This window comes from Caproicibacter sp., assembly GCF_046707225.1.
Taxonomy (GTDB): Bacteria; Bacillota; Clostridia; order Oscillospirales; family Acutalibacteraceae; genus Caproicibacter.
In genome coordinates, this window is sequence record NZ_JBJKOP010000034.1 from 1 (window position 1) to 112,713 (window position 112,713).

At 51.9% G+C, this 112,713-nt stretch carries 120 protein-coding genes, 1 tRNA gene, 5 pseudogenes, 1 CRISPR repeat array and 1 riboswitch (1 of these 128 only partly in view); of the genes and pseudogenes, 50 read left to right on the forward strand and 76 right to left on the reverse strand.

Annotated elements, in window-relative coordinates; all coding sequences use genetic code 11:
- Positions 1-46: 46 nt before the first annotated feature.
- Genes ACLQ3M_RS07475 through ACLQ3M_RS07495 form a run of 5 tightly spaced genes read right to left on the reverse strand, consistent with a single transcriptional unit; the run spans position 47 to position 4,268 of the window.
- Positions 47-568, reverse strand: coding sequence for a hypothetical protein (locus ACLQ3M_RS07475; protein ID WP_411677075.1), 522 nt, complete (start codon positions 566-568; stop codon positions 47-49).
- Positions 561-830 carry a hypothetical protein gene (locus tag ACLQ3M_RS07480; protein ID WP_411677076.1) on the reverse strand — a complete coding sequence of 90 codons (270 nt, stop codon included), beginning with the start codon at positions 828-830 and terminating at the stop codon, positions 561-563. The genes ACLQ3M_RS07475 and ACLQ3M_RS07480 overlap by 8 nt, the downstream gene beginning before the upstream one ends.
- On the reverse strand, positions 806-2,806 hold the full coding sequence (locus ACLQ3M_RS07485) for a DNA cytosine methyltransferase (protein WP_411677077.1): 2,001 nt from the start codon (positions 2,804-2,806) through the stop codon (positions 806-808). The genes ACLQ3M_RS07480 and ACLQ3M_RS07485 overlap by 25 nt, the downstream gene beginning before the upstream one ends.
- Complete coding sequence (locus tag ACLQ3M_RS07490) at positions 2,803-3,369, reverse strand: hypothetical protein (protein ID WP_411677078.1); 567 nt, start codon at positions 3,367-3,369, stop codon at positions 2,803-2,805. The genes ACLQ3M_RS07485 and ACLQ3M_RS07490 overlap by 4 nt, the downstream gene beginning before the upstream one ends.
- A complete protein-coding gene (locus tag ACLQ3M_RS07495; RefSeq protein WP_411677079.1) occupies positions 3,366-4,268 on the reverse strand; it encodes a conjugal transfer protein TrbL family protein in 903 nt (300 codons plus the stop codon). The genes ACLQ3M_RS07490 and ACLQ3M_RS07495 overlap by 4 nt, the downstream gene beginning before the upstream one ends.
- A gap of 177 nt (positions 4,269-4,445) precedes the next feature.
- Here ACLQ3M_RS07495 and ACLQ3M_RS07500 point away from each other — a divergent pair, with 177 nt between their 5' ends.
- The 6 genes from ACLQ3M_RS07500 (at position 4,446) to ACLQ3M_RS07525 (ending at position 8,804) form a co-directional block, all read left to right on the forward strand.
- Complete coding sequence (locus tag ACLQ3M_RS07500) at positions 4,446-5,021, forward strand: TetR/AcrR family transcriptional regulator (protein ID WP_411677080.1); 576 nt, start codon at positions 4,446-4,448, stop codon at positions 5,019-5,021.
- Position 5,022: 1 nt separating this feature from the next.
- A complete protein-coding gene (locus tag ACLQ3M_RS07505; RefSeq protein WP_411677081.1) occupies positions 5,023-5,796 on the forward strand; it encodes a sulfite exporter TauE/SafE family protein in 774 nt (257 codons plus the stop codon).
- A gap of 116 nt (positions 5,797-5,912) precedes the next feature.
- A complete protein-coding gene (locus tag ACLQ3M_RS07510; RefSeq protein WP_411677082.1) occupies positions 5,913-6,428 on the forward strand; it encodes an AAA family ATPase in 516 nt (171 codons plus the stop codon).
- Positions 6,429-6,430: 2 nt separating this feature from the next.
- Complete coding sequence (locus ACLQ3M_RS07515; RefSeq protein ID WP_411677083.1) at positions 6,431-7,126, forward strand: alpha/beta hydrolase; 696 nt, start codon at positions 6,431-6,433, stop codon at positions 7,124-7,126.
- Positions 7,123-7,533, forward strand: coding sequence for a peptide deformylase (locus tag ACLQ3M_RS07520; RefSeq protein ID WP_411677084.1), 411 nt, complete (start codon positions 7,123-7,125; stop codon positions 7,531-7,533). Before ACLQ3M_RS07515 ends, ACLQ3M_RS07520 begins: the two co-directional genes overlap by 4 nt.
- A gap of 188 nt (positions 7,534-7,721) precedes the next feature.
- A complete protein-coding gene (locus ACLQ3M_RS07525; protein ID WP_411677085.1) occupies positions 7,722-8,804 on the forward strand; it encodes a helix-turn-helix domain-containing protein in 1,083 nt (360 codons plus the stop codon).
- 57 nt (positions 8,805-8,861) lie between these two features.
- On the opposite strand, the gene ACLQ3M_RS07530 is transcribed toward ACLQ3M_RS07525, so the two are convergent.
- The 26 genes from ACLQ3M_RS07530 to ACLQ3M_RS07655 form a co-directional block, all read right to left on the reverse strand.
- Positions 8,862-9,200 carry a DUF3852 domain-containing protein gene (locus tag ACLQ3M_RS07530; RefSeq protein WP_411677086.1) on the reverse strand — a complete coding sequence of 113 codons (339 nt, stop codon included), beginning with the start codon at positions 9,198-9,200 and terminating at the stop codon, positions 8,862-8,864.
- 86 nt (positions 9,201-9,286) lie between these two features.
- Positions 9,287-10,978, reverse strand: a complete 1,692-nt coding sequence (locus ACLQ3M_RS07535) for a hypothetical protein (protein ID WP_411677087.1) — start codon at positions 10,976-10,978, stop codon at positions 9,287-9,289.
- 66 nt (positions 10,979-11,044) lie between these two features.
- Positions 11,045-11,608, reverse strand: a complete 564-nt coding sequence (locus tag ACLQ3M_RS07540) for a DUF6550 family protein (protein ID WP_411677088.1) — start codon at positions 11,606-11,608, stop codon at positions 11,045-11,047.
- Positions 11,609-11,710: 102 nt separating this feature from the next.
- Positions 11,711-12,262 carry a hypothetical protein gene (locus ACLQ3M_RS07545; RefSeq protein ID WP_411677089.1) on the reverse strand — a complete coding sequence of 184 codons (552 nt, stop codon included), beginning with the start codon at positions 12,260-12,262 and terminating at the stop codon, positions 11,711-11,713.
- Entirely contained in the window at positions 12,259-12,654 is a 396-nt protein-coding gene (locus ACLQ3M_RS07550) for a DUF4320 family protein (protein ID WP_411677090.1), read from the reverse strand. Before ACLQ3M_RS07550 ends, ACLQ3M_RS07545 begins: the two co-directional genes overlap by 4 nt.
- On the reverse strand, positions 12,648-13,310 hold the full coding sequence (locus ACLQ3M_RS07555) for a hypothetical protein (protein ID WP_411677091.1): 663 nt from the start codon (positions 13,308-13,310) through the stop codon (positions 12,648-12,650). Before ACLQ3M_RS07555 ends, ACLQ3M_RS07550 begins: the two co-directional genes overlap by 7 nt.
- Positions 13,311-13,326: 16 nt before the next feature.
- Complete coding sequence (locus tag ACLQ3M_RS07560; RefSeq protein WP_411677197.1) at positions 13,327-14,196, reverse strand: secretion protein F; 870 nt, start codon at positions 14,194-14,196, stop codon at positions 13,327-13,329.
- Between the two features lie 8 nt (positions 14,197-14,204).
- Positions 14,205-15,134: a type II secretion system F family protein gene (locus ACLQ3M_RS07565; protein ID WP_411677092.1), complete on the reverse strand. Its 930-nt coding sequence runs from the start codon at positions 15,132-15,134 to the stop codon at positions 14,205-14,207.
- Positions 15,131-16,522 (reverse strand): ATPase, T2SS/T4P/T4SS family, encoded by a 1,392-nt coding sequence (locus tag ACLQ3M_RS07570; RefSeq protein ID WP_411677093.1) that lies wholly within the window; start codon positions 16,520-16,522, stop codon positions 15,131-15,133. Before ACLQ3M_RS07570 ends, ACLQ3M_RS07565 begins: the two co-directional genes overlap by 4 nt.
- A complete protein-coding gene (locus ACLQ3M_RS07575) occupies positions 16,519-17,331 on the reverse strand; it encodes an AAA family ATPase (RefSeq protein WP_411677094.1) in 813 nt (270 codons plus the stop codon). The genes ACLQ3M_RS07570 and ACLQ3M_RS07575 overlap by 4 nt, the downstream gene beginning before the upstream one ends.
- Positions 17,332-18,183 (reverse strand): Flp pilus assembly protein CpaB, encoded by an 852-nt coding sequence (gene cpaB, locus ACLQ3M_RS07580; protein ID WP_411677095.1) that lies wholly within the window; start codon positions 18,181-18,183, stop codon positions 17,332-17,334.
- 15 nt (positions 18,184-18,198) lie between these two features.
- Entirely contained in the window at positions 18,199-18,627 is a 429-nt protein-coding gene (locus tag ACLQ3M_RS07585) for a prepilin peptidase (protein ID WP_411677096.1), read from the reverse strand.
- The gene (locus tag ACLQ3M_RS07590) at positions 18,617-18,838 is read right to left on the reverse strand and encodes a DUF6133 family protein (RefSeq protein WP_411677198.1); all 222 of its coding nucleotides are present in this window, start codon (positions 18,836-18,838) and stop codon (positions 18,617-18,619) included. The genes ACLQ3M_RS07585 and ACLQ3M_RS07590 overlap by 11 nt, the downstream gene beginning before the upstream one ends.
- Before the next feature lie 119 nt (positions 18,839-18,957).
- On the reverse strand, positions 18,958-19,377 hold the full coding sequence (locus tag ACLQ3M_RS07595) for a septation protein SpoVG family protein (protein WP_411677097.1): 420 nt from the start codon (positions 19,375-19,377) through the stop codon (positions 18,958-18,960).
- 121 nt (positions 19,378-19,498) lie between these two features.
- On the reverse strand, positions 19,499-19,867 hold the full coding sequence (locus ACLQ3M_RS07600; protein ID WP_411677098.1) for a DUF3849 domain-containing protein: 369 nt from the start codon (positions 19,865-19,867) through the stop codon (positions 19,499-19,501).
- Between the two features lie 46 nt (positions 19,868-19,913).
- Entirely contained in the window at positions 19,914-20,477 is a 564-nt protein-coding gene (locus ACLQ3M_RS07605) for a YodL domain-containing protein (protein ID WP_411677099.1), read from the reverse strand.
- A gap of 39 nt (positions 20,478-20,516) precedes the next feature.
- The gene (locus ACLQ3M_RS07610) at positions 20,517-21,092 is read right to left on the reverse strand and encodes a hypothetical protein (protein WP_411677100.1); all 576 of its coding nucleotides are present in this window, start codon (positions 21,090-21,092) and stop codon (positions 20,517-20,519) included.
- Complete coding sequence (locus ACLQ3M_RS07615) at positions 21,082-21,378, reverse strand: AbrB family transcriptional regulator (protein ID WP_411677101.1); 297 nt, start codon at positions 21,376-21,378, stop codon at positions 21,082-21,084. The genes ACLQ3M_RS07610 and ACLQ3M_RS07615 overlap by 11 nt, the downstream gene beginning before the upstream one ends.
- The gene (locus ACLQ3M_RS07620) at positions 21,375-21,824 is read right to left on the reverse strand and encodes a hypothetical protein (RefSeq protein ID WP_411677102.1); all 450 of its coding nucleotides are present in this window, start codon (positions 21,822-21,824) and stop codon (positions 21,375-21,377) included. Before ACLQ3M_RS07620 ends, ACLQ3M_RS07615 begins: the two co-directional genes overlap by 4 nt.
- Positions 21,825-21,858: 34 nt before the next feature.
- Positions 21,859-22,785, reverse strand: a complete 927-nt coding sequence (locus ACLQ3M_RS07625; RefSeq protein ID WP_411677103.1) for a DNA adenine methylase — start codon at positions 22,783-22,785, stop codon at positions 21,859-21,861.
- A gap of 4 nt (positions 22,786-22,789) precedes the next feature.
- On the reverse strand, positions 22,790-22,993 hold the full coding sequence (locus ACLQ3M_RS07630; protein ID WP_411677104.1) for a hypothetical protein: 204 nt from the start codon (positions 22,991-22,993) through the stop codon (positions 22,790-22,792).
- 157 nt (positions 22,994-23,150) lie between these two features.
- Positions 23,151-23,477 carry a hypothetical protein gene (locus ACLQ3M_RS07635; RefSeq protein ID WP_411677105.1) on the reverse strand — a complete coding sequence of 109 codons (327 nt, stop codon included), beginning with the start codon at positions 23,475-23,477 and terminating at the stop codon, positions 23,151-23,153.
- Between the two features lie 14 nt (positions 23,478-23,491).
- Positions 23,492-24,523: a hypothetical protein gene (locus ACLQ3M_RS07640; RefSeq protein ID WP_411677106.1), complete on the reverse strand. Its 1,032-nt coding sequence runs from the start codon at positions 24,521-24,523 to the stop codon at positions 23,492-23,494.
- 5 nt (positions 24,524-24,528) lie between these two features.
- Entirely contained in the window at positions 24,529-25,752 is a 1,224-nt protein-coding gene (locus tag ACLQ3M_RS07645; RefSeq protein WP_411677107.1) for an antirestriction protein ArdA, read from the reverse strand.
- On the reverse strand, positions 25,745-26,470 hold the full coding sequence (locus tag ACLQ3M_RS07650) for a DUF4314 domain-containing protein (protein ID WP_411677108.1): 726 nt from the start codon (positions 26,468-26,470) through the stop codon (positions 25,745-25,747). The genes ACLQ3M_RS07645 and ACLQ3M_RS07650 overlap by 8 nt, the downstream gene beginning before the upstream one ends.
- A 1-nt stretch (position 26,471) precedes the next feature.
- Positions 26,472-27,623 (reverse strand): LPD28 domain-containing protein, encoded by a 1,152-nt coding sequence (locus tag ACLQ3M_RS07655; protein ID WP_411677109.1) that lies wholly within the window; start codon positions 27,621-27,623, stop codon positions 26,472-26,474.
- A gap of 425 nt (positions 27,624-28,048) precedes the next feature.
- Here ACLQ3M_RS07655 and ACLQ3M_RS07660 point away from each other — a divergent pair, with 425 nt between their 5' ends.
- The 7 genes from ACLQ3M_RS07660 to ACLQ3M_RS07690 all read left to right on the forward strand — a co-directional run bounded on the left by ACLQ3M_RS07660 (position 28,049) and on the right by ACLQ3M_RS07690 (position 35,940).
- Complete coding sequence (locus ACLQ3M_RS07660; protein ID WP_411677110.1) at positions 28,049-28,648, forward strand: type IV toxin-antitoxin system AbiEi family antitoxin domain-containing protein; 600 nt, start codon at positions 28,049-28,051, stop codon at positions 28,646-28,648.
- Entirely contained in the window at positions 28,648-29,562 is a 915-nt protein-coding gene (locus ACLQ3M_RS07665) for a nucleotidyl transferase AbiEii/AbiGii toxin family protein (protein ID WP_411677111.1), read from the forward strand. Before ACLQ3M_RS07660 ends, ACLQ3M_RS07665 begins: the two co-directional genes overlap by 1 nt.
- 96 nt (positions 29,563-29,658) lie before the next feature.
- The gene (locus ACLQ3M_RS07670) at positions 29,659-31,272 is read left to right on the forward strand and encodes a DNA cytosine methyltransferase (RefSeq protein ID WP_411677112.1); all 1,614 of its coding nucleotides are present in this window, start codon (positions 29,659-29,661) and stop codon (positions 31,270-31,272) included.
- Positions 31,272-32,570, forward strand: coding sequence for a hypothetical protein (locus ACLQ3M_RS07675; RefSeq protein WP_411677113.1), 1,299 nt, complete (start codon positions 31,272-31,274; stop codon positions 32,568-32,570). The genes ACLQ3M_RS07670 and ACLQ3M_RS07675 overlap by 1 nt, the downstream gene beginning before the upstream one ends.
- A 13-nt stretch (positions 32,571-32,583) precedes the next feature.
- Positions 32,584-34,578, forward strand: coding sequence for a DEAD/DEAH box helicase (locus tag ACLQ3M_RS07680; protein ID WP_411677114.1), 1,995 nt, complete (start codon positions 32,584-32,586; stop codon positions 34,576-34,578).
- Positions 34,553-35,521 carry a DUF3883 domain-containing protein gene (locus ACLQ3M_RS07685; RefSeq protein ID WP_411677115.1) on the forward strand — a complete coding sequence of 323 codons (969 nt, stop codon included), beginning with the start codon at positions 34,553-34,555 and terminating at the stop codon, positions 35,519-35,521. The genes ACLQ3M_RS07680 and ACLQ3M_RS07685 overlap by 26 nt, the downstream gene beginning before the upstream one ends.
- Positions 35,518-35,940, forward strand: a complete 423-nt coding sequence (locus tag ACLQ3M_RS07690; protein ID WP_411677116.1) for a very short patch repair endonuclease — start codon at positions 35,518-35,520, stop codon at positions 35,938-35,940. Before ACLQ3M_RS07685 ends, ACLQ3M_RS07690 begins: the two co-directional genes overlap by 4 nt.
- Positions 35,941-36,108: 168 nt before the next feature.
- On the opposite strand, the gene ACLQ3M_RS07695 is transcribed toward ACLQ3M_RS07690, so the two are convergent.
- From ACLQ3M_RS07695 to ACLQ3M_RS07705, 3 genes are all read right to left on the reverse strand, one after another.
- A complete protein-coding gene (locus tag ACLQ3M_RS07695; RefSeq protein WP_411677117.1) occupies positions 36,109-36,486 on the reverse strand; it encodes a hypothetical protein in 378 nt (125 codons plus the stop codon).
- A 78-nt stretch (positions 36,487-36,564) separates the two neighbouring features.
- Positions 36,565-37,143 carry a helix-turn-helix domain-containing protein gene (locus ACLQ3M_RS07700; protein WP_411677118.1) on the reverse strand — a complete coding sequence of 193 codons (579 nt, stop codon included), beginning with the start codon at positions 37,141-37,143 and terminating at the stop codon, positions 36,565-36,567.
- A complete protein-coding gene (locus ACLQ3M_RS07705; RefSeq protein WP_411677119.1) occupies positions 37,140-37,598 on the reverse strand; it encodes a hypothetical protein in 459 nt (152 codons plus the stop codon). Before ACLQ3M_RS07705 ends, ACLQ3M_RS07700 begins: the two co-directional genes overlap by 4 nt.
- Before the next feature lie 1,093 nt (positions 37,599-38,691).
- On the opposite strand from ACLQ3M_RS07705, the gene ACLQ3M_RS07710 reads away from it, so the two are divergent.
- The 5 genes from ACLQ3M_RS07710 to ACLQ3M_RS07730 all read left to right on the forward strand — a co-directional run bounded on the left by ACLQ3M_RS07710 (position 38,692) and on the right by ACLQ3M_RS07730 (position 44,847).
- Positions 38,692-38,913, forward strand: coding sequence for a helix-turn-helix domain-containing protein (locus ACLQ3M_RS07710; RefSeq protein WP_411677120.1), 222 nt, complete (start codon positions 38,692-38,694; stop codon positions 38,911-38,913).
- A gap of 29 nt (positions 38,914-38,942) precedes the next feature.
- On the forward strand, positions 38,943-40,091 hold the full coding sequence (locus ACLQ3M_RS07715) for a DNA cytosine methyltransferase (protein ID WP_411677121.1): 1,149 nt from the start codon (positions 38,943-38,945) through the stop codon (positions 40,089-40,091).
- Between the two features lie 133 nt (positions 40,092-40,224).
- Positions 40,225-41,403 carry a DNA cytosine methyltransferase gene (locus ACLQ3M_RS07720; RefSeq protein ID WP_411677122.1) on the forward strand — a complete coding sequence of 393 codons (1,179 nt, stop codon included), beginning with the start codon at positions 40,225-40,227 and terminating at the stop codon, positions 41,401-41,403.
- Positions 41,396-43,468 (forward strand): AAA family ATPase, encoded by a 2,073-nt coding sequence (locus ACLQ3M_RS07725; protein ID WP_411677123.1) that lies wholly within the window; start codon positions 41,396-41,398, stop codon positions 43,466-43,468. Before ACLQ3M_RS07720 ends, ACLQ3M_RS07725 begins: the two co-directional genes overlap by 8 nt.
- Positions 43,469-43,497: 29 nt before the next feature.
- The gene (locus ACLQ3M_RS07730) at positions 43,498-44,847 is read left to right on the forward strand and encodes an LlaJI family restriction endonuclease (protein ID WP_411677124.1); all 1,350 of its coding nucleotides are present in this window, start codon (positions 43,498-43,500) and stop codon (positions 44,845-44,847) included.
- 54 nt (positions 44,848-44,901) lie between these two features.
- On the opposite strand, the gene ACLQ3M_RS07735 is transcribed toward ACLQ3M_RS07730, so the two are convergent.
- Entirely contained in the window at positions 44,902-46,113 is a 1,212-nt protein-coding gene (locus tag ACLQ3M_RS07735; protein WP_411677125.1) for a hypothetical protein, read from the reverse strand.
- 411 nt (positions 46,114-46,524) lie between these two features.
- Between ACLQ3M_RS07735 and ACLQ3M_RS07740 the strand changes: the two genes are divergently transcribed.
- From ACLQ3M_RS07740 to ACLQ3M_RS07765, 6 genes and pseudogenes are all read left to right on the forward strand, one after another.
- Positions 46,525-47,097, forward strand: a complete 573-nt coding sequence (locus tag ACLQ3M_RS07740) for an RNA polymerase sigma factor (protein ID WP_411677126.1) — start codon at positions 46,525-46,527, stop codon at positions 47,095-47,097.
- Positions 47,098-47,191: 94 nt separating this feature from the next.
- Entirely contained in the window at positions 47,192-47,518 is a 327-nt protein-coding gene (locus ACLQ3M_RS07745; RefSeq protein ID WP_411677127.1) for a hypothetical protein, read from the forward strand.
- Positions 47,515-48,627, forward strand: a complete 1,113-nt coding sequence (locus ACLQ3M_RS07750; RefSeq protein ID WP_411677128.1) for a DUF2800 domain-containing protein — start codon at positions 47,515-47,517, stop codon at positions 48,625-48,627. The genes ACLQ3M_RS07745 and ACLQ3M_RS07750 overlap by 4 nt, the downstream gene beginning before the upstream one ends.
- A gap of 4 nt (positions 48,628-48,631) precedes the next feature.
- Positions 48,632-49,207: a DUF2815 family protein gene (locus ACLQ3M_RS07755; protein ID WP_411677129.1), complete on the forward strand. Its 576-nt coding sequence runs from the start codon at positions 48,632-48,634 to the stop codon at positions 49,205-49,207.
- A 16-nt stretch (positions 49,208-49,223) separates the two neighbouring features.
- Positions 49,224-49,373: a hypothetical protein gene (locus tag ACLQ3M_RS07760; protein ID WP_411677130.1), complete on the forward strand. Its 150-nt coding sequence runs from the start codon at positions 49,224-49,226 to the stop codon at positions 49,371-49,373.
- 156 nt (positions 49,374-49,529) lie between these two features.
- Positions 49,530-49,898 (forward strand): annotated as a pseudogene (locus tag ACLQ3M_RS07765) (DNA polymerase); the annotation flags it as partial.
- Between the two features lie 168 nt (positions 49,899-50,066).
- A riboswitch (cyclic di-GMP riboswitch) is annotated at positions 50,067-50,153 on the reverse strand.
- 11 nt (positions 50,154-50,164) lie between these two features.
- On the opposite strand, the gene ACLQ3M_RS07770 reads toward ACLQ3M_RS07765, so the two are convergent.
- The 15 genes and pseudogenes from ACLQ3M_RS07770 to ACLQ3M_RS07840 form a co-directional block, all read right to left on the reverse strand.
- On the reverse strand, positions 50,165-52,393 hold the full coding sequence (locus tag ACLQ3M_RS07770; protein ID WP_411677131.1) for an ABC transporter permease: 2,229 nt from the start codon (positions 52,391-52,393) through the stop codon (positions 50,165-50,167).
- Positions 52,383-53,150, reverse strand: a complete 768-nt coding sequence (locus ACLQ3M_RS07775) for an ABC transporter ATP-binding protein (RefSeq protein ID WP_411677132.1) — start codon at positions 53,148-53,150, stop codon at positions 52,383-52,385. Before ACLQ3M_RS07775 ends, ACLQ3M_RS07770 begins: the two co-directional genes overlap by 11 nt.
- A 96-nt stretch (positions 53,151-53,246) precedes the next feature.
- Entirely contained in the window at positions 53,247-54,260 is a 1,014-nt protein-coding gene (locus tag ACLQ3M_RS07780; RefSeq protein WP_411677133.1) for a sensor histidine kinase, read from the reverse strand.
- Positions 54,257-54,922, reverse strand: coding sequence for a response regulator transcription factor (locus ACLQ3M_RS07785; protein WP_411677134.1), 666 nt, complete (start codon positions 54,920-54,922; stop codon positions 54,257-54,259). Before ACLQ3M_RS07785 ends, ACLQ3M_RS07780 begins: the two co-directional genes overlap by 4 nt.
- A 7-nt stretch (positions 54,923-54,929) precedes the next feature.
- Entirely contained in the window at positions 54,930-55,115 is a 186-nt protein-coding gene (locus ACLQ3M_RS07790; RefSeq protein ID WP_411677135.1) for a DNA-binding protein, read from the reverse strand.
- A 129-nt stretch (positions 55,116-55,244) separates the two neighbouring features.
- Positions 55,245-55,424, reverse strand: a pseudogene (locus tag ACLQ3M_RS07795) (ParA family protein); the annotation flags it as partial.
- A 348-nt stretch (positions 55,425-55,772) separates the two neighbouring features.
- On the reverse strand, positions 55,773-56,294 hold the full coding sequence (locus ACLQ3M_RS07800; RefSeq protein WP_411677136.1) for a sensor histidine kinase: 522 nt from the start codon (positions 56,292-56,294) through the stop codon (positions 55,773-55,775).
- Between the two features lie 17 nt (positions 56,295-56,311).
- Positions 56,312-56,920: pseudogene (locus ACLQ3M_RS07805) on the reverse strand (lantibiotic protection ABC transporter ATP-binding protein); the annotation flags it as partial.
- Positions 56,921-57,013: 93 nt separating this feature from the next.
- Positions 57,014-57,136: a hypothetical protein gene (locus tag ACLQ3M_RS07810; protein WP_411677137.1), complete on the reverse strand. Its 123-nt coding sequence runs from the start codon at positions 57,134-57,136 to the stop codon at positions 57,014-57,016.
- The gene (locus tag ACLQ3M_RS07815) at positions 57,130-57,963 is read right to left on the reverse strand and encodes an ABC transporter permease (RefSeq protein WP_411677138.1); all 834 of its coding nucleotides are present in this window, start codon (positions 57,961-57,963) and stop codon (positions 57,130-57,132) included. Before ACLQ3M_RS07815 ends, ACLQ3M_RS07810 begins: the two co-directional genes overlap by 7 nt.
- 16 nt (positions 57,964-57,979) lie before the next feature.
- The gene (locus ACLQ3M_RS07820) at positions 57,980-58,774 is read right to left on the reverse strand and encodes an ABC transporter permease (RefSeq protein WP_411677139.1); all 795 of its coding nucleotides are present in this window, start codon (positions 58,772-58,774) and stop codon (positions 57,980-57,982) included.
- A complete protein-coding gene (locus ACLQ3M_RS07825) occupies positions 58,758-59,681 on the reverse strand; it encodes an ABC transporter ATP-binding protein (RefSeq protein ID WP_411677140.1) in 924 nt (307 codons plus the stop codon). The genes ACLQ3M_RS07820 and ACLQ3M_RS07825 overlap by 17 nt, the downstream gene beginning before the upstream one ends.
- Before the next feature lie 120 nt (positions 59,682-59,801).
- Complete coding sequence (locus ACLQ3M_RS07830) at positions 59,802-60,671, reverse strand: sensor histidine kinase (protein ID WP_411677199.1); 870 nt, start codon at positions 60,669-60,671, stop codon at positions 59,802-59,804.
- A gap of 57 nt (positions 60,672-60,728) precedes the next feature.
- The gene (locus ACLQ3M_RS07835; RefSeq protein WP_411677141.1) at positions 60,729-61,424 is read right to left on the reverse strand and encodes a response regulator transcription factor; all 696 of its coding nucleotides are present in this window, start codon (positions 61,422-61,424) and stop codon (positions 60,729-60,731) included.
- A 64-nt stretch (positions 61,425-61,488) separates the two neighbouring features.
- Positions 61,489-61,646 (reverse strand): annotated as a pseudogene (locus ACLQ3M_RS07840) (DNA-binding protein).
- A 307-nt stretch (positions 61,647-61,953) separates the two neighbouring features.
- On the opposite strand from ACLQ3M_RS07840, the gene ACLQ3M_RS07845 reads away from it, so the two are divergent.
- The 15 genes from ACLQ3M_RS07845 to ACLQ3M_RS07915 all read left to right on the forward strand — a co-directional run bounded on the left by ACLQ3M_RS07845 (position 61,954) and on the right by ACLQ3M_RS07915 (position 74,164).
- Positions 61,954-63,153, forward strand: coding sequence for an MFS transporter (locus ACLQ3M_RS07845; protein WP_411677142.1), 1,200 nt, complete (start codon positions 61,954-61,956; stop codon positions 63,151-63,153).
- Positions 63,143-63,718 (forward strand): TetR/AcrR family transcriptional regulator, encoded by a 576-nt coding sequence (locus ACLQ3M_RS07850; protein ID WP_411677143.1) that lies wholly within the window; start codon positions 63,143-63,145, stop codon positions 63,716-63,718. Before ACLQ3M_RS07845 ends, ACLQ3M_RS07850 begins: the two co-directional genes overlap by 11 nt.
- Positions 63,706-64,179: a YbhB/YbcL family Raf kinase inhibitor-like protein gene (locus ACLQ3M_RS07855; RefSeq protein ID WP_411677144.1), complete on the forward strand. Its 474-nt coding sequence runs from the start codon at positions 63,706-63,708 to the stop codon at positions 64,177-64,179. The genes ACLQ3M_RS07850 and ACLQ3M_RS07855 overlap by 13 nt, the downstream gene beginning before the upstream one ends.
- 201 nt (positions 64,180-64,380) lie before the next feature.
- Positions 64,381-64,872 carry an AAA family ATPase gene (locus ACLQ3M_RS07860; protein WP_411677145.1) on the forward strand — a complete coding sequence of 164 codons (492 nt, stop codon included), beginning with the start codon at positions 64,381-64,383 and terminating at the stop codon, positions 64,870-64,872.
- On the forward strand, positions 64,865-65,533 hold the full coding sequence (locus tag ACLQ3M_RS07865; protein WP_411677146.1) for a nucleotidyltransferase domain-containing protein: 669 nt from the start codon (positions 64,865-64,867) through the stop codon (positions 65,531-65,533). Before ACLQ3M_RS07860 ends, ACLQ3M_RS07865 begins: the two co-directional genes overlap by 8 nt.
- A gap of 37 nt (positions 65,534-65,570) precedes the next feature.
- The gene (locus ACLQ3M_RS07870; RefSeq protein ID WP_411677147.1) at positions 65,571-66,398 is read left to right on the forward strand and encodes a DNA-formamidopyrimidine glycosylase family protein; all 828 of its coding nucleotides are present in this window, start codon (positions 65,571-65,573) and stop codon (positions 66,396-66,398) included.
- A gap of 277 nt (positions 66,399-66,675) precedes the next feature.
- A complete protein-coding gene (locus ACLQ3M_RS07875; RefSeq protein WP_411677148.1) occupies positions 66,676-67,239 on the forward strand; it encodes a GrpB family protein in 564 nt (187 codons plus the stop codon).
- Positions 67,236-67,997 carry an MBL fold metallo-hydrolase gene (locus tag ACLQ3M_RS07880; protein ID WP_411677149.1) on the forward strand — a complete coding sequence of 254 codons (762 nt, stop codon included), beginning with the start codon at positions 67,236-67,238 and terminating at the stop codon, positions 67,995-67,997. Before ACLQ3M_RS07875 ends, ACLQ3M_RS07880 begins: the two co-directional genes overlap by 4 nt.
- 218 nt (positions 67,998-68,215) lie before the next feature.
- Positions 68,216-68,578, forward strand: a complete 363-nt coding sequence (locus ACLQ3M_RS07885) for a hypothetical protein (RefSeq protein WP_411677150.1) — start codon at positions 68,216-68,218, stop codon at positions 68,576-68,578.
- Positions 68,579-68,755: 177 nt separating this feature from the next.
- Positions 68,756-69,067, forward strand: coding sequence for an ArsR/SmtB family transcription factor (locus tag ACLQ3M_RS07890; protein ID WP_411677151.1), 312 nt, complete (start codon positions 68,756-68,758; stop codon positions 69,065-69,067).
- Between the two features lie 86 nt (positions 69,068-69,153).
- A complete protein-coding gene (locus tag ACLQ3M_RS07895) occupies positions 69,154-70,167 on the forward strand; it encodes a permease (protein ID WP_411677152.1) in 1,014 nt (337 codons plus the stop codon).
- 31 nt (positions 70,168-70,198) lie between these two features.
- Entirely contained in the window at positions 70,199-70,549 is a 351-nt protein-coding gene (locus tag ACLQ3M_RS07900) for a thioredoxin family protein (RefSeq protein WP_411677153.1), read from the forward strand.
- 52 nt (positions 70,550-70,601) lie between these two features.
- A complete protein-coding gene (locus ACLQ3M_RS07905) occupies positions 70,602-71,000 on the forward strand; it encodes an arsenate reductase ArsC (RefSeq protein ID WP_411677154.1) in 399 nt (132 codons plus the stop codon).
- Between the two features lie 158 nt (positions 71,001-71,158).
- Positions 71,159-73,618, forward strand: coding sequence for a DNA ligase D (gene ligD, locus ACLQ3M_RS07910; RefSeq protein ID WP_411677155.1), 2,460 nt, complete (start codon positions 71,159-71,161; stop codon positions 73,616-73,618).
- A gap of 81 nt (positions 73,619-73,699) precedes the next feature.
- Positions 73,700-74,164: a GyrI-like domain-containing protein gene (locus ACLQ3M_RS07915; RefSeq protein WP_411677156.1), complete on the forward strand. Its 465-nt coding sequence runs from the start codon at positions 73,700-73,702 to the stop codon at positions 74,162-74,164.
- Between the two features lie 67 nt (positions 74,165-74,231).
- Here the strand turns inward: ACLQ3M_RS07915 and ACLQ3M_RS07920 are convergent, their stop codons facing one another.
- Entirely contained in the window at positions 74,232-74,489 is a 258-nt protein-coding gene (locus ACLQ3M_RS07920) for a YkuS family protein (protein WP_411677157.1), read from the reverse strand.
- A 279-nt stretch (positions 74,490-74,768) separates the two neighbouring features.
- Here ACLQ3M_RS07920 and ACLQ3M_RS07925 point away from each other — a divergent pair, with 279 nt between their 5' ends.
- The 4 genes from ACLQ3M_RS07925 to ACLQ3M_RS07940 all read left to right on the forward strand — a co-directional run bounded on the left by ACLQ3M_RS07925 (position 74,769) and on the right by ACLQ3M_RS07940 (position 78,034).
- Entirely contained in the window at positions 74,769-75,119 is a 351-nt protein-coding gene (locus tag ACLQ3M_RS07925; RefSeq protein ID WP_411677158.1) for an ArsR/SmtB family transcription factor, read from the forward strand.
- 23 nt (positions 75,120-75,142) lie between these two features.
- Entirely contained in the window at positions 75,143-75,361 is a 219-nt protein-coding gene (locus ACLQ3M_RS07930; RefSeq protein ID WP_066643909.1) for a cation transporter, read from the forward strand.
- A gap of 30 nt (positions 75,362-75,391) precedes the next feature.
- Entirely contained in the window at positions 75,392-77,236 is a 1,845-nt protein-coding gene (locus ACLQ3M_RS07935; RefSeq protein WP_411677159.1) for a heavy metal translocating P-type ATPase, read from the forward strand.
- Between the two features lie 225 nt (positions 77,237-77,461).
- On the forward strand, positions 77,462-78,034 hold the full coding sequence (locus ACLQ3M_RS07940) for a DNA-3-methyladenine glycosylase I (RefSeq protein ID WP_411677160.1): 573 nt from the start codon (positions 77,462-77,464) through the stop codon (positions 78,032-78,034).
- Positions 78,035-78,087: 53 nt separating this feature from the next.
- Here ACLQ3M_RS07940 and ACLQ3M_RS07945 read toward each other — a convergent pair whose 3' ends face one another.
- Complete coding sequence (locus tag ACLQ3M_RS07945; RefSeq protein WP_411677161.1) at positions 78,088-79,866, reverse strand: [FeFe] hydrogenase, group A; 1,779 nt, start codon at positions 79,864-79,866, stop codon at positions 78,088-78,090.
- Entirely contained in the window at positions 79,860-81,695 is a 1,836-nt protein-coding gene (locus tag ACLQ3M_RS07950) for an NAD(P)-binding protein (protein WP_411677162.1), read from the reverse strand. The genes ACLQ3M_RS07945 and ACLQ3M_RS07950 overlap by 7 nt, the downstream gene beginning before the upstream one ends.
- Before the next feature lie 255 nt (positions 81,696-81,950).
- On the opposite strand from ACLQ3M_RS07950, the gene ACLQ3M_RS07955 reads away from it, so the two are divergent.
- Entirely contained in the window at positions 81,951-82,982 is a 1,032-nt protein-coding gene (locus tag ACLQ3M_RS07955; RefSeq protein ID WP_411677163.1) for an agmatine/peptidylarginine deiminase, read from the forward strand.
- Between the two features lie 5 nt (positions 82,983-82,987).
- On the forward strand, positions 82,988-83,863 hold the full coding sequence (aguB, locus tag ACLQ3M_RS07960; RefSeq protein ID WP_411677164.1) for an N-carbamoylputrescine amidase: 876 nt from the start codon (positions 82,988-82,990) through the stop codon (positions 83,861-83,863).
- Between the two features lie 37 nt (positions 83,864-83,900).
- Here the strand turns inward: aguB and ACLQ3M_RS07965 are convergent, their stop codons facing one another.
- The 11 genes from ACLQ3M_RS07965 to murI form a co-directional block, all read right to left on the reverse strand.
- The gene (locus ACLQ3M_RS07965; RefSeq protein ID WP_411677165.1) at positions 83,901-84,695 is read right to left on the reverse strand and encodes an IclR family transcriptional regulator; all 795 of its coding nucleotides are present in this window, start codon (positions 84,693-84,695) and stop codon (positions 83,901-83,903) included.
- Positions 84,692-85,651, reverse strand: coding sequence for a 2-hydroxyacid dehydrogenase (locus tag ACLQ3M_RS07970; protein ID WP_411677166.1), 960 nt, complete (start codon positions 85,649-85,651; stop codon positions 84,692-84,694). The genes ACLQ3M_RS07965 and ACLQ3M_RS07970 overlap by 4 nt, the downstream gene beginning before the upstream one ends.
- Before the next feature lie 78 nt (positions 85,652-85,729).
- Entirely contained in the window at positions 85,730-86,626 is an 897-nt protein-coding gene (locus tag ACLQ3M_RS07975) for a dihydrodipicolinate synthase family protein (RefSeq protein ID WP_411677167.1), read from the reverse strand.
- Positions 86,627-87,268: 642 nt separating this feature from the next.
- Positions 87,269-87,511: a hypothetical protein gene (locus tag ACLQ3M_RS07980; protein ID WP_411677168.1), complete on the reverse strand. Its 243-nt coding sequence runs from the start codon at positions 87,509-87,511 to the stop codon at positions 87,269-87,271.
- A 36-nt stretch (positions 87,512-87,547) separates the two neighbouring features.
- Entirely contained in the window at positions 87,548-87,826 is a 279-nt protein-coding gene (locus tag ACLQ3M_RS07985; protein ID WP_411677169.1) for a hypothetical protein, read from the reverse strand.
- A 12-nt stretch (positions 87,827-87,838) separates the two neighbouring features.
- Positions 87,839-88,708: a GH25 family lysozyme gene (locus tag ACLQ3M_RS07990; RefSeq protein ID WP_411677170.1), complete on the reverse strand. Its 870-nt coding sequence runs from the start codon at positions 88,706-88,708 to the stop codon at positions 87,839-87,841.
- Positions 88,705-88,881 (reverse strand): hypothetical protein, encoded by a 177-nt coding sequence (locus ACLQ3M_RS07995; protein ID WP_411677171.1) that lies wholly within the window; start codon positions 88,879-88,881, stop codon positions 88,705-88,707. The genes ACLQ3M_RS07990 and ACLQ3M_RS07995 overlap by 4 nt, the downstream gene beginning before the upstream one ends.
- Before the next feature lie 202 nt (positions 88,882-89,083).
- Positions 89,084-89,497: a bis(5'-nucleosyl)-tetraphosphatase gene (locus ACLQ3M_RS08000; RefSeq protein WP_411677172.1), complete on the reverse strand. Its 414-nt coding sequence runs from the start codon at positions 89,495-89,497 to the stop codon at positions 89,084-89,086.
- A gap of 138 nt (positions 89,498-89,635) precedes the next feature.
- Positions 89,636-90,574: a hypothetical protein gene (locus ACLQ3M_RS08005; protein ID WP_411677173.1), complete on the reverse strand. Its 939-nt coding sequence runs from the start codon at positions 90,572-90,574 to the stop codon at positions 89,636-89,638.
- Positions 90,575-90,801: 227 nt separating this feature from the next.
- On the reverse strand, positions 90,802-92,658 hold the full coding sequence (locus tag ACLQ3M_RS08010; RefSeq protein ID WP_411677174.1) for a DUF3825 domain-containing protein: 1,857 nt from the start codon (positions 92,656-92,658) through the stop codon (positions 90,802-90,804).
- A gap of 563 nt (positions 92,659-93,221) precedes the next feature.
- On the reverse strand, positions 93,222-94,004 hold the full coding sequence (gene murI, locus ACLQ3M_RS08015; protein ID WP_411677175.1) for a glutamate racemase: 783 nt from the start codon (positions 94,002-94,004) through the stop codon (positions 93,222-93,224).
- Between the two features lie 449 nt (positions 94,005-94,453).
- On the opposite strand from murI, the gene ACLQ3M_RS08020 reads away from it, so the two are divergent.
- Together ACLQ3M_RS08020 and ACLQ3M_RS08025 are read left to right on the forward strand one after the other, a co-directional pair.
- Positions 94,454-94,549, forward strand: coding sequence for a LacI family DNA-binding transcriptional regulator (locus ACLQ3M_RS08020; protein WP_411677176.1), 96 nt, complete (start codon positions 94,454-94,456; stop codon positions 94,547-94,549).
- Positions 94,550-94,705: 156 nt separating this feature from the next.
- The gene (locus ACLQ3M_RS08025) at positions 94,706-95,803 is read left to right on the forward strand and encodes a tyrosine-type recombinase/integrase (protein ID WP_411677177.1); all 1,098 of its coding nucleotides are present in this window, start codon (positions 94,706-94,708) and stop codon (positions 95,801-95,803) included.
- A 321-nt stretch (positions 95,804-96,124) separates the two neighbouring features.
- A CRISPR array of direct repeats spans positions 96,125-97,227; the repeat unit is 33 nt; unit sequence ATTTCAATCCACGCACCCCGCGAGAGGTGCGAC.
- Positions 97,228-97,376: 149 nt separating this feature from the next.
- Here the strand turns inward: ACLQ3M_RS08025 and cas2 are convergent.
- The 12 genes and pseudogenes from cas2 to ACLQ3M_RS08085 form a co-directional block, all read right to left on the reverse strand.
- A complete protein-coding gene (gene cas2, locus ACLQ3M_RS08030) occupies positions 97,377-97,667 on the reverse strand; it encodes a CRISPR-associated endonuclease Cas2 (RefSeq protein WP_411677178.1) in 291 nt (96 codons plus the stop codon).
- 3 nt (positions 97,668-97,670) lie between these two features.
- Positions 97,671-98,699, reverse strand: a complete 1,029-nt coding sequence (cas1c, locus tag ACLQ3M_RS08035; RefSeq protein ID WP_411677179.1) for a type I-C CRISPR-associated endonuclease Cas1c — start codon at positions 98,697-98,699, stop codon at positions 97,671-97,673.
- Positions 98,683-99,318 (reverse strand): CRISPR-associated protein Cas4, encoded by a 636-nt coding sequence (cas4, locus tag ACLQ3M_RS08040; RefSeq protein ID WP_411677180.1) that lies wholly within the window; start codon positions 99,316-99,318, stop codon positions 98,683-98,685. The genes cas1c and cas4 overlap by 17 nt, the downstream gene beginning before the upstream one ends.
- Positions 99,305-100,162 carry a type I-C CRISPR-associated protein Cas7/Csd2 gene (cas7c, locus tag ACLQ3M_RS08045; protein ID WP_411677181.1) on the reverse strand — a complete coding sequence of 286 codons (858 nt, stop codon included), beginning with the start codon at positions 100,160-100,162 and terminating at the stop codon, positions 99,305-99,307. The genes cas4 and cas7c overlap by 14 nt, the downstream gene beginning before the upstream one ends.
- Positions 100,149-101,990: a type I-C CRISPR-associated protein Cas8c/Csd1 gene (gene cas8c / locus ACLQ3M_RS08050; RefSeq protein ID WP_411677182.1), complete on the reverse strand. Its 1,842-nt coding sequence runs from the start codon at positions 101,988-101,990 to the stop codon at positions 100,149-100,151. Before cas8c ends, cas7c begins: the two co-directional genes overlap by 14 nt.
- Complete coding sequence (gene cas5c, locus ACLQ3M_RS08055; protein WP_411677183.1) at positions 101,984-102,661, reverse strand: type I-C CRISPR-associated protein Cas5c; 678 nt, start codon at positions 102,659-102,661, stop codon at positions 101,984-101,986. Before cas5c ends, cas8c begins: the two co-directional genes overlap by 7 nt.
- A 37-nt stretch (positions 102,662-102,698) precedes the next feature.
- Positions 102,699-104,882 (reverse strand): CRISPR-associated helicase Cas3', encoded by a 2,184-nt coding sequence (cas3, locus tag ACLQ3M_RS08060; RefSeq protein ID WP_411677184.1) that lies wholly within the window; start codon positions 104,880-104,882, stop codon positions 102,699-102,701.
- Between the two features lie 328 nt (positions 104,883-105,210).
- Positions 105,211-105,363 (reverse strand): annotated as a pseudogene (locus ACLQ3M_RS08065) (DNA polymerase IV); the annotation flags it as partial.
- A 1,016-nt stretch (positions 105,364-106,379) separates the two neighbouring features.
- Positions 106,380-106,456 (reverse strand) — tRNA-Arg (locus ACLQ3M_RS08070).
- 92 nt (positions 106,457-106,548) lie between these two features.
- On the reverse strand, positions 106,549-106,995 hold the full coding sequence (locus ACLQ3M_RS08075; protein WP_411677185.1) for a hypothetical protein: 447 nt from the start codon (positions 106,993-106,995) through the stop codon (positions 106,549-106,551).
- A 79-nt stretch (positions 106,996-107,074) separates the two neighbouring features.
- Positions 107,075-109,735, reverse strand: coding sequence for a pyruvate, phosphate dikinase (gene ppdK, locus ACLQ3M_RS08080; RefSeq protein WP_411677186.1), 2,661 nt, complete (start codon positions 109,733-109,735; stop codon positions 107,075-107,077).
- A gap of 177 nt (positions 109,736-109,912) precedes the next feature.
- Complete coding sequence (locus ACLQ3M_RS08085; protein ID WP_411677187.1) at positions 109,913-110,236, reverse strand: hypothetical protein; 324 nt, start codon at positions 110,234-110,236, stop codon at positions 109,913-109,915.
- 186 nt (positions 110,237-110,422) lie between these two features.
- Here ACLQ3M_RS08085 and ACLQ3M_RS08090 point away from each other — a divergent pair, with 186 nt between their 5' ends.
- The 3 genes from ACLQ3M_RS08090 to pth all read left to right on the forward strand — a co-directional run.
- Positions 110,423-111,466 carry a sugar phosphate nucleotidyltransferase gene (locus ACLQ3M_RS08090; protein WP_411677188.1) on the forward strand — a complete coding sequence of 348 codons (1,044 nt, stop codon included), beginning with the start codon at positions 110,423-110,425 and terminating at the stop codon, positions 111,464-111,466.
- A 14-nt stretch (positions 111,467-111,480) separates the two neighbouring features.
- Positions 111,481-112,437 carry a ribose-phosphate diphosphokinase gene (locus ACLQ3M_RS08095; RefSeq protein ID WP_411677189.1) on the forward strand — a complete coding sequence of 319 codons (957 nt, stop codon included), beginning with the start codon at positions 111,481-111,483 and terminating at the stop codon, positions 112,435-112,437.
- 127 nt (positions 112,438-112,564) lie between these two features.
- On the forward strand, positions 112,565-112,713 hold the start of the coding sequence (gene pth / locus ACLQ3M_RS08100) for an aminoacyl-tRNA hydrolase (protein WP_411677190.1). Its footprint extends 463 nt past the window's final position; only the first 149 of its 612 coding nucleotides appear in the window; the start codon lies at positions 112,565-112,567; its stop codon lies off the right edge, out of view.

Below are 112,713 nucleotides of genomic sequence, written 5' to 3' on the forward strand. Positions count from 1 at the left end.
AGCTTAGCACTGCCGTGTCTGTTTGACCGTTTATCTCGCAGAATTTTCAACAAAAATATCGAAATCGCTGACTTTTCAACAGAAAAAGGAGCTGCCCCAAAACTTTCGTTTTGCAACAGCCCCTTTCTATGCGGTTCAGGTAGGAGAACACCTCGCTCTGCTTTTCGTTCCGGAGCCGGATCACCACCAGAAACTCTCTGGACGTCGCCATCTGTACCTGCATCCGGTCAAGCTGGGAGAGATCCTGCTCAAGAAGCCGCCGCACAGCGGGGTGGTTCTCCTGCTCCAGCCGTGTCCGGAGAAACTGCTTGTTATCCTCAAAGTTTTCCCGGCTGTTCAGGCACAGAAATTCCAGTTCCGCGATGCCCTTGAGAACGGTCATCAGGGCGTAGATTCGAGCCGAGACGCTTTCCTCGGAAAGCACAGAGATGTTCGTGGGCTTGAGGATAAAATACACCAGCTCGTCGCTGCGGTTGGTCGTAAGGCTATAATCGGTGACGGCCTTTGTGTTGATGAGCTGGCGGGTAACCTGTTTTTGCCTTGCGCTTTTCTTTTCTGCCTTATTCAAACTTTCCATACCCCCATTCGTAGACCTGCTGCCTTGTAAAAAAGAAAGCGCAGGCGTTTTTTATAAAGTCGAGGATGCTGGTATCGTCAAAACGGATCGTCAGAAACGCATAGAGGGCCGTGATGACGATGGGCGGCAGAAACCGGAGCTGCGCCAGCGCAAACACGGAGAGCAGCAGGCCGACGCCGATGATCCCAATGTCCCGGAGCTGCCACAGCCACAGCGTCGCCTTGGATTTCAGGTTGTCCGGATAGATGTACATGATGATTCCTCCTTGAATTTACATAAAAAATAAGCGACTCCCCGGAGCACATGCTCCACGCAGGGAATCGCCACGCTGTTGCCCAACGCCTTATATCTGGCGCTGTCTGAAGCGCCGGGGATATCCGTCCAGTGATCCGGAAAGCCCTGGAGCCGTTCGCATTCCAGCGGAGTCAGCCTTCGGATCAGCTTGCGGATACGGTGGGGATGCGCATGGGTTTCCGGCACACCGGCTTCGCTTCTTTCACACACAAGGTCGGTAGCGTCCTTGTACTGCCGGGCGCTCTCGGTGCTGACCACCTCGTTCGGGGCGTATTCGTCGCTGCGCTGCTGGGAAAACACGCAGTGCCGGTCGGTGGCCGTGACGGTATAGCTGATATCCGGCTGAACGCCGATCCCGTTCCCTCCGTTCTTATCCTGGCGGTCGATGATATTTCCGGCAATGCAGTAGGTTTCGGTTGGCGCGGAGTCTTCGCCGGAGTCCGCCAGAAACACAGATGGCTGGGAGATTAAGGGAACATTGTTCCCGCCGGTCCCGTATCTCGCGGACATGGTGGGCGCCACCTTGTGCGGCCCCGTATAACGCGAGTCGATCCCGTAATTCTCGAACAGCTCCGGCTGGCTTCCCACGACAAGGGGCGAATGGCCGTGCTCCTGGGAGCGGAGTGTGGCGGCGACGTCTTCGGAAACGTCCATGCGGCTGCCGCCCTGGTCGTTCAGGCACAGCACGGAGGGCATCATGCTTCCACTTGCCGTCGCCTTCAGGGTCGGTGCACATTCCTCCTGATAGCCGATCCCTCCCGCGGACGAACCGGCCCCGGCGCTGAACGCCGCCGTAAACAAAAGCCCACCCGGATTTCTGCCGCCGCCTCCGTCTGCGCCGGCCAGCGTGGGGGCAACGCTTTCTTCTGTAAAAAACCGGCCCTGCTGGGTATCCCATGGCGTCAGGCAATTCGCATCCTCCTGCTGCGGCATCTCGGCAACAAAGGTCTGCTGCTTCATACCAGGCTGGGCCTGTATCGCCCCGGACACATCGTGCAGGTTCCGAACCTCATCGCGCTGATTGCACGCAAAAGCCACGTGCCTGCCCTCCGGAGCTTCCGTTTTTTCTGTTTCTGTGGATACATAACCGTGCCCGCCACCGCCGCCGCTGTACAGGGAGGGCCAGACGCCCTCGCTTCCATAAATCCGGTGGCTTTGTACATCCCAGGATGTCAGGCATCCTCCGGTCGGATTCCCGCCTGAAGCTCCAGCGCCTGCTTCAGCACCGGGGGCAGTTCCTTGCCGCGCTTCTTCGCCCGCCGCAGAATTCCCAGGCAGGCGGTCCTGCTCAAATAGTATTTTTGGGGCGGTGCGGCCTCCAAAATCCGCGACAAGGAAGATGCGCTTGCGCCGCTGCGGGACATTCCAGTATTGAGCGTCGTATACTCTCCAAGCAACGGAGAATTGATCTCCCAATATGGCCCCAGCAGATTGCCATACCCCTCCCGGAGGTCGAGGTACAGATACGGAGTTGTCAGCAACTCGGCAGGTTTCTTCGAGGACCGCCCGGAAATCCTCGCCTCCTGAGCAGGAGAAGGCTCCGGGCACGTTTTCCCAGACCATATACCGAGGTCGAACAGCGTCAGCTGGCCTTCCGCTTGCTTTGTCATTCGCTCTCATCTCTTTAATGATCCGAATTTGCTCCATGAACAGACCGGAGCGTTCGCCCTGCAGCCCGAGGCGCCTGCCGTTTGCCACGCTGAGGTCCTGACACGGGCTGCCGCCGCAGACCACATCCACGGGGGTCAGCTCCGAACCCTTCAGCTTCATGATGTCGCCGATAGGGAGCATATCCGGAAACCGTATTTTTGTGACTTCCATCGGAAACGGCTCGATTTCGCTGGCCCACACAGGAGTAAACCCCTGCCGGACGCCTGCCAGCGGAAATCCGCCGATCCCGTCAAACAGGCTGCCGAGGGTCAGCGGGGCGGTCACAAGTGCAGTTCCATGCCGAGGGAAGGCGCTTCCTGCGGCATAGCCTCCATTTCTTTCGGAAAATACTCGACGGTCCGGTTGACAGGTCCCATCCGGCCGTTCAGCCGTTCGGCTTCTACCACAGCTTCTTCATAGGTTCCGAATACCAAGGGCCTTCCGTCCTGCTTCACCCAGCTTTCCGCCGCACCGCAGACAGACGCAGCGCTCCGGCGCGCCAGAACGCCGTATTGCCTTACGGACGCTTCGCTTTGAATCTGCTCCGCGGACAGATACCGAACGGGGATGCCCAATCGCCCGGCCTTTGCGATCTCACAGCTCATTCCATGGCTGATGGTATCGCCGCAGGCCCACAGTTCTTCACAGGAAGCCAGCACCCGTAGTCCCATCCGAATACCGGCTTTTCTCTCGGAGGGAATGGCATCGTTCAGGACCTGCGGATACAGCAGATGAACAGCGACAGGCGCGCAGCCCTGTTTCATCGCATATCGACAGGTGGCCTTGGCAAACCGGACGTTGTTTTCAACATCCCCCGCGTAGGGAGAGCAGATATATACCAGCTTCATTTCGCCACCGCCTTTACAATGGTTCGTGTGATGTTCATCGCGGTCTGACCGGCGTAGACGGCGCTCATGAAGTTGGCCCTGGTGCTGGTGTCCAGCCCGAACGCTCCGGCGATGCGCGGAATTTCCCCGGCCGCCAGCATCAGGCCAAGCCCCAGCAGGACGTGATCCTTCAGCACCATAAGCCCAGCGATGAGGATAGTGGACTGTAAAAATGCGGTCAGGCACAGGCCGATGATCTGCTTGCACCAGCCCACGAACCCGTCCAGATATCCTCTCGGAACGCTGAACATGTACAGGCTGCCCACCGCAATCTGGATGAGCAGGATGCCGCCGCGCTTCAGGTTGGCGAAGAACACCTTGATCACGGCGTAGCCCATCATGATGAGGATAAAAATCAGCATGATGGGATTGAGCGTGCTTCCGATCCCGCCGAACACTCCGGCGTTCGCCGCTTTTTCCAGCGCTCCCGCGGAGGACAGCTGGCTGATTATGTTTCCGGCCACGGTGTCGATGCCCGTTCCAAGCCCGGTGATGCCCGCCGTGAAGCTGCTCTGCAGGGAGACCGAGAGCTTATACAGCTCCACCGGCACCGTGGAGAAAAGGCCGACCGCGAGAAAACCCTTGATGTTGTTGAGCGCGGTGTCCTTGATGCTTCCCCGGCCGGACTGGTACTCAATACCGCACTCAAAGACCGAAACCACCAGCCCGGTCCCGTAGAGCGCCCAACCAAGGTAAGTAAAAAACAGGACGATGGATTTTACCCATGTCATGTCGAACAGGTCCGCGCCCATGTTGCCCATGGCCGCGAAAAAGTTGCCGAGGAATCCGATCATCTGGCTGTAGATCCAGTCCAGAATCTGTCCCAGCACGGTGTCGGCCACAAAGTCCCATATGAACATGGGAAGTCACCTCCTTCAAAAAATATGGAGCCCGCTTTCGCAGGCTCCAATGCAAAACGATTGCGGGCGCTTAGAGATAGAACAATCGGACATTGCCTCCTTTTTTATTATTGGGTATTGATAAACTAATTGCGTTAGTTTATAATGCATATATTATAGTTTGTGGAAGTGGTAACAATGGGCACAAGAAGAAATCTGGACGCACAGACAATCCTGAATGCCGCGGCGGAGCTTGCGGAAGAAAAAGGGCTTGAAAATGTCTCGCTGCTTCAGGTAGCGGAAAAGCTGGGCGTAAAATCGCCGTCCCTTTATAACCATCTGAGCGGAGTTCAAGAGCTCTCCGCAGGAATTGCGAAGCTTGCCCTCGGCAGGCTGGAAGAAGCAATCCGCGGCGCGGCGGTCGGCCGGTCCGAGGGCGACGCGTTGCTGGCAATCGCCCTTGCATATCGGAGCTACGCGAAAGAAAATCCGGAGCTTTACAAGGCAATCCTGCGCTTCCCGGACTGCGGTGACAGCGATGTTCAGGAGAAGGGGCACACTGTTGTCTGGATTCTGTATCAGGTGATGGAGCCGTATCACTTAGGGGAAGAGGAAACGATCCATTTTGTCCGTGGTTTCCGCAGTGCGCTCCATGGGTTTGTTTCTCTGGAAGCGGCGGGATTTTTCCGTGGAAATGGCGCGGACGTCGACGAAAGTTATCGACAGCTTGCTTTTCGGTTGATTTCATCTTTAAGTATGGAAAAGAGTGATTGATATGGGTACTTATATTGCCTTACCCATTGTTGGGTTTGTCGTAGGCTTGCTGATTGTTTCTCTCGGCGGAGGCGGCGGAGCCGTCTATGTTGGGATTCTGACGGTGTTCTTTCACATTTCTCCCGCGATTGCAGCGTCGACCTCGCTGGCTACCACGATCCCTACCACGGCGGTGGGGGCGTTTTCCCATTGGAAGGCCGGAAACGTGAATCTGCGGTTCGGCATTACAATGCTCGTAAGCGGCGCGGTCGGCTCCGTCATCGGTTCGCTGTGTTCCGGTTTTCTGCCGCAGGGCCTTTATAACAAATTGACCGGAATCATTCTGCTCCTGCTTGCCCTGCAGATGCTGATCTCCTTTCTGCGAAAAAAACACGGCAAGACAGCGGAGCAGGACCCTGCTCAAACAAAAATGGCGAATACGATCAAGGCTGTCTGCTTCGGGCTGCTGGGTGGAATCATGTCCGGACTGGTTGGCTTAAGCGGCGGCGGGCCGATTGTCGCGGGGCTAATGATTCTGGGCTGTCCGGCGTTGGAGACTGTGGGAACCTCTGTTCTGGTGCTATTCGGAATCGCGGTGACAGGTTTCCTCGCGCATCTCAGCGTTGGGAATATTGATTGGCAGCTTGTCGGGCTTCTGGCCATCGGCACCATGTGCGGCGCGCTCGCCGGGCCGTTCCTCCTGAAACAGGCGGACAAGAAAAACCTGGAGAAAGTTCTCCAGCCTGTGCTTTTCATCATGATCGTTGTCATGGGCGGAATGCTGATGTTTAAATAGCGATATCATGGCTGAAGCAAACGATATGATGGATGCACGGTTGCCGCCGTAAACAGGCAAACGGAATTTTGCTTTCTATGGTATAATGCTGGTAATATGAATTGCTGAGGTTGAACATGAAAAATCTGTTTTTAATCGGCGGGACTATGGGTGTGGGGAAAACGACCACCTGCCGGATATTGGAGCAAAAGCTGAATAACAGCGTGTTTCTCGACGGGGACTGGTGCTGGGACATGCACCCTTTTCAAGTCACAGAGGAGACCAAGCGCATGGTCGTGGAAAATATCTGCTTTCTTTTGAACAATTTCATCAGATGTTCCGCCTATGAAAATATCGTGTTCTGCTGGGTGATGCACCAGCAGGCGATTCTTGACGACATCCTTTCGCGGCTTGAAACGGAGAACTGTAAGATTCACGCAATTTCCCTTGTGTGCGGCGAACATGCATTACAAGATCGTTTACAAAAAGATGTCAGCGCCGGAGTTCGGGAGGAAGAGGTCATTCAGAGGAGTGTCGCGCGTCTGCCTCTCTACAGAGTGCTTGACACGGATAAAATTGACGTGTCGGAAATCGGGCCGGAGGAAGCGGCTGATCTTATCATTCAAAGCTCTATAAGACCAATTGGAGGATAACCATGATAACTGCGATAAAATCTAAAATTTGTGATGTTCCCGCCATCCTGTACGGTGAAAATTCCGACCGTGTCTGGTTGTTCGTCCACGGCAAGTGCGGGTACAAAGAGGAGGCGGAAGCCTTCGCGGGAATCGCCTGCCCCAAGGGCGCTCAGGTGCTGGCCGTCGACCTGCCCGAACATGGGGAACGAAAAGCCGAAACCGGCTTTGATCCGTGGCATGTGGTTCCGGAGCTGCGGGAGGTCACGGCGGATCTTCGGCAGCGGTGGGAGCACGTTTCCCTTCGCGCCAACAGCATCGGGGCGTGGTTTTCAATGCTGGCTTTTCTGGACGCGCCGCCGGAACAGGCGCTGTTTGTTTCGCCGGTGCTGGATATGCGGCAGTTGATTCGAAACATGATGCTCTGGGCGTCTGTGGAGGGAACCCGGTTGGAGCGGGAGCGTGAAATCTCCACCGACTTTGGCGAAACGCTTTCCTGGGATTATCTGCAATACGCGAAAGCGCACCCCATCGTGACATGGACGGCCCCGACGGCGATTTTGTATGCCGGTCGGGACAACCTGACCGGTCGGGAAACGGTGGACGCTTTTGTCAGCCGCTTTGACTGCAAATTGACTGTTATGGAAACCGGCGAGCATTGGTTCCATACGCCGGAACAGATCAATATACTGAAAAGTTGGGAGGAAGCCAACACATGATTCGGGAAATTTGCAGGGACGAGGGTTTTCTCGCCAAAAAGGCTGAACCGGCCATGATGGACGATCTCGGTGCGGCGGAAGATTTACTGGAAACACTGATTGCTCATAAGGATGGCTGTGTAGGCATGGCGGCCAACATGATCGGAGTCAACAAGCGCATCATCGCCTTTGATAACGGGGGCAAATTCATGGTACTGTTTAACCCGGAGATCCTCAAGAAATCCGAACCCTACGAGGCGGAAGAGGGCTGCCTGTCCCTTGCCGGCACCCGGAAAGCAAAGCGCTGGAGGTCCGTCAAGGTGCAATACCAGAATGAGAAGCTCCAGACCCGTCTGAAAACCTTCACCGGATTCGCGGCGCAAATCATTCAGCACGAAATGGATCACTGCGAGGGAATTCTGATATAGTCAAGGCGTGTGTGTTTATCATTCAAAGTTGCTCAAAGCCAAAAGAAAAAGCGGACCTTGGTTGAAGAATTCAACCGCAGGTTAAATCATGGACGTGAAAAGTCAAACACGCTTCCATTGCGGCCCTTCCGGGTATCGGGTATACTGATACTCAGGAAGGGCCTTCCTCAAGAAAGAGAGGAATCAGAATGGATTTATCGATTGGGAAAAACATTCAGAATAAAAGAAAAACCATGGGGCTGACGCAGGACCAGCTTTCCACAGCGCTGGGTGTTTCCATCGCGGCGGTGTCAAAATGGGAAACGGGCGGCGCGTATCCGGATATTACCCTGCTCGCCCCGATTGCCCGGCTGCTCGGCGTCACGGTAGACGATCTGCTGGGCTTCGAACCACAGTTATCGGAGGATCAGGTCATGGAGATTTGCGATCAATGTGCAAAATTGTTCGAATCCTCCGACTATGAAAACGCGGTGTCCTTCGGAGAAAAGAACATCCGGGAATATCCGAACAGCCAGCTTTTGAAATTGCGAATGGGCAATGTTTTCATGATGCACACTCCATGCGCGCGAACGGAGGACGAAGCCACCCATTTATTAAGCTGCACGGAATCCCTGATGCGGGAGGCCGCCGAAAGCGAAGATATCACAATCCGCGAAGCCGCGTGGCACAGTCTGAGCGCCCTTTTAATGCAGCAGAAACGGTACGAGGAAGCGTTGAAGGCGCTTGATGGCATTCACAGTTCAGAAATCGAGCCGAATCAAATGAAAGTCTCCATCTACTACGCCATGGGAGATTATGAAAAGTCGAAACAGGTGGCGCAGTATCTGCTTGCCACACACGCGTTCGGCTGCAATATCGCCCTTGGCACGCTCTCTAAGATTGCGAAAAAGAAGAAAGATTATCCGCTTGCGCTGCGGATGGAAAACTTAAGCCTGCAGCTTTCGCAAATGTTTGACAAAGATAAGCTCTACGGTCAGGACTTGAACCACTACCTGATGATTGCGCAGTGCCACGCGGAGCAGAAGCAGGAACAGGAAACGCTGGATGCGCTTGGAGCGTTTTTGAAGTGTGCGCAGATGCCCGCGGATCATGATATGGTAAAGGCAAGCCCGTTCTTCGACAGCATCGAGATGAGCGAAACACTCCAATCAAAAAGCTATTTGAATCGCTGCGTCCGTGAGATGATCAACGGGAACCCGGAATTCGATTTTTTGAGCGGCAATCAGGAGTTTCAAAATATTCTAACAGCGCTGGAACAGCTTCCGGAATAATGTTTTTATATAAGCAGACCGGACCGTTGTTGAGAATCGATCCGGCCCGCTCTTTCTTTACATTCCAACTACGCTCCAAATGTACAGCGGCGCCGTTAATGTGAACACCAGACAGGCGAACAGGATTGCCGGCGCCGCCCACTCGAACTGCCCATGTTTTCTATAGTCGAAATAAGCCGTGCCCAATTTAGCGAAGAAAAACACGGCCAGAATCAGGTCGATAGCCGGAAAAACGACGCTGTTGACAACGGTCTTGATCTGCTGTGAAGCTGTTTTCCAGGTACCCTCCACGGCTCCCGCCACATCGCCGCTTCCCGCCGCATATGCGGTTGTTCCAAAGAGGCAGGTCAGGACGAGAACCACACACAGAACCGCGAAAATACGCTTCTTTTTCATGGATTTTACACCCTTTCAAATAATTTTTTTGCAGAGAAAAGGACCGCTGAAGCTTCTGCTCCGCGATCCTTTTTTCTTGTCTGTTGTTATGGCTTTACAGGGGCGATGTGCCAGTCGCTCCAAAGGCTGCCTCGTATCGTTACCGAGTCGGTGAGGTTCATGCTGAGCATCCCCACGGGCGTCCAGCAATCCTCCAGATAGGTATAGGGCGTATAGCTGCCGTCCGGCATCCAGATCGGCGTGAAGTGCGTGCGACGCTTGTAGGTCGAATATTTATTGGGCGCAAACTCAAACTCCGCGGTATATCCGGAGCGTGTCTGTTCCAGCAGCCGCCAGAAGGATTGGTATCCGAATTCCGGAAAATACGTGACGGCGGTTTGCGCGTCGGTCACCGCCGAAGATTGGTTGGTGCTCACTCTGGCGGTCGTTTCCTGGTCGATCCCATAGCCGCTTTTCAGGATTTTGCCCGACGCGGTGGGATCTTTCGCGTCTGGCGTGACGCTCATGGAAGCGGTCAGGCTTGCGGAATAGGAAGTCCAGTTAAACTCCCACCATCCGGTGTCTTCCCAATAGCCGGAGTTCTCTTCCGTGGAAATCCAGACCCAATTCGCGTGCCATGACGTACACCAGACTCCCCAGGACGCGGAGGTTTTCTGCACATTGTTGGGAACTGGCGACGCGGCGTAGGAGTCGTTCCGGTCATTCGCCTCCGGATCGGGGGGATCGTGCCCGGAGAGGTCCACAATCTTTGCGGTGATGGTTCCCTCGTTTGCCATGCCTCTGCCGCTTACCGACACGCGGATGGTCATGGTCTGCGGCATGGATGGGGTTGTCCAGCGCACCCACGCCAGCTGGCTGTCGCCGTCCGGGTAGTAAACGCCGCCGACCGTGTAAGTCTGGCCCCCAATCGTAAACCTGACTGTGACGGGATTGTCCGGATTGGACTGCCCGCCCCGCACCGCCACGGATGTGATGACCTCCGTATTGACGCGGTACTCATAGTTTGTCGTGCCGACGGTAGGAGGTTCCGCTTCGCTGAACCTCACGATGCCAAGGCCGAGGGATGAGATGATATCCGTATCCGACGCGGCTTTGGTCGTGGAGCCGCCCCATGCTGGGTAACCGAGATCCGGGGTTTCCAGAAACATCGCCAGCGGCAGGTTTTTGTGGCTGAGCGAGACCATCTTGCTCCGCAGTCCGCCCCCGAACTGCCGGTCGAACAGCGCGGCCTCCGTGGCGGTCATGGCATATTTGACGCCACCGAAGGTCATATAGGCGATGGGTTCCAGAAGCAGCTTGTACTGCCCGTTGATCAGAACATTAAAGTTCATTCCGGTCAGATTTGCGATGCTCCGGATTACCTGCTCATCGGTGAAATAGCTCTTAATCGCGGCGATGTTGCCGTTTCCTCCGGATGTGCTGATGATCTTGGGCAAAGCCTGAGACGGGTTGGTATAATAATAAGCTCCCTGAACAGGAGAAAGCGTTCTCCCATTCGTGTACTGCATTTTACTTACTTTTCCAAAATGAATAATGGAATTGGCGGGAGTTTTGTTAGTCAGGTCAATTGGGGTCGTAACCACAGCGTGGTCGCTGGCCCGGATGACCGTCACCCGTACTCCCTCGTCGCCGGTGTTCCAGAAATCCGTGCCGGTGCCGGTTCCCATCCCGCCTCCGCCGCCGTCCACATTCCCGTCCCCGATGGCGTAGGCGTTCATCGGCAGGAACACGGAAATCATCAGTACCAACATTAAAAGAATGCTGATGATTCGTTTCATGGAATCCTCCTTTCAAACGAAAAAGCACAGCCGAAGCTGTGCTTTCCGTAATTTCGTGATATTGAGCTAATTCATGTTGCCGATCTTGTTGCCATTTTCATACATATCGCCAGCCTTGGTTCCAACGTTATCACCGCTGTTATCTACCCATCCGAATCCAGGCACCCAAACTTGCCCTTTACTGTTCTTATCTCCGGATTTCGGTGTCGACGGTTCGGAGGAGGAATCCGCAGTCGGCGTGCTGTTATCCGTTTTGGAAGCCTTTTTGCCGTCCGGCGTCTGATCGGGGTTCGTTTTCGCTTCCGCCGAGGGCTCGGACGGTTTTGTGACCTCTGCCTGAATGCTCTGGTCCGTGCCGCTGGAATCTCCGGTATCTTTAGCGCTGCCGTTCTGAGAAGCCGTGTCCGGTGCGGAAACGGCGGGGACGCTGACGTCCGGCGAAGAACCCGCAGCTCCCGGTGCGGAGATGGAAGGAACCGAGGCGTCCGACGCGGTTGAGGAGGCATCCGCTTTCCCGTCCGTGGGCGTCCCCGTCCTGAACTGCGCGGCGATAGCGACGACAAGCACAACGCTCAAGACGCCGAGCCCGGCAAGCATGAGCCGCTTTTTTGTTCTATCTTTCAGTTTCATATGAGGTACCCTCCTTTTTCATAATAGTTGATTTATCGGCTTTTTTCAGTATCACACAGTACCACAGACGGTTTCGCAAGTCTATGGGCACGCGTGAAATAGTCAGAATAAAGGCATATATTTTGCCTGCACCCTGAGATTGACCGTCATGGGCGGCAGGATATTTCCACCAAACCGCACGGGGACCTCCAGACGAATCACCGCGTCGGCCAGATAACCGTCAGCGTTATCCGGATCGGATGGCGCCAGCGGCATGTTCCTGAGATGGACGGACAGGTTCGACAGCCGGAATTCAGCTTCGTCCCCGGCGTATTTCACATGATATCCATTCTCCTGCCGGAGCTCCAGCAGCTTATCCAGCCGGCCGTAAATATCGCCGTAATCAAGGCTTTCCTCGAAATCGTCCGCCGAAGGCTGGTAAGCGCCGGAATAGCCCTCCCGCACGCCGTGGTAAACATTGTCGTAGCTGTCGTTCACGGTTGAGATCACGGCGGACTGCACCGCGTCCCGTACACCCTGGGCGATGATCATCAGCAGGATGCCCTCGGAAGCAACGCAGAGAAGCAGCAAAAGCGCCAGCGTCACCGCGATGGTGAGCGGAAAGGCCGATCCTTTATTGCTTTTGAGTATAGCACGGAATTTTTTGGATGTCACTTCCAGTACACCTCGCTTTTGCCCGACGCTTTCGACGTCAGAGTGACGGGAAAGCTCCCGAACCCGCCGAGCAGCCCGATATCGGCCCGCACGGAAACGGTGACTGTGAATTCCCCGTTGAGCTGAATCTTTCCGGTTTTCGACCATGAGATGTCCGGCTCAAGGCCGGTCTGCTCGGTCAGCACCTGCGCCCGGCGTGCCGTTTCCGTTCCGACGCATCCTTGGATTTCCGCTTCCCGGCACAGCTCGGAGGCATAGGTGTCCAGCCTGTTTTTGGTGACGAATACCGGCAGGACGCTCATCGCCACCGCGATCACCAGCATGACGCAGAGAATCATCACCGCTGTGTCGATATATCCCTCGCCGCGCCGGGAACAGAGGAGCTTCAGCATAGCTGTACCCCCTGATCCGGCGAGTCGGCGGCCTGCTGCTCCATGTCATGGACATCGTCGCTCAGGATATGCCACGATCCGTCGCAGAAGCCCGCATTTAGTACCTCCTGATTCAGCAGTTCCTCCGCGGGGATTTCCATCGCGTATTCGACATCGCCGGGATGCCCATTCACGCTCTGGCCGGACAGCAGAAGCGCGGCTTTTTCAGGCGTCAGGCAGACAAAGCCGCCCGGCGTCATCATGTCGAAGCAGGAGCCGGGATGCTGCTCGAGAAATTCCCGCACGGTGACCGGCCCGGCTTCTTCCGGACCGTCCCGCGACGGTTCCAGCATGGCGTATTCTCCCTCGCCAAGCCCCTTGTCGGTGATGTTCCAGAGCGCATGCCCCAGCTCGTCGCTGTGAGACACGTTCTGCTCAGCCAGCCACTGGTCACTCACCAGCCGCAGCGGGTCTTCAAACCGGAGCAAGTATTCCGCGTCACCGGCACTGCAGCAATCCATGAGCTCGTCATACACCAGCTTTACCGCCGCAATCTCCGACGCCTGCTCGATCAGGTCGGAAGCGGGCCTGCTCTGGAGCTGCTGGATATAGGAGCGGTAGTTGGCCTCGATCCGGTCACGCAGCTTTTTCTCCAATTGTTTTTCATTTTGATCCATACAAAATCCTCCTTAACTAAAACATGGTGCCGAGAGAATCCATGATCTGCACCGCGATGATGACCATATAGGTCAAAAGAAAGCACATCAGCATCACGAAGGAAAACACGCGGATTTTCGGCGGAATCTTCTGCGCTTGGCCTTTTAAGCGCTGAAGCTCCAGCGCCTTGAAATCGTGGGACAGCATCTGGAAATACACGACGCTGTCGTCGCCGCGCAGGACGCCGATCAGCCCGCGCACCACGTCGGAAAGCATGGGGGAATTGAACCTTGCCTCGAACCGAGTGAGCGCCGCCTCATAGGAGGAGGAGCGCATGTCGGCCGTCAGCACGTCCAGCTCATGGGCGAAGGCGGGGCCCGCGTTTTTCTTATAGGCTTCCAGCATTGCCAGCACGTCGCGGCTGGCCTTCAGGCTTTGCTCCACGGTCGCCACGAACCGGGGCAGCTCGCCTTCGATCTGATCCCGCCTCGCTTTGAGCTGCTCGTCCGCCTTGCGGCTTTCCTTAAAATACGACAGGACGGCGAGGATCACCACCAGCGGGGTCAGCAGAGGCAGCAGAAGCAGGCAGGGGATCACGCCCAGCAGGATGGCGCCGGATTTGGTCAGGGCGTAGGCCGTGTACACCTCCGGAGTTATGGAGTAACCGGCCGCCTTCAGCACATTCGCCATCCTCGCTCTTTTGTACTCGTCCATGCGGATGTGCCTTGCCAGCTTCACGGCGCCGGACATCAGCCACGCCTCCACGGTTTTGGAGGCTTTTTTATTTTCCTTGCCCGCACCCAGCATGGCTTTTGCCGCTTTCAAAGTGGGCAGCTTCAGCACATCCGCCAGAAGGAAGAACAGCCCGGCGGCCAGCAGAAGCCCCGCGAAAAACAGCTGCTTCATCATCAGCGTCACCTCCTGTACTCGATGGGCTTCGTCAGCTTGATGACAAAAGCCGTGGAGATGAAAATGGCGGCCGCGCACACCGCGAGCGTGATCTGTCCCGCCGGCGTGTGCATCAGGGTATGGTACCAGTCCTTGTTCAGCAAGCGCATGATGGGGACATTTCCGGCCACCAGCATCGCCATAACAATAAATTCCTTCCGCGGCTCAAACACCAGGTATTCCAGCTCGGCGTTGACGATCCGCATGTCGGACAGCTTGCCGACGATGGGCGTCAGGGTGGTCTTCAGGCTTCGGTCATACTGGCAGGCGGCAAGCGCGTCGCACCATTCGTGAAAGACGTCGTTTTCGATCTTCGGCTTCATGTCATGGAGCGCCGCCTCCACATCCGGGCTGACGAGCTTCACCCGCGTGAGAAAACCGGCAAACACGCTTTTCACGGGCGGGTTCAGATACGCGATGCTTTCCTCGACCGCCGACACGATATCCTCATTGCGCAGGTAGGCTGTGGTAATGATCGACAGAGCCGTTTCCAGCTCGGACGCAACGGCCTTTTTGTAATGGCTGGCGGTCAGGCGGACATACCAAAGCGGAATGAACATCATCCCTATGGCCATTACCGGCACGAGGAACACGTTTCCGAGCAGGATGGCGAAGGCCGCGCCCACGGCGAAGCACAGCAGGGACGCCGCGCAGACAAGGGAAAACCGTCCGCTCCGGCCGGTGATCTTGAGGATTTCCTGCACCTCCGAGATTTTCCTGCGGAGAAAGGACGCCTTTTTGCGCCGCGCGGCCTCGTCGATCTCCGAGCGGAGGCTTTTGTTACTCCGGGCCAAAAACCCGAACAGCCCATCGGCAAACCCCAGCGGAGAGATTCCGAGCAATAAAAAAGCGCCGGCGATCATGCCGACGCAGGCAATCAGAAGAATGGCGTTCACGCCGCCTCACCTCCCATGGAAAGGATGCGGCTCAGGACGGCCTGCGGCATCCCGTTTTCGAGGAGCCGCCTCTGCAGGCTCTCCGAGATCGGTTGCACGCTGCCGTGCTCGCCGGTGATGATGAATCTGCCCTGCTCCAGGCGGTTCTCGGAAACGTGGTACCGGAACAGCGGATGGAAGTTTCTTGTGCCATCCGGCAGAATCTCGCACTCCATGATCTCCATGATGCGGCGCTGCTTGTTCTCCAGCTGCTTGCAGAAGGCCACCAGCGGATATGCTTCCGTAACATAGGCCATGAGCGTTTCATCCGACATGTCCACGGCGCGTTTGCACAGCGCGACCATTCTGCGGTAGGCCGCGTCGCAGGAGGTGGCGTGGATGGTGGTCAGCACGCCGATGCCGGTCAGGGCGGCTTCCAGCGCCGCGTATGCCTCGGAGCCGCGCATCTCACCAACCACGATGAGGTCCGGGTTGAAGCGGAGGGACATATCCAGCAAGCTGGTCTGCGTGATCCGCTGGCGCTCGTTCTCGCTGTCGCGGGTCAGGGTGTGGATGACGCTGTTGACCACCTTCCCGTTTTCCTGCCGTACCAGTGACAGCTCGCGGGAGCCGTTTTCAATGGTAAAGATTCGTTTGTTGTCCGGCACGGTGGTCAGAAGCCAGCCCGCCAGCGTGGTCTTGCCGGAGCTGGTAGCCCCGGCGACGCAGGTGGAAACGCCATAGCGCAGGCATTCGGAAAGAAAATCCAGCATCGGCCCCGTGGCGGTGCCACCGTTTATGAAATCCCGCTTTTTCATGGACTGAGGGTTGACGATACGGATGGACGCCGACACGCCCACGTCCTCGTCCACAAGCGGGGTCTTGAGCGCCGCGATGCGGATGTTCTTCGACAGATGCCCCAGCACGGCGGGACTGGCGTTGTCCAGCACCATGCCGGACACATGGAGCATCCGGCGAACGACGTTGACGGCGTGCTCCGGACTGTCGAATCGCTCGTCCAGCTTTTTCGTGACGCCGCTGCTGTACTGCACCTCCACGTCGTTCCATGCGTTCACATCAATTTCCTCGATGCCCGTTCCGAAGATGTATTTGGTCAGGAATGAAAACTCCGCCATCTCGGTGTAGAGGGCGTCCACAAGCTGCTCCTGCGTCATGCCCTGCACCGTCAGGCGGTAATCCTGCACATATTTTGCGATATACCGCTTGACCTGCGCCTTGACTTCCTCGGTCCCGCCGTCCGTGATCAGCGTCGCGTACTTGCTCGAAATGTATTCCTGCACGTCGCGCAGTACCGAGCGGAAGTCCCGGACGGTTTCTCCGGAGGAGAAGAACAGATCCTGGCTGTCCGTCATGTTTTGGGAAGCTAAAAGATCGGGCCGCCTGCTCATACGCCAAACACCTCCTTGGATATTTTCTCAATCTCTTTGCGAAATCCCCGGCTGTCCTTGAGAGCAAGCTCACCCAGCAGGTTTCCCTCCAGCGCCAGATTCTCCAGCTCGGAGGAATGCGGGATCTGAAAGGCCACGCTGCCCAGCACCTGTTCGATATGCTCCCCGGCCTGATTGGATTTGACGTCGGAGGCCGCCTTATACTGCTTGTCGGCGTCCCATTTCTGCTCTTTCAGAAGCGGAAGCTGGCTGGAAAGATAGCTGACGGATTTTAGGTCACAGTTCACCAGACGGAGGACGGAATCTGCTGACAATAAAGCCACCGCCGAGAGAACATCGTGAGCGATATAGCTGCCGCAGTCGACGATGATGGTCGGGGCGACGTCGCGCAGATGGTCGATGAGCTCGGCAGCCAGCTCCTGGGTATAGGGCGGGTAGGTGAACACATTTTCGCTCTTGAGCATGCCGATGAGGGTTAGGTGGCTCATCTTTTTCAGGGTGACGCAGTTCTGCTTGACGAGGGTGTCGGTGATATGGGCCGCCGCGAGAATACTTCCGAGGGAGCGCTCGCACTCCAGCTCGGAGGGCGGGCAGACGCAGGGCAGCATGGGAGCCGTCATGTCGCACAGCAGAAGCGCCACGTCGCGCTTGTGGTCGGCCAGATATTTGGCGAGGCGCACACTGACGGTGGTTTTGCCGCTGCCTGGACTGCCCCAGACCGCCAGCATCCGGACGTCCGGCTCCGCTTCCTCCTGGGGAGGGGCCGGTCTATTTCGGGAGAAAATGCTCCCCTTCATGAAATTGAGCATTTATTTCCCCTCGCTTTCCGGCGCCGCGGAGCTCGCGGCGGGGGCATTCGTACCGGAGGACGCGCTGTTCGAACTGGCGCCTGTTCCGTTGGAACTGCCTGCGTTTTTCGGATACAGGGCGTCCAGCAGCTTATCCTGCGTCGCCAGAAATTCATCGGCCTTGTCTTTGCCACCTCGGTAGACAAGGGACAGATGGATGCTGCCCTCCGATTCCAGCTCTGCCAGAATCATCGCCTGATTCGAGGTTGCCAGCAGGGTCACGGTGGCGGGAAGCTGCTTTTCCTCGTCCCCGCTGTCGGATTTGCCGGACTCGGTTTTGGTCTGATCGGTATCATTGCCGGAACTGGCTGTCACGCCGATGACCTCCACATAGGTCAGCTCGGGCGGGATGACCGTGGAGCCCTGCTTTTTGTAGTCCGGGGCAATGACGCTGACGATGTCGCCCGCCGCCAGCTTCCCGGACAGCCCCTCCGCAAGGTTCTTGATGCTGACGGAAATGGCTTCCTTCGTCCCGTCCAGACTGGACAGATAGGCGTTTTCCGCCACCGGAGTGTCCGACAGCTTGGCGGAAAGGACATAATCGCCGGGGGCAAGGTCGGCTTTAGCGTACTTGCCGACCATGGAATCGGTCTGCTTCAGGACATTCTCGGGCAGGTTGTAGCCGCCCACCTCAACCGTTTGAACCATGTCTTTTGTGATCTGCTCTCCGCTTTGAATATCCTTGACCACCCTCACCACGGTGGTCTTCTGCGACACGCTCTGGTTAAAGAGCGGCGTGAGCGCAAAGCAGATCAGAAGAGAAAGCACAATGCAGACGGCGCCCAGCGCCGTGCGGTTTTTCAAAAGCTTCATGGATATTTCCTCCCATCAGAAAAGAAAATAGGCTGCAAGGCAGCCGAGAGAGAGAAAGGGCGCGAGGGGATACGGCTTTCGTCCCGTATCCCCTCCGCGCGCTTTTCTAATTAAAATGTAAATGCCGGACAACACCGCAAACGCGGTGCAACCGAGAATGGCGGCGGCAAGGCTCTGCCGGAAGCCCAGCACCAGCCCGGTCGCCGCCATGAACTTGATGTCCCCGCCCTCGATGCCGCCGAAAAACCGGGCGATCACCAGCGGGATCACCGCGATGAGCGCTCCGGCAAGATTTTCCGGCTCAAAGGCGAGGAGGCTCGTCAGGGCGATCCCCGCGCAGAGTAGATCCGGAATGATCCGCCTGCGGATATCGCATACCGCCGCGGCGGTCAGCAGAATGGTGAAACTGACTGCCTGCAGAAGGAGCGGCACATTAGCCGCCATAGTTGAACATGTCCTGAATGCGTTTTTTCAGGGTCGGCAGGACCGTTTCCCCGAACAGGGCGTAGAGTCCTGCCAGCAGCAGCGCACCGATGACGACCGCGATGAGAATTTTGATGGCCGTATCCACGAAGCCTTCGCCGCTCTGGGAGCGGAGCAGGCCGCGGGAATTCAGGTAGAACATAGTCAGTTCATATCTGGCCTTGTCCGCCATCCGTTTCAGGCTGTGTGTTGCGCGCCGCACCATAGAAATCAGGCTGTTTTTTGCGTTGCTCAGAAATTTCTTCATTTTGCTTTACCTCCAATATGTTTTTTCATAGCAAAGGCGGGGCCTCACAGCCCCGCCATCTTCATGCCGGAGCCATGCTCCGGCGCCCGTTCAAAAGGGGGCGTTGCCGCCATCTGCTGGGCCTGCCCCTGGTTCTGGCTCTGCGTGAGAGCCTGGTGATAGGCGTCGATCACCGCCTGATTGAGCTGCTCCCGGAATTCCTTGGTCACCGGGAAGCAGATGTCCTTGTACTCGCCGTTGCCCGCTTTGTAGCTGGGCATGGCGACGAACAGGCCCTTGGTGCTGTCCACGACCTTGACGTTCCGGATGGCAAAGCAGTCGTTCAGGTTAATGGACGCGAAGGCCCGGACGCTGCCCTCCGGCCGGATGGAGCCGATTTTCACGTCCACCTTCATCGGCATGGGCTGTTCCGCGGCAGCCTGCGCCGCCTGCGGAGCTTTTGCGTCTGTCGGGTTTTTACTCATGATCGTTTCCTCCTTCAGATTTTTGTGCCTGGGATCATTCCAACATCATGCCACCCATGTTCTCGGAGGGCTGCTGCTCCTGAAGCTCCGAGAGCTTTTCCCTCGCCCAATCGGGCAGAAGCTACTCCCACAGAACGCCGGTAAAGTCAGCGCGGTTCCAGCGCGTTTTTTCTCCGTCGTTCAGGCAGGTTGCGGACACCGCTCGGCCGGAGGAATTGGGGGCGCAGCCGAAGCCGCCGGTTGCCAGCCAGAGCTGATCCTGCTGGCTCCAGCAGCTCTCCTTCAAAATGTCCGGCGACAGCACCAGAACGCGGCCTTCGTAGCTCAGCTTATCGGAGTCCGGCTCGCATTGGCCGGGGCCGAACAGCCCCAGCTCCTGATACGCGCGGCGGTACTGGTTGATAAAGCCATCCAGCACGGCGGGGTGGCTTTCCACCACATACTCCAGATTGTGATCGTTGAGACTGTTCTTGTCGGACGGAATGTACACGCTTTTTTGCTGTGAAATAGAAAAGCAGCCGTCCGGCTGCCGGGGGTCACAGGCTCATTTGCGGGCCCTGTTGTTCCTGCTCCGGCGCCTGAAACGCAATCTCCTTAAAGCCGAAGCGGTCGACATAGTGAAAGGTACTGCCGGATGCGTCGTACAGCTCCACCACGTCCGATATGGAGAGGCTGTGTCCCTTGTAGCCGGGTGGGTGGTCAACATTGAATTTTTCATAGAGCGCTTCAAGGTCGTTGGTTTCCACCTCGCCGTCGTAGGCCACCTCATAATTTTCCGGGTCCGGCTCCCCGAAGCGTTCCGTCAGCTCGTCGTAGCCGATGAATTTCATCATGACGTCGGTATCGGGCTTCAGCTGATGAACCCGGCATTTTTTGAGCGCCCGCGGGGTTCCCTCCGTGTCGGGGGCACCGGACGCGAGGCTGTCATAGGTGCCGGCCGCCCATTCCACTGAGAGCCCTTTCTGTTCTGAAAGATAAGACTCCATTTCATCGGTTCGGAACATGGGGTCGATGACCGCCATGTTCCGCTTTGCGTCAAGATATCCCGCGGTGTTGCCATAGTACAGGATACGGTTACTTTTCATTTGAATACCGTCCATGGGGGTTCCTCCTTTCCCGGCTTTCCGTCCAGGCATGGTTCACAGCTTCAGTTCCATGCCGTTATCCGGCTCCTGCCGCTGCGCGTCCGGAGCCTCCCGCGTCGGGAAGATGAGCTTGCCGTCCCGCATTTCAATAACGCAGCAGTCCTCACGGTCACAGATCATGAGGCGGTGCTGGTAGCGGCTCTGGATGTCGATATACTCCCGGACCTCCAGATCGTTCGCAAGCGGGACGCCGGAGGCATACCGGCCGTCCGGCAGAAAGCAGTAACCGAAGAACTCCGGCTCTTTCGGAATCTCCGAATCCAGCGGACGGATCTGCGAGAGCTGGAGCCGCGCGCGGTCTGGGAGCAGTTCGGGCTTTAACAGGCCGAGAAGGTCCCCGCGCTTTCTGCCGACGCATTCCCCGTTTGCGAGGGACACGGCGCACACGGCGTCGTCGGCCGCGTTCGGGAAGCTGCCCACAACGCCTTCGCAGAGTAGGAGCTGGCGGACGCCGCGCCGGTCTTCCGGCAGTGCTTCCGGGTCGATGACGACCACAAAACCGGCGATGAACATGCCGGTTCCGGTCTGGACGCAGTCCTCGGCCCCGTATTGTAATTTTTCAGTCGGCATGCGGCGGCTCCTTCCCGTCGTGAAGCTGCTCCAGCAGCTTTGCGGCGATGGCAATCTTTTTTTCCTCCGGCATGTCCCGGATCGCGGCGTAAACAAAGGCTTCCACCGCCTCCGGAGACTGGTCGCCCACCTCGATAAGCTCCACCTTTTTCACGCTGACGGCCCCCTGGCTTACGCCCAGCCGGACGATGTCGCCGTAATCCATGCCGGACGCGGCGCGGAGCTCTCTTGGAATGAGGACGCGGCCCTTGCCGTCCACGACCTTATACATCTGCTTTGCTTTCATGCAAAATAACCCTCCTTTTTCATGACCTCCCGCACGGTGTCGGGATGGATGCCGAAGGACCGAAACATATCCCTGAGACCGTCCGGCAGGCGGTCGAGGACGTCCGATTCCCGGATGATGATGGCGCCGGGGACGCAGGTAACGTCCAGATCCCCGTCTACTGGGATGCCCGCGGCCCGCAGGAGATCGTGCGGCAGAGCGAAATCATCCGCTTCCTCAGCGTCCTCCTCGTCCTCATCGCCGCCGCGATCCTGTGTAAAGAAAGACAGAGCCGAATCCTTCGGCGCGGCCAGCATCATCAGGCCGGGGAATTCTCCGTTCTCCGGGACGGCCAAGAGCGCGGACACCTCGTCGCCGGGTTGGAATCCTTCGAGGCTCACGGACTCCATGGGCAGAATCAGGCGGCACTCCTTGTCAACATTTGCGGACACTTTCAAAAGCTTCATATTGGTTTCCTCCTAAAATTTATTGGATCGGATTTCACGCGGTAAGCCCGGCGGTGTCGAAAAGCCCCAGCTGGACCGGCATGTCCCGCAGGCGTTCGCCGGTGTCGTAGTTGGAGATCAGGACTTCGGCGTACTCGCAGCCGTTGTCATACCGCTGCGCCAGATTGTTGAGGCGGCTGACCGCTTCGATCCGGAAGTCCTGATACAGCTCCCGGATGAATTCGCAGTCGTTGTAGCTGACCAGAAATTTGCCCTGGCAGCCCTTCAGGGTATCCCGCAGACGGAAGTGATCCTCTCTGCGGAATTCCACGGCGTAGTGGCCTTCCGTCAGATAGTACGGCGGGTCGCAGTAGATGAACGCATTTTCCCGGTCGTACTGTTTGATGAGCTCCTCGAAGTCCTTGTTCTCAATGACGGTGTCCCGGAGCCTCCGGCTGCCCTGCCAGATGAGGCCGAAGGTCTTTCGGATATCGAAGGGCTGGCAGCCATAGCTAGCGCAGCCGCTTCCGTAGCTGTAGCGGATCACCTTAAAAAACGCGGCGGCGCGCCGGATGTCGTTCATCCCGGCTCTTTCCAAAAGGATTGCCCTAATCTCGTCGAACTGGACGGGCGTCAGCTCCCGCTGGGCGAGCTCCAGCTCCTGACGCATAAACGCGTCGGTGAATTCTTCCTGTCCCAGAAATTTTTTCAGTACAAAGAATTCATCCCGGCCGTTTAAGGGCAGGAAGCCCAGCTCCTTCAGAAACGCCATCGGCTGGTCGCGGACGCAGTGGAACAGGTTGGCAAGGTCGGAATTAAAGTCGTTGTAGACCTCCATGGCGGCGTCGGGACGGCGCCCGAACAGCACCCAGCCGCCTCCGCCGAAGACCTCGATGTATCGCCCGAACTCCTTCGGCATTTTCTGATAGATCAGGTCCCGCAGCGCTTTTTTGCCGCCCACCCAGCTGATGATGCTGTTCATCGCGTCACCTGCCTTTCCCGGCCCGGCAGAATCTGTCCATGTCGGTTTTCATACAGGAGCCGTCCGGACTCCAGCAGATAAAGCCGACGCGGGGATACGGGCAGCCCTCGCAGCGTGAGAGATCCCGCGGAGATGGTACGGTGTATTTCTTCGGAGGACCGGTCGCTCCGGCCCCTGTTTTTTCTTCCGCTTTGTTTTCCTGGCGCATGGTGCGCTTCTTTCCCGGAAAACAAAAAAGGCGCCGCCTTTTTTCAAAGACAGCGCCTCTCGTTTTCCGTATGCGATTGTGTATGGATTTGATAATGGGCCGCTTTTTTCCCTGAAACGCAAAAAGCGCCTTCCGATTTTTTTGAAATCAGAAGGCGCTACATGTGAAACTGCATCCCCTGGTCGGGATACAGGATGGCGAAACGGGAGGTTTGAAGCTCCGCCGCGTCGCCGTTTTTCAATATCTCGGGTTGCATTCCGATCCAGCCCAAGTCTTCCGCGGAGGCTGGTTCGGGAGGACCCTGCCCGTAGCGGAACGATTTGACGATAACGGCGATGTACTCCGATTCGCCGCAGTCCTCCACCAGCTCCCGGTATACTTTGGAGCTTTGGATGTCCTCCAGTTCCGGTATGCCGCCCATGATCCCGATATCCCGGATGCCGGTGTTGGTTTCCAGACCGACGATAGAAAATATTTTGCTCATTCCGTCAGCCTCCTTCACATCAGACTCAAACTCTGTTCCCGCGGGGCGGACTCGCTGAATTCATGGAGAAACGCCTGATCGTTCCGGGCAATATATCCGTCCGCGCAGCGCTTGAGCCCCAGTCGTTCGATTTCGGACTTGCAGTAGGCGGCATAATCGAAGTACGGGGCCGCGGCGCTGTTGGGATCGACAATCCCCGACCGCTCGGCAATCCGGCGGTCGAACTTTCCCCAATATTCCTCGGAAGGAATTAAATCATAGCAGTGCAGGTTTTGGGTGATGTCCAGCGCCTCGTCGAGCCGGGTGCAGCCTTCCAGTTCCATCGCCGCCCGGAAATATTCGTCGAAGCAGGGCATTCCCTGTCCCTGTTCCTCCAACACGTAACCGAGGTTATTACCGGCGTCGATGAGCTGTTCGAGGGTCGCGTACTGACGCGCGGGATTCGTGATATTCCAGAGGCAGCATTTGGCCTCCAGCAAAACCGCGCCGTTCCAGCCCGTCACGCCGAGCGCTTCCCGCGCGGCGGCCAGCTCGTCCGGCTCGCCGGTGACGGGTTCGTGGTCGGGGAGCATGAGCCACACGCCGTCCGGACAGTGAGCGGACGCCAACTTCAGCCGCATGGCCGCGTCACCGGCCGTTAGTCTGCTGAGAGAGTCTCCGGCAGCGTATCTCTGTTGGAGGGGAGAGGTCTGTTCCACGAAGCCGCCCGATGTAAAAACGCCGCCATGCCGCTCCCGCAGGTCGCGTCCCCAGCGCGCCGTATCGAGAAGGGATATCCGCTTTTCGGGAATCTTTTCCCGATAGCGGGCGGCGTAAGCGCCGAGCGCGGCATTGTCCGTCGCGCCAAGACAGAGGGAAAAGCTGTCGAGCTGCTCCGTCAGATTGATCAGATCCGCGGCAGTGTCGACGGATTGAAGCTGAGAGGCACCCTCCAGCAGATACCGTTCCCGGACGGACATTTCAGAAAGACGCCAGCCAAGGTATTGTGTTTCCTCCGCCGTTCCGGGAAGACCTTTCCACGGATAGGGATACGGGTAATTCTTCATGTTGCTCACCTCATTTCCAGTTGCGGCCCGGGCCGGTTCAGGCACTGCTCCACCGTCCGGCCGTTTCGGGAGACGAGGATGCCGTAATCGGTGGCGGAGGCGAGATTGTGCTCCATGAGCTTTTCGCCGTAATGATGGAGAGCTGCGTCATCGGAAAGCAATTCCTCTTTCAGCGGGATGGAGCATTTCGCGAGCTCCGCTTTCGCGTAGTCCGAGGGAGTCGCGGCTTCCCGCAGAAGAGAAAACTCGTCGGCCTGATACGCGAGGTCGAGCGCCTCGTCCAGCGAGATATCGTCGGGAGCCACTGCGATCATGGCCTTGCAGACCGGGATGCCGCCCTCCCGGTCGAGGTGGCGGAGCTGCCCCGCCAGCTCATTGACCAGTCCGTAGCAGTCGCCGTTCGCGGCTTCCAACTCGTCGGTGATTTTCTCCTTCAGCCGGGGGACGGCACAGTCCACGGCGGTGAACGCGCATTCCTCCGGGGAGGCTGCGCCCACTTCCTTCACCGCGTGAAAAAGCTCCTGATCGCCGGCGGGCAGCTTCAGGAGCGCGGAGAGGTCGTTTTCAGATTCGGGATCGTTGAAGCGTCCCTTGGTCACGCGGAGGAACACGGTATAATCCGGCCTTTCGATGGTGACGGCCTCTCCGCGCTGGTACAGCCGCGCGATGATGCCGTTCTGCACCACATACCCGTGGGGCGTGAAGACGCCGCCCTCGCCCTCGCGCATCTCCTTGCCGATCTTGCCGAAGTCCAGCCAGGCGTAGACGTTGTCCGGCACGCTGTCGAGTTGCGGGACGAATCCGTTTTCCGCGTAGAATTTGCCGAGGGATTCGTCATCGTGCGCTTCATAGGCGATCTGGCAGTGCTCCATGCTGGCGGTCATGTTGATGAGCCGGTCCACGGGGATCGGTTCATAGCTTTTCTGCACGGCGTCCATCATCACCATGCCCTCGAAGCAGTCCAGCTCCCAATCGCTGAGCGAGGAGAGCCGCTGGCACAGGTGATTCAGCTCGTAGAGGTTGGAGCTCGGGCTGAGAAACTGCGGCAGGTAGTCTAGCTCGCAGCTTACGATCTCGCTGGAGTAGATGACGCGCTCATCCGTCACGCGCGCCCTGTCGAGCGCGTCCAGAATTTCATAGGGCGCGGCGGGCAGCGCGAGGGTTGCGGAGGCATCTGCACCGAGCGGACCGGGACGGCTGATTTCCAGCTCCATGATTTTGCTATTCAAGCGTCATTCCTCCCATCCGCTGGCCCTGCTCCAGCTCGTCCCGCGTCATGACGCTCCAGCTTTGATCACTGCTCCACAGGCTGACGTAAAGCTCGCCGTCCTCGGTTTTGATTGGGCGCTGCTCAAACCCTTCTCCGAAGCCGTCTGCTGCCTGACCGATGATGGTTTCCTTTAGCCGGTCGAGTTCCTCCGCCGTCAGATCGCCCTGCACGCGGCACTCGGCAACCCCCATCAATTGGCCCTGGCAACGCTCAACCGTGAAAACGTAAGACCGCACCTTGTTGTTTACGCCGTCGTCCGCGCCGTAGTATTTCATAAGGCCGCGCTCCGCTTCCTCCGGCCTCCGTTCTTTCAGAAGGGCGGCGAGAATGTGATCCTCATAGGAAAGGGCCGTCCGGCCGTCAAGCTCAATGGGATCATCGTCCATGTCGCCGTATTCGTTGCGCTCATAGCTTCTGACGGTGAGCGGCATGTACAGCTTCAGCGTCTGAAGCGGCTGCGGAATGACGGAAAAGCGATCCTCGCCGGGGATGAGCGCGAGGGTGCGGCCGTTGTCCCATTGCATCTGAAGCTGGCCCGCGTCGTCCACAAAATCAACGGTTCCCTCAGTGCCGGATGGCACCGGGGCGTAGGGATCGCGCATTTCCGTGAGCCGGATGCGGGTGCCGGGCGGATACTGCTCCTTCATGAATTTCACCCATTCGGGGTTCTGTCTCATTTCATAAACCTCCCATCGTGATGCCCTGCTCGGGCGTCTGTTCTATGATTGCCCCGCGTAGCTTTTCCACCGCCTCCACTATGACCGGATCGCCGGAGAAACTGGCGAGTCGAGTGTAGTCCTCCGACAGCTGTTGTTCGCCGTTCAGCGTGATCACGAGATCCACGGTGGCGATCCCGTCCTTGGTCACGCCGAGCCGCTTGCTGCCGCAGCCTATGTCGTTATACAACCGGATCGCATCCGGAAGCGTCAGGCCGCCGGTGAGCTTTTCACTGGGCGTGTTATAATCCTGAAAAATGAACCAGCTGTAGCTGTGCGGCAGCGTGTTGTCCGCGGCGTTCCGAAGCATTTCCTTTCCGGCCTCCGTGAGCCCATGCTCCTGTGCGGGAGCTTCCTGCTTCATATTCATCCGCTGCGCCCGCAGGTCGAAAGCGGTGAGATAGGCGTGGTAATCTCCGGGGCCGGGATTGCACCGCAGGCAGTAGCGGTACCGTTCCGTTTCAATCACGTACCCGTAGTTCTGCCGCCAGCCGCCCTCGATCTCTCCGCCGCGGTTGCCGCAATAATTTGCCATGGCGCTGAGATTTTTCAGTGGGCCGGTTTTCCGGATCTCGTTGACCAGCTCCGTCAGCTCCGCCTTGAATTCGGGGCTGTTCAGCGACTCGCCGCTGCGGGGATGCCAGGTGTGCCAGAACTCGTCGCCGCCGCGCCCAAAATCGATGCGGACATGGCCGATGGCGCCCAGCGCCGCGTCCTGTTCCTTCGGCAGGGCATAAAAAATACCCGCCTCATTGGGAGAGGCGGGCCGCAGGATGAATTTCCGGTTGTCGGGCGGAAGCGCGATGCCGTGTTCCTCACAGAATTCCGGCAGCGTCAGGCATTCACCGAGAAAATTGAGCTTACCGCGCAATCGGCGGAAGCCCTCCTTGGGAATGGTGATCGGCTCGGCGGTCAGCACCGTGCCGGCGTGATTGACGACGACCTGGTTTTCCAGCGTCGTCGGCTTGCCGGGATCGTAGTCGGAGCCGCGCAGGTCGTAGCAGTGGAAGCCTTCGGGTATCGTACCGCGGTCAACGCGGGAATCCGTAAAGAGGGCGGGCTTCCCGAAAAGCTCCACATGTTCATACTGTTCCTCTCTGGCGTTTACGCTCATATGACTTTTTCATCTCCTTCTTGTTTTGTCAAGCACACAGGATACCATGAAGCGGCGGAAATAGCTATCCCATATTCATTCCGCCGAACTCCTGAGCCGGATGGGGCTAGGTAAAATCCATCAGGGCCTGATCCGCGTTGTCTTTCTGAGAACATAGCCGCAGGAAATATACGCGCCGCCATGATTGGCATAATACTCGGCGCCGATTTTTCCATAGTCCAGATGGGGCTGAATCATAAGAAGTACAGTATGTTTCCCCACGTGTTCATATAAATTGAATATTATTAAAATATCCGCTTGTCATTAAGTTAAGTTTAAAACTTGTATTGACGAATAAGGGAATAAATAGTATAATAAAAAATATGATTCTATAACTTAATCCGCTTGCCAGAATAAATATGTTGAAAGTTGAAGAAGGTGTCATAATGCGTTCGCTTGACGAAATTAAAGCCATTTTTCAAAATCATCAAGGAATACTGAGAACCTGCGAACTTTATACCGAACATATCTATTATGCTGATATTCAAAAGCTTATTGCGGACGGCGTTATCGGAAAAGTGCGATATGGATACTACCAATTGCTCGATAATATGAGCTTAAGTGAAGTGACCACTGTAACTCGCCTATTTCCGGATGCGATATTGTGTATGGACACCGCACTATTCCATTATCGTTACAGTGACCGGACTCCACTTGTTTGGCATCTGGCTGTTAGTAAAGACGGGGGTAAAAGCCGGTTCAAAATTGATTATCCTTTTGTAAAACCGTACTATATTGAACCAGCTCTGTTGGAATTGGGTATGGCCCATGATCAAATGGATGATTATCCTGTCCGAATCTATAACAAAGAGAGAACAATATGCGATTGTCTACGCTATATGGGAAAAATGGATAAAGAAGTCTTTAACACCGCCATCCGTCGCTATGCTGAGGATAATGCAAAGGATATTCCGCGACTAATGGAATATGCAAAAAAGATGCGTGTAACGCAAAAGGTGAAAGCACTGATTGGAGTGTGGATCTGATGCCAGACAAAGGAGCTTCCATTCTTGCCCAGCTGAAAAATAAAGCTAAATTATCTGGAGTCGCTTATCAGCAATGTCTTCAGTTATTCTTTCAAGAAGAATTTTTACGCAGATTATCCAAATCTGAATATGCTGAAAATTTAATCTTGAAGGGTGGACTGTTCGTCTATACGCTTACAAATTTTGAAAGCCGAGCGACAGTAGATGTGGATTTTTTACTGCGCTATATGAATAGCGGCTTAGATCATATGGATGAGGTAATTGCAAAAATTTTGGCAACACACACCGGCAATAATGATGTTGTGGTGCTTACGGCTAAGAAAACAATACCAATTGCAGTGCAGCGTAAATATCCTGGCGTTAGCACACAAATAATTGGTCATATTAAGAACGTGCGCGTACCTTTTGATGTAGACATCGGAGTGGGTGACATTATTATTCCAGGCGCACAAAGGCGCACGGTACGGACACAGTTAGATGGTTATGAAACGCCTGAGATTCTTACCTATTCTCTAGAAAGTACAATTGCTGAGAAATTTGATGCCATTCTCCAGCGATTTGAATTGACCGGACGTATGAAAGATTTCTTTGACATCTATTATCTAGCTAACACTTTTTGTTTTGATGGTCGCAGTTTGCAGGAAGCTATTATGCAAACTCTTTCAAACCGTGGAACACCTTATAATAAAGAAAGCTTTGATCGGATCATTACGTTGACTGATGATTCAGATATGCTTGTTAAATGGCGATATTTCTTAAAGAATATCCGCAATAAAGAGTTGCCTTTCAGTGATGTTTTAGATAGCATCAATCTGTTTCTACGCCCAATTTGGTCCTCCATTGTCCGCGAGGACGAATTCTTTGGCGAGTGGGACTGCGTGGCAAAAGCTTGGAAGGTGGAAGATATCAGATAGAAGATATTCAAAAATCGCCATACCAATTGACTTGAGAGTTTGCTGGGGCAAGAGATTATTCATAAAAGATTTAAGCAAGTAGCGGAGTGTGTATCAATGAGAGTATCCGATTTTTTTTGCGGTGCAGGGGGATTTTCTGAGGGATTTAGACAGGCTGGTTTTGAAATTTGTTTTGCTGTCGATAAGTGGGAACCAGCTATAAATACATACGCAGGTAATAAACCAGGAGTAAATGTTATACAGGATGATGTGATTCGCATCTCGCAATTGAATGATGAAGAATTTGAGCAATTGGTTCCCGATACTGAAGTAATTATTGGTTCACCACCTTGTCAAGCCTTTTCAAGCTCTAATAAGTCTGGTAATGGAGATAAATCTTTAGGTATACAACTGATAGAAGCATATTTAAGAATAATTGCAAGGAAAAGATTTAAATATGGATCAATTTTGAAATATTGGGTACTTGAAAATGTTCCTAACGTTAAAAACTATATTAAGGAGTCATATTCCGCGGAAGATTTGGGGTTGCCCGGAAACTTTGTGTTGTTTCCAAATGGGCAAAATTCAGGCTTATATAATGCAAAATATTTTGGAGCTCCAACAAACCGAGAGAGATATCTTTGTGGTGAATTTCCTTGTCCGCAAAAAACGCATGATGATGAGAGTGCCATTACGTTGAGAAAAGTGTTGACATCTTTACGAGAACCTCTTTCAAAATGCCACGACCCTATTACTGACCTCAATTATCCAGAATTGATACTGCCTAATGAAGAAATATCTGATCACCATTATATTTACGAGCTTCAGCCATTTGAGTGGGAAAAAGCTAAACGACTAAAACAAGATAAGGGATATATGGGGAGGATGGCATTCCCAGAAAATCTTGATAGGCCTTCCAGAACTGTAATGGCAAATATGTCTGCTAGTTCACGCGAATCAATGATACTAGGTTATGGAAATAATCAATATCGGTTGCCAACAGTTCGAGAAGTTGCAACAATGATGAGTTTTCCTATTGATTATCGCTTTTACGGCCCCTCAAAAGGAGTAAAATATACTTTAGTTGGAAACTCTGTCCCACCAAAACTGTCTTATGCGATAGCAATTGCTATACTTAGAGCTGAGCATGAACCTATACCTGTTGGATACCCCAAAATTGTATATAATAATGATATTCCATTTATCAATTTAAACCATGTCGTGATTCCTCCCAATGTTGAAAAGCCCAAAAGAGAAGTGGCAAAATTTAAGTATCATATTCCTTATTTAATAATCAACGCGTTTCGCGTCGAGCTGACTAATTATTATTCCGATTTCGATCATTGCATGTTTAAATGGAATGTCGAATTGCACTATAGCCAAGGTAAGGATAAGGCGAAAATTTATTATCCAACAATAGATGCTAATATTATTGAGGATGAAGTCCTACGTGAAATAGACCAATGGATTGATAATATAAATAACTTCATTCCAAACTTTCAACAGTTTCAAAAAGTTTTTTGTATGACTACTATAGAAAGAAATAGACAGACATTTTGGGGTCCGTATCAACTTCTGAATGAAGTCCGTGCATTGCTTGATCGTATTCTTTCTGATACTGAAAAGAAAACCATCGTAGGAATCAAGTCGGAACCACATTCATTACCGTACGCAATAGCCATTGGTTATTACATACTTGAAAAGATAATAAAAAGTATGGAGGGGAAATAATGGACGCCGAGACGCGAAAAGCTAAACTGACAGAACTCCGAGCCAATGAAAATAACGTTGCAATGACTGGTATACCGCTCCGTTATAAAGGTTCAACGTTAACGGTCAAAGTTTATAGAATTCCGCTTGTATACTTGGTTTATAATAAATATAATGGACGCATTGGAACCGAGATAAAATCATATGAGACGCAATACGGGTCCTTGGACCCCGAAAATCGAACTGATAGTCTTATAATTGAAGATTTTTTATATAAGTCTAAAGAAGATCGAAATCGGGTTACAATGGAAAGTCTGCAGCGCAACAGACAGCAAAGATATGGGATTGTAACCGCGGATGGTATTATTATTGACGGTAACCGTAGGGCAATGTTACTCAATCGCTTGTTTAGAAATCGTGGTTCTGAAATACATAAGCAGTTTTCGCTTTCGGAAGTTGATCATTGTCAATACTTTTTAGCAATTATCTTGCCAGATAATGCAGAGGAAAAGGATATCCAACAACTCGAAACAATCTACCAGATGGGCGAAGACGATAAGCTAGACTATAATCCAATCCAAAAATATCTGAAATGTAAAGAGCTCAAAAGATTCTTTGATGTTGACGCAATCGCGGATTTTATGGGAGAGAAGCCTGGCACTATTCGGGAATGGCTATCTATTTTAAAACTAATGGAAGAATACCTTGACGAATATGGATATTCTGGTATTTACACTCGTCTGGAAAAGACTGAAGGTCCTTTTGTTGACTTGAATAGCTATCTGGATTCATACAAGAAACATGTAGGATCGGTAAGCCAAATTGACTGGAACTACACTGATTCCGACATATCAGATTTAAAACTAGTATGCTTTGATTACATTCGCGCTCGGTACGAGGGTAAAGAATTTCGTGATATTGCAAAGACAGGGAAAGACGGTAGTTTATTTTTTCACCATGACCTTTGGACTGATTTCTTTAAAAAGCATAGTGACACTATATCTACTATTAGTGAGCCAACAGTTGAAGAGCTACGCACTTCGCATCCTAGTGAGGATCTTCCCAGGCTACTTAAAAGCAGAGACAACGCGTGGACCGAGGCTACAAAGGGTGAGCTTGAAGGAAATCTGCGAAGAAATGTACGGAAACTTGAAGATAAGCGCGATGCCAATAAGCCTCGTGAACTATTGACGCGTGCATTAAGCGCACTTAAATCGGTCGACCAAGAGCAGGATAGTTTTCTACACGATCCCAATATTCTTGATATGGTTAAGGAAATCAATAAAATAACTTGGGAAATGAAAAAAGTTTTAGATTGAGAAAGTGGATGCGATGAGTAAGGTTTCTATCGACATAGATACCAGTCAAAGATATATATACTTGACTGGTGATATAGACGCATTGCAAGCAAATCGCTATGTGATGAGATACTTGCGTGATTTTTTTAATCCGTCTATTGAAGAAAGTAGGATTTCCATTGAAATCGGTGGTAACGAAATAAATCAAGTCCTTTCCAATGTCCGTAATATGCTTTCTAAATACGGCTTTGAAGAGAGCCGGAGTGAATCGACAAATCGGGTTCTTCAGAACTTTTACGAGGAAGAAGACAAATTTTCAGTATTTTCCCAAGAGGCACTTAACATACGGAACAATAATTGTAATACCACCGATTTCAAACTATTTACGAATGTAATAGAGGCTCAATTTCCAACCCGTTCATTATACCCGCTCCAACTTCTCTCGGCATATCACTTAGCTTTTTCTCAAAATGCATGCAACTTTTCCGTACCAGGCGCAGGAAAGACAAGCATTGTTTATGGCGCTTATGCGTATTTACACAATCCATCCATTGATGATATGAAAAAGGTCGATAGATTACTAATTATTGGACCATTAAGTTCCTTTGGTCCGTGGGAGCAGGAATACTTTGAGTGCTTTGGTCGATGGCCTATTGCAAAACGTTTGATTAGCGGAATTAGCAAAGAAGAAAAGCAGGATTATCTATGTTCATTACATCCTGCAGAATTGACACTTATTTCATATAATTCACTTTATTCTTTACAAGATGAAATTGAATACTTTCTTAAATACAACAATGTTATGGTAATCCTTGATGAAGCACATAAAGCAAAAAACACAAACGGAGGTGTTATAGCTCAGGCTGTTCTATCTATTGCGAAATATTGCAAATCGAGAGTTGTCCTAACAGGTACCCCGGCTCCCAATGGCTATGAAGATCTTTATAATATGTTTAAATTTATTTGGCCTACGAAAAACGTAATGGGATTTGAGACTAACCAATTGCGTGATATGTCCAGTAGACATAACGATCCGCGAGCTAGTCAGCTTATTTCTAATATCTCTCCATATTTTATAAGGATTAAAAAGAGCGACCTTGATATCCCATCAGCAACATTTAATCCACCTATATATGTTGAAATGGGGCCGTCTCAACGTAGGATATACGACTTCATCGAGAGGCGCTATGTTGAATCATTTATGCAAGAAGGTCCACTAGACACTTCTTCACGTTTTAAGTCAGCAATAGCTCAGGCAAAAATGATTAGATTGATGCAAGCGGCCACTGATCCGACTATGCTTCAGGCTCCATTGAATGATTTTTTCTCTGACGAAGATCGCCCGAACGAAGCTTATCACGCAATTAATGATACTAATGTTCTGGAAGAGATATCAAAATACAACTCTTTGGAGACACCTGTGAAATATATAGCTGTTAAAAAACTTGTGGAGAAGATTATTCAGGATGGTGGAAAAGTTGTTGTTTGGGCAACATTTCTCCATACAATTCATGGATTAAAAAGCTACCTTTCGGAAAATGGGATAATGGCTCAAGAGTTGTATGGAGCCATTCCTGTCGAACAAGGTGGAATTGAGCAAGATCCTGAGTCCGAAGATCAGCTATTGACACGGGAACGGATTATACGAGAGTTTCAAATGGATGAATGCCCCTACAAAGTCATTTTAGCAAATCCTTTTGCTGTGGCAGAATCTATTTCATTGCATAAAGCATGTCATAACGCAATTTATATTGAGAGATCTTTTAATGCTGCACATTATGTACAGTCTAAAGATAGGATTCATAGGTATGGCCTTAAGCCAGGGACTCAAACAAACTATTATTTCGTGATTTCCCGTAACTCTGTTGATGAAACTATAGATGAAAGATTAAACGAAAAGGAACGCCGAATGACGGAAATAATGGAGAGTATGCCCATACCGCTTTTTGATAATGTTACAGATGATGTGGGCGATGAAGATATAAAGGCGTTGATTCGAGACTATGTTAGAAGAACTAAAAAAATATAATGAAATTGGTCAAAAAAGAGACATCTTATATTTCCTTCAACATGTGATAGGGAATCAACATCAAACACATGCTGATATAAAATCGATTTGCGCTCATGTTATGGGAAACTATATACTTAATGTAGATGCACTTTTAAGCTTTTGCTCAATTTTTCAGTTGACTGAAGAAAGTGAGAAAGTTTATATCAAAAGCTCTGTCATTCCATTTCTTTCAGACGAAAAAAAGCTGTCTGATTTCATCGTATCTACTATAATAGAGAATCTCTTTTTAAATGGCGTTTTAAATGAGATGCAATTTACGTTTGATCTCTTATCCAAAAAGTATCGATTTTATAATGAAAAATTAGATTTGACTTGGTCAAATATTAGAAATGTGTTGATTAGTTTTGGATTTTTTAACCTTGAGCGGACTTTATATAGTACAAAATTCTACATTTCCAGCGAATATGAGGTGCTATTAAAGCCACACATTATAAAAAGAAAACGATCAATGAGTTTGGAACAGCTCAAAAGGCAACTTGAGGAAAATGAAAAAGCTGGAGACCTTGCAGAGAAATATGTACTTTTATATGAACAGCATCGAATCAACGATTTTGAAAAATCAAAAAACATTAAGATTATATCTGCAATTGACGTAGGTGCAGGCTATGATATTATTTCTTTTAATACCATATCATCCCCAGATTATGATAGATTCATTGAAGTCAAGGCTGTTTCAGCTGGGTGGAGTTTCTTTTGGTCGAGGAATGAAAAGGAAATTGCTCAATTACATGGAGACAAATATTATTTATACCTTGTAGAACTCTCGAAAATTAGCGAAACTTACGAACCTTTGATTATTCAAAATCCTGCTAAAGTCATGTTTGAAAAAAACAATTGGTATATAGAGCCACAATCATATCAAATTAGATCAGCTTTTCCTCTGGAGAATGATAGTAAATGAAGCATCCAATATTAAAAACTACTCCAGAAATATCAGAACGCATGGGGCGTGTCCATCTTAAAGGTGGTAAGGCAGAAGAATTATTAGCAAAGGCCCTGTGGCACAATGGGATACGCTATCAAAAAAACTATAAGAAATTATTTGGGTCACCAGATATCGCAATCACAAAGCAAAAAATTGCAATATTTGTTGATGGTGAGTTTTGGCACGGGTATAACTGGGAAGTTCAGAAAGATAAGCTTAAATCAAATAGAACTTATTGGATTACAAAGATTGAAGAGAATATTGAACGTGATAAGCGAAATGACAAATTATTAGTTCAAGATGGTTGGAAAGTATATCATTTTTGGGAAAAACAAATTTTAAAAGATCTTGATAGTTGTATGTATACTATTCTTAAGGTAATCAGTGCAAAATAGCCTAGCCTTAGATTAAATTGTTGTCCTATTATCCGACATTTGAATTTTCAACAAGATAGTCTACCGTCACAGCTTATTCAAACTAAAGTGGGCATATTTGGGGGTATATAAGGAAAGCTGATCTTATGAATGCAACGCTCTATGACAAAATATTCTCGGACAGAAGCATTACCGATCTGAAAAAATCAAATAAAAGTTTCCAGACATTAACATGATGTATACACTGTCGTGCCGATAGAGACTTCGGCAACGCCGCCTATGCCACAATACGCGGTTTCGTGCTAAAATTTGAGGACCTTGGCCTTTTGTCAGCACAAAAATACGGAAATAAAGTGAAATACTCCGTACTGGATAAATAATCAAAATCAAAAGGCACGGTCGTGGGTGATTCATCACTCCATTTCCGTGCTTTTTCCGATTGTAGGCTTTGGGGTTTTCTGGCTTGCGGGTAACGGGATTCAACGCGCCCCAACTTCCTCGCCGTGCTATGGCAAGCTCCCGTCGCTTTTTCTTGGATAGTTTCTCATAGGGAATGAATTTTTCCATCTTGTCAACCTCCTGGCTAAATAAAAACTCAGGCTAAAACAGAGCCGGTTTCTATTTTAGCCTAAGTTCATCAAAATATCAACGCCGGGCGGTTTCACCATGATATTCCTCAAAAAAACGGTTCAGCAGTTTCTGGTGCTTTTTCGATTTATGTATAATGAGGTAGCCGTCATGGCAGTAAAAATCAACTAACCATACCTTAGCTGTCACAGATTGGTTATAGAGTAAAACGCACCTCAATTTTCCCGTAGAGATCCAATCTTGAAAGGCGCTGTCGGAATAGCCTGTCAGCTGCGCCATTTTTCTTTTGGTCATGGCATCCGGTGCGGCAGACCACTCATCCTCCAGCCAGAGGCGGAATTCTTCTACAGGCAGCCTTTGTGCCCCTTTGCCGTGCTGATGCGGAGTGGCAGAAGAAAAGGTTCCGCTGGGAAGCACATACTTTTCCGGATGCTCTTCCATCTCCTCCAGATAAGAAATTACATCCTTCAGCTTGACCCGAAAGTTGCGCGTCTTCTTGCCGCTGTCCTTGCAGGGGATGTAGCCGTTTTTCAGCATATAGCTGGCTTTACGCTTGCTGATGTGCAAGATCGTGCGCATTTCGTCCAGAGTCAGGTCTTCAGGATACTGGTCCTTCAAATCGGCATACTTGCTCATTTTTTGGAACCCCGTTCGGACTTCTGCTTTTTGCACTGATATAGCACCACACCCTTGTAACGGTCATTACCTGAGGAAACATAGGATTCCAACATCTTTTCCCGGCACATGGGCGCCAGCAGCACCTTTCGGCAGTATTGGTTGGATATCCCCAGTATACTCGAAATCTCAGAAGCAGTTCGCGGCTTGGCGCAGTACTTTTGGATTTCCTTGCGCTGGTCGGTGGGCGAGATGCATTCGGTGTAGCCGCTGGCGAGAACAAAGTCAATCACGTCCTGCTTGGCCACATGATATTTGTTGGTCACAAGATAACAGGAAATCAGGTTGCCCTTCAGCATGTGGTAAACGGTGTTGATACCGAGGTGGAGCATTTTGGATACGTCCTCGGGAAATACGCAGTCGGGATATTTTTTGAACTGCCGCTCCAGCTTTTTACGGAGTTGTTCCTGTATCATTTAAATTCTTCCTTTCCGTTGTTTGCCGACGGCAGAAAGGAGAATCATTCTAAAATCAGGGTCTTGCTTCTTGCAATTTTACAAGGTCGGTTCTTGAAAGGCGCATGGCGTCAGGGAATTTCATCTTGCAGTTTTCTTGCACTTTTGCAGAAAATCAGCAAAACAGCGGCATTTTTGCCTGAAATCCGGTTGATGAACCAGAGCGCTTATGAGTCCTTATTTTATCAGGGTTTGCTGGCTCAAAGCCTTGGAAACACTAGGTTTCACGGCGGTTTTTCCCGTAATGAACTGTGATGTTCTGTGAGATACCGTGCCGTTTCCCCAACGGCTCGAAATCAGGTTGTCCTCACGGGCACGTGAGTTCGAATCTCACCGCCTCCGCCAAAAATTGACCGAGGCATTGATACGATGCCTCGGTCAACTCTTTTATTTTGCGTATCAGGAAAGCCTGCAATACAAGTGATTTGCCCCATAGGGGTATTCAAAATTCTTTGTATTGCAGGCTTTTTCTGCATTGCGGGGCTTTTCCGGCACTCTCGGTTCAAGGTTGAATTTGAATACCCCTTGAGGAAAAATAAAATAGTTCTACGGAAAATAACAGAGTTCAAAGAAAAATAAAAGTGTTTGATTTGCTCTGCTCAACACCTTGATTTGATAGTGTTAGTTGGTCTAATCAGACTTTTTCGCCGAGTACTTCGTGGATTTTCTCTTTTTTATGCCATTCCCGCCAATCTCGATATTGCTCCGGCGGGAGCGTTCCTCTTGTACTTTATTAAAGATTTCCTCCGGGATAATTGCTTCGTTATTCTCCTCGGAAGCATATCTGTCTTAAGGGATTCTTGCCACCGGGCAATTTGGAGACCAGGCGGTAAGAATCCCTTGTTCTTTTCTGTCAGAACTAATCGAAGGAGTACGTTTTTTCGAGGTTGCGGATATGTTATTATTGAATAGAAGCGTCGCGTGTACACTTTTGCTTGCTACTGTGGGATTGGTGATGTGCTGGTGATATGCTATAAAGATGTTGTAATAATGAGTGTAATATGTTATAATAATTTAATGTTTGATTGTACATCTTACTCGAGGGGAGATCAGAATGAGTTTTTCGGAAGATATTAAAAAGATTCGTCGAAAAGCCTTTTTATCGCAAGAAGAGTTTGCGAAAAAGATAGGAGTATCTTTCGCTACAGTCAACCGTTGGGAGACTGGAAAAGCCACGCCAAATTTTAAAACAATGAAGTTGATCGATGCATATTGTAAAAAGAATGCAATTGATTTCGATGTTTGTGACATTGTTGAGTCCAAACACAAAGATTGACAATATTTAACTTGAGAGGTTATACCACAGTGAATAACGTAGTTAGAGAAATTCCAGGAGGCGATTACGCCTTCTTAAGAAATAAGAAACCAAAGAGGCTGCCTGGGAATCCAGAAAAGACGGTTAGGCTTGTAGATTTGTTTTGCGGCTGCGGCGGCATTTCCCTTGGGGTCAAGGAGGCCTGCAACACTCTAAACTATGGTTTGGATATTCCTTTGGCTGTTGATTTTGAAAAGGAAGCCAGCGATTGTTATGAGTGCAATTTTCCTGAGGCGAATGTTGTCAATGGAGACATCACCCAATTGTTTTCCGATATGGTAGGTTCTCCTTTTACTGAGAAGGAGATAGAGCTTCAACAAATGGTAGGACATGTTGATTTGCTTGTTGGTGGACCTCCCTGCCAAGGGCACTCGGATTTGAACCGCTATACAAAGCGGAATGACCCCAAAAATCATCTCTACCTATATATGGCAAGAGCGGCAGAACTGTTTCGTCCAAGGTTAGTCATTATCGAAAATGTTACTGGTGCATTACATGATAAAGGACAAGTTGTTCAGTGTGTTCAAAAGGATTTAACCAAGCTCGGTTACAAAGTGGATATTGGAATTGTGGACTTGGTAAAGATTGGAGTTCCTCAGACGCGCAGACGCTTAATACTTCTTGCGTCTTTAGATAATGTTTTCTCTGTTGAGAAAATACAAGAGGAATATACAGTTAGCCAAGAGAGAACTGTTGATTGGGCAATTGGAGATTTAACGGGTGTTGCTCAATCAACGTTATTGGATATGCCCTCTATTCCTTCCAAGGAAAATCAACGGCGGATTCATTACTTGTTCGAACATAATGTATATGACCTGCCGAATGAGGAACGCCCTCCTTGCCATAGAGATAAAAAACATTCATATAACAGTATTTACGGGCGGTTGCATCCCGACAAACCGTCCCAGACAATCACTAGAGGCTTCTATAATAATTGTATGGGGAGATATGTCCATCCAACACAAAAAAGAACACTGACTGCACATGAAGCGGCCCGCTTACAGTTCTTCCCGGATTACTTTGACTTTTCTTCTGTAAGTAACAAGACTGCTCTTGGAATTATTGTGGGAAACGCGGTTCCAATGAAACTACCATATATCTATGCACTAGCGCTCTTAAGCGAAAAAGAACATGGGTAGATATTGGCCGAAAGGCAAAATATCTATAAGAGATTATACGCCATATTGCCATTTGTTGCCCCTGAAAATGAAATGACCTCTTGGACGGATAACAAATGTGTGGGAATAGCCTCAGCATTGAGGAAAGAGAGTGATGAAAATGACAATTAATTATAAAGCCGATATTCCAAGGAAGATGGTTAGCCTGTTTTCTGGAATCGGTGGATTCGAGCTTGCCTTTCAAAGAGTAGGGATTTCAACCACACTCATGTGTGAAATTGATCCTATCGCGCAACAGATTTTAAAGAGTAATCTACCAAATATTGAATTAACGAATGATATTTGCGATTTGGAAAGACTCCCAGAAGGTACAGATATATTGTGCGCTGGCTTCCCTTGTCAGGATTTAAGTTCTATTGGTGTAAAAAAAGGCCTTGATGGAACACGGTCATCATTGGTTCGAGAAGTTTTTCGTTTACTCCGTCAGGATAAAGTGGAGTGGGTTATTTTTGAAAATGTACCTTACATGCTTCACCTTAAGAAAGGTGAGACTATTCGAACAATAGTGGAGACACTAGAAGAACTAGGTTACAGTTGGGCTTATAGAACAATTGATTCTATGGCATTTGTGCCTCAACATAGGTGCCGTGTTTTTATTGTTGCATCTCTGCACAATGATCCGAAAGATGTTCTGCTGAGTGGAAACTCTTTAAAAAAGCAAGGCATGATTACAACCGAAACATTTTCAGAGCCGTGCGGCTTTTATTGGACGGAAGGAAAATATGCGCTGGGATTGTATCAAAATGGGATACCAACTTTAAAAGTTGGATCTTCAATAGGAATAGCTTCTCCGCCAGCTATTGCATTTCCTTACGGAATGGTCGCATCGCCTGATATTAGAGACGCTGAGAGGTTTCAAGGTTTTCCGGTAGATTGGACCAAACCCGCAGAGGATATAGCCAAACCTTCTGCAAGATGGAAACTGGTAGGTAACGCTGTTACTGTAAATACTGTTGCGTGGATAGCAAGTAAAATTGTTCATGCTGAACAATATAATCCAGCCAAGGACAAGAAACTAAAAGATAAAGATAAGTGGCCAAAAGCAGCATGGGGAAACAATGGAACAAGGTATTCTGCATCCGTATCAGAATATCCAGTGGAACGAGACGAAATATTGTTGTTGGACTTCCTTAAATATCCATGCAAACCGCTGTCTCCGAAAGCTGCAAAAGGATTTGAACATAGATTAAGCATGGGAAAGGTTCGCTGTCCTCAGTTCTTTAGAGATGCAATACATGAATATGTAGAGGGAAAGGATGAAGAAAATGGGTGAAATAACACTTGATTCCTTTGAAGAGACATTAGGTATACTTATCGATGCTAATCCTCATGCTCGAAACAAGGGTGATGAATTCAAAGACTGGGCCAAAGAACACTTCGATTGCGATGCAAGGATTTCATATATTAAGGAGCAGCGTCAAATCACGAACCGTGTTTCCGAGCAATTTAGATATTTTGCTCCTATAGTGGTCTTCGTCTGTGTCCCTGAGGTGAAAAGAGATACCCTTATCAAATACATATTAGAAAGGGTTTATAAGCAGCTTGAGAGCGTTGCAATAATTGGTGTCACTACTTCAAATGGTGAGAAGAAATATACTTTTGAACGTTTGATTGCCTTTAAACAGTCAAGTTTTACTGAGTGGGCTAAATCTTTCTTTGAAAAGACCGAGGAGGAGAAAAAATTAAGAGAGCAACTTGGTCTTCCTGATTCCACCAACTATGAAACTGAGGTTGACTTTGCGTGGTATGTTGGCACAACCGGAAATGACCAAGACGGCAACTGGCGCGACTATTCGGATGAATATATAGAAACCGGTGTCTGGGAAAATGGGTGGGAGGATAAGTTTCAAGATGTTGTAAAATCAATTCAAATCGGAGATCGGATTGCATTGAAATCAACATTTACACAAAAGCTAAACCTTCCATTTAACAATCACGGAAAAACCGTGGGTGCAATGAAGATTAAAGCAATCGGAACAGTTACTGGAAATGCAGATGACGGGAAGCACATTACCGTTGACTGGATAAGACTTGATCCAGTGAAGACGTGGTATGGCCCTGGAACATTACGTGAAACTATTCACAGCGTTGATGCAAACGAGGGATTTGTTAAGAAGGCGCTACTCGCTTTTACGTTCGGCGATGAAGAACAAGATTATTCTCTATGCGAGGAAAAATATAATGACACCGCTGACAACGAAATCGGTGTCGATGAACAAAGCGGTACGGGCAACGAAAAGCAGGAAATTGTTGACGAAGCAGTGCGCTTGAAAGACGGTTCAAATATTTTATTGTACGGTGTTCCTGGGTCTGGCAAGAGCTGGACTATTGAACATGAGTACTGCCACCCCGAGAGTGTAGTTGAACGATTAGTATTCCATCCCGACTACACAAACTCCGATTTTATCGGACAGATTCTCCCTGCTGTAGATAAAGAAAACGATAATCAAGTTACCTATGAATTTACGCCGGGGCCTTTTACCTCTATTCTTCATGACGCGTACAACCATCCTAAAAGAGAGTACATTCTTATCATCGAGGAAATCAATCGCGGTAATGCTCCGGCAATATTCGGCGAAGTATTCCAACTTCTTGATAGAATTTCGGATGAAAAAACTGTCGATGGAGTAAAATACCCTGTTGGCACAAGCGAATATGGCATCACAAACCGATATATTGCAGAGGTCGTATATGGAGACCCCAGACACAAGGTTCGTATTCCATCCAACCTTTCGATTCTTGGAACGATGAACACATCCGACCAGAATGTTTTCACTCTCGATACTGCTTTCCAGCGCCGTTGGAAAATGCGACTAATCGAAAACAATTTCGATAATGTTCGCCTTTCTCTCGCTGAAGCGGAAATCCTGGATACTGGGGTTACCTGGCGGCGGTTCTGTGAAACCATTAACACACAGATTGTCGGGAATAAGGCCAAAATGTCCTCATCTGAGGACAAGCGTCTCGGCGTTTATTTCGTCCATGAGATCGATCTTATGTATAATAAAGCGGATATACCTATAAATCATGATAAGCTTCTCGCTGAGCTTAACGAGTTGTTGAAATCAGAGATGGGGGGCACCATTTCTGAAGATGGTGAAAAACGACTCCGAGAAATTCGCGCAGCTCTTATGCAAAACAGAATTTTCCCCGAAAAAGTCATTAAGTATTTGTGGGATGACGCTTTCAAATTTAATCCAGACGCGGTATTTGATACTATGGACAACAAAGACCTCGATTCATTGGAGGCGGTCATTCGGATGTTCATATATGAAAGAGAGAAAGCCCGCTTTAATATTTTTAGAAAAGAAATTAGAGATCAGCTGTATCAGCGATGAGTCTGCACAATGAGAGGTGGTGATTGACGTTGGAGAATCTGTTTCAAAGCAGAAATGCAGAAATGGTCAATAGAATACTCCCCAATATCGACTCGGATATGGACAAGCGCGGAATCACTCTGCGTGAGATGTGCCATGTAAATAAAAACGGCGAAGGCGATAGTTTTGTAGGCGTTAAGGCAGATACCAATGGAATGACCATCTACTTCCCCATTGGCTATGAGCTACCTGAAAACGACGATGATCTTCGTGTTGACGTTCATAACCTTTTCGGCGTTCTGGCAATCTTTATGAAAGAAGCCAGTCAGATTGAAACTCAGAACTTCAGCGGACCAATTTCTGTAGATTTTCCGATGCACGCCTACATAAAGGTTATCCGGCACTACCTCAATACGGGTCGCTACTACATTGAAACCGAGCCCGAGTATGTTACCGCAACAAAAGGTGCACCAGATTGGCCACGCACCTTTAAAAATCAAATGGGTCTGGTTCAGAAGAACGGGTCTGTAATTTTTACACAGATGACGGTTCGTCGTCAATCACCAAATACCAACAAAAAAATAACGCAGATTCACCAGTACTGCGTCCATGAGGCGTTTTCCAAGCTCGGCACCATTTATGTGTCTTTCGTTCCGCAAGAGCCTGCTCAACATCCGGGTATTGCCGAGTCAATCTCTATCCTTACAGACAAAATCAACCATACAAATAAAGACGTGGAACGTAACCTGTTCAAGGCAATGCGGCAGATTCTGACCTACATAGACACGCGAAACGATAACAATCGCTTCTTCTTTGGTACAGATCGATTTGAGTATGTATGGCAGAATATGATTGATGCTGCCTTTGGCATCTCTGATAAGGGCAAATACTTCCCCAAGGCAACGTGGCTCCTTGATAAAGGACCTGCATCCAGACGGAAGCGAACATCCTTGCAGCCGGATTCCATTATGATTTATGGCGGTAAATACTATGTGCTTGATGCGAAGTGCTATCGATACGGGTGGAGCGAAAACCCTGACCATCTACCCGGCGGGCCAGATATAAACAAGCAGATAACTTACGGAGAGTATATTGAGCAGACAAGGACTATCCCAAACGAACAATTGTTTAACGCCTTCATTTTACCCTACAACTGCAAAGAGAATCTTTTCAACTTAACTGGTGTCATTGAGAATATCGGTGAAGCGGTTGGTGACTGGAGATATGATCCTTCAAACCCGCACATGAAAAACTACGAAAGAGTCCAAGGGATTGTTGTAGACACTCGATATCTTATGTATAACTACATTGGCACGCCAGATGAGCAAAAGAAAGAACTTGCAGAATGCATCGAGCGAGTTCTCTCACGACCGGGTATTACGCAAGCTATGTTGGTCTAAAACAGAAAACAAATCGAAGACGGCTCTCCAGCTATGAGGAGGGCCGTCTTTTTATTACTCATTTTTCTTTTGCCTGCTGCGCTGTGCCGCCGCCGCACTTCGACATTGATCGCAGCAGTATTCCTTGTTTGTCTTCGTTCTGTTTGTGAGGAAGAACACCTCGCGCCTACAATTTGGATTCTTGCAACGCTTATAAATCTCCACGCCCGGCTTCATGTAAAAAACCGAAAAGTACAGAGCCTGCAGGAGTGTTTCTACTTTCCATTTTGGCGCCAGCCCTGCACCGTCATACTGAAGGTGTATTCCTACGATATTGTGGTTCATTTCTTGGCTAAGAACCATCCGCGCTACGACAGGAAGTACTTTCTTTAAATCATCGGAGAGCGAGAATGAAGCATCCGGGTTGTAGTAAGTGATTTTGTTAAGATCGACGAAGTCAATAATCCGCTTTTTGCCAGGATAGTCCATCTGGTAGTGCTCATAGAAATCGATGATTTGTTGATAATCGCACTCTGACTTAGCTTCATGGATGTACATTGCAAATAGGTTTCGGTAATTTTGACTGCTTTTCCCTGGAACCCCGTTGTTCTCTCCTTGTGCGACATCAAGGTACAAATCACTTGAGATTTTTGTAGTGCCGGATGAAACGGTGACATCACTTACGGTGAAAAAACCTTGGTCTATTAAATAATTGTAGTCACCATGAAAATCTCGCAGAAATGGTGTCCCATAAACATTTTCTGTATAACCATGCACGAAAGTGGTGTACTCACCACTACTCATTTTCAATACAACGGGCTTGCGATAAAGAAGGAATGTCACAGCATTGAACATTTCTTCATAATCGGACTTGCTGTCAACTGTGTTCATAAGGGTGACTGTTGCTTTTATCCTTTTGATTATTTCGACAAGATTATCCATTTGAACAGCTTCATAACTGTCAAACGCAACCGGTAACATGAAGCCGTATTTTTTTATGAATCGTACATATCCCTTTACGTCTCCGTCTTTTAAGGCAAGCAGTTGACCGAGGATATTCTTCGCCAAAACGCCACCATTATTGCCGGTTAAATTCAACCCTTCTTTTGCAGCATACGAATAATGCAGCGGCTGTTCCGTATTGCTGTACAACTTTAGCGTGGTTTCCGGAGGTTCACCCGGAGCCACGTTTTTTATGTCTTTTTCGCATTCGCAGGCGTAGCTGTCCAACTCAAATAAATTATTCAGAAAAATCTCTGAAAAACCTCTTGACAAGGGTTGGTTCATGAGATGCATCACCTCTATATATCAAAACCATTACAATCCTCTTTCAATGCAATATCATTTGGACTGCATATATAAATTATAGCAGATTGCATGCCGAATTACAATGCTTTTTCATTAACTATCATTTATTATGTTGACGGTTTATGTAGTAAATCCGTCAACTTACTCATTTTGATATAATGATAATGCCTCCTGGGAAGCCGGGAGAGTATTATCAAAACCGCTTAGCGAGTGCGCATTAGCTGGCGGTGGAAACACGGAAATCGATGCCAAGTGACCATCTCGGTCCCGGCAAAAGCCGTAGTGTCCACCGTAGCTTTGCTGCGCCCATTTACGCAAAGACGGAGTATCTCGGTTTAACGATTTTCGCGTATTCATCGCCCTTCGGAGCGGGGAAAACGAGAAAATCAGATGAAAAACTACCAACAGTTCCACTACCACCACTATTACCGTATGCGTCCCAGCGGCGAGACGGTCGAATGCACCCGACAGGAGTGCTTCGCTCCAGCAGAAGCACCTACGGCGGACAACCCCTTCGTTCAACGCTGGTATTACAGTCCCGACCGCGAGATGGCAATTCGGCTTCCCAGAAACGTTATGGGTGACGATACCCACAAGGCAAACGCCGCCGACCTCAAGTCACAAGAACGCTGGACGGTGAAAGCGGCCAAGCACGGCGACCTCGAAATCGATAAACCTATGTCCCGCTCCGACGATGGCAAAGAGAGCGGTTTCGACATCCCGGATGATGCGGACGGCCCAGCCGAGTTCCTTATTAAAAAGGAAACGCGCACGTCCATTCGCATCGCCCTTAATTCCCTTACTCCGGATGAGCGGTATCTTTGGGATGAACTCCTGAGCGATAAGACCAAGGCAAAGATTGCGGATGAATGCGGTCTGAGCGAGGGCGCTATCCGCAAGCGCGTGAAAAAGCTCGCACAGACCCTTCGTGAAAACCCCGCCCTCAAAAATTACTTCGATTAATTTTTGCATTTCGGTACGGTTTCCATCTCCGCCTGTCCTGTACGAGGTGGAGAGGGATAAAACCTCTCACAAATAAGAAACGGAGGTAAACCGAATGACAATCACCGAAATCGGGAACGAACTGGTCAACATCGCGGAAACCCTGGCGCGTGTAATCTCGGAACTCACCTCGCTGGCTGGCAGCGTGACGAAGCTGAGTACGGCGCTCAAGGCAGACGAGGTTGGCAGTTACGCTCCCAAAGCACCTCAGAATAAGACCCCAGAGCTTGCCGAAGTGCGCGCTCTGCTGGCGGAGATTTCCCGCAGCGGAAAAACGGCTGAGGTAAAGAAGCTGCTTGAAAGCCATGGTTGTGAAAAGCTGTCCGAGATCGAAAGTGAGTTTTATGAAGAGCTCATGGAGCAAGCGAGGGCACTGTTATGAGCCACGCACTCCTTTCTCCCTCGGCAAGCCACAGGTGGCTTGCGTGTCCACCGTCGGCGCGGCTTACGGAGTTCCTTGCGGACTCGGAATCAAGCTACGCCTCGGAAGGCACCCTCGCCCACGGTGTGGCGGAGGAGAAACTCAACCACAAGCTCGGAAGAGCTAAAAATCAGCCCGTCTGCGACGACGCGGAAATGGATGAATACACATCCGATTATGCCAACTTCGTAATGGAGCAGACGGAAGGACTCAAAGACCCGGCTGTATTTGTTGAGCAGCGTGTTGACTGCTCCCGCTATGTCCCAGAATGCTTCGGCACCTGCGACGCGCTTATCGTGTCGGACGGCGTTCTGCACATCATCGATCTGAAGAGTGGGCGTGGGGTAAAGGTGGACGCAGAAGAAAACGACCAGCTTCGCATCTATGCCCTCGGTGCCATGCGGATGTTCGACTTCCTTTATCTGTTCGACATTGTGCGGATGAGTATTTATCAGCCGAGGCTCGGTAATGTGCAGACATGGGAGACGACCACAGAGGCTCTCACCGAATGGGCGGAAACCGTACTTGTCCCGGCGGCTAAACTCGCCTGGAAAGGCGAAGGTGGCTATAAGGCGGGTGATCACTGCCGGTTCTGTAAGGCGAAAGCCGAATGCAGAGCCAGAGCCGAAGCAAATATGGCGCTTGCCGCCTATGACTTCACCGACCCCGCTCTGCTGCAAATCTGCGAGGTGGCGGACATTCTGGGCAAAATCGACGAACTGGTTTCCTGGGCGTCGGACGTCAAGGACTACGCTCTCGCCCAGGCACTTTCCGGCACGAAGTATGACGGCTGGAAGGTTGTTGCCGGCAGAAGCAACCGCAAGTACACAGATGAGGATGCCGCTGCTGCTACGGTCAAGGATGCCGGGTACGACCCATATGAACACAAGCTGCTCGGCATAACGGCAATGACCTCGCTTCTCGGCAGGAAGAGGTTTGATGAACTGCTCGGTGGGCTGACCTGCAAGCCCGAAGGCAAACCAGTGCTTGTTCCGGCATCGGACAAGCGTAAAGAACTGAACACGGCGGCGGATGATTTCGCTGACCCTATCGAAAATATGGAGGATTAATATCATGAAAAATACTGTAACCAACCCCACAAAAGTTGTAACCGGCGTTGTTCGCCTCAGTTACGCAAATATCTGGACCGCAAAAAGCATAAATGGCGGCGCACCCAAGTTTTCCACTTCAGTCCTCATCCCTAAGTCCGACACTGTCACCGTAACCAAGATTAAGGCGGCTATTCAGGCGGCCTATGAGGAAGGTCAGGGCAAACTGCGCGGCAGCGGCAAAACCGTGCCTCCGCTCTCCACTCTGAAAACACCCCTCCGTGACGGTGATGTCGAGCGCCCGGACGATGAGGCGTACAAGGGCTGCTGGTTCGTAAATGCCAACAGCAACAATGCTCCCGGCGTGGTGGACATCCACTGCCAGCCCATCTTTGAAACCTCGGAAATCTACTCCGGCGTGTATGCCCGTGTGTCCCTTTCGTTCTATGCATACTCAGCATCTGGGAACCGCGGAATCGCCTGCGGCCTTCAGAATATCCAAAAAATCAAGGACGGCGAGTCACTCGGTGGCAAGGTAAAGGCTGAAGACGATTTTAATGACGGCTATCAGTCCGATGCCGACGACGACTTTCTGGGTTGAGGGAGGGCCGGACACTATGACACAGATTCAGTCAATGATGCTTTCAGTCTGCTTTGGTGCCGTCGTAGGCTTCCTTATCGGTAACGTCATCTGCATCGTCAAGTATGCGATTGAGCAGCACAAAGAGAAAAAGCGCATTCGCAAGGAAAAGGAAAAGAAGCAGTAACCCAAACGGGCGGCGGAGGGAGACAGTCTTTCTCCGCCGCTTTTCTTATGGAGGAAACAAATATGTACAACGACAGCTATTACGACTATCTCGACTATATCGAGGACAAATGCATGAACGTCTCGGAGGACTGCGGCCTCCCGGAGGATGATGACGATGAGGACACTTGAGATCGACATTGAAACATTCAGCAGCGTGAGTCTTCAGAAGTGCAGCGTGTACAAGTACGCAGAGTCCCCGGATTTTCAGATTATCCTCTTCGGATACAGCGTGGACGGCGGCGAAGTGAAGGTTGTTGACCTTCTGCAAGGCGAAGCCATACCGCAGGAAATTCTCAATGCCCTCACGGACGATAACGTTGTCAAACGGGCACACAACAGCGGATTTGAACGGGTGTGCCTGTCTCGGTATCTCGCCGACACGGGCGTCAGCCTTGACTCATTCCATGATAATCACCCTCTGTCCGGGGAGTGCGCCCGGTTTCTGCGTCCGTCCTCATGGCGCTGCTCCATGACATGGGCGGCCTAGAAAAGCCCGCCAAACTTGTAAGTCTGGAGGGTTGAAGCACTGCTATATTCAGGCATTAAGATAGACCCGCCAAACTCACATTTTTTTGTTGGGCGGGTAGCGCCTCTACTTTTAATCCATATAAAAAAAACCTGCCACACATAAGGGCAGGTTTTCAACGCAATCCACTGCAGCCAGACTGTCATCATGCTTACGCACCTTAGTCCCTCGGCTTTACGTCCCTGCCTTTCGGCAGGTTTGCCCTTTACATAACGGTATAAAATCTATTTTTCTATGTTTCTTCTGAAAAGAACAAATGTGGCTATGAAATAACAGATCAAAACGATCAGAAAAACGCCGTACACTTCCAGAATGTTTGCGACCACATGACTCACGGTGACATACGGAATATAACTGCGATAGTTTGTCAAGGCAAGGTATGCAAGCCCCATTCCAGCTCCAAAAAATGCGATAAATACCGGAATTCCAAACCAGATGGACATTTGCTGCCGGATGTAGGTGCCGATCTGCTTCTGGTCAACGCCTAAATCTTCAATGATCTGAAAACGCCGTTTATGCTCCGTGGCGTCCATCAACTGCTGCAAGGCCAGAACCGTGAAGCATATGACGATCAGGATCAGGCTTGTGTACGTGCCTCCCAGCCTGAGCATCAGGGAATTCGAGATCCCCTCGTTTAGCTGAAGTGTTTTCAAACGGATAAACCCGCCCCCTTCAGGGAAGGTTTCCGAATGGCCCATCCATTGGCTTACCGCTTCATTTATCTTTTCAGCACTGTTATAACTGAGCGGTTTCGTGGTGTTGACCGCATAATAAGTCGTTGCAATTGTAAGAGCCTTACATACGTTGTCCGGTAAAATATATGCCGCTTCCATACCGCTTGTAAAAATGCCCATACCGACGTTCACCTGATAATCAGCGTCCGGTGCTTTTGTAAGCGTAACATTTTCCGCCTGAATGACCGGATGTTCCGCATCAAATTGCTTGATCGCATCGGATAGGGCTGTGTTGGACCAGGCTACGGCGAATCCGTGATCGGGTAAGGACACTTCGGGATATCCGCACATATGGAGCAGTGCGTTATAATCGCTGAGCGACACAGCAAGGAAGGGCATATCTTTTTTTATCTTTATATTGAAATCACTGCCCTTCAAATAATATGTTTTCACATTCGCAGAGCTTTTCACAGCATATCCTTCACGGTTCAGGCAATCGTCAATATAGGAAGCATCCATGCTTGTCTTCGGTAGCTCGTCCATACTTTTTGCCGTTCCATATTGCGAAAAAATCTGCACATCATAGATGGACCGCTCTTTTAAGTAGCCGTCCACCTCTCCCGTAATAGTTGGGAGCCAGCCGAGTAATATAAGGGCGCTCAGCAAAACGCAGGTAAGCACCGCCATCGTATTCGCATTGGTTTTCAACTTGGAAGCGACCTGACCCAGCAGAAACAAATGCTTGTACCGAAAGCTTACCGATTTTCTTTTGGCAAGAATCAGCAGCCACGAGAAGCAGTGATAGGCGGCGATTATGCCAAATAACATCATTCCGATTGCGAGTATCGGCGGGAGCATCGTATAGATACTTCCCCTCAGAATACCGGCCCTTAGCATCTCATCAAAGAGGCCGTTCATGCTTAGAAGGGAAACGCCCGAAACAACGCTTGTGATGGAAAGCAATGCCGCAAACAAACCTCCCTCTTTCTTAAATCTGACGGTAGCGATAAAAAATCCCGCGGCCAGCAGAAGAAAGGCCACTGTTCCCACAAGGCAAAGAAGCGCTGAATCGACTCCTGATCCGCTCAGTTTACTCCAGACCGGGAAAATCGCGCGAACGCATAAATACAAAATTCCTATTGCGAGACAAGCGGCCACAATCAGACTTTTGAAAAGCATGTCCTTTACGGTGGCCGTGCTTTCGGTCTGCTGTTCTTCGTGCAGCATGTCGATGATTTTCTGTTTCCGGATCACGCGGATGTTGCCAAAACCGATAATTATAAACAGGGCAGCGAAAAACAAAAGCGTCCACGCGATGGTGTCGGGATAGACTGAAAAGTACATTCGGTAGCTCTCTCCGAAGGATGCCATGATGATCGCGCTGACGATCTGCGACATCAACGTGCCCAGCAGGATTCCCAATGCCACGGCGATGAGCCCCATGAGCAGCATTTCAATAAAGAACAAATACGCGACCGTCCTCTGCTCCATCCCCATGATGATTTGCAGCGCGAATTCCTTTTTCCTCCGTTTTATCATATAGCGGTTGACGTAGGTAATCAGGAACACCAGCAGCAGAGCAATGAGCGGTACGATGATCTTCATTTTGTCCGAAAAGTATTCCAAGTTCATCTGGATCGGCAGTCTGCTGTTATAGAAAGGGCTCGTGATGGACAGGAAGCCGTAAAACAGGCCGACCGATAAAACCATGGTCAGTAAATAGATCAGATAATCCTTTGCGGAACGCTTTACGTTCCTGACAGCCAGTTTAACGTACATCGGACAGATCGCCTCCCAACAGGGACATCACGTCCAGAATCTTCCCGAACAATTCTTTCCGAGTCTGTTTTCCGCGCAGGATTTCCGTAAAAATCCGGCCGTCCTTGAGAATCAGAATCCTTTTTGCATAGCTGGCGGTGAAGGCATCGTGGGTCACCATCAGGATTGTCGCGTTCAGCTCCCGGTTCATCGTCTGCATGGTGCTCAGCAGCATTTGGGAGGAACGGCTGTCCAGAGCGCCTGTAGGTTCGTCGGCCAGAATCAGCTTCGGGTGATTGACCATAGCTCTGGCACAGGCGCACCGCTGCTTCTGGCCTCCGGAAACCTGATAGGGGAACTTGTCCAGAATCGGAAGGATATCAAGAGCCGAAGCCATCTGTTCGACCCGTTCGTCAATTTGGGCGGCGGGCACTTTGTTGATCGTCAGCGCCATGGCGATATTTTCACCAATGGTCAGTGTATCCAGTAGATTGAAATCCTGAAAAATGAATCCGAGATTTTCTCTGCGAAAACGGGCCATGTCTTTTTCATTGATTTCGGTGACGTCGGTGCTGTCCAGAAAAATATGCCCGGCGCTTGCCGTGTCGATGGTGGAGATACAATTCAGGAGCGTGGTTTTACCTGACCCTGAAGCGCCCATAATGGCAATGAATTCTCCGCTTTGCACTTCAAAAGAGATATCGTCAATGGCTTTGGTGACATTGCCCTTGTTTCCATAGTATTTCTCCATATGCTCGACTTTTAAAATTTGTCCCATCTGCTTCACCTCACATTCATCATAACGGATCTGGTGATCCAAGTGTATCGACTTTCCTTACGAAGTTCTTACAAAAATGTAAGAAGTGCAGAAATTTCAATTCTGCACTTCTACAAAATCTCCTTTTGGAAAGCTCAATTTCACTGCTGTTCCTTGTCCTGAATTTGATTCGATTGAAAGATCGATGCCCAACTTATCACTCAGGCGCTTGCAGAGATACAGTCCAATGCCGGTAGAATTTTGACTGGTTCGTCCGTTTTGACCGGTAAATCCTTTGTCAAAAACACGCGGCAGGTCGCTTTCCGGAATCCCGATTCCGTTATCACAGACAGAAAGAATGACCTTGCTTTGCTCCGGGCTGACCTTGAATTTCAGGATTGGTTCCTCTGTCCGATATTTTACTGCGTTGGCGATCAACTGGTTCAGGATGAAGCCGATCCATTTTTCATCGGTATAGACCGTGCATTCGCAATTCTCGATCTGAACGCCTATGTGGTTCTGAAGCAGGAGCTGCTTGTTTTCTGAAACGGCCTGATGGATCATACCGGCCAACACGGTTTCTTTAATCAGATAGTCCTTTTCAACGTTTTCGCTCCGGGCGTAATAGAGCGCCTGCTGGGTAAAATGATTGATTTTCTCCAATTCGATCAGCAGCTTTCTCGTAGTATCGGATTTATTGTTTTCACAGACTAGCTGCATGGCGGCAATCGGCGTTTTCACATCGTGTATCCATTGCTCAATATATTCCTTGTATTCTTTTCGCTCCCTCCGGGACGCGGATACCTGCTCGATCATGGATTTATTCGCCGCTTTTAATAAGCTGTAATAAAAACGGTCGTCTGCATGCTCCGGACGATCCATGACTTCCCCGATTAAGAATTTCTGATCCAGGTGATCAAGCTGTGACTGGATTTTTCTGAAATAACGGTTCCGGAAATAATACCGCACATTGATGTAACATACAAGAATGAGGAACCATATCACGAGAAGGATGCCGATGATTCCTTTGCCGATATTTACTGATGCGAGAAAGGCGGAGCACAGAACCGCCGAGAAGATATTGACGAGGATGCAGGGCAATTGATCCTTCAAATACTCTTTGTAGCTCATATCAGATATCCTTGACGGTGCTTTGTCATAATGAAATCGGTGACACCGATTTGCTTCAACTTCTCACGGAGCCTCGTCATATTCACGCTCAGGGCGTTATCGTCCACATAAAGCTGGTTATCCCATAAATACTCCACCAGATCTGCGCGGGGAACGATTTTGCCGGCGTTATGAAAAAGAAACGCCATAATTTTCAGTTCGTTTCTTGTAAGCTCAACCGATCGGCTCTGAAATTCCACGCGGCTGCTTTCCGGATAAAGAGTCACATCTTTATATGTCATTGTTTCTGCCTGCCCGGACGGATAGGCGCGTTTCAGCAGCGAGGAAATCCGTGCCAGCAGAATCGACGTATTATATGGCTTTGTAATGAAACCGTCGCCGCCCAGCATGATGCCGTTCAGTTCGTCCATATCGGTGTTCCGACTTGTGACGAAAATGACTGGCACATTGGAGAACGTCCGTATTTTCGAGCACACTTTAAAGCCGTCCTGCACGGGAAGATTGATATCAAGCAAAATCAAATGCGGGATGTCGTTTTTAACAGCTTCGGCTACCTTTGAAAAGTCAGTGATGACAGTTACTTCATACCCGTTGCTTTGTAACAGGTTTGACAGTTCTTCCTGAATTACGGGGTCGTCTTCGACAATGGTGATCCGATACATTTTTGGCTCACTCCTTTCGCTCCGTTTTCTTTCGTCTTGCGTCCGCAGGTTTTTCCGCGTCTTTTGGGATCGCCCATGCGTGACCAAAGCGGACAGCGCCCTCAATACGGTTCTCTTCACAAAGCTTCTGTATTCTGCGCTCTGAAATTTCCCATTTTTCAGCAGCCTGCTGGACGGAAATATAATCAAGCATACTTGCCCTCCGTATCGTATTATTTTTATAGTATATACGGAGAAGCGAATGAAAGCAAGTTCCCGTTTTCTAATCATGCGGAAATCATAGCGCAGTAGGGGTAAAGAGATCCCCCTCGCTTATCTGCTCGGAGGCCGCCTTGTACTGCTTGTCGGCGTCCCATTTCTGCTCCTTCAGGAGTGGAAGCAGGCTGGAAAGATATCAGACGGATTTCAGGTCGCAGTTCACCAGCCGGAGGACGGAGTCGGCTGAAAGCAGGGCCACCGCCGAGAGGGCGTCGTGGGCGATATAACTGCCGCAGTCGACGATGTAGGATATGATCCATACCCAGTACGTCTTTGGTACATTGAAAGGCTTCTCTTGACATATTACCGCTGGTAGTAACGAAAACACTCTTTTTAAAGTAATATTTCGTACTCTTTTCGATAATCACCTGCGGAATCTTTACAAATTTCAGTCGGTTATCGATCCGATCCAACAAAAAAGCAAAGCTTCTCCCAAGTAGCCGACACAGATTTTCAGATTCGGTATTTCAAAATGTATTTGCCACAAAACAAAGCCATATTCTTTTTCACCGTTCCAGTTCATTGCGGGCTGTTTCCAGCTCTTTTGCGGGAAGAGTGTCGCTACCCTAAGGGTATGATGGATAGACAGAATCTATTTCCTGTGTATTTCCATGGTTACCATACCGCCGCCTGTGGCGGGGGAATTCGCTACCGTCAGGGTTCCACCATGCTGCTTTACAATGGAATCTGCAATAAACAGCCCCATTCCGTAATGCAGCTTCGAATTGCGGCTGAAATCTCCCTGGTAAAACTGACTTGTTGCACGTTTCAAATCTTCGGGAGAAAACCCTTTCCCACCATCCGTAACGGTGAATCTGATTTTATTGCCCTCCGACGACACAGAAAACCAAATTGTCCCATGCTCCGGAGAATAGTCAACCGCGTTCGACACGATGTTTATTATGGCTCTTTGCATTAAGGAGACGTCAGCGCGGATAATATCCGGCAGATCCTTTTCCTTGAATTCTGTTTTCAATTGCTTCACCGAGGCCAGCGCACCAATCTGCGCGTAAAGCTCATCCAAAAAGGTTCTGATCGGAGTGTCTTTTCGCCGAAGGGAAAAACCGGCTTCCGCTTTGGAGATGTTGATCAGCATCTGCACATACCGCTCCATTTGATCCGCGTTTTTCATGATATAGCGGGTATATGGTCGGCGATCAGTTCCACTTCGGAAAGAATATGGCTGGACAGGATCACCGTAATTCCCTGTTCGGGGAAAGAGCGGATCAGCTCGCGCAGATCCTGTATGCCGATTGGGTCAAGGCCATTGGTCGGCTCGTCCAGAATCAAAAGCTTCGGATGATTCAGTAGGGCGATCGCGATGCCGAGGCGCTGCTTCATTCCCATGGAAAACTGTCCGGCGCGCTTATGTCCGGTATCGGTCAGGCTGACGGTTTCCAGCACTTCATGAATACGGGAATCCGGCAGATTAAGCAGTAGCGTGCGAACCTTCAGGTTCTCTTTGGCGGTAAGGTTTTCATACAGCGGCGGCGATTCAATCAATGCGCCGATATCGGATAAATCCCCGCGGCTCCACGGATGGCCTTCGAAAATAATTTCACCGGAAGTCGGGCGCAGCATCCCGGTGATCATCTTCAGTGTTGTCGATTTTCCGGCGCCGTTCGGCCCCAACAGGCCGTAGACGGAATTCCTCTGAATGGAAAGCGAAAGCTTGTTGACGGCATGCTGTCCTTTAAAATCCCTGCATAGCCGATTCGTTTGTAAGAGATAGGAATCCATAAACATCTTCCTTTCGTTGTTTATTCTCAACTATAAAAGGAAAGTTTAAAGATTTCATAAAGAGAAAAGGCACTATAACTACCGCGTAAATAGTTATCCCCCGGCACATTCCAGTTTCACAGAGCCGGTAAAGCCGTCGCCTTTCACCGCAATGTAATTGCCGGCGGACGACAGCTTGATCGTTTTAGAAATATCACCCGTGCTTTCGATCAGCACCTCGGGATCATCCGTTCCCGCCGGTTGCGCCTGCCGCGGCCGCCTTTCTTTGGGGATGCGGCTGTGACCGCGTCTTTCCCCGGAAGATGAGTGATGACCGCGGTCAGCAGTATCATGGCTAATAATACGCAGCTGCCGATGAAGGCGTTCTGCGTGGAAGCATAGCCGCCCGCGGTATCGGACACAAACCCTTCGCCGCCAAACCCAACGATACTGAGTCCGGCTGAAAGCGGATACAGGTTGCGCAGCACGGGATTCTTGAAGAATATCGCCATATATCCGAGCAGAAACGCAGCCACGGCCCCGCCCCGGAAAGCGCCTTGCTTACGCCCGCATAACGCAATCAGCGGAAGTTCGCCGATACAGGTAAACAGCGCCATGGCGGTCATCTGCACGCTTCCTGAAAAAACGACGGGCAGCGTCAGGTTTTCCCGGCAGCTGACGAGTCCCACCAGCAGCGTCATCAGCGCGGCAAAAAATCCGAGCAGAAGCGCGATGATTCCGAGCGCGGTCAGTTTCCCGGTCATCAGGCGCGGAAAGCCGACGGGGACGGTCATCAGGCTTTTCAGCGTGTCGTCCGTATATTCCCGGCTGATCATATAGCCGCCGATCAGGGCGAGAATCATCGGAAAGAAAATCGTCATGTTGTTCCAGATGGTGCTGTTCACCAGATCGGGGAATGTGTAGTTCAAAACGCTCTTCGCGTCGTCCGACATGACATTTTGCATGACAATGGAAATCACCGGGGAGCAGGCCGCGCCGATCAAGCCGACGAGAATCACGCTGTACCGTTTCAGCTTTTGAAATTCCGTGAGAATCAGGTTCATCGTGTCATGCTCCTTTCTATCGTTCGCGCCGGTCGTAAATCCGGATCATCAGCGCGGCGGATATCCCTGACAGCACGGCAAGGATTCCAATGCAGACCGGGGTCGATACAAAATAAGGGCGCATGCTTTCATAAAACACCGCCGACGCACCGGTTCCCGGACTGTAAAACTGAAAAATCCATTTTTGAATCAGAGGGATCGGCAATATTGTTCCGATATTGAAACCCACGGGTGCTTTCATCCCCAAATCGGTAAGATGAAACACATAGTTTACAATGGTATAGAACAGCGTGATCACAATCGAAATCAGATTGTTTTTATTAAACCACACGACCAGAACCACGCAGGGCAGAGCCGCCGCCAGCATCATAAAGCCCAGCAAAAGGCTGAGAATGAATTTTTGCCCAAGGTTGATGAAAACCATGCCGAGCAGCTTCGCGCAGACCGCGCTGGCCAGAAAGCCCGCAACGGAATAAACGATGGAGACAGCCGCCATAACGCTGATTTTTGCCAGAACGAGCTTGCCTTTTGAAACCGGGATCGTCATCAGGTTTTTCAGCGTGTCGCTGTCCTGTTCCGTGAAAAACAGCGATGTTGAAAGAACGGCCAAAACCGGCAGCAGAAGAAGATAGTCCCCCGGGTCGACAACGCCTGAAAACAGGTTGTCGTAATCTTGCCCTCCCGGGGTTTTCCAGTACATGAGCGCCGTTAAAGCGGGAAAAGCAAAAGCAGCCAGTGTCGCCAGAAAAAACAGGGGCCGCCGCTTGAATTTCTGAAATTCGCAGAAGATCAGATTATGCAATGCCCTCACCCCCGGTCACGCGCTTGAAGTAGTCCTCCAGCGTATCCTCGCAGGTGTGAGCTTCCTCTACCTCCAATCCGCTTTCGATGAAAGCGCGGGTGAGCGCGGTCACCGGCAGGTTCGTATCGTACAGGCGCAGGCTGCGGTCGCTTTCCACGGTGAAGTTTTTCGCCCCGAAGCTTCGCTCCATGATCCTGGCTGCCTGCGCCGTATCGGAGACGAGAAAATGGACATACTTGCTGTTCTTGTTCTCCAACTCCGCAAGGCTTTCTTCCTCCAACAGAACCCCGTGGTCAATGATGCCGATGTCGTCCGCAAGCAGGGAAATTTCCGAGAGGATGTGGCTGGAGATTAGAATGGTTTTTCCTTTCGCGTCGCACAGCTTCCGGAGAAAGGAACGGACCTCCGCAATGCCGATGGGGTCAAGCCCGTTGATCGGCTCGTCAAGAATCAGCAGTTCGGGGTCGTGCATGATGGCAAGCGCGATGGCCAGGCGCTGCTTCATGCCGAGGGAATACTGGGAGAACAGCTTTTTGTCGCCGTACGGCAGCCCGACAACCTCCAATGCGCCGGAAACAGCGTTGCGCTTGGAAACGCCCCGGAGCCGGGCGAAGAGCTTCAGGTTTTCCGTGCCGGTCAGATTAGGATAGAAGCCCGGCGATTCGATCAGGTTGCCGATACGGGGCAGAATTTTTTTCTCGTTTCCGCGGATGTTTTTCCCGAAAATTCTTACCTCGCCCGAGGTCGGCTGCGTCAGGCCCAGCAGCATTTTCATCGTCGTGGTTTTCCCGGCGCCGTTTCGTCCGAGCAGCCCATAAATACGGCCCTTTCTGACATGAAGATTCAGGTTGGCAACGCTTTTCTGCGCCCCGTATTGTTTGGTAAGATTTTTTGTTTCAATGATCAAATCATTCAATCTCAAAGCCTCCTTTTCTTACTGAAACCAGTGTAGCACCGAAAGCTTGCATCAACCTTGCCGGAACCTTGCGTTAACCTTGCAATCAGAAAAAATCCCTGCCCGGAGACAGGGATTCACTCAGTTTTTCACCGGAAAACAAATGGTAAAGGACGTAACTCGGTTCGGTTCGCTTCGCACGGTAATCCTGCCGTCCATTTTTTCAACCATCTGCCGAACAATGGACAGCCCCAATCCGCTTCCCTGATCAGAGCGGCCCTTGTCGCATTTGTACAGCCGCTCAAAGATGTGCGGCAAATCCGCTTTCTCGATGCCGATCCCGTTGTCTTCAACGCAAATTTCAATTTCCTTTTCTTTTTGTTTCATTTTTATTTTAATCCGGGTCGCCCGGCTGTGGGCGATGACGTTCTGCACCAGATTGTTGAGGATCCGGGCATACCCGTCCGGATCCGCCTTTGCAAACAGCGGCCTTTCCGGAATTTCAATTTCGTAGTCCAGGTGATTTTCCTCAAAGATGGGAATCCAGTCTTTCAGATTGTTCCGCGTCAGCTCCGCGAGCTCCGCCCGCTCGATGGATAAGGCGAATTCGCTGGAATTGAGCTTGAACCAGTCGAACAGGACGTCGATATAATCCTTCAGGTCGTGGGCCTTGTGCCTGGCAATTTCCAGATACTCTTCGCGCTCCTTCCCTGTGACAACGCCCCTGTGCGCCGCGTCCAGATAGCCGATCAGGGTGGTGAGCGGCGTCCGTACGTCATGGGAAAGGCTGGTCATGAGCCGGCGGTTGGTTTCGTCCGCCGCCCTGAGCCCGGAGAGCTGTTCCTCGTAACGGGTAACAATTTCATTCATTTTGTAGGAAAGGTCCGCGGTCGGTTCATTGCCCACGGCAAGAATTCTGCGGTTCCCGTTTCCGGCTTCCATGTCGCTGAGAGCATCCGTCATATCCTGAAGCCGCCTCTTGACGCCGAGGAGTTTTCCCACGCAGATCATGCCGAACAGAAGGGCAAGCAAGAACAGTACGCCGAAGATTACATTGAGAATCACGGCCTACACCTCCTTATTGAAGCGGTAGCCGATTCCCTTTACCGTCTGGATGTAATAGGGCGAACCTGAATCGGGTTCGATCTTCTTGCGGAGCCTGCTGATAATCGCCATGATGTTGCTGTCGTCATAAACATACGGTTCGCCCCAGACTTCCTCGTAAATCTGCTGCTTCGTCAGAATTTTCCCCTGATTTTTCGCGCAGAACAGCAGCAGGTCAAATTCCTTCGGCGGCAATTCGAACGTTCCGTTCCATGTGGTTACGCTCCGGCTGTCCAGGTCTATGGTCAGCCCCTGATAAGTCAGCGGCCGCGAATGATCCCCCGCCGTATTGAACCGCGTATAACGGCGGATCAGGGAAAGCACGCGGGCGATCAGTTCCTCCATATCAAAGGGTTTTGTCAGGTAGTCGTCCGCGCCGGAACGCAGCCCGCGAACCTTTGAGGTGCTGTCGTTTTTGGAAGTCAGCATCAGAATGGGGACGCTGCTGTTCCGCCGTATTTTCTCCATGGTCTGAAAGCCGTCCATTCCCGGCATCATCACATCCAGAAGGATCAGCTGGTAATCATTCTTTTGGAGCATGGCAAGCCCGTCCGCGCCGGAATAGCAGTGGTCCGCACAGATACTTTCAGCCGCTGCGCTCTGCTTGATCAAAGCGCACAGCTCTTTATCATCGTCGATCACTAAGATTTTATAGTTCATTTTCAATTCTCTCCCTTCAAATTCAATTTCTTCACCCGGAGAGCAAACGTTTCTTCGCTCTCCCTCAGAGAATCGTACAAATCAGGGCATTGACCTTTTCCTTTATGAGCCTGTCTTTCGTGGCTTCCCGTGCCTCTTTGGGGATTGTCACGCGTGGCCGAAACGAACCGCTCCGGCGATCCGGTTTTCTTCGCAGAGCTTATGAATCCGGCGTTCTGAGATTTTCCTTTTTTCCGCCTACCTGCCGGAAACTACAGCAATTCCAATTGAATTGTGGAATTTTCTTATGTCCCTATTTGCAATCTAAACCGGAAATGCTGTAATGAAGCATTCCTTGGCCTCCATGATACGTTATTCTTCAGTATATACTATATACGGAGAAACGATTGAAGGCAAGCGCGTTGAGATTTTCCGGGATGGCGGCATTAACCATAATATTTGCTGTTGACAAGCCTTCAAAAAGAGGATACTATGGCTCATTGGAAACTATATAAACAAAATTAGTTTATATGGTATTGGAGGCTTTCGTATGTCAATACAGTCAAAATCAAAAAACATGATGCTTCCCGTGGTGATGATCAGCTTGGCGTTGGCCCTGCGGCAGATGTCTATGACGATCGTGGCTCCGTTCATCTCCACCTACTGCAAGTCTCTCGCCGGGTACACCCCTTTGCTTGCGGGGCTTGCCGTAGGTTCATTTGGGCTAATGCAGGCAATTTTTCAAATACCGTTCGGGGTGCTCAGCGACCGGTATGGAAACAAGCGAGTCCTGCTTTCCGGCCTTGCGCTGGTGATCATCGGCTTTATTCTTGGCTTTTTTGCTCAAAGTATCGGGATGTTGATTCTGGCGCGAATGCTGCAGGGCAGCGGAGCAGTCATCGGAGTAGGCTATTCCTGGGCGGCGGGTCTTGCCGACGAAAAACACAGGACAAAAGCCATGAGCATTCTCGGGGCATTTGTCTCCGGGGCGGCGGCCCTTGCTTTCGCAGTCGGCCCGCTGCTGCGCGGTGTGATGTCTGTCAGCTGGATGTTTCTGTCCGGTGCGATTCTCCTTACCCTGAATTCACTCTATATCCTGCTTTTCCTGAAAGATGCCGGTGACCGCGGAACAGCATCCGTTCCGCATCGCAGTGAAATTTCCGCCTTGCTGCGAAACCGGACTTTTGTTACAATGAATCTGTTGGCATTTCTGAATAACTTTATGATGATGGCCGTTTTTTATGCCGCGCCGATTTACATAGATCAGGTAACCGGGCAGAACGGAATGTGGAAGATTTTTGTACCGGCGATTATCGCTGCCATCCTGTTTATGAAGGTCACTGTCAGGTGGGTGGACCAAGGGTGTGTCAATCCGGTGCTTTTGGTCGCATTTGCCGTTTCTTTTCTGAGCATTCTGTTTTACTTCCGTCCGTCCTCCTTCCTTTTTTTGCTCTTGGGGACCACCCTTTTTCTATGCGGATATATCACGATCGCCACCGTCGCGGCAACCCATGTCAACGAGGTGGTGGAGGACAGCCTGCGGGGTACGGGAAACGGGATTTTCAATTCATTTCAATATATCGGTAATTTCGGCGGCGCATTCGCAATGGGAGCTGTCTGGGGAAGCTCGCAAAAAGCTGCCTGGCTGATTGTTCTCGCTGCTGGAGCGGTCGGGTTCCTGCTGACCGCGCTCGGCAGGCAAGTAGACACAAAAAAGGCGGAAAGAAAGGTTTTGGAGCATGAAAAGTAAAATTCTGGATGCCGTTGCACGGCTGATCGAACAGTACGGCCTGAAAAAATTCACCGTGGATGAAGTGGCTGCCGAGCTGCATATCAGCAAAAAAACACTCTATCAGTATTTCAGCGGCAAAGATGAGATGATCCGGGAGTATTTTGAAAAAACCCTGGAAAGCGACAGGCAGAACGTTTTGGATACAGTCGGGAGCGACAGGAGCTTCCCTGACAAAATTCATGCCATCGTGCATTCGAGCCATCGTTACCGGCTGCCCGTACGAATCATGGACGAGGCGAAACAGTTCTACCCCGACGAATGGGCAAAGATTAAAGATTTGAAGCAGTTTAAACTTAATGAGTTTCAAAAGCTTTTGAAGCAGGCGTCCGACGAGGGAATCCTGCGTCCGGATGTGCATTTCGGCATTCTGTCCGCCATGCTGGAACGGGTCAGCGATTTGTTTGTTGACACCGACTTTCTTCTTGAAAACGGGATAAAGGCTACCCAGGCCATTGATGAGGTACTGAATATTATCATCGGCGGTATTATAAAAAAGGATGAGGGAACACCATGGATGCATTAAAGCTCACGAGCAGCGCGTTTCAGGAGGGCGGCCGGATCCCGGCCAGACACTCGGGGCGCGGAGAAAATCTGTCCCCCTGCTTCGAATTGCAGGGAATCGCATCCGGTGCAAAATCCTTTGCGATTACACTGGATGATGCATCTCACCCGCTTTTCCCGAACTATAACCACTGGGTGATTTGGAATCTGCCCGTGCGGGAGGTCATTCCGGAGGGAATTCCAAAAGGAAAATCCGTTGACGGTTTCGGCGGAGCCGTTCAGGGTGTTGCATATGGAAAACATCAGTACAAGGGGCCAAAGCCGCCTTTTCATTCCATTCACACCTATTGGTTCACGGTTTACGTGTTGGACTGCAAACTGGACTTACCGGCCAACAGAAGAAAACGCAACCTTTTAGCGGCTATTGAGGGGCATGTTTTACAGCAGGCTATGCTTTCGGGGAAATTTCAAAGCAGAAGATGACAAGCACGGCGTTCTCCGTCGCAGTCCTCAAACCTGCCGGACGTTTTGACAGGCTGGGAGCCCGTTTTCTCAAATTCCGGAAAGACAGAGGAACGGCCGCCGCCGCAAACAGGCAAGCGGAATTCTGCTTTCTATGGTATCATGCTGGTAATAGGAATTGCTGGGGTTGAACATGAAAAATCCGTTTTTGATCGGGGGACTATGGGCGCCGGGAAAACGACCACCTGCCGAATTTTGGAGCAAAAGCTGAATCACAGCGTATTTCTCGACGGGGACTGGTGCTGGGACATGCACCCTTTTCAGGTCACGGAGGAAACCAAGCGCATGGTCGAGGAAAACATCTGCTTTCTTCTGAATAATTTCATCAGATGCTCCGCCTATGAAAATATCGTGTTCTGCTGGGTGATGCACCAGCAGGCGATTCTTGACGACATCCTTTCGCGGCTTGAAACGGCGAACTGTAAGGTTCACACAATTTCCCTGGTATGCGGCGAACAGGCACTGCGAGTCCGTCTGAAGAAGGATGTCGATGCCGGAATCCGGGAAGAAGACGTTATTAAGAGAAGCGTAGAGCGTCTGCCTCTCTATGATAAACTTGATACGGATAAAATCGACGTATCGGAAATCGGGCCGGAGGAAGCGGCCGAACTCATCCTCTCCATAACCCCGAGAGGAGAATCACAGCATGGTTGACATTCACCAATGGATGAAACAATATCAGGATGCTGTGCGGGATTTATTCGGCGGCCGGATTCTCTTGATCGGGCTGCAGGGCAGTTACGGGAGAAACGAAGCGCATGAAACCAGTGATATCGACGTTGTGCTGATTCTGGACACAGTATCGCTTCATGATCTGAAGCGATATAAGCAGGTAATTGAAACGCTTCCCGAAAGACCGCTGATCTGCGGCTTTGTATCGGGAAGGGAGGAACTCGCGGGCTGGTACAAATCGGATTTGTTCCAGTTTTATTATGATACCATCCCTTACTACGGCAGTCTGGACGACATCATCTCCGCACCGGCCGCCGCGGACGCCCGCGCCGCGGTATTGATGGGCGCCTGCAACCTTTATCATATGTGCAGCCACAATTATCTGCACGGCGGCGACATGAAAACGCTCAGGACTTTGTATAAATCGGCGTCTTTCGTTTTGCAGGCGAAGCACTTCTCGGAAACCGGGGACTACGTGAAAAGTCATTCGGCGTTGAAAGACATGCTGACCGGGACGGACCTGTCCGTTTCGCAGGCTGCGGAGCAGATCAAGAACGCGAATGTGTCATCAGTCACGTTAGAGTGGTATTCGGAACTGTTGCTCCAATGGACGCATCAACTAATCTGTGAATACGGGCAGTGAATCATAACTTATTGTAAAAGCAGAGGAGGAACCGCTTATGATGGAATTGCCAGAGTCAACCACAATCGCCAGGCAGATGAATGATGCCGTTGTCGGGAAGAGGATACGCCGCGTCCTCCCGCCGACGAAAGCGCATAAATTTTGCTGGTATGCCGGTGATCCGGCGGAATACGACGCGGCGGTGAGCGGAAGTACCGCTGAATCAGCCGAGGGGTTCGGCATCTTCGCGGAACTGGCGTTCGATAACGGGAAACGGCTGTGCTTCAACGACGGCGTCAACGCGCGGCTCATAAACTGCGACGACGCGCCGAAGAATTATCAGCTGCTGATGGAATTTGACGATGGGACGGCTCTTGTCTTCACCGTCGCCATGTACGGCGGCATCATCCTCCATGACGGTACGTATGATAACGAATACTACCTCAAAAGCAGGACGGCGGTTTCCCCGTTTTCCGAGCAGTTTGAACCGTATTACCGCAAGCGGATAGCGGAGAGCAAGCCAAACCTGAGTGCAAAAGCATTCCTTGCCACGGAGCAGCGTTTCCCAGGTATCGGAAACGGCGTGCTGCAGGACATCCTATTTGCCGCCGGAATCCACCCGAAGCGTAAAATCGGAACATTCAGCGAAGCGGAGCGGGACTGCCTTCTTTCCTGCATCGTCTCGGTTTTGCATGACATGACGCAACACGGCGGGCGGGACACGGAAAAGGACCTCTTCGGGTGCCCGGGCGGCTACCGGGTGAAGCTGTCAAAGAACACGCTTGCCTCCGGCTGTCCACGGTGCGGAGGGCAGCTTGTGAAAGAGGCCTATCTGGGAGGAGCTGTGTATTCCTGCCCATCGTGTCAGCCGCTTATGAAGGAATAACGGAAAAAATAAAAACTGCCTCATTGCATCATAAAACGAAAAGGTTTATTCTTTGCTTATAGGGGGTGCGCCTGTATGGCAAACGAACAGAACAAGGATTTCAACGCGATGCTGACGAACAGCAAGGACATGCCGAAAATACAGAAGGTGGCAAGCTGAATTCCAAATATTCGGTACTATGGGAAGGACTACCGGGACAGCGTATATCAGCTGTAGTCGGACCTTTGCCAGTACCGGCCGGACGAAATACGAACTCACACGGAAGGTATGTGTTGTAATGCGTAAATCATTGTCGGATATGACAATTCAGGAGCTGTGGGAGTTATTTCCGATTCAGCTGACGGAGCATAAGGAATACTGGAATGATTGGTACCAGGAGGAACAGGAATTTCTGTCCTCCTTTCTGCCGAAGAAGGTTCGCATTTATCACATTGGAAGCACATCCATCCGCGGAATCCGGGCCAAACCGATCATTGACCTTTTAGCGGAGGCATCCCTTGGGGATCATCAAACAATCAAGGAACTTCTGCTAAAAAACGGCTATATTTGCATGGCTTCGAGTAAAAACCGCATGGATTTTAACAAAGGTTACACGCCGGACGGTTTTGCCGAGCGGGTATTTCATCTGCACCTGAGAGATTTTGGCGACCATGATGAGCTGTACTTTCGGGACTATCTGAATGAGCATCCTGAAATCGCAAAGGAATATGAAAAGCTGAAGCTGTCCCTCTGGAAACCGTTTGAGCACGACCGGGACGGCTACACGGAACAAAAAACAGACTTTGTCCGAAAGTATACGCAGCGTGCAAAAAAACAGTATGGGAAGGGAAAATACAAATGAGCGATTGGTTTACCATAGACCATATAGACGAGAACACACATATCATCAGCGAATACCGGCATTGGGAGGAAACGCACTGCTATCTGCTCGTCGGCGCGGAACGGGCGCTCCTGATCGACACCGGCCTCGGCATCTGCAACATTACCGACGAAGTGAGAAAGCTGACCGACAAGCCGGTCACCGCCGTGGCGACCCATATCCATTGGGACCACATCGGCGGGCATAAATACTTCCCGGATTTTTACGCTCACGAAGACGAATTGAACTGGCTCAGCGGAGAATTCCCGCTGAGCATGAAGCAGATCAGGGGCATGGTGACAGACCGCTGCGACCTGCCGGAGGGATACGACGTTAACAGCTACGAATTCTTTCAGGGGACGCCCACAAGAGTGCTGAAAGATAACGACCTGATCGACATCGGCGGGCGCGTCCCGCGGGTGCTGCACACGCCCGGCCATTCGCCGGGGCATATGTGCTTTTATGAAAAGGAGCGGGGCTACCTTTTTACCGGCGACCTGGTTTACAAGGACACCCTGTTCGCCTACTATCCTTCGACCGACCCGGAAGCCTATCTGAAATCATTGGAGTGCGTTGCCGCACTCCCGGTCCGGCGGGTTTTCCCGGCGCATCACAGTCTGGAGATCGGGCCGGAAATACTCCCAAGAATGCGTGACGCCTTCCGGCAGCTGAAAGCGGAAGGCAAGCTGCATCACGGCAGCGGAACATTCGATTACGGCGACTGGGCCGTGTGGCTGTAAAATGAATCTTAACGAGTATACCTGTATTTTTCGAGACAGCCGGAAAGTCGGATACTACCGTTTTCATTCAAATACGAAAGCTGTTGCTCTGTATGAAAAGTTGGGGCTCCAAAAATTTTCAGAATGGCTGCCCGATTCAGGCTTTAGGCTCTCGAACTTGCCTGTATTTGAATGCAGGAAAATCGCCAAGAGATTTGAACAGCAAATGAGGAAATGTGATGAATACTGAAATATTAAACCGAAAATTAATTGGGCTCTGCGGACAAACCTGCATCGCATTACTAACCGATACAACTGTTGACGATGTTGTAAAGAACACCAAATGCGGTAAGGGTAAAATGTCAGGCAAAAAACTATTTGAGGCGTTGGATCTGTACCATATTCCTCATGCCGAAAAGATGAAATACACCAAAGGAAAACCGGTTGAACTGCCCATATGCTGCATTCTGAGCGAGCATGGTCATTTTCTGCTTTATTACAAGGGTGTGTTCTACGATAACATAAAGGGCACGTTTCCCAAATACAACTACAGCCAATTGGTTGCATACTTAGAAATCAACTTATCAAGTGAGCATCCTTGAAATTTACAATTAAAAAAAGTGGGCAGGCTGGTTTCACGAATCAAGAAACCGGCCTGCTTATTTATATCCAGCGACGGTCCGGAAAGAATTGAGCCGTCGAAAGATTTTCATATTGACAAAAATCAATATGACGCATATACTATAACATATCAAATGTTTTTGATGTGAGGTGATTGCTTGGCAACAGTCTATGAGAATCACGCGCGGGTGTTCAAGGCGCTCTGCGATGCAAAACGGCTGAAGATACTGGAGCTGCTCCGCGGTGGAGAAAAATGCGCCTGTGTTTTGCTGGAGCAGCTGGACCTGGGGCAATCCGGGCTTTCCTATCATATGAAGATTTTAATCGAATCAGGCATTGTGCAAAGCCGCCAGGAGGGCAAGTGGACGCACTATAAAATCAGTGAAAAAGGCAGTGCTTATGCCGGTGACCTGCTCAGGGAGCTGACAACACCGAACGCGGCCGCAAACGAAACCTGCTGTAAAAAATGAAGCCATCCCGAAGCGATGGCTTTTTACAGGCAATACAAATCAAATTTATTTGATTTGATGTTTTATAAAGCGAGGTACTTCCTGCAATGGAGATATTGAAAGCAGTCTGGGATTTTTTCCAGAATCAGATTCTGGGCATGAAATGGCTGGACCGGCTGATCGGCGGCGGGCTTGCGGCGATGGGCCTTGACACATCCACGCGGCTGGTCGGCAGCATTGAATTTTTTCTTTACGATGTCATTAAGATTACGCTCCTGCTTTGTTTCCTGATTTTCCTGATTAGCTACATTCAAAGCTATTTTCCGCCGGAGCGCAGCAAAAAAATACTCGGGCGGTTTCACGGTGTTTCGGCGAACTGCGTTTCGGCGCTTCTGGGCACGGTGACTCCGTTCTGTTCCTGCTCCTCCATTCCGCTGTTCATCGGCTTCACTTCCGCCGGGCTTCCGGTCGGCGTGACCTTCTCGTTCCTGATTTCCTCCCCCATGGTGGACCTGGGCTCTCTGCTTTTGCTGATGGGCATTTTCGGCGCAAGGGTGGCAATCATCTATGTGGCGGTCGGCCTGGTGATCGCGGTCGTCGGCGGCACGATCATTGAGAAGCTTCACATGGAAAAGTACGTGGAAAGCTTTATTATGACGGCGGGCGGCGTGAATATCGAGTCTCCGGACCTGACCAAAAAGGACCGCCTGACTTACGCAAAAGAGCAGATGCTGTCCACCTTCAAGAAAGTGTTCCCCTATATTCTCATCGGCGTGGGCATCGGCGCGGTCATTCACAACTGGATTCCGGAAGAATGGGTGGCGCTTGTGCTGGGAAGCAAAAATCCCTTCGGCGTTGTTCTTGCGACCCTGATCGGCGTTCCGATGTACGCCGACATCTTCGGCACGATTCCGATTGCGGAGGCCCTGCTGTACAAGGGGGCGCAGCTCGGCACGATTCTGGCCTTTATGATGGCCGTGACAACGCTTTCCCTGCCGTCCATGGTGATGCTCCGCAAAGCGGTGAAACCGAAGCTGCTGGCGCTGTTCATTGCCATCTGCACCGTCGGTATTATCACCGTGGGCTACTTTTTCAACGCAATCCAGGGAATCCTGATCTAAATACATGGAATCATTGAAAGGAGTTTTATTTATGTCATTGTTTAAAAGGAAAGACCGGACGGAAGAAACGCCCTCCTGCGGCTGCGGGGGAAACTGCGGCACGGAAAACACGGCGCGGGCCGCGGGCACAGGCGGCGGGAACGCGAGCGTCAAAATTCTGGGCAGCGGCTGCGCCAAGTGCAACCAGCTGGAAGCGGCGACCAAAGAGGCGCTTCAGCGGCTCGGCATGGACGCGTCGATTGACCACGTGACCGATTTTACCAGGATCGCCGCCTACGGCGTCATGTCCACCCCCGCGCTGGTCGTGGACGGAAAAGTGGTTTCCTTCGGCAAGGTTCTGAAAACCGAAGAGGTCGTGAAAATCCTGCAAAAGGTCCGATAACGCCCGATGAGAGTTTCGTTTCGGACCGTTCATGGAAAGGAACCCTGACAAAATGAGGAAGGTTGCGTTTATCTGTGTTCACAACTCCTGCCGCAGCCAGATTGCCGAGGCGCTGGGCAAGCGGCTTGCGTCCGATGTTTTTGAAAGCTATTCGGCGGGAACGGTGCAAAAAAGCCGCATCAATCCCGACGCCGGCCGGCTGATGAAGCAGCTTTACGGAATCGATATGGAGCAGAACCAGCGCCCGAAGCTGCTCGCGGAGCTGCCACCCGTGGACGTGGTCGTCACCATGGGCTGCAACGTGGAATGCCCGTATCTGCCGTGCAGGCGGCGCGAGGACTGGGGCCTGCCCGACCCGACCGGCAAGGACGACGCGGAGTTCCTTACCGTCATCCGGACGATCGAAGCAAAAATCGCAGAGCTGGCGGAATCCTTACGACAGGATTCCTAACGCTGCGGAAAACAAAAAAAGGACACGGCACTGCGGCCGCGTCCTTTTTTTGTTTTCCCCAGCCCGACCACCAAGCAGCGGATAAACCCCGCGCTGCCGGATGATACTAGAATCAAACCGGAAGCCGATTCAAAGGAACTCGGAGGGGTAAATTTAAAATGAGCGCGACGGAGCTGGAAGAATACAACCGAAAAAGAAACTTTGAGAAAACATGGGAACCCGAAGGAAAACCGGTCCCGGCCGGAAAGCGCCTGAAATTCGTCGTTCAGCATCACCTTGCCCGAAAGGACCACTACGACTTCCGCCTGGAATGGGACGGAGCTCTCTTAAGCTGGGCGGTTCCCAAGGGGCCGTCTTTGAACGTTCGCGACAAGAGGCTCGCCATACGGGTGGAGGACCACCCGCTGGAGTACCGGAACTTTGAAGGAACCATCCCCAAAGGCGAGTACGGCGGCGGAACCGTGATGCTCTGGGACGAAGGCTTCTGGGAACCGCTGTCGGAGGTCGCGGAGGGCCTTAGCGCCGGTTCCCTCAAGTTTGTTCTGAAAGGAAGACGGCTTCAGGGAAAATGGGCTCTGGTCCGCTTGAAAGCGAAAGACGGCAAAGAAGAAACCAACTGGCTCCTGATCAAAGAAAAAGACGGGTACGCGAAAGACGGCGACGGAATTTCCGGTTTCGCCACAAGCGTCCGGACAGGGCGCTCCATGGAGGAAATCGAAGCGGGAAAAGAGGAAAAAATCACACGGAATCCCTTTCAAAGTGCCGACGTGCAGCTTGCAAAGCTCGTCGCGGCGGTTCCCGAGGGCGGGGACTGGCTGTACGAAATCAAATACGACGGATACAGAATTCTGGCGTACGCGGAGGGCGGCGCCGTCCGTCTCGTCACCAGGAACGGCAACGACTACACGGAGAGGTTTCGGGAGGTTGCGGATTCCATCGCCGCCTGGTCAGGCGGCAGGGCAATGGTGCTGGACGGGGAAATGACGGTCGCGGATTCGCGTGGCAGGACGGATTTTCAGGCCCTGCAAAGCTACCTGAAAAGCCCGGGAGACAAGCAGCTCACCTATCTCGTCTTTGATGTTCTGGCGCTGGACGGCGAGGATTTGAGAGAGCTCCCCCTGACCGACCGCAAGAATACGCTGGAAGCCCTTTTGAACGACGCGCCGAAAAACCTCCGCTACAGCCGGCATGTCGAAGGCAGCGGGAAAGAAAGCCTGCTTGCGGCCTGCAGGTTAAATCTGGAGGGAATCGTGGGGAAAAAAACCGGCTCCGTCTACAGCGGGACAAGAAACGGCGACTGGATCAAGCTCAAATGTGAAAAGCGGCAGGAATTCGTCATCGGGGGATATACGCGGTCTGAAAAAAGGCTCGTCGGGATCAGCTCGCTCCTTCTCGGCGTCTACGAAGGAAAAGATCTGGTTTACGCGGGGCGCGCCGGAACGGGTTTGAGCGAAAGAAGCATGAGAGAGCTCGAAGAAAAATTTGAGCCGATCAAACAAAAATCGCCGCCGTTCCGGCAGGCGCCGAAGACGAAGAAAAATGAAACCGTCACCTGGCTGCAGCCGGAAACGGTCGCGGAGATTCGATTTGCCGAGTGGACGGAGGAACATCTGTTAAGGCAGGCAAGCTTCAAGGGCCTGCGGTCGGACAAAAACCCCGAGGAGGTCAGAATGGAAGAGCCGAATTCCGAAAAAGACAAGAGCACAGTGAAACCAAAGACGCAGGCGCCCTTCGGCGCGGCAAAATCGGCATCCGCCGACGGCGGCGCCGCGGTTATGGGCGTCAGGATCAGTAATCCGGAAAAGGTTCTGTTCGAGGATTCCGGAATCACCAAAGCGGACGTCGCCCGGTATTACGCGGCGGTGTCGGAGCGCATGCTGCCCTACGCCGCAAACAGGATCCTCAGCATCGTGCGCTGCCCCAAGGGAATTTCCGCGGCCTGCTTTTTTAAAAAACACCCCGGCCCGGGCAGCAAGGGAGTCGTAACCATTCCGGTTCAAACCGGAAGCGGAGAGACGGAGGATTATTTTTATCTTGAAAACGCCGCCGGCCTGATTTCAGAGGCGCAGATGGGCACGCTGGAATTTCACATCTGGGGAAGCCGGGTCGAAAACATTGAAAAGCCCGACCTGATGGTATTCGATCTGGACCCGGACGAGGGAATGGAGCTGGCAGGGGTGCGGCGGGGCGTGCGGGACATCAAAAGCGTACTGGACCAGCTTTCGCTGACCTCGTTTCTCAAAACCAGCGGGGGCAAGGGTTACCACGTCGTCGTCCCTTTCCAGCCCTCCGTCGGTTGGGATGCCTTTCATGATTTTGCAAAACGCACCGCGGAGCTGATGGAACAAAAATGGCCGGATCGTTACACGAGCAATATCAGAAAAGAAAAGCGGAAAGGCCGGATTTTCATCGACTGGATTCGAAACGGCAGAGGGGCCACCAGCATTGCCCCCTACTCCATCCGGGCGAGAGCGGGGGCTTCCGTCTCCATGCCGATTGCCTGGAAAGAGCTCGACACGGTCGCCCCCAACGGAGTCCATATGGCGGACGCCCTGAACCGCATTCAGGAAAAAGACCCCTGGGATGGCTTTTTCCGGCTCAATCAGCGCCTGAAATAATGAGGAAACTGCCTCCTTAAAAAATAATATGACATACTGTTGTCTGTTTTTCGTGTTAGCATGGAATAGGAGGTGAGCATTTTGAAGATCAAATTGCAAAAAAGAGACGCATTTCTTATCTGCGGATATTATGTAAGAACCGGTCTTGAAACGTGCGGCAGGGACTTTGAAAAACTCTGGGAAGAATATCACTTCTCCAGAAAAAATAACAGCATCTTTAAAAATCGTGATGACTTCTACGGGCTCATGTGGAAAACGGAAGACCATGGCAGCGGCTTTTTTTACCTGATCGGCATGGAAATTAACGCAACGGAGAAACTGCCCCCCAATGCCGCAGTCAGACAAATACCGCCCGCGGAGTACGCCGTCGCGTCCGTGTCCGCCTCCGTTTCCGCCACGGATGCCTGGACCGATTTCTACTACAAAACATTGCCGGAAACCGGATTGATCCCCGCCGCCGGTCACGTTTACGATTTCGAGTATTACCCGGACGGAAACGGACAGAGTTACGAGCTTTGGACCCCCGTGCAGAAAAGGACTGTCTAAGCGGCACGCGTCCCATTTGCAAAAAATCCTGTAGCCCAAACGGCTACAGGATTTTTGCTGTGAGTGTTTAACCGCTGGCCTCAATTTTTCCGGCCACTTCCTCCGGCGTCAGCCCGCTCGCGTTGATGACAACCGCTTTCGTTCTGGTCTCCTCATACCCGAGAAAATCGGAATTTTCCCCGGAAAGCACGATCGCGTCGTAATTCCGCAATTTGGAAGCAGACTGCTGTTCGTCCAGATTGATTGATTCCACATGGTACCCTTTTCCGGCCAGGTAGTCCCTGACCGGCGTAAGATCTTTTTGTATTGCGATAGTTCCTTTCATGCAATCACCTCGAATTTATTATTTGTCCCGAAAACAGTTCTATCCATCATTCTCGGACCACATTTCCCGCTTTGAGCCTTCCTTTTCAAAGGCGCTGAACCGATGTCTTGCCGCACAGGAATCAAAAAAGTTGATTCGCCTGATACTCCATTCATTACGAATATAAAGTGGATTCGGAAATATTTTTTTGCAGCGTTCATGGTCTATTGACATTTTATAAAAAAACACATAAAATAAACATATGAACAACAGCTCATATGAATGGATGTTTGATATACTATGGCCAACAATGACAAAACAGGCCTTTCTTCGTTGGAATCAGCGCCGAATCGGACCAACATCGAAATGCCGGACGATGAAATCCTTTACGATCTGGCGGATCTGTTTAAAATTTTTGCCGACTCCACGCGCATCAAAATTCTTTACGTGCTGCTGGAATCGGAGCTGTGTGTCTGCGACATCGCGCAGCTGCTCGGCATGAACCAATCCGCCATTTCCCATCAGCTCAGGGTGCTCAAGCAGAGCAAGCTGGTCAAGTACCGAAGGGAGGGCAAGACGATCCTCTACTCCCTCGCGGACGGCCATGTGCGCGCCATTCTGGATCAGGGCATGGAGCATGTCGGCGAATAAAGAAACAAATGGAGGTTACAACCATGAAAAAGCGAATTAAGCTGACGGACCTTGACTGTGCCGCGTGCGCGGCGAAAATGGAAGAAGCCATCCGCAAAATTCCGGGCGTTAACAGCGCGACCGTCAGTTTTCTGACACAGAAGCTCACGCTGGACGCGGACGAAAGCCGTTTTGACGAAATTGTGAAGCAGGCGGCGGCCGTCTGCAAAAAGATTGAACCGGACTGCAGGCTGAATCCGTAACACACCAAAATCAAAACAAGGAGCGGCGAAATGAATCACAAACAAAAAAGAATGCTGCTGCGCATCTGTGTAAGCGCTGTTCTTCTCGTCCTGTTACAATTCATTCCGACAACCGGTTTTTTAAAACTTCTTCTTTATCTGATTCCCTACGTCGTTGTCGGCGGTGATATTCTCTGGAAAGCGGTGCGCAATCTCGCGCACGGACAGGTATTCGACGAAAATTTTCTCATGTGCGTCGCAACGGTCGGCGCGTTCTGGACCGGTGAGTACCCCGAAGCCGCGGCGGTCATGCTGTTCTATCAGGTTGGCGAGCTGTTTCAAAGCTACGCGGTCGGCCGTTCCCGAAAGTCGATCTCCGACCTGATGGATATCCGGCCCGATTCCGCCAATTTAGAGGAAAACGGCGAAATGAGGCAGGTTGACCCGGAGGAGGTTCAGGTCGGCGATATCATCGTCGTCCGTCCCGGAGAAAAAATCCCGCTGGACGGCATTGTGACGGATGGAAGCTCAAGCGTAAACACCTCCGCCCTGACCGGCGAATCGCTTCCGCGTGAGGTGGGGACCGGCGACGAGGTCGTCAGCGGATGCGTCAATCTGAACGGCCTGCTGCGTGTGCGGGTCAGCCGTCCGTTCGAGGAATCCACTGTTTCCAAAATTCTGGAGCTGGTGGAAAATTCCGCCGCCAAAAAAGCGAAAGCGGAAAATTTCATCACCCGCTTTGCCCGCTACTACACCCCCGCGGTGGTCGGCGGCGCTCTGCTCCTCGCCGTGCTTCCTCCCCTGTTCTTCCACGGCGGGTGGAACGACTGGATTCAGAGGGCCTTGATCTTCCTTGTGATCTCCTGCCCCTGCGCGCTCGTCATCTCGATTCCGCTCAGCTTCTTCGGCGGCATCGGCGGCGCCTCGCGGCGAGGTATTCTCGTGAAGGGAGGCAACTATCTGGAAGCGCTTGCCCGGGCGGAAATCGTTGTGTTCGACAAAACGGGGACCCTGACCAAAGGCACGTTTCGCGTGACGGCGGTCCACCCGGAGCAGATTCCCGAAGAGAAGCTTCTCGACTTGGCCGCGCTGGCGGAAAGCTATTCCGAACACCCGATCTCCCGCTCCCTGAAAGAGGCCTGTAAAAAGGAGCCGGAGCGGTCGGAGGTGTCGGACGTACAGGAAATCGCGGGACAGGGCGTGCGCGTGAAAATCGGCGGCAAATCGGTCAGCGTGGGCAACGCCAGGCTGATGGAGCAAGAGGGCGTGCGCGGCAGAGAGTGCGAACTGACCGGCACGATCGTCCATGTTGCGGTCGACGGGACGTATATGGGGCATATCGTGATTTCCGACGAAGTACGGGAAGACGCGCCCGAAGCGATTGCCGCGTTAAAACAGCTTGGCGTCCGTTCCTGCGTGATGCTGACCGGCGACGCCAAAGCCGTCGGGGAAGACGTCGCCGCGCGCCTCGGGATCGACGAAGTCCACGCCGAACTGCTGCCCGCCGGTAAGGTGGAGCAGGTCGAGCGCCTGCTCGGTCAAAAAACCGGACGCGGCAAGCTGGTGTTTGTCGGCGACGGTATCAACGACGCGCCGGTGCTCTCCCGCGCCGACATCGGCATCGCAATGGGGGGCCTTGGCTCCGACGCGGCAATCGAGGCCGCCGATGTCGTCCTGATGGACGACCATCCCTCCAAAATTGCGGACGCGATCCGCATTTCAAGAAGGACGCTCCTGATCGCCCGGCAGAATATTGTCTTCGCGCTGGGCGTAAAACTCATCGTGCTGACTCTGGGCGCGCTTGGGTTTGCCAACATGTGGGAAGCCGTTTTCGCGGACGTCGGAGTATCGGTTCTCGCCATTCTGAACGCTTCGCGCGCGTTGAAAATGAAGTAATAATACAGGCTTCCGGCGTCATGGCCTCCTCGCGGCGCAGGCGGTACCAGTCGCAATCAGAATCAGGCTCGCATCCAAGAAACATGACACCGTTGTTGCTTGTGTGCGCACCGACCACGTACATCATGATGTTAAAAGCAGGCGCTTGACAACAAACGTTCGAATCTTTTATAATAGTCATATCTTTTATCCCGTCGAAGTGAGAGACGAAAGGGGAATTCTGTTATGACGCGCTGCGGCTGGTGCGAATCCGACGATCTTTACCGGGCTTATCACGACGAGGAATGGGGCGTTCCCGTTCACGACGACCGAAAACACTTTGAATTCCTGATTTTGGAATCCGCGCAGGCAGGATTGAGCTGGATCACGATTCTGCGCAAACGCGAAGCGTACCGCGCGGCGTTCGACGGATTCGATCCGGAGAAAATCGCGGCCTACGGGGAAGAAAAAATCGGGGAGCTGATGACCGACTCCGGCATTATCCGGAACCGCAGAAAAATTGAATCCGCGGTAAACAACGCGCGGCGTTTTCTGGAGGTGCAAACGGAATTCGGCAGCTTCGACCAATACATCTGGGGATTCGTCGGTGGGAAGCCGGTCGTCGGGCATTACGACACGCTCGATGAGATTCCCGCGAAAACGGAGCTCTCCGAACAGGTCAGCCGCGACCTGAAAAAGCGCGGATTTCAGTTTCTCGGCCCGGTCATCGTTTACTCGCACCTTCAGGCGACCGGACTTGTGAACGATCATCTCGACTCGTGTTTTCGTAAAAAGCTCTGCGCTTCTCAACCATCATAATGAACACAAAAGGCACGGGAAAACTCTCCCGCGCCTTTTGTGTTCCAAGCTTTTTACCAGTCCGTTCGGTCCGGCTCCGCCGTCTCCCGCCCGGCGGCCCCGGGGGAAAGAGGCATCTCCCAAAGCCGGTGGTCCGTGTGCAGCAGCTCGTGTGCCCGGTGGGACAACGGCTTTTCCAGGTAATCCCGATACATGCGCAAAACAGCGGAATTTTCATGGGAAAAGCGGATCTCGCTGCTTTGGTCGAGCCCGTACAGATTTTCGGCGCGCACACCGGCGGGCTCTTCGCCCTCCAGAATCGGCTGCCCGCCGCCCCCGGAGCAGCCGCCGGGGCAGGCCATAACCTCCACAAAATCATAACGGGCTTTCCCGTTTTGCACCGCCTCAATCAGCCGCCTTGTGTTGCCCAGGCCGCTCACGACCGCGACTTTCAGCGGCGTGCCGTTCAGGTCGAACGCGGCTTCCTTCCATCCGTCCATGCCGCGCACCTGACGGAACGCGTCCGGGTCCGGGTTTTTCCCGGCGGTCAGGTAATACGCGCTTCGCAGCGCGGCCTCCATCACGCCGCCGGTCGCGCCGAAAATGACCCCCGCGCCCGATCCCTCGCCGAGAGGCGCGTCAAACTCCTCTTCGCCCAGCTCGCCGGCGCGGATCTGCTCCGCGCGGATCATCCGGTCGATTTCGCGGGTGGTCAGCACAATGTCCACGTCATGCCCGCACCCTGCGCTGTTCATGGTCGGAAGCTCGGCCTCATGCTTTTTCGCAATGCACGGCATGACGGAAACACAGCAGATTCGTTCCGGTTCGATCCCGAGCAGCTTCGCGTAATAACTCTTTGCGACCGCGCCGAACATCTGCTGCGGGGATTTCGCGGTGGAAAGCTGGCCGACCAGATCGGGGTACTGCGACTTCAGAAAGCGAACCCAGCCCGGGCAGCAGGAGGTAAACATCGGCAGGGGATTGTCCCCGCGTGTTTTCAGCCGCCCCAGGAATTCGTTCCCCTCCTCCATGATGGTCAGGTCGGCGCTGAAGGTGGTATCGAAAATATAATCGAAGCCCATTTTCCTCAGCGCGGAAACAAGCCGCTTCACAGTCGCCTGTTTCCTGCCGATTCCAAGCGATTCCCCCCATGCCGCGCGAACGGCGGGGGCGACTTGAACCACCGTGACCGTCTGCGGGTCCGCCAGCGCGGCGAAAGCCCGCTCCGTGTCGTCCCGCTCTCTCAGCGCGCCGACCGGGCAATGGGTGATGCACTGCCCGCACAGCGCGCAGTCGGAATCCTCAATTTTGCGGTTTAGAGACACATCCACCGTCGTGCGGGAGCCGGTGTTTGCCACATCCCAGATTCCCATGCCCTGAATCCGGTCGCAGACCTGAACGCAGCGCATACACTTGATGCACTTTGAAAAATCCCGGATCAGCGGAAATTCCCGGTTCCACGGGGAATACGGAAGCTCCCTGCGGTACGGCAGGTCGAGAATTCCAAGGTCGTTCGCCATAGACTGCAGGCTGCAGTTCCCGCTGCGCGCGCAGGTGGCGCAGTAACAGTCATGCTGGGATAAAATCAGCTCCACGTTGGTCCGCCGCGCTTCGCGCACGCGGGGGCTGTTAGTGCGGATGACCATGCCCTCCTTCACCCGGTTGTTGCAGGCCGTGACCAGCCGGTCGGTCCCCTCCAGCTCCACCACGCAGACACGGCAGGCTCCGATTTCATTGATTCCCTTTAAATAGCAGAGAGTGGGAATCGAAACTCCCGCCGCGGCGGCCGCTTCCAGAATCGTTGCCTCGTCCCGCGCGGCCAGGGGGGTTCCATTGATCGTGACGTTTACCATTTTGCAATCCTCCCCCCTTTGAAAATCCCGTAGCCGAAGTGGTCGCACCGCAGGCAGCGCGAGGATTCCTGCATCGCCTCTTCCAGAGTCATACCGTATTCAATCGCGTCAAAATCCGACTTCCGTTCACAGGCGGCGCGGTCCGTCAGGTTCACTCTCCCGCACGGCGGCCGGTCGCTCAGGTTCGCCTGCGGGATTTCGACGTCCGCCGTGATCTCATGGTTAAAGCCCAGATAATTGTCGATGTTCGCGGCGGCGACCTTTCCGGCCGCGATCGCGCGGATGACCGTCGCGGGGCCGCTGGCGCAGTCTCCGCCCGCGAACAGGTTCGCGACGTTTTCAATTCTGGCGCTGTTTTTCACCTGTATGGCGCCGCGGCTGACCGGAACTCCGAATTCCGCAAACGGGCCGTATTCAATGCTCTGCCCGATGGCGACGACGATCAGGTCGCACGGGAAGCGCAGCTCGCCGACATCCGCGTTTCTCGGGGACGGCCTTCCCGCCGAATCAACTTTCCCGATGATCTGCGGCCTGAGCCACAGCGCCGAAACATTTCCGTTTTCGTCCGATTCAATGCGCGACGGCGCGTGAAGGCTCAGCACCTCGCACCCCTCGCCCACGGCTCCCTCGACCTCCTCCGGCAGGGCGGTCATGTCCTTTTGCCTGCGGCGGTACACAATGCCGACGCGGGACGCGCCCAGCCGAACGGCGGAACGGGCCACATCCATTGCCACATTGCCGCCGCCGATCACCGCGACGCTCCGGCCGCTGAAATCCGGATTCTTTCCGTTTCCGATCTCCCGCAGCATTTCGACCGCCGAAACAACGCCTTCGCTTTCCTCGCCCGGAATCCCCAGCTTTTTGTCGGAGTGCGCACCGATCGCGATATAAACCGCGTCGTATTCGCGCGTCAGGTCCGCAATCGGCAGGGCCCTGCCCACTTCCGCGCCGGTTTTCAGCTCCACGCCCGCCGACAGAATGGCGTCGATATCCGCCTGAAGCTTTTCGCGCGGCAGGCGGTAACTGGGAATCCCATATCGAAGCATCCCGCCCGGCAAGGGCTGCTTTTCATAAACCGTGACGCTGTGGCCCATCAGCGAAAGGTAGTACGCGGCGCTGAGTCCCCCCGGCCCCGCGCCGATGACGGCGACCCTTTTCCCAGTGGCCGGGGCCCTTTCGGGGACCGGAACGGTTCCGGCGTGGTCGGCCGCAAACCGCTTAAGCCCGCGGATGTTGACGGAGTCATCGATCATGTTCCTGCGGCAGCGCGCTTCGCACGGATGCTCGCAGACATATCCGCAGGACGCCGGGAACGGATTGTCCTTCCGGATCAGGCGCACCGCGTCCGCATATCTTCCCGCCGCGATCAGAGCAATATAACCGGGAATATCCACCCCGGCGGGGCACAGCGCGACGCACGGCACCGGCTGATTCAGGCTGCAGGTGCACCGTCCGTTCACAATGTGTTCCACATAGTCCTCGCGGAATCCGCGCACGCCGCGCAGAACCATTCCGGCCGCCTCCCAGCCGATCGCGCAGTCGGCGGTGCTGACAATCACGCGCGCCGTTTTTTCAATCAGGTCCAGCGTTTGCAGGGTGGCGCGGTGCTCCAGAACATCTTCCAGAAGCTTTTCGAGCTGCGCCAGCCCCACGCGGCAGGGTACGCACTTGCCGCAGGTCTGCGCCCTGCACAGTTTTAAAAAGGACGCCGCCAGATCGACCGGACAAAGTCCGGGCGGGCTTGCCGCGATCCGGCGCTCCAGGTCGCGGTAGAGCCCTTCCACCGTTGTCTGGGCCTTGTCCGGTGTTGCAACAACCAGTCTGCTCAAAGTATCTCCTCCCATTTCCACCGAAAGTTTTCCAAATCAGATTGTTAAAATTGTAACAATCAACTGCATACTTTCGTACGGTTTTGCAGCTTTTAGATCTATTATAAACGAAAATGTCTTTGCTTGTAAAGGAATTTTATCTATCTGTTAGAAATTGCATCTCTTGATTCTTCCGCATAAAGATATGTCCGCACCGGATGATTTTAAAAACGGGACATGCTATAATAAGATAATTACGGCACAGGAGGACTGAGTATGACCGAAACCGGAAAAATGCCGGCGGAATGGGAGCCGCACGAAAGGACACTGATTCAGTGGCCGGTGCGAAATTCTCTGATACACCCCGAAAATTATGAGGAGGTCTGCGCGGGTTACGCGGAGGCGGCCCGCGCCGCCGCCGAGTTTGAACCCGTTACGGTGATCGCGGAGGAAGAAACCGCGCCGCAGGCCCGTCTGCACTGCGGGGATAAAATTGAAATCTTCACCGCCGCGCACAGCGATGCATGGGTTCGCGACAGCGGCCCGACGGTCGTGCTGGAAGAAAACGGAGCCCGGCTCGGCATCCGCTGGCGCTTTAACGCGTGGGGCGGCAAATACGCCCCGTATGAGCCGGACCATGAAGCGGCGAGCGCGGTTCTGAAGCACCTGGGGATTCGGCGTTTGGACGCGCCGATCATTCTGGAAGGCGGTTCGATTCACACGGACGGACAGGGAACCCTGATGACCACCGAGCAGTGCCTGCTGAACCCGAACCGAAACCCGGACCGGACCCGGGCGGAAATTGAGGACATTCTGAAATCCCTGCTCGGCGTGACAACGATATTTTGGCTCAGGAGAGGGCTCGCGGGCGACGAAACAGACGGGCACGTGGACAACGCCGCGTGTTTTGCCCGGCCCGGCGCGGTGCTCCTGCAGGTCTGCGGGGATCCGGAGGATCCCAATTACGAAATCACACAGGAAAACCGTCGGATCCTGCTGAGCGCGGCGGACGCGCGGGGCCGCCGCCCGGAGCTGATCGAAATTCCTCAGCCGCCCGCGCGCCGGTACGGCGGAGTCCGGCTGACCCTGAGCTATCTCAACTTTTATCTGGTCAACGGCGGCCTGATTCTCCCGGTCTTCGGAGGGGACGCCGCCGAAACCGACCGGTGTGCCGTTGAAATTCTGCAAAAAGCGTTTCCGGACCGTAAGATTCGGACCGTCAACGGGATTCCGCTTGTGCGGGAGGGCGGAAACGTCCACTGCATTACCCAGCAGATTCCGCTGGCGCGCCGGGAATTGGAGGAATGAGCCTGATGAGAAACGTGGTTGTCGCGGCTACGCAGATGAGCTGCTGCGATTCAACGGAAAAAAACCTGATGAAAGCAGACCGGATGCTCCGCGAGGCAGCCGGACGGGGCGCGCAGATCATCCTGTTGCAGGAGCTGTTTGAAACCCCTTATTTTTGCCAGAAGGAAGACCCCGCCGTTTACGGCTGGGCCTGTGAAACGGAACGGAATCCCGCGGTGCGGCATTTCCGCGAAGTGGCAAAAGAACTCGGCGTAGTAATTCCCGTTAGTTTTTACGAAAAGAAAAACAACGCCCGGTATAATTCCATTGCAATCATCGACGCCGACGGCAGCCTGCTCGGTGTGTACCGGAAGAGCCATATTCCGGACGGCCCGGGGTATGAGGAAAAATTCTATTTCAGCCCCGGAGACACGGGCTTTCGGGTCTGGGAGACAAAGTTCGGAAAAATCGGCGTTGGCATCTGCTGGGACCAGTGGTTCCCGGAAGCGGCCCGCTGCATGGCTCTGCTCGGCGCGGAGCTGCTGTTTTACCCGACCGCGATCGGTTCGGAGCCGGAGGCCCCGGAGGTTGATTCCATGCAGCACTGGCAGCGCTGCATGGTCGGCCACGCCGCCTGCAATCTGGTTCCCGTGATCGCCTCAAACCGCGTCGGCGGCGAAAGGGCCGGCTCTTCCTCCATCGAGTTTTACGGTTCCTCCTTCATCGCGGGTCCTACGGGGGAAATTCTGGCGCAGGCCGGTCGAACGGAGGAAACTGTGCTGACCGCGGCGTTCGACCTGGACGCGCTCGAGGCGCAGCGCGCCGAATGGGGCGTGTTCCGCGACCGCAGGCCGGAGCTTTACCGTCCGCTGCTGACGCTGGACGGCATCACCGAAAAATAAACTGAGGGGGCATGGCTTTCGGCCATGCCCCCTCAGTTTATTTGGAATAACCGAGAATTCCGGAAATTTCCTCCGCGGCCGCACGGATGATCGGCGCGGTCTTTTCAATGAATTTGTCATCGATATGGAACACGGTGCCCGTCACGGAAAGGCCCGCGGCGATTTTCCCCGTAAAATCGCGGACGGGGAACGCGACGCAGCGCGCGCCGATTTCGCATTCCTCGTTGTCGAACGCGTACCCGCGCCGGCGGATCGCTTCCAGCTCCGTGAAAATCGCCTCCGGCTCCGTCATCGTATTCCGGGTAAAGCGTTCCAGCGTTTCTTCGCGGAAAAAAAGGGCCAGCTCTTCCCGCGAACGGTTTAAGAGGAACAGCTTTCCGACTCCGGTGCAGTACAGCGGCGAACTGCTGCCGATCCGCTGAAGGGAGCGGACGAGCTGATCCGGCCCGTCGACTACTTCGACGTAAACCGCGCGGTTTTCCTGTTCCACCGCAAGGCAGACGGATTCCCCGCACTGTACCGACAGCTCTTTCATCACCGGCCTTGCGATTCTGTTGAGCGGGTTCGCGTCGCGGATCTGCCCGGCCAGGCGGCAAAGCTGAAACGTGAGAAAATATTTCTGCGTTTCCGGGTCCTGCCGGACATAGCCCAGCTTCATCAGCGTGCGCAGAAACCGGATCGCCGTGCTGGGCGGGCAGCCGGTCAGCTCCGCCAGCCGCCTCAGCTGGACGGGCTCCCGGCAGGACGCCATCGCTTCCAGAATTCGAAACGCCTTTTCCACCGACTGGTTTTTTTTGAGCGGATCGCTCCGCTCCGGGATTTCTTCTCTCATCCGATTTTGCAGACGTTTTCCGGCGAACCGGAAAGGTAAGCCGCCACGTTCGCGAATTCGATTTTCGCGCGCCGCAGCATCGATTCCTCCGAAGCAAACGCGACGTGGGGCGTGAGAAGAATATTTTTCGCGTGCAGCAGCGGGTATTCCTCCGGGATCGGCGGCTCCATGTCGAAAACATCGACGCCCGCACCCGCGATTTTACCGCTGTTCAGCGCGTCCGCAAGCGCCTGATTGTCAACGATCGCGCCGCGCGCGCAGTTAAGGAAAATCGAGCCCGGTTTCATCGCGTCGAACTGCTTTTTGCCGAAGGTTTTTCTGGTTTCCGCCGTCAAAGGAAGGTGCAGCGAAACGATATCGCTTTTTTGCAGCAGCTCTTCCAGCCCGGCAAACCGGATTCCCGCGGCCTTTGCTTCTTCCGACTCATGCCGCGCGCAGCCGAGTACCGTTGCCCCGAACGCTTTGAAAAGCTGTGCCGTGCGCACGCCGATGCGTCCGGTGCCGACAATGCCGACCGTGCGTCCGCAAATTTCACGGCCGGTCAGGCCCGCCGCCGTCTTTCCGGTTCTGGCCGCCTCGTCCGCGGGGCGAATTTTGCGCAGCACCCCGATCGCGAGTCCCACCGCCAGCTCCGCCACGGTTTCATTCGAATACCCGGCGCAGTTGCAGACGGTCACGCCTTTTTTTCGGCAGGCCGCAAGACCCACATGGTCGATTCCCGTGAACGCAACCGCGAGCATTTTCAGCTTTTCGGCGGCCTCCACCACTTCATCCGGATAGGGGTTGTTCGCGATCATGACGACGTCGGAATCTTTGGAACGCTCCGCCAGTTCCTTTTTGTCGGTTGTTTTGGTGTCGTAATAGACAAACTCATGCCCCGCCTTTGTCAGCTCCGCCGACAGTTCGCGGATCACGCTTTCCGGCACGCCCAGGGGTTCCAACAGACTGATTTTCATCCTTATCTCTTCCTTCTTTTCATATTTGATTCAGGCCGTGTTTTTTCTACGGCCGGTACTTGACGGACTCCGCCGTAATCAGACCAGTCCGGAACTTTTCAAGATTTGTTCCAGCCGGTCTTTTTTCTCCTGCGTCAGGGGGAGCAGCGGTTTGCGCGGGCACCCTCCCCTGTAACCGACAAGGTCGCAGGCATATTTTAAACCCGGAACGCCAAACGCTCCGGTCACCGCCGCGTTGACCGGGAACATTTTTTTGTTCAGCTCCAAAGCCTCCTGATATTTTCCCGCGTCGAAGAGGGTTTGAATTTCGGCGCATTCCCGCGGCGCGCAGTTACACAGCGCCATAACGCCGCCGCGGATTCCGAGCGCCAGCGCGGGGTACCAGACCGAGGCCGTGCCGACCAGCAAATTAAACTCGCTGTCCAATCCCTCCGTCATCAGCGCGATCATGCGCCCGATATCGCCGGAGCTGTCCTTCATCCCGATGATGTTCGGGTGCCGGCTCAGGCGCGAAACCACCGACGGAGTCAGATTAATATGCGTAAATTTCGGCACATTATAAAGCAGAACAGGAATCCTGCTGCGGTCCGCGACTTCCGTAAAAAACGCGTACTGGGCGTCGTCGCCCATCGCCGCGCCGTAAAAACCGGGCGTCAGTACCAAAGCCGCGTCCGCCCCCGCGGACGCGGCCAGATTTGTCAGCCTGACGGTCGCTTCCGTCGATTCCAGCCCCGTGCCAACCATCAGAAGTTTGTCCTGCGCTTTGTGCTGCTTTGCAAGCCGCACCAGCTCCAGCTTTTCCTCCTCCGTCAAATAAGGCGTTTCACTGTTGGAGCCCAGAATCAGGTAGCCTGCAAGGCCTGTCCGGTTCCATTTTTCAAGATTTGCGACAAACGAATCGTAATCCACGCTTCCATCCTCGTGAAAGGGTGTAATGACGGGCGGAAACACTCCGGTAATTTCAAAATAAGCCATTGGGACTCCTCCGATTTCACTAAGTAAAACCAATTTTTATTATCTGCAATCATCATAGCATTGAAACAACGATCTGTCAATCATCTCCTGTTTTCCGACGCATATTTTCCAGGATTCTCCATAGAATAAACATGAGGTGATGAGAAAAATGGATTACTCCGGATATCGTGAATTCCCGTTTCCATCCAGATTAAGCGAGGAGGAAGAAAAATTGAGGACCTATTTTCTTTCGCTTCCTGACAACGAACAGCTTCATCTGTTAAACGGCAGCCGGTCGTATGAAGAGTTTCGCGGCCGGGTTAAGGAGAAAATGACGGCCTAGATTTTTTCTGTTTTTTCATGGTTCCTTCACGGTTCGTCCATATTTTACCGGTAAACTTTCAATCGTACCGGCAGAAGCCTTGTTGCAGAAGAATTCTCGCTTACCGCCCTTTCAGAGGGCGGTTTTCCATGGATGAAAAGGAGAAGGCCCATGAGTATTCTTTTCTTGCTGATTTTAATTGGAATCGGCGTATTGATTACGGGCATGGTCTGGAACATCGGCGGTTCCCGGCAGTAAACGCCGGGCTGTCACGCTGCTGATAAAATAAAAGAGGCCCGCCGGATTCGATCCCCGGCGGGCCCGCTTCGATTTAAGAATTTCTAGTTGGTTTTGTCCTCTGAATTTCCGGTTTGTTTCCCGCCGCTGTCCAAAGGCGTGCCGGCCGCGGCGGCGTCAACCATTCCCTCGCCGACGATATAGGCGACGACCGAGCCGAGCGCCATGATGACCCCTGTAATCTGCGAGGTATCCGTCCCCGGGCTGAGCAGCGCGATGACGCCGACCGCCAGACCCGCGACGGCAACCCAGAATTTTCTGGAGGACAGCTTTACCTTCCAATCCATTGAAAAACCCTCTTTCCGCCGGAATCATCCGGCTTTTCATTTGTGCAGCTCCTCCCGCAATTCATCTATGCGGAAGTGAGCCTGTTTGGTCGACTGCTCCAAAACGACGACCCGTTCGACAATCGCCTCGATTCTGGCGCTGTTGGCCGCCTCCTGTTTTGTGATGCTTTCCAGCTTGCTGTTGACCTGGCGAAGCACCTCCGCTGTTTTTCCGTCCTCACGGGCTTCCGATTTCATTCCCCGCAGCAGCGTAACCAACAGCGCGAGAAAAGCAACCGAAGCGCTGATCAGGGCGATCCAGTTCTGCACCGACAAAGTCATCACACCTTACGTTACACGGTAGACAAAACGTTTCAGGGGTTTTTCCCCCGGCGCCGCCGTATAGATTCCCGTTTCCGTTCCGGACCTGCCCACGGCAACCAAAGCAAACAGCTGCTCGTTCCCGTTTCTGGGGAATGGAACAACCGTGACGATTCCTCCGGTTCCCGCCGTTAAAGACACTTGCCCCGGGCAGACGGTTTTTACCGTGTAAAATTCCCCGTGCGGGCGGGACAGGTCCATTGTGGTGTCGATTTCCACGCTTGTCGCGGCGGCGGTAAAGTCACGGAAAACGGCGTCAAGGTCTACCCTGCCGGTAATGCCGGGCACCGTCCCGAAGCTTGTCGTCTGCTGCAGCGCGCAGTCCGCATCCGGCCCGCCGCTGTAATCCGCAAGCCACAGGTTCCACAAACCAAGCGTCTGCGGCGTAAACACATTCAGCCGGTAATCATTGTTCAGGTACAATACGGCGTTCCAGCCGTCCTGTTGGGCCGCGGCCAGAAATGTGTTGACCATGCTGTTGATCAGTTTGCCGGACGGCGCGGTTCCATGCACCTTTTTATAATAGTTGACGGAAGAATATTCATAGTCATACGCGACAAACAGAATCTTCCCGCGATACGGCTCGATCGTCTTTTTACATACGGCCCATTCCGCGAGCGCGTCCGCTTCCGAATCCGCGTAAGAAAACCAGTAAACGGCTGTTTTCAGGCCTGCCGCAGCCGTGCCGGCAATATTGTTTTGAAACCGCGTATCCGTTTGCGAAGGGCTGTTCCCGTAACCGGCCCGCAAAACCGCCCCGCGAACGCCGGAGGCCGCGACCTGCTTCCAGTCGATCTCTCCGTTGTGAGCGGAAACGTCGATCCATTTCTCATTCAAATCAAACGCCCCGCTTTCCGAAGCGCATCCCGCTCCGCGGCAATTTCCGCTGCGGAGGTTTCCCGAATTCCGTCGATTTCACGGACTTCCGCGTTCTCCGCTCGGGCTGTCTGCTCCGATGTCATGCCAAGGGCCAGGGCTTTGATAATCTCATAGCTTTTCTGATCAGTCACAATACAAATCTCCTTTCCTTGCAGGCCTCTCTTTAAAATATGTCCCGTATCGGTCGCGCGTGCGGAGGTCCCCCTCGAACCGGCCGCCAACATTCCCTTTTCATATTCCCCCTCACACAGCGCCGTTTTTGCATTCGATCAGGCAAAAAACAGGGCGCGAAACGAAAAAATCGTTTCGCGCCCTGTTTCAGGTTTTTGATCGCTAAATTTGATTTTTCAGGTAATCGGCGGCCGACTCAAGCACATCGGCGTCGTTTTGGTAGGTGATTCTTTCCTTTGCCTCGTGAAAAGGGTACCACCCGGCATCCAGAATTTCCTCCGCCTGCGTTTTCAGCCGGCTGTCCCCGGCTTCCGCGGCAAAATAAACCACGTCTTTCCAGACGCCCACCGACGGGCTGTAAGAGGCAACCCGGCGAAAGCCCGTGTCGAGCGCTACGCTCAGGCCCGTTTCCTCCCTGATTTCGCGCAGCGCGGTCTGTGTCTCGGTTTCCCCGTTTTCCACATGCCCCTTGGGGAAAGACCAGTGCCCGCCGTTGACGTGCCGGATCAACAGGTACCTGACTTCTCCGCCGGTCCGTAAAAAGACGACCGCGCCGCAGGATCTTTCCTGTTTCATCGTTTCACCCGCTTTTTTAAAAAGGTTAGCTTTTTTGAACCGAGCCGTTTTCAAGCAGGCTCTCCATTTTCTCTTCCGTTTCCAGATCATAGTCCCCGGTAATGCCGAACCTGGGATAAACCACCCCGGCGGACAGCTTCAGCTTAATTTCTTCATTTCATGCTTCAGGTTCGCGTTCTGATAGGTGGCGCGAATTGAAGAAACGCTGGCGACCAGCATCAGCAGATAACCCATCGCAAGGTCCGAAAGAACCGATCTCGACACCGAGTCGTCTTTCATGAATTCCGGAATTGACCGGAACGCATCAAAAAACGTGATATCGTAATCCATTTTGAACTCGTTGTAAATTTCCAGCGCAAGGGAGACGTTTTCGGCAAAATAGAGCATCGCGACCGCAATCAGAAGAGAGATCACCATTCCCGCGGCATTCAGCTTGCCGCCGAACTTTTCATATCCCTTCATGCAGCAGACCGCCATGACGAAGCCGACGATCCCGGCAATATAGCCCAGCTGATAGACAATGACCCACAGCGCGACGCCAATCAGGGAGCCCAGCAAAGCGCCGACGGTTCCGCCGGCGATGTTGCTCTTTTGCTCCTTTAAAGACTGCCGCGCCGCGGAAAGGTCGGACTGCGCCTTTTCAAAACAGCCGCCGCACATGGAGGTGCACTCCCCGCCCAAGCTGTAAACGCCCAGATTTGTCTGGGCCCCGCAGTATTTGCAGCAGCTCACCATCGAGTATGACCTGCAGACGCTCAAAACGGAATTCAGAATCTCCTTTAAGGCTTCCACACTGTTTTTCCCGTTCGATTTCACCTGAATGGACGCGCCGACTCCGTCGAAAACGGCGGATTTAACCGCCGGATTGGACTGGGACAGGCCAGCGAAATAATCCTGAACCGCCTTTGCCTGTTCCGGGGTGCCGCCGTTTACATGAAACCGGATTTCAAAAACGCGCCGGTTCTGCACATTCCTGATGATCATTTGGTACCCCTGATAATATCCGAAAACGCTCATTCGCTTTTGGTCGTAGGTCATCCCCGTGTCCTGTGCCAGTGTTTTCAGGCTTGCTCTCATAATATCCCTCCGAATTGTTTCGGCCCTCGCCGCCGCATATCCCGATTCGGGCCGTTTGGTAATTTCCTATAAAATATCGGTTCGAAATCTGAAAGATGAAGTTTCGGGAAGAGATATTTTCAATTTTCATCGTATGGTACAGTCACATTTGCATCCGGATTTAAAAACTGTATATGTTAACCGCTGTTTTCTATTTTTTATGCCGCCGCCACGCTGCCATCCGGTTTTCAGTCGGCGGAATCGGAGTCCGTATAGGCGTCCAGATCCGGAACGATCTGGTCTGCGTTCAGCCATTCGCTGTTCGGGCGGCAGATCATCCGCGCGTCGATATAGGCCTGCTGAAGCGTCAGAATCGTCTGGCCCTGGTAGTTCCCGGCGCGGGTCAGCTCCACGACGAGCGCCGCGTCCGCACGGCCCTCGCTGACCAGACACAGCGGCAGCATCAGGCTCATGACGTTCCGGGTCGGGAAAAAGCAGGGAATCGCCGTCTTATAGTTCCAGCGAACCTGTTTTCGCGCAAGATTGATCGCGTCTTCCAGCCGGTTTCGAAGCCGGTTATACAGCCGGTTGGAATCCGAAACGGTATCCCGCAGCTGTGCGTACAGATTTTTTTTCGCCTTTTGGGAACGCTCGGCCTCGATTTCATCCAGCAGCTCCAGCGCGTCCGGTTCGCTGTGCAGCTCCTCCCGGAGGAATCCGACCGGCAGCCGGGCGATATTATCCAGCAGGATATGGTCGTAATCGGTGTGAAGATCCTTTTCCAGGTCGAACAGAAGATCCTCTTTGCGCTCGAAATAAGAAGCGGGCTGAGGCAGCGGATTAAAATAATTGACAAGCCGCTTTCCCAATCCTCTGCCGCCCGCCTTGGAAAAGCCGGTGAAGCGCCATCTGTTTTTCTGCCTGTCGTCGTTTGGCTCAAAGCACGCGTAAATATCGTCGTAATGCGGCGTGACCATGCCTGTGTTGAAAGCCGCGAAGCGTCCGTCGTCGCTGATGCAGACCTTGTCCTCCAGCTGAAGGCGGTAAAACGTGTATTGCAGATAGCTTCGCAGCATCAGCTTGCTGTTGGGGTCCTCCCCCTGAAAATACCACTTTTCAGGCAGCGCCATTTCCGCAAGGTCGCCGAGCACGTTGTCCCAGAAACCCATGAAGGCAAAGTTTTCAATCGCCTTGCCCGGCGTGCTGTGCTGAACGCCGATAAAGTTCAGGAACCATCCGCTCTCCCCCTCAAAGCGAGAGGGCTTGATGCCCGCCATCATCAGCTCGCCTCCGGCCGCTTTCAGGGAAAGCGGAAAGGTATAGGCGCTTTCCCTGACCGTAAACGTGCCGTTTGCCCTCGCCTCCCGGTAAGACTCCCTCATCCGGTTCAGAATTTCTTCGGACGGCGCCGCTTCCTCCCCGGTGATCAGCTTATTCAGAATGGCCAGCGTCTTATTCGGCAGAATGATCTCATTCATCGTTTCCGGCAGTTCCTGAAAAGCCGCGGAGCGTCCGGTCGAATCCGTTCCCCTTTCATGGTCCCAGGAGGGAATTCGATGAAGCGTGACCAGTGTGGCGGGGACGCCGTTGGTGACCGTATCCTGAAGCGACATGAATTCCGAAAGCTCCCGGAGCAGCTGCTTCATCTTGACAAATCCGTACGTTTCCTTCCGGTACCCTTCGTTTGTCATGACCAGGCTGATCGCCGCCATGGGCAGAGGCGTTTCCGCCGGAAATTCGTCGATCAGCAACTCATAAACGGCGCGCCTGTCCGACTCGCTAAGCGGTTTCTCCGGGGGGTGAGCTTCCGGCTTCTCTTCCTCCCGCGGCGCGGGCAACCGTTCCGCTTCCTCCGGCGCGGCTTCCCCCGCCCACTCGTGCAGCGTAACGGTATAATTCATATTCGTGCCGGTGCGGACCTGCCTGAGCGAAACGCATTCGGGCATCTCCTCCAATAGCAGGCGCATTTTCGGGTACCCGAAGTTCTCGCAGCTGATCTGATTTTCACTCAGATACCCCCCGACCAGAGCCATCAGATACGGAGTTTCGAATTCAAACCGTTTTACCAGGATGCTGTATATTTTTCTTTTCTCCGCCGTTTCCAAAATTTCCACTTCTCCCCAGATAAGCACTTATTCATACTGATTCTATTATACCGCTTTTCCCCGGTGTGAACAACCGGAGATTCGGGCGAATTCCATGCCGATTCAGTCAAGCGGCTCTAAATTTCAGCCGATGGTCGGGACGAAAAGGATATGCGCCTTCACTTTGGCACAGCAACCTTCTCCCCCCTTGGCTGAGCGCAAAAAAGCAAGCAATGAAAGAAGGCCTTCAATTCGTAGTTTTTTCTGCGAATTGAAGGCCTCAGAGGTTCTTTTGCCCATCAGTATCAATCATTCCGTTAGAGGGTTAACTGCATTTTGAATGGAAGCATCTCATAAAGCCCGCCGATATGAACGTCCGCGCCCGGAAGAACTTCTTTCCGGCCAATCTCAGTTTCGAAATATTTCTTTCACTCAGCTTTTGCCCAAGCTCAACACTTTCCCTTATGCTCATGCCGTTCTGATAGACATTGTCCTTGTTAAAGCGGATTCCCGCCAGTTTAAAAATGTTCTGAACTGCTTCAGTATGCTCATGATCTCCCAAATCGAATATTTTGTCAATTGGTTCAATTAATGCCAAAGACCTGATCCAATTGTATCCTACAGGAATTGATCAGTTTTAAGCCAGATTCGTCAACCGGTTTCCCAGAAAAGTAGTACTCGGTAATTCCGTTTCCACCGGCTTCCGTCGACAGGAAAAGCACTCTTATCAGCTGGCGGACCGTTCCCTCGTTTCCATCAACAAAATGGGGGGTATTTTGAAACAGCTTCTGAAGCTCATTTTTGAAATAATTGAAATGCGTACACCCAAGTACAACGGTTCCATACGACGGAAGATCATAGGATTGCAGCGCCTGCCGCAAATATTCACCGACCTGGGCGGAAGAAAAGATCCCTTTTTCCGCAAAGCGCACAAGTTGAGGAAGTTCAACCAGATCAACCTTTTTCCGTGAATCGACTCTTTCCACGAGATTATGCAGTTTCTTTCCTTTGATTGTTACCGGTGTTGCCATAACAAGGATTCTTTTCTTTTCCGCACCGTATAAATCGATTGCTTTTTTCACAGCGGGTTCCATCCCTATGATCGGTATGGGAAACCGCTTCCGATATGCCATTGTCAATGCGCTTGTCGCCGTATTACAAGCAATGATGATAGCATCCACGCCCTTGCGGATCATAAAATGAATAATGTCATTTACCAACAACCGGATTTCTTCCGGCGTTTTTTCTCCGTATGGGACATGCTTTTCATCCGCGTAATAAATAAAGTTTTCATTCGGTAACATCTTCTGAGCGAAATGCAATACAGACAGTCCGCCTAAACCCGAATCAAATACTCCTATCGTCATTTTTTAAGAATTCTTCTCTCTAAACTTGCCTTAAATTTCAGTTTGCCTCTCTGTCTGGATGATCAACAGGATCCACGCCCCACGCGGGGAGCAACCCACCTTAGATTTTAGTTGCCCATTCGTCCCGTGGAATGACACGATCGATTTGACTCAGAAGTTCTTTTTATGTTTTTTTACCTGTGCCAGTTCATCGCTCAGTGCTAACAAGCTGATTGTTTGTTCATCCCTTTATTTTACCACTTTTTTATTATGTGCGGTATTGCCTTAGGGAACCACTCTCCTCCATAGGCACTGCCCCTGCCCGTCTGAGCAATGATATTATAATTCTTACCATTTTCATTTGCAATATATTTGCTAATAATGAGATTGCTTTCTGTCGGAAGGGGTTCCGCTAATCAGCGCAAAATAGAGTGATAATTTTTCGATAAAAAGTTCTTGCGGTCTGCCATATGGCGACATTAAAAGATGTTGTGAAAAAAGCCGGCGTCAGCATTGCAACTGCCTTACGTGTTCTGAATAGTCCTGATAAAGCAGCAACGCATTGAGCGATGTTTTAATCGTTCTCATATACAAAAATAGAAACCATAGCCTCTTTCCTGTCCGATTGTAAACGAGTCTATTATGAGTGAAAACAATCCGTTTTTTAAAAATTAACACCGCATCTATCCCCCCGAAATCGGCATAGGCACGGGTGTTTTTTGATGCTTCAGCAAGAGGATATATCACCTTTATCGGACATTTTATTCAAAGAATATTTTATCCGCTACCTGAAAGGGCTTGACGGGGGAACCCGATCCAGAAGTTTTTATAGTACCATCACCATTGCGTCCCATATTATTGAAGGTCTTGGAGATTACAGAATGAGTGAAATTAATAAAACTGTCTTGAAAGAGTTTATCAATGGATTTACCAAGAAGACATACACCAAAGGCACAAAGACCGACTTTTACAGTCAAAGCACTATTGATAAAACATATCAGCTTCTGCGTGGAGCTATCAGAGAAGCCTCCAGCGAAGACGGCGGCAAATTACTCCGCATTGATTTCATGGCAAATATAAAGAAACCTCGATCAAATAAGCAATCTCCATTGGAACCTAAAGCCCTCACGAACGAAGAAATACAAATGATCTCTGAGATAGTCAGGGAAAATAAAATGATGAATGTGTGGGTCCATCTAATGATCTACACCGGGGTACGGCCCAGTGAGCCATTAGCTTTGCAATTTGGTGACATTGATTATGAGAATAGGACTGTTGATATTGTGCGCACCCTCAGCCAGGAAGAACACATTGACCCCGTCACAGGGAAGCGGACAAGACCCAGCACCCCCATCATCACTGATCTAAAAAATGCCCGGCCAGGACAAAGAGTGAATTTGCAAAAACGAACTTTGAAGGTCGGAAATAAGATTCTTGATATCTTAAAAGATTGGGAAAGCTATGTTTTTAATAATCCTGTCCTGATGAAAATGAAACGAGAGCATGGAACGGAAGATTATCTTTTCTGTGGTACTCACGGTCAGTTTTGGCTGTATGACGATTACAAACAGGTTTACGAACGGCTTCTGAAAAAGCAAGGATTAAGCATCTCCGAATATAACCCTTACCGGTTTCGACACAACTGCTGCACCAGGCTTTTACGGATGGGTATTAACCTGAAAGCTGTACAGCTCATCATGGGCGATAACACTGCCGATATGGTCATGCGTGTCTATGCAAATCTTGACAAAACAGACGTATTGAAAGGAAGCGAATCGTTCGCCAAAAGTATTGACACAACACTTGATATCAATCCATAGAAAACCTCGGACATTTTGTCCGAGTCAATCCGGTTATCCGATATAAGTAAATCTTTTGACACACATTCCATCACGTTCTACATTTTTATTCCACATTGATCAGGGCGCAACCAGATGACACTCTCACCATAAAGCGCCTGACAGACAACCATCGGCCCCATTTTCACGTTCCTTAGTTTTAAGTCCTCTACTTAGTATAAACATAGCACTAAACCGCTAACGCGGTGGTTTACATCGGGATAGACGCTGCTTTTTCATGAACCTACTAAGAGAGCGGCAGGTTTTCTCTATTGAAATGTTCACTCTCTGCATTCCAGTTTGCTTTCAATCCACGCACCCCGCGAGAGGTGCGACTTAACGCAATGAACCCCGACAATCACAAAAATGATTTCAATCCACGCACCCCGCGAGAGGTGCGACGACAAACTTACAACAGAATGACCGGTATGTGAGATTTCAATCCACGCACCCCGCGAGAGGTGCGACCGAACGCTGGTTACGGCAGGAACATAGCCGTGAGATTTCAATCCACGCACCCCGCGAGAGGTGCGACGTAATCATGGACGTATTAAATGGTAATGCATGAATTTCAATCCACGCACCCCGCGAGAGGTGCGACCGGATGATCTCTTCGGGGTGGTTGATAAATTCGCATTTCAATCCACGCACCCCGCGAGAGGTGCGACCAGTCTTGAATATTTCCTTGCTTAATTTCTGTAAATTTCAATCCACGCACCCCGCGAGAGGTGCGACTGCTCCGGATTGTCGTAAATTGTGCATTGGCTCATTTCAATCCACGCACCCCGCGAGAGGTGCGACTAAAAATCCGTCCGCAGCATTAAGCGATTCAGAGATTTCAATCCACGCACCCCGCGAGAGGTGCGACCAGCGCACATACCGAACGTGTGATAGAGCTGGTCCGATTTCAATCCACGCACCCCGCGAGAGGTGCGACGGCCTTTGCCGGTCACTTTTGGCGTTTTGGTGACATTTCAATCCACGCACCCCGCGAGAGGTGCGACCGTTTCCACGCAAGACTTGTTCGCTTCCCTTGCAATTTCAATCCACGCACCCCGCGAGAGGTGCGACGAGCGCCAAACGTTACGAAAGGCGGGATATCTATATTTCAATCCACGCACCCCGCGAGAGGTGCGACAAATCCATTATTGTCACTCCGTAAAGACTAAATCATTTCAATCCACGCACCCCGCGAGAGGTGCGACCCCAGAATTCCCGCGCCGGAGATTTCCTCGCTCGAATTTCAATCCACGCACCCCGCGAGAGGTGCGACTGGCTCGGTTGCGGCCTTTCCGTCGTTCTGCACATTTCAATCCACGCACCCCGCGAGAGGTGCGACAGGTGCGCAGTTCCGTCGTGTCAGTATCGGTCCAATTTCAATCCACGCACCCCGCGAGAGGTGCGACTCTATATATTGTGCATATGGAGTCGCATTCCGCATACGGGGCGGACAACAATAACAAGTAATCGATCTGCTGTGAAGATTCCTTTATGGAGACGGACAAAATTTAATCCGCGAACCGCACGGTATTTTGCAGTCACCGCACGTTCGCGCTCAGAAAATCAACACCCCCTCGCTGTCATATCCCGGTTTCACACCGATATGCTCAACGTGTTTTTTCCAGTTATCCCCCAAATAATAAAAACGCAAGCTGTCCTTATCAGGGTCAATCAGCTTGATAAGACGGTCTTTCATCTGTAAAAATTTCCCGTAGTCGAGATTTACCTCAAACACCGAATTTTGTACTCTTTGACCGTAATTGACACATTCTTTTGCGACCTTTCGCAGCCGTGTTTTGCCTTTTTCAGAAGTGATGTTCACGTCATAGGCGACAATGACAAACATATTTTACCCCCAGACAAGATTCGGATAAGTCTCGATTTCACCCCGAATGTATTTGGCCAGCAGATTTGCCTGAACATAGGGAAACAGACCGATCGGCGCTTTTTCTTTCGTGAATGGATGTTTCACACATTCGTTCTTTTTGTTCTGCCATGCGGTAATGACTTTCTTTCGGCCGTCATCATTGAGCCATACTGCTCCGCTGACCTGCTTGTCAAAATCACTTTTTTGCACGATTTTCAGATTGACCATCGTAAGGACCAAACGCTCAACCAATGCCCGGAATTCCTCCATGATATCGCACGCGAGGGAGGCCCTTCCCGGGCGCAGTGTATGAAACAGGCCGATATAAGGGTCGAGGCCGACACATTCGAGAGCAGACGCGATATCATTGGTGCAGATCGTATAAAGAAAGGAAAGCATGGTGTTGGTTAAATCAAGAGGCGGGCGCTTTGTTCTTCCGGAAAGTGAGAAATCCTCTTTTTGCTGGGTAAACAGCGAGTCGAACACGTCAAAATACGCCTTGGCGCTCTGGCCCTCAATCCCCCTTAATGCTTCCGTATCCTTTTCCTGAAGCAGCTTTTTCTGATTCTCTGTAAGCAGATCAATACAGTGGGACAGCTTGCCGCCGGTGTCAGTTTGCGGATAATCGCGGCGCGAACGCATGAGTAAATTGCGTGTGTTTTTCAGCTTTGCGGTGATCAGATTTTGGATCAGTTCCGTTTGTCTTTCCGGATCGAAGAACGTCTCCATTTGCTGTTTGCGCAGAAAGACATTGCCTTTCATCTGCCCGGTTACTCTGGCAAGGAACCTTCCGCCGGGAGAGATAAAGCACAGTCCGATCCGTTCTTCTGCGCATTTGCCCATCAGCGCCGGACTGCAGCCGGGGTAGTTCATACAGACAACGCTTTCAATATTGGAAAGCGGCAGTCTTGCGGCCTCTTTCCCATCTAACAGCATCACAATATTTTCCCCGTCCAGGCTGAGGTAGGCCTCCTGATGGGTGATATACAGCGTGTTAAGCAGTTTTCGCATGACGGCGCTTCTCCCCCTTTGGCATGCAAATATCCTTTAAGGAGCATCCGCTGCAGTACTGGCCGTCCCGGATAGGAGGAATGACACAGGCTTCGCGCAGCGCTTTCATTTCCGAGAGGGTCGATTTTAAAAATGCGTAATCATCCTCGCAAAAATCAACCCGTATTCTTTTTCGGGTATCCGCGTAATAAAAGAAGGTTTTACAGTCTGTTTTGAAAATACCGTCCGCACAGATTTTCTGTGCCAGAAGTTGCATCGCGTCCTCACGCCGAAAATCACCGGCTTTGGGAGAACGCACCTTGTATTCGACAATGGTAAGCTCAAAGCGCTCGCCGTATTTCCCGATCAAGCATCCTGACGGAGAGCGGCGAAGTTCAAGGCAGTCAATCACGCCGAACAGCCCCCAGTCGTCGTTGTATACCCTGACCGACCGTTCCACGATTGCGCTGCGGGCCGAACCGCATTTGCCGGCGTCCACGTTTTCGTGTATCAGATTACCCTTGCAGACAAACACATTTTCGGCCCAGCTGCAATCGGTCTCGATCAGTCCCCACCGGTGCGGGCAGTAGAGGTACTGCTGAACCGACCGGATATCTGTCAACGTGTCAGAACTTTTCAATGATCTCTACCCCTTCGGGCATTGCCTTGTCAACCGTAATGCTGTAATCGCTGAATTTGCGGGGAATCTCCACTCCGCTTTTCTTTTCGATCGCTATTTTGTCGAACAGAAGATGGGAAGGAGCATTGCCGAGGGCCGAATCGTGCTTGAAGACATACAGCTTCCGCATGCAAAGCTTGCCCCGCGCCGCGCTGTGGTCGATTTCAAACATGTTTTCGATGCTCTGCCAAAGCAGCGCAAGGTCGTCTTCACTGAACCCTGTTTTGTTGGCAAGCAGCGCGGAAACATATCCCTCCGCCCGGTAAAGGCCGTAGGGGATAAAGTTCTTTTTTCCCATGGTATTTCCCTTTTCGGACTGGTCGGATTCTGTGGTAAGTGCCTGACGGGTAATGGTGATTTCCTGCGGAAGCACCGGGTCAATACTGCGCGCAAAGTTGATCTGAACCGGCCCGCGAACAATGCCGCACGGGTCGTCGCCTGTGCTCATAACGGCGCCAAAGGTACGCACGTCAAAATAATTTCTGCAGATGTGATCCCGAGCCTGTGCTACCACGTTCTGGTCTTTGCCCTTCTGTTTCGTTTTGAGATTGCAGGCATCGTATGCTTCAGTAAACTTTGTGTTCAGGGCCCGGTCGTTTTTAATGAGAATATTGTAACCGGGCTTTCCCTCCTGCGTGGCCTCGACATAGTTGCGGATTTTACGTTTGAGGCAGACGTCGGTCACAATGCCGATGCTTGTTTCGGCGTCGACGCGGGGCATATTGCCCGCGTCGGGATCTCCGTTGGGGTTGCCGTTCTCCACGTCAAAAAGCATGACGAACTCGTACCGGTTATGCAGGCTCATTGTCTTTCTCTCCTTCGCTTTTCTTTGCAAATATTTTTTCTTTTTGCTGGTAATATCCAAGGATAAACATCCCCTGCTTTTCCATGTTCATGGCCTTGGGGAAAGAGTCGCCGAGATTGCTTACAATTTCCTGAACGATTTGATCAAAGAAAATTGCATTGCCTCTGTCTAGTTTTCCGAAATGGCTCTGAGAAAGTTTCAGTAAGCGGGGGAAAACAAGATACGGCGTACTGCAGGCCGAGGAAAAAAACCTGTCCTTAATCGTGGTGTTGATCCCCGGAAGCGCCTTTTGCTGAATCATTTCCAGAACGGCAAAGAGTCTGCCGCAGTTGTAGGCGCCGTCCGTGTTCTGCGTGTTTAACATCGTTAATTCGCTCCTTTTTATAAGATCCATGCGTGTCAGGCACGCCTTGATGATCCGCACGCGGTCGCGGCTGACCGCGTAAAACTTTTTCACCGCGTCGTCCTGATCTGTTTTTGCCCGGCGCACCGCCGTTTCGAGCATAAAACGGGGATATGGGGAGCCGCGGAGGATGCTTTGCAGGATTTTCGTCGAAAGGTCGGGCGGCAGCGGGTCCTTCGAGGCAATCGGCGATTTCAGCGCTTTCCCTATGAGCCAGATCGGCATCTGTTTATCCTCCGGGGAAAGCTGCATATCCCTGTGATGCAGATGAATCCGGTCCATCATCGTTCCAAAGGAATTGTGTTCGAATATCTTGACGGCCAGACGGCTGCTGTTTGGCTTCACGCCGAGAATGTAAAACTCCGTGCCCTGATCGACCCCGAAGCCTTTCCAGTCGGCTTCCTTGCCCTGTGAAAGCTGACTGAAAATGGAGGCGAGTGCCTGCTCTTTTGCCTGACGTTCGTTCCGCTCCGCTTCGGATGGGTCTTCCGCCGGCAAAGAGAAAAAACCAACCCCGGTGTTGAACGCCTGCAGATACGGTTTTTCGGATTCCGCCGTCATAGCCCAGGAAAGGAGCGTCATACCGTCAAGCGTCTGTTTGTAATCCGGTACGGAGGTGAGATAATTGAACGCCTTGGTGTACTTTTCCATCATCTCCTGTGACACGGAACTGTTATAGGATTCCCTGCGGCCATAAGACCAGAAAGCAGGCGATTTTAGGCAAACAATGTTCACGCCGGTGGCAAGCCCGCCGGGGATCCCCGTGAGATTGTCGTGAATGCGGGCAATCTGGCCATACTTTCCGCTGATGCTGCACTGCCCCGTCACCGCGTCGGCCGGGATGGGCCTGTTCCGCCAGTCGTTTTCCCACTTCTCTTTTACCTGCGCGTCACGACTGAGCGGCCTTTGTGCAGCCGGGTCTTCCTGAGACGTAATAACGAATTTCGCACCGCCGTATTTTTTGCCCAGTGCCGTAAGGAACGGATTGTCAAGCTCGTTTTCCGGGTTCCAGTTTTGCAGGAAGTTTTTATATGCATTGATGACCGGAGAGCTTAATCCCTCAAGAAACGAAAGATTTTTCTCCTTGCATTTTGCAAAGGCGAGCAGGGAGTTCCTCGTCGCCGAGAGCTTATCATCCTGCTTGTCCCACTCAATGCCAAAAAGGTATTTTTCACGGTGGTCGATGGTTTCAGCCGCGATTCCGGGCACCGAGTTCCGAAAGGGGAAAAACTCGTCCCGCGGGACTTCCTTCTCTTTTTTTCCGTTAAGCACAGTTTTTGTGTACGGCAAAATCTCTTTCAGGGTTCCGTTGGAATTTAACACCAAATTATAATTCACGCCGACTTTGCTGTAACCGTCCGGCACAAGGCCGCTGTCCTTCTGCCGGCACAGACAGTCGTAATACTCGCTGAGCGCCCTTAACATAGTAGCCCCCCGGCATATTTCGCCACATCGATAACCCCGTTTATCATATGAGGGCGGTAAAAGCGCGGTTCAGCGGAATCCAGACTTTTGCCGTCTTTATCTTTTTTATACTGAAGATCGTAAAGCATATACCCGAGGTCAACGTCGCCCGTGACCGGGCTTTGCGGGATTTCATCGGTCAATGTGACCCGCGCGGGAAATTCTCTGCAGCCGAGGCACGGCTGGGCGAAATGCTGTCCTTTGCGGAGCCGCCGCAGCAGAATGTTGTAGCACTTTTCCGGCGTCTGATTTTCTTCTTTTTCGTCCGTCAGCTCAAAGTGTGCCTCAACGCCGTAAAGGACATTTTTCAGCAGAAGGCTCGCCCGCTGGCTGATGCATTCCTTCGTATAAATGCTGATGTCGTCTGCCATGCCGTCCATCTGCTTTTTCACAGCGGATGAAAGCAGCTTTTCGCTGACCTCGTTTCGCCTGATGTTGACGAACTGTACGGGCCTCAGCACATAGATCGTGTCAATGATGTATTTCATACCAGGGTGCCAGTAGATATTGGAAATTAGTCCGGTCAAAGCGCTCGGCGTCGGCACATCGTAGGAAACTCGTTCCACTTTCATCTCGGGCCTGCTGAAAAGCGCGTAGTCGCCTTCGATGAGAATCTTGATTCCGTAACCCATTGGAAACCTCCTTAATCTTTCTTGTGGCAAGATAATTTCACCAGATATTGGCTTCATTGTTTTCAAACAGAATTCCGGTTTCTCTACTGTAATACCGCTCGCAGCCAAGGTAGCGGACTCCTTTTTCGTCACAGACAGCGCCGGCCTTGGTCAGTTTCTCAAATTCGTATGGGCGCAGCGAAATTGAATACTTCTGGAGCCGCCTCACGGCGGCCATCCCGCCGTAGGCGGCAGCTTTCAGCAGCGGCATAACCGTCTCCCTGTTTTCTTCGGTAACGATCACGAGCGGCTGCGTGTTTTCGTCAATCAGGCGAAAATCGCGGGCATATCGGGCGTAATTGAATCCGAATCCGTCAATGCCGCAGGAAGCGGGGGAGAACGCCGCTTTGAAATCCATCGATTTTCTGCTGTCAAGCGTATAGGCATAAAGCCGGTTAAAGTAAAACTCGACTGCTTCTGGAGAAGCGACATCGTCATATCTTTGAAACACTTCGCGGCAGAACGATTGCTTAATCACAAATTCATTGCTTTGGGGCCGCAAGTCTTCCTCCTCAAACTCAAAGGCATAAGTTTTGCAGTCCCGCTTTTTGCCCTCACGGTTACAGCGCCCGGCAGTTTGGAGCAGATTGTCAAGCCCTGCAAGTTCGCGGAAAACAAGGTCGAAATCCAAATCTACGCCGGCTTCGATGAGCGATGTGGAGACCAGGCAGAAATGTTCGCGATTTACAAGGGAATTCCTCACTTCGGCGATGACCCTGCTGCGGTCGTCGTGGGTCATGTAAGTCGAGAGATGATATTTTTTCCCCGGCAGCAGCTGATAAATCCTTCTTGCGGCCTTGCGGGAGTTGACAACGATGAGCGAATTTTCAGCCTCCGCCGCGAGACCTGCCAGCTTTTCCGACGAGCGCCGTCCAAGAGATTCGATTTTGCAGCGGTCAAAGATAGGAAAACTGCTTTTATCTTCCGTCAGGTCGAGGGATTTTACGCCGCCGCAGCCGAATTCACGCATCCATGTGTGAAAATCGGGCATGGTGGCCGTCATGAAGACCGCTTCACAGTGATATCTCTGGGTCAGAATTCGAACAGCTTCCAGACACGGTTGAAAAAACAGGCTGGGGAACATATGTGCTTCGTCGAACACAATGACGCTGTCGGCAATGTTGTGCAGTTTGCGAAGCTCACTGCTCCTATTGCCATAAACCGATTCAAAGAACTGCACGTTGGTTGTCACAATGATGGATGCGTCCCAGTTTTCAGCCGTTCGTTTGAGTCTTTTGCGCATATCGGCGTCTTTAACTGATTCGTAATCAAAATTGCAGTGGTGTTCCAAAATGGTTTCGGCTCCAAAGATGTCTTTGAACACCTTCGCATTCTGTTCAATGATGCTTGTGTAAGGAATCACATAAATAATGTGCTTTTTATGAGACCGAACTGCTCTTTCGAGCGCGAACTGCATGCTGGTGAGCGTCTTGCCGCTTCCCGTGGGCATATGAATCAGATAAATGTCGGCCTTTTCATCCGCGTGTGACATAACCTGACTGCGCAGAGCTTCACGGGCTCGTTTGACGGGAGTATCCGTCTGAAACTGCGAGATATGCTGATTAATCAGATCGCAGCACGCCATAAAGTCTGCATGAATCCCCCGTTCCTTTCGGCCGCTGCAGAATTCCTCAGTGTCAAGATAATCGGCATCGGTCAGACAGGAAAACATCATCCGCGTCCAAAAGGCGTATTCTTTTTTAATATCCTCCGCGCTGCTGCCGTTCACGCAAACGGCATCCTTCGCGGGGAAGGCGTTGATTTCAGTTAGTGCAAGCTCGTCTTTGCAGGTGGTAAAATCCTGCTGTTCTCTTTTAATGCGTCCGAGAAGTGTGGGTTCGTCTTCCGAATCGGTCCGGTTGCCCACATCCGGCAGACCGCTGTGGTGCCCGGCAATGCAATATGCCCCCGATTCCGGCCACTTCATTTCAAGCCATCGTTTTGCTCCGGCAATCGAGTGCTCCACAGACAGCTTTTCACCGTGCAGACGGCGCTGAAAATCGGCCTGGTATTTTCCCGCATCGTGCAGCAGTCCGAGATCTTCGGCATATTCATTCGTGCACCATGCCGCAGAAAATTTCTTTACAAGCTTTGCGACGTTTTCGGAATGTACTTTAATGGTCTGCCACTTTTCCTCGTTTTCCCCTTCAAGGGTATGTGCATAGTAAACCGGACGTTCCATAGTTACCTCCCATATGAAAAGCCATAATTTCCATTATGTAAGTACTTGGCAGAACATTATATAGCCCATCTCTATCAGCAATCGAGCTTCCCATTTTTGCTAAAATACGTCATTGCCGGGCTCCTGGGCAACAGCCCTAACCTTGTCCAGCAAATACTTTCTTCCACCATTATATTCTCACAAAACAGTAAATTCAACGAAATATGCCAATAAAAACACAAAAACGGACGCCTCCGGCTTTTATCCCGGAAGCGTCCGTTACTCTTTTCTATTCGTCTTTACACCGGGATTCTTGCCAGCTCCGGCGGCACCCGGTTCAGCAGTTCCATTTCGCGATCTGGTTTTTCGTCAGGATAATGCCGTGCCGCTGCTCAACGTCGCCGCCGACCGCGACCGGCTTTTCCCTGATCTCCGGCCGGTGCAGGCATTCCACGGAGGCATAAAAGCTATTGCAGTCGCTGTGAAGAATGACCCGTTCCAAATTCTCATTTCCAAACACGTGTTCTTACATTAGCATAGAACATGTGTCCTTAAATATCAATGGAAATTTAAGAAAAAAACTCGGACAAAATGTCCGAGTTAAACACTAATGTCTCATCTTTTTAAATAATAGATTTTGTTTTCCATTTTGCAGATATTGTTCATACAAATTATAATTACCCGCTCGTTTATTGTTGTAAGCGTTAACCATCCAAGTTAATGCCTTAAAATTTCTATAACGCAAACGCATAAAGAAAGTCATTATGCTTTATAAAAATTCTTAACAAAGGTTAAGTGGAAATATATTGCATTTTATGGGCCCAAGTGATATAATAATAGGAGAAAATAAAATAACCCTATCAACAGCTTACATTAGCTGTAAAGAATCTACTAAATTCTTTACACTAATCAAAACGTAAAAACACGTTACGTTCCGAAGACTAATTAGCCATCAACAGGGTTGGTTTTCTGTGTTACATTAATGGTAGCATGGTAATCATATACTTGTCAAGAGTCTTGAGCGTAACAGTTTCTTCCAGACTGCGTTCAGGCTCTTGCTTTTTTATTGCCTTTTTTACAAAAGCAAGATCGTGGACGTACCAGTTCACGATTTCCACAACGACCGTTGTGTACCTCTTGTTTCTGACCTTAAAAAGCCAGTTGCGCGAGGTTGGCGCACTTTGACAAATAAGTCAAGTCCAACATTGAGGCCCAAACTCAATGTTCGAATTTACCTACTTGACTTCACGCTTGCGGTACAGATACCAATATGCTGCTTCTGCGATGATTCATAATTAAGAGGAGCAACTCAGCATATCGAGAAAACATGGAAAGATGCACGGGGTAATACGCCGGAGAAGTCCGTAACGGTTAATCGGTGTACCATTGGAACGGGTACCGACAAACAAGCGTCCGTAGTTTAGCAATTTATCATAAAATCAAATGCTTAAAAACCTAAACACTTGATTTTATGATAACAAGGGCAAAATGATGTTCACTTTGCCCCAGTACCATATTTGGCGCGCCCGAAGGGATTCGAACCCCTGACCTTCTGATTCGTAGTCAGACACTCTATCCAGCTGAGCTACGAGCGCATTTTGAAAGCTGCCCTTTTGGACAGCTTTATTATTATAATAGATTCGGTGAAAAAAGTCAAGCCTTTTCGGGTGCTTTTTTCATTGCCGGTTTAATCCGCGTCGGACGGCGGCGCGCAGAGACAAAATCCCCAGGAGGCAAGTGCCAGAGATAAAATTGATACCAGTATGATCAGGTAGTGCAGCCCCGTCAGCATGACGGTATCCACCATCTTTCGCTTTGCCGCGCTGAAAAAGCATGCCGCCGCCAGCATGTAAAACGCGCTGAGACCCGCCGCCGTACCGTAATTGTAACGCGTTTTCAGGAAAATCAGCAGCAGAATGGTTAAAACCGGAAGCAGGCACGAAAGCAGCAGGTAAACCAGAGCGTCGTTTGCAAACCCCATGCCGGCGTAGCGCGAAATCATACTGAAAACGCTCAGAGACTTGGCGCCATCGGAACCTGCGGTGTCGGCTGCCCTTCCGACGGGCAGAAACTGCATCCCGATCAGTAGCAGCTGCATTGCGATCAGTAGGATTTTCACCTGTCTTTTCAGCATTTGATCCGACCTCCTTTTTGAAAAAGAATTCCCCTGCGCGTAGACGCGCAGGGGAAACTGAAAACTTTAGAAGCGGGAATCAGGCTTTCGCCCTTTTCTCCTTTATGGCAGCCTGCGCAGCCGCCAAACGCGCGATCGGCACGCGGAACGGCGAGCAGGAAACGTAATTGAGACCCGCGAAATGGCAGAACTCCACGGAAGACGGATCGCCGCCGTGTTCGCCGCAGATGCCAAGGTGGATATCCGGGCGGGTGGCGCGGCCGTCGGCCACCGCCATCTTGATCAGCTTGCCGACGCCCACCTGGTCAAGGTGCGCGAACGGATCGGATTCATAGATCTTGTTCTCGTAGTAGGAATCGAGGAACTTGCCGGCATCGTCGCGGCTGAATCCGAAGGTCATCTGGGTCAGGTCGTTGGTACCGAAGCTGAAGAACTCGGCTTCCTTGGCGATATCGCCCGCGGTCAGAGCGGCGCGCGGAATCTCGATCATGGTGCCGACCTGATAGTTCAGATCCACGCCGGCTTCCTTGATGATCCTGTCGGCTGTGGAGGTTACGATGTCTTTCACAAATTTGAGCTCCTTGATTTCGCCGACCAGCGGAATCATGATGTTCGGCTCGGTTTTGAATTCCGGATGCTTTTTGTTCACGTTGATTGCCGCATTGATCACAGCGGTGGTCTGCATCTCCGCGATTTCCGGATAGGAAACGGACAGACGGCATCCGCGGTGGCCCATCATCGGGTTGAATTCATGCAGGCTGGAGATGACGTTCTTGAGCTCTTCGACGGTGATTTTCAGTTCGCCGGCGATTTCTTTGATATCCTCTTCCTTGGTCGGCAGGAATTCATGCAGCGGCGGATCGAGGTAACGGATAATGACCGGGCGGCCCTCCATGACCTCGTACAGGCCCTCAAAATCGCCCTGCTGGTACGGCAGGAGCTTTGCAAGAGCCACCTTGCGTTCCTCAACCGTCTTCGCGACGATCATCTCACGCATGGCCTTGATGCGCTCGCCTTCAAAGAACATGTGCTCCGTGCGGCACAGGCCGATGCCTTCCGCGCCGAACTCACGGGCCTGCTTCGCATCGCGCGGAGTGTCGGCATTGGTGTAAACCTGCAGCTTGCGGGCTTTGTCGGCCCAGGCCATAAAGCGGCCGAAGTTGCCGGAAATGGACGCCGGAACGGTCGGAATCGCGGTGTCGTACACCTTGCCGGTCGAACCGTCGATGGAGATATAGTCGCCTTCCTTTACGGTCTTGCCGGCGAGAGTAAACTGCTTCTTGTCGTAGTCGACGGTGATTTCGCCGCAGCCGGAGACACAGCAGGTGCCCATGCCGCGCGCGACAACCGCCGCGTGGGAGGTCATGCCGCCGCGTACGGTCAGGATGCCCTGCGCAACCGCCATGCCTTCAATATCCTCCGGAGAGGTTTCCAGGCGGACCAGGATGACTTTTTCACCCTTCGTAGCCCATTCCTTGGCGTCTTCCGCGGAGAAGACAACCTTGCCGCAGGCAGCTCCCGGAGACGCCGCGAGGCCGTGTCCGATTTCTTTCGATTTTTTCAGTACTTCCGCGTCAAACTGAGGATGCAGAAGCGCGTCAAGCTGCTTGGGCTCCACGCGGAAAACAGCCTCTTCCTCGTTGATCATGCCCTCATCCACAAGGTCGCACGCAACTTTCAGAGCAGCGGCGGCGGTACGCTTGCCGTTGCGGGTCTGCAGCATGAACAGGTGGCCGTCCTCGATAGTGAACTCCATGTCCTGCATATCCTTGAAATGGTTTTCAAGGCGTGTTGCAATCTCAACGAACTGATCGTACACCTGCGGCATCTGGTCCTTCAAATGGCTGATCGGGGACGGTGTGCGGACGCCCGCGACGACGTCTTCGCCCTGCGCGTTGATCAGGTATTCGCCGAACAGCGCCTTTTCGCCGGTAGCCGGGTTGCGGGTAAACGCAACGCCCGTACCGGAGTTATCGCCGGAGTTGCCGAACGCCATCTGCTGAACATTGACGGCGGTGCCCCACTCATACGGAATTTCGTTCATCTTGCGGTAAACGTTCGCGCGGGGGTTGTCCCAGGAACGGAAAACAGCCTTAACAGCCTCGATCAGCTGTTCCTTCGGGTCCTGCGGGAACGGCTTGTGCTCGTTGTCCTCGTAAATCTTCTTGAAAACTGCGACCAGCTGTTTCAGGTCTTCGGCGGTCAGGTCCACGTCGTTCTTAACGCCCTTTTCCGCCTTCATTTTATCGATCTCTTCTTCAAACAGGCTCTTGGAAACGCCCATGACAACGTCCGCGAACATCTGAACAAAACGGCGGTAGCTGTCGTAAGCAAAACGTGCGTTGTTTGTCTTTCTCGCCAGACCCTCAACGGATTCGTCGTTGAGGCCCAGGTTCAGGATCGTGTCCATCATGCCTGGCATGGACTGGCGCGCGCCGGAACGGACGGATACCAGCAGCGGGTTGCTGATGTCGCCGAAGGTTTTCCCTGTGATTTTCTCCAGGCCCTTCATATGCTCAAAAATATCCTTCTCGATATCCGCGTTGATCTGGCGGCCGTCTTTGTAGTACTGGGTACAGGCGTCGGTCGTGATGGTAAAGCCCTGCGGAACCGGCATCCCGGCTGCGGTCATTTCCGCCAGACCCGCGCCCTTGCCGCCCAGGGTATTCTTCATCGTGGTCATGTCGCCGTGAAAAGCTTCACTGCCCTCGGAGAAATAATAAAGGAATTTATTGCTCATTAAACTACCTCCTGAAAAAAGATTTTTATAATAATGTATTGAACATTCGCGGACGATCGCAAATCGCTCAACCTGTATTATACCAAATGCGGGAATCAAATGCTATAACTTTTTCCAAATCACAAACATTATTTTTTCCCTGATTTCACAGAAAATTCCAGCCGGATCAACTTCGCGTCATTCCAGCAATCGTCCCGCATAAACAGCGTTTTCACGCGGAACAAGAATGACATAATAATCCTTGATTCGGGGGCCTCCCCGGGTTAGTCCCAGTCTTTTGCAACCCAAAAAATTCATGGAAAACCGGCGCGAATTCTTCCTGGTTTTCGCCTTGAATTTTACGCCGGAGTTTTGTAGAAGAGTCTGCTTTCTAAGGTACTCCCCGTAATCCGTTCCAAGGTAGACCTCGACCCAGTCCGCATGAAAAAACCTCATGGAAAATCCCCTTTCCAACAAGCGCTGCCTGAGCTTCATCATGCCGATGACCCCATAGTTTTCCATTCTTTAATTCCTTTTTTCCATTCTATTCCATATTATGGCACAAGTCAATCGATTTTTAACAGATCATTGTACAAAATTTAACAGATGCACGGAAATGGCTTGAAAAAAAAATTGAATATGAGATAATAGAAGCGAAGAAATTCGGTACACATGAATACGCAAACCCCAAGATACGGAGGAATCAGCATGCCACAGGAAAATTGCGCCGTGATTCTTGCCGCGGGAGAGGGAAAACGGATGAAGCGGGAGTGCCCCAAGGCTCTCGCGCCCGTCCTGTTCAAGCCGATGCTGGAATGGGTTCTCGATTCCGTAAAGGCGGCTGGAATCGGGCGCCTGTGTGTTGTCACCGGGCACCTGCACGAACAGGTGGAGCAATATTTGTCGGAATACGACCCCGGCCTTCGCACCGTTTATCAGCCGCAGCGCAGGGGCACCGGGCACGCCGTGATGATGGCGGCCGATTTTTTGCGCTCAAATGAAGGCGGCAGCGTTCTGGTCCTGAACGGGGATTCCCCGTTTGTCAGCTCGAAAGAAATTCAGAACGCCTACGAAATCCACTGTGAAAACGAAAACGCCGTTACGGTGATTTCGGCGGAGCTGCCCGACCCCGCGGGTTACGGGCGCATTGTGCGCGACCCGCAGACCGGCAGACTTGCCGCCATTGTGGAACAAAAAGACGCTTCCCCCGAAGTGCAAAAGATTCAGGAGATCAATTCCGGGGCATACTGGTTTCAAACAAAGGCCCTGCTGGGAATTCTCTCGGAAATCAGGAACGACAACGCCCAGGGGGAATACTATTTGACGGACGCCGTGCGGCTCCTGATTGAACGGGACGCGGAGGCGGACGCCTGCAAAGCCGGCAGCGCACAGGCGGTGCTGGGCGCCAACGACTGCCTTCAGCTTGCCGAGCTGAACCGCATCGCGCGCGAAAAGATCCTGACCGCCCACCTTCTGGAGGGCACCGATATTCCCTGCAGCGACGGAGTTATCGTCGGGCCGGACGTCTCCATCGGCCGCAACGTCAGCATTCTGCCGGGAACCATCCTGCGCGGCAGGACCTCTGTGGGGGCGGGCTGCGTCGTCGGGCCGAACACCGTTCTGACCGACTGCGCGGTCGGCGAGGGCACGGTTCTCAATTCGGTACAGTGCAGCGGGTGCACCATTCAACCTGGGCAAACCGTTGCTCCATATACATTCATGACCAATCAGGCAAAGACAGACAAAAATTAGGGGGATAAACACAAATGAGTTTTCATGGGAAAGACATCAAAATCTTCGCCGCCAGCGCGAGCCAGGAAACGGCTAAAAAGATCGCCAAATGCCTCGGGCTTCCTCTGGGCAGAAGCGACGTCGGCACATTCAGCGACGGCGAAATTTCGGTTTCTCTCTACGATTCGGTCCGCGGCTCCGACTGCTTCATCGTGCAGTCCACCTGCGCTCCCGTCAACAGTAACCTGATGGAGCTGCTTATCATGATCGACGCCATGAAGCGCGCTTCCGCCGCCAGAATCACCGCCGTCATGCCGTACTTCGGCTACGCCCGCCAGGACCGCAAGGCAAAGGCGCACGACCCCATCACGGCAAAGCTCTGCGCCGACCTCCTGACCACGGCCGGCGCGAACCGCGTTCTGACCATGGACCTGCACGCGTCGCAGATTCAGGGCTTCTTCAACATTCCGGTCGACCATCTGCTCGGGGTGCCGCTTCTCGCTTCCCACATGAAGGAACTGATTGCCGGGCACGCCGACGAATACGTCGTGGTATCCCCCGACCTCGGCTCCGTCACGCGGGCGCGCAACTTCGCCGACCGTCTCGGCGTGCCGCTCGCCATTGTGGACAAACGCCGCCAGAAGGCCAACGTCTGCGAAGTGATGAACATCATCGGCAGCGTAAAGGGAAAAAAGATCATTCTGGTGGACGACATGATCGACACCGCCGGAACCCTCTGCAACGCCGCGCAGGCCATTATGGACAACGGCGCGACCCAGGTGACCGCCTGTGCGACCCACGGCGTTCTGTCCGGCCCGGCGATCGAGCGGATTCAGAACAGCCCGATCAAAAACGTCTTCCTGCTCAGCACCGTTCCGATCCCGGAGGAAAAAATGCTGCCGAACATGACGGTGTTCTCCGTCGCCCCGCTGTTTGCGGAAGCGATCGACCGCATTTACGAAGACAAACCGGTTTCCCCCATGTTTGTCTGATTCCGGCAGGAATAACAGCTTACGATACAGGGCATCGCGCCCGGGCGCCACACCCGGGAAGCGGAACAAAAGGCGGGGCGGATCATCCGTCCCGCCCGTTTCCGCATTCTTTTCAAGGGAGAATTTTATGCTGAACAACCTGTTGCACCTCCGCCCGCAGCCGGCGGGACCGGTCGAATACCTGGTCGTGGGTTTGGGCAACCCGGGCTCCAAATACGACGGGACGCGCCATAACGCGGGGTTCATGGCCGTCGACTACATCGCCGAACAGGCCGG

Coding starts and splice junctions, on each gene's coding strand:
- ACLQ3M_RS07480 (WP_411677076.1), bottom strand. CDS start 830: ATGTACATCTATCCGGACAACCTGAAATCCAAGGCGACGCTGTGGCTG.
- ACLQ3M_RS07490 (WP_411677078.1), bottom strand. CDS start 3,369: ATGAAGCTGGTATATATCTGCTCTCCCTACGCGGGGGATGTTGAAAAC.
- ACLQ3M_RS07495 (WP_411677079.1), bottom strand. CDS start 4,268: ATGTTCATATGGGACTTTGTGGCCGACACCGTGCTGGGACAGATTCTG.
- ACLQ3M_RS07500 (WP_411677080.1), top strand. CDS start 4,446: ATGGGCACAAGAAGAAATCTGGACGCACAGACAATCCTGAATGCCGCG.
- ACLQ3M_RS07505 (WP_411677081.1), top strand. CDS start 5,023: ATGGGTACTTATATTGCCTTACCCATTGTTGGGTTTGTCGTAGGCTTG.
- ACLQ3M_RS07510 (WP_411677082.1), top strand. CDS start 5,913: ATGAAAAATCTGTTTTTAATCGGCGGGACTATGGGTGTGGGGAAAACG.
- ACLQ3M_RS07515 (WP_411677083.1), top strand. CDS start 6,431: ATGATAACTGCGATAAAATCTAAAATTTGTGATGTTCCCGCCATCCTG.
- ACLQ3M_RS07520 (WP_411677084.1), top strand. CDS start 7,123: ATGATTCGGGAAATTTGCAGGGACGAGGGTTTTCTCGCCAAAAAGGCT.
- ACLQ3M_RS07525 (WP_411677085.1), top strand. CDS start 7,722: ATGGATTTATCGATTGGGAAAAACATTCAGAATAAAAGAAAAACCATG.
- ACLQ3M_RS07530 (WP_411677086.1), bottom strand. CDS start 9,200: ATGAAAAAGAAGCGTATTTTCGCGGTTCTGTGTGTGGTTCTCGTCCTG.
- ACLQ3M_RS07535 (WP_411677087.1), bottom strand. CDS start 10,978: ATGAAACGAATCATCAGCATTCTTTTAATGTTGGTACTGATGATTTCC.
- ACLQ3M_RS07540 (WP_411677088.1), bottom strand. CDS start 11,608: ATGAAACTGAAAGATAGAACAAAAAAGCGGCTCATGCTTGCCGGGCTC.
- ACLQ3M_RS07550 (WP_411677090.1), bottom strand. CDS start 12,654: ATGCTGAAGCTCCTCTGTTCCCGGCGCGGCGAGGGATATATCGACACA.
- ACLQ3M_RS07555 (WP_411677091.1), bottom strand. CDS start 13,310: ATGGATCAAAATGAAAAACAATTGGAGAAAAAGCTGCGTGACCGGATC.
- ACLQ3M_RS07560 (WP_411677197.1), bottom strand. CDS start 14,196: ATGAAGCAGCTGTTTTTCGCGGGGCTTCTGCTGGCCGCCGGGCTGTTC.
- ACLQ3M_RS07570 (WP_411677093.1), bottom strand. CDS start 16,522: ATGAGCAGGCGGCCCGATCTTTTAGCTTCCCAAAACATGACGGACAGC.
- ACLQ3M_RS07575 (WP_411677094.1), bottom strand. CDS start 17,331: ATGCTCAATTTCATGAAGGGGAGCATTTTCTCCCGAAATAGACCGGCC.
- cpaB (WP_411677095.1), bottom strand. CDS start 18,183: ATGAAGCTTTTGAAAAACCGCACGGCGCTGGGCGCCGTCTGCATTGTG.
- ACLQ3M_RS07585 (WP_411677096.1), bottom strand. CDS start 18,627: ATGGCGGCTAATGTGCCGCTCCTTCTGCAGGCAGTCAGTTTCACCATT.
- ACLQ3M_RS07590 (WP_411677198.1), bottom strand. CDS start 18,838: ATGGCGGACAAGGCCAGATATGAACTGACTATGTTCTACCTGAATTCC.
- ACLQ3M_RS07595 (WP_411677097.1), bottom strand. CDS start 19,377: ATGAGTAAAAACCCGACAGACGCAAAAGCTCCGCAGGCGGCGCAGGCT.
- ACLQ3M_RS07605 (WP_411677099.1), bottom strand. CDS start 20,477: ATGGACGGTATTCAAATGAAAAGTAACCGTATCCTGTACTATGGCAAC.
- ACLQ3M_RS07610 (WP_411677100.1), bottom strand. CDS start 21,092: ATGCCGACTGAAAAATTACAATACGGGGCCGAGGACTGCGTCCAGACC.
- ACLQ3M_RS07615 (WP_411677101.1), bottom strand. CDS start 21,378: ATGAAAGCAAAGCAGATGTATAAGGTCGTGGACGGCAAGGGCCGCGTC.
- ACLQ3M_RS07620 (WP_411677102.1), bottom strand. CDS start 21,824: ATGAAGCTTTTGAAAGTGTCCGCAAATGTTGACAAGGAGTGCCGCCTG.
- ACLQ3M_RS07625 (WP_411677103.1), bottom strand. CDS start 22,785: ATGAACAGCATCATCAGCTGGGTGGGCGGCAAAAAAGCGCTGCGGGAC.
- ACLQ3M_RS07630 (WP_411677104.1), bottom strand. CDS start 22,993: ATGCGCCAGGAAAACAAAGCGGAAGAAAAAACAGGGGCCGGAGCGACC.
- ACLQ3M_RS07635 (WP_411677105.1), bottom strand. CDS start 23,477: ATGAGCAAAATATTTTCTATCGTCGGTCTGGAAACCAACACCGGCATC.
- ACLQ3M_RS07640 (WP_411677106.1), bottom strand. CDS start 24,523: ATGAAGAATTACCCGTATCCCTATCCGTGGAAAGGTCTTCCCGGAACG.
- ACLQ3M_RS07650 (WP_411677108.1), bottom strand. CDS start 26,470: ATGAGACAGAACCCCGAATGGGTGAAATTCATGAAGGAGCAGTATCCG.
- ACLQ3M_RS07655 (WP_411677109.1), bottom strand. CDS start 27,623: ATGAGCGTAAACGCCAGAGAGGAACAGTATGAACATGTGGAGCTTTTC.
- ACLQ3M_RS07660 (WP_411677110.1), top strand. CDS start 28,049: ATGCGTTCGCTTGACGAAATTAAAGCCATTTTTCAAAATCATCAAGGA.
- ACLQ3M_RS07665 (WP_411677111.1), top strand. CDS start 28,648: ATGCCAGACAAAGGAGCTTCCATTCTTGCCCAGCTGAAAAATAAAGCT.
- ACLQ3M_RS07670 (WP_411677112.1), top strand. CDS start 29,659: ATGAGAGTATCCGATTTTTTTTGCGGTGCAGGGGGATTTTCTGAGGGA.
- ACLQ3M_RS07675 (WP_411677113.1), top strand. CDS start 31,272: ATGGACGCCGAGACGCGAAAAGCTAAACTGACAGAACTCCGAGCCAAT.
- ACLQ3M_RS07680 (WP_411677114.1), top strand. CDS start 32,584: ATGAGTAAGGTTTCTATCGACATAGATACCAGTCAAAGATATATATAC.
- ACLQ3M_RS07685 (WP_411677115.1), top strand. CDS start 34,553: ATGTTAGAAGAACTAAAAAAATATAATGAAATTGGTCAAAAAAGAGAC.
- ACLQ3M_RS07690 (WP_411677116.1), top strand. CDS start 35,518: ATGAAGCATCCAATATTAAAAACTACTCCAGAAATATCAGAACGCATG.
- ACLQ3M_RS07695 (WP_411677117.1), bottom strand. CDS start 36,486: ATGGAAAAATTCATTCCCTATGAGAAACTATCCAAGAAAAAGCGACGG.
- ACLQ3M_RS07700 (WP_411677118.1), bottom strand. CDS start 37,143: ATGAGCAAGTATGCCGATTTGAAGGACCAGTATCCTGAAGACCTGACT.
- ACLQ3M_RS07705 (WP_411677119.1), bottom strand. CDS start 37,598: ATGATACAGGAACAACTCCGTAAAAAGCTGGAGCGGCAGTTCAAAAAA.
- ACLQ3M_RS07710 (WP_411677120.1), top strand. CDS start 38,692: ATGAGTTTTTCGGAAGATATTAAAAAGATTCGTCGAAAAGCCTTTTTA.
- ACLQ3M_RS07720 (WP_411677122.1), top strand. CDS start 40,225: ATGAAAATGACAATTAATTATAAAGCCGATATTCCAAGGAAGATGGTT.
- ACLQ3M_RS07725 (WP_411677123.1), top strand. CDS start 41,396: ATGGGTGAAATAACACTTGATTCCTTTGAAGAGACATTAGGTATACTT.
- ACLQ3M_RS07735 (WP_411677125.1), bottom strand. CDS start 46,113: ATGAACCAACCCTTGTCAAGAGGTTTTTCAGAGATTTTTCTGAATAAT.
- ACLQ3M_RS07740 (WP_411677126.1), top strand. CDS start 46,525: ATGAAAAACTACCAACAGTTCCACTACCACCACTATTACCGTATGCGT.
- ACLQ3M_RS07745 (WP_411677127.1), top strand. CDS start 47,192: ATGACAATCACCGAAATCGGGAACGAACTGGTCAACATCGCGGAAACC.
- ACLQ3M_RS07750 (WP_411677128.1), top strand. CDS start 47,515: ATGAGCCACGCACTCCTTTCTCCCTCGGCAAGCCACAGGTGGCTTGCG.
- ACLQ3M_RS07755 (WP_411677129.1), top strand. CDS start 48,632: ATGAAAAATACTGTAACCAACCCCACAAAAGTTGTAACCGGCGTTGTT.
- ACLQ3M_RS07760 (WP_411677130.1), top strand. CDS start 49,224: ATGACACAGATTCAGTCAATGATGCTTTCAGTCTGCTTTGGTGCCGTC.
- ACLQ3M_RS07770 (WP_411677131.1), bottom strand. CDS start 52,393: ATGTACGTTAAACTGGCTGTCAGGAACGTAAAGCGTTCCGCAAAGGAT.
- ACLQ3M_RS07775 (WP_411677132.1), bottom strand. CDS start 53,150: ATGGGACAAATTTTAAAAGTCGAGCATATGGAGAAATACTATGGAAAC.
- ACLQ3M_RS07780 (WP_411677133.1), bottom strand. CDS start 54,260: ATGAGCTACAAAGAGTATTTGAAGGATCAATTGCCCTGCATCCTCGTC.
- ACLQ3M_RS07785 (WP_411677134.1), bottom strand. CDS start 54,922: ATGTATCGGATCACCATTGTCGAAGACGACCCCGTAATTCAGGAAGAA.
- ACLQ3M_RS07790 (WP_411677135.1), bottom strand. CDS start 55,115: ATGCTTGATTATATTTCCGTCCAGCAGGCTGCTGAAAAATGGGAAATT.
- ACLQ3M_RS07800 (WP_411677136.1), bottom strand. CDS start 56,294: ATGGAGCGGTATGTGCAGATGCTGATCAACATCTCCAAAGCGGAAGCC.
- ACLQ3M_RS07815 (WP_411677138.1), bottom strand. CDS start 57,963: ATGAACCTGATTCTCACGGAATTTCAAAAGCTGAAACGGTACAGCGTG.
- ACLQ3M_RS07830 (WP_411677199.1), bottom strand. CDS start 60,671: ATGATCTGCGTGGGAAAACTCCTCGGCGTCAAGAGGCGGCTTCAGGAT.
- ACLQ3M_RS07835 (WP_411677141.1), bottom strand. CDS start 61,424: ATGAACTATAAAATCTTAGTGATCGACGATGATAAAGAGCTGTGCGCT.
- ACLQ3M_RS07845 (WP_411677142.1), top strand. CDS start 61,954: ATGTCAATACAGTCAAAATCAAAAAACATGATGCTTCCCGTGGTGATG.
- ACLQ3M_RS07850 (WP_411677143.1), top strand. CDS start 63,143: ATGAAAAGTAAAATTCTGGATGCCGTTGCACGGCTGATCGAACAGTAC.
- ACLQ3M_RS07855 (WP_411677144.1), top strand. CDS start 63,706: ATGGATGCATTAAAGCTCACGAGCAGCGCGTTTCAGGAGGGCGGCCGG.
- ACLQ3M_RS07860 (WP_411677145.1), top strand. CDS start 64,381: ATGGGCGCCGGGAAAACGACCACCTGCCGAATTTTGGAGCAAAAGCTG.
- ACLQ3M_RS07865 (WP_411677146.1), top strand. CDS start 64,865: ATGGTTGACATTCACCAATGGATGAAACAATATCAGGATGCTGTGCGG.
- ACLQ3M_RS07870 (WP_411677147.1), top strand. CDS start 65,571: ATGATGGAATTGCCAGAGTCAACCACAATCGCCAGGCAGATGAATGAT.
- ACLQ3M_RS07875 (WP_411677148.1), top strand. CDS start 66,676: ATGCGTAAATCATTGTCGGATATGACAATTCAGGAGCTGTGGGAGTTA.
- ACLQ3M_RS07880 (WP_411677149.1), top strand. CDS start 67,236: ATGAGCGATTGGTTTACCATAGACCATATAGACGAGAACACACATATC.
- ACLQ3M_RS07885 (WP_411677150.1), top strand. CDS start 68,216: ATGAATACTGAAATATTAAACCGAAAATTAATTGGGCTCTGCGGACAA.
- ACLQ3M_RS07895 (WP_411677152.1), top strand. CDS start 69,154: ATGGAGATATTGAAAGCAGTCTGGGATTTTTTCCAGAATCAGATTCTG.
- ACLQ3M_RS07900 (WP_411677153.1), top strand. CDS start 70,199: ATGTCATTGTTTAAAAGGAAAGACCGGACGGAAGAAACGCCCTCCTGC.
- ACLQ3M_RS07905 (WP_411677154.1), top strand. CDS start 70,602: ATGAGGAAGGTTGCGTTTATCTGTGTTCACAACTCCTGCCGCAGCCAG.
- ligD (WP_411677155.1), top strand. CDS start 71,159: ATGAGCGCGACGGAGCTGGAAGAATACAACCGAAAAAGAAACTTTGAG.
- ACLQ3M_RS07920 (WP_411677157.1), bottom strand. CDS start 74,489: ATGAAAGGAACTATCGCAATACAAAAAGATCTTACGCCGGTCAGGGAC.
- ACLQ3M_RS07925 (WP_411677158.1), top strand. CDS start 74,769: ATGGCCAACAATGACAAAACAGGCCTTTCTTCGTTGGAATCAGCGCCG.
- ACLQ3M_RS07930 (WP_066643909.1), top strand. CDS start 75,143: ATGAAAAAGCGAATTAAGCTGACGGACCTTGACTGTGCCGCGTGCGCG.
- ACLQ3M_RS07935 (WP_411677159.1), top strand. CDS start 75,392: ATGAATCACAAACAAAAAAGAATGCTGCTGCGCATCTGTGTAAGCGCT.
- ACLQ3M_RS07940 (WP_411677160.1), top strand. CDS start 77,462: ATGACGCGCTGCGGCTGGTGCGAATCCGACGATCTTTACCGGGCTTAT.
- ACLQ3M_RS07945 (WP_411677161.1), bottom strand. CDS start 79,866: ATGGTAAACGTCACGATCAATGGAACCCCCCTGGCCGCGCGGGACGAG.
- ACLQ3M_RS07955 (WP_411677163.1), top strand. CDS start 81,951: ATGACCGAAACCGGAAAAATGCCGGCGGAATGGGAGCCGCACGAAAGG.
- aguB (WP_411677164.1), top strand. CDS start 82,988: ATGAGAAACGTGGTTGTCGCGGCTACGCAGATGAGCTGCTGCGATTCA.
- ACLQ3M_RS07965 (WP_411677165.1), bottom strand. CDS start 84,695: ATGAGAGAAGAAATCCCGGAGCGGAGCGATCCGCTCAAAAAAAACCAG.
- ACLQ3M_RS07970 (WP_411677166.1), bottom strand. CDS start 85,651: ATGAAAATCAGTCTGTTGGAACCCCTGGGCGTGCCGGAAAGCGTGATC.
- ACLQ3M_RS07975 (WP_411677167.1), bottom strand. CDS start 86,626: ATGGCTTATTTTGAAATTACCGGAGTGTTTCCGCCCGTCATTACACCC.
- ACLQ3M_RS07980 (WP_411677168.1), bottom strand. CDS start 87,511: ATGGATTGGAAGGTAAAGCTGTCCTCCAGAAAATTCTGGGTTGCCGTC.
- ACLQ3M_RS08000 (WP_411677172.1), bottom strand. CDS start 89,497: ATGAAACAGGAAAGATCCTGCGGCGCGGTCGTCTTTTTACGGACCGGC.
- ACLQ3M_RS08005 (WP_411677173.1), bottom strand. CDS start 90,574: ATGAGAGCAAGCCTGAAAACACTGGCACAGGACACGGGGATGACCTAC.
- murI (WP_411677175.1), bottom strand. CDS start 94,004: ATGACGATAGGAGTATTTGATTCGGGTTTAGGCGGACTGTCTGTATTG.
- ACLQ3M_RS08020 (WP_411677176.1), top strand. CDS start 94,454: ATGGCGACATTAAAAGATGTTGTGAAAAAAGCCGGCGTCAGCATTGCA.
- ACLQ3M_RS08025 (WP_411677177.1), top strand. CDS start 94,706: ATGCTTCAGCAAGAGGATATATCACCTTTATCGGACATTTTATTCAAA.
- cas2 (WP_411677178.1), bottom strand. CDS start 97,667: ATGTTTGTCATTGTCGCCTATGACGTGAACATCACTTCTGAAAAAGGC.
- cas1c (WP_411677179.1), bottom strand. CDS start 98,699: ATGCGAAAACTGCTTAACACGCTGTATATCACCCATCAGGAGGCCTAC.
- cas7c (WP_411677181.1), bottom strand. CDS start 100,162: ATGAGCCTGCATAACCGGTACGAGTTCGTCATGCTTTTTGACGTGGAG.
- cas8c (WP_411677182.1), bottom strand. CDS start 101,990: ATGTTAAGGGCGCTCAGCGAGTATTACGACTGTCTGTGCCGGCAGAAG.
- cas5c (WP_411677183.1), bottom strand. CDS start 102,661: ATGGGTTACGGAATCAAGATTCTCATCGAAGGCGACTACGCGCTTTTC.
- cas3 (WP_411677184.1), bottom strand. CDS start 104,882: ATGGAACGTCCGGTTTACTATGCACATACCCTTGAAGGGGAAAACGAG.
- ACLQ3M_RS08075 (WP_411677185.1), bottom strand. CDS start 106,995: ATGCTGAAAAGACAGGTGAAAATCCTACTGATCGCAATGCAGCTGCTA.
- ppdK (WP_411677186.1), bottom strand. CDS start 109,735: ATGAGCAATAAATTCCTTTATTATTTCTCCGAGGGCAGTGAAGCTTTT.
- ACLQ3M_RS08085 (WP_411677187.1), bottom strand. CDS start 110,236: ATGGAAAACTATGGGGTCATCGGCATGATGAAGCTCAGGCAGCGCTTG.
- ACLQ3M_RS08090 (WP_411677188.1), top strand. CDS start 110,423: ATGCCACAGGAAAATTGCGCCGTGATTCTTGCCGCGGGAGAGGGAAAA.
- ACLQ3M_RS08095 (WP_411677189.1), top strand. CDS start 111,481: ATGAGTTTTCATGGGAAAGACATCAAAATCTTCGCCGCCAGCGCGAGC.